This window comes from Pseudomonas sp. IT-P258 (genome assembly GCF_949767825.1).
GTDB lineage: Bacteria > Pseudomonadota > Gammaproteobacteria > Pseudomonadales > Pseudomonadaceae > Aquipseudomonas > Aquipseudomonas monachiensis.
The window spans coordinates 342,807-458,149 of the sequence record NZ_CATKPU010000043.1 but is presented as its reverse complement, the minus strand read 5'-3'; the positions used below and the strand labels follow the sequence as shown (position 1 = coordinate 458,149).

General features: G+C 60.5%; 89 protein-coding genes, 2 tRNA genes, 2 pseudogenes and 1 riboswitch (2 of these 94 cut by a window edge). Of the genes and pseudogenes, 29 read left to right on the top strand and 64 right to left on the bottom strand.

Annotation, left to right across the window (positions count from 1 at the left end):
* The 9 genes from ACM6G4_RS17930 to rnr form a co-directional block, all read right to left on the bottom strand.
* Positions 1-1,066 carry the beginning of a DUF2126 domain-containing protein gene (locus tag ACM6G4_RS17930; protein WP_414914229.1) on the bottom strand. 2,210 nt of this gene lie to the left of the window's left edge, so 1,066 of the gene's 3,276 nt are visible here — the first part of the coding sequence; the start codon lies at positions 1,064-1,066; the stop codon falls past the left edge of the window.
* A gap of 301 nt (positions 1,067-1,367) precedes the next feature.
* Positions 1,368-3,671 (bottom strand): YgiQ family radical SAM protein, encoded by a 2,304-nt coding sequence (locus ACM6G4_RS17925; protein ID WP_056725442.1) that lies wholly within the window; start codon positions 3,669-3,671, stop codon positions 1,368-1,370.
* A 194-nt stretch (positions 3,672-3,865) separates the two neighbouring features.
* Entirely contained in the window at positions 3,866-5,263 is a 1,398-nt protein-coding gene (gene dnaB, locus ACM6G4_RS17920) for a replicative DNA helicase (RefSeq protein WP_056725443.1), read from the bottom strand.
* 108 nt (positions 5,264-5,371) lie between these two features.
* Complete coding sequence (gene rplI, locus ACM6G4_RS17915; protein WP_007973276.1) at positions 5,372-5,818, bottom strand: 50S ribosomal protein L9; 447 nt, start codon at positions 5,816-5,818, stop codon at positions 5,372-5,374.
* 19 nt (positions 5,819-5,837) lie between these two features.
* The gene (locus ACM6G4_RS17910) at positions 5,838-6,731 is read right to left on the bottom strand and encodes a hypothetical protein (RefSeq protein ID WP_056725445.1); all 894 of its coding nucleotides are present in this window, start codon (positions 6,729-6,731) and stop codon (positions 5,838-5,840) included.
* Between the two features lie 36 nt (positions 6,732-6,767).
* Positions 6,768-6,998, bottom strand: a complete 231-nt coding sequence (rpsR, locus tag ACM6G4_RS17905) for a 30S ribosomal protein S18 (RefSeq protein WP_002551829.1) — start codon at positions 6,996-6,998, stop codon at positions 6,768-6,770.
* A 28-nt stretch (positions 6,999-7,026) separates the two neighbouring features.
* Complete coding sequence (gene rpsF / locus ACM6G4_RS17900; protein ID WP_008048087.1) at positions 7,027-7,449, bottom strand: 30S ribosomal protein S6; 423 nt, start codon at positions 7,447-7,449, stop codon at positions 7,027-7,029.
* 306 nt (positions 7,450-7,755) lie between these two features.
* Entirely contained in the window at positions 7,756-8,523 is a 768-nt protein-coding gene (gene rlmB, locus ACM6G4_RS17895; RefSeq protein ID WP_414914228.1) for a 23S rRNA (guanosine(2251)-2'-O)-methyltransferase RlmB, read from the bottom strand.
* Positions 8,520-11,147, bottom strand: coding sequence for a ribonuclease R (gene rnr, locus ACM6G4_RS17890; RefSeq protein WP_414914227.1), 2,628 nt, complete (start codon positions 11,145-11,147; stop codon positions 8,520-8,522). Before rnr ends, rlmB begins: the two co-directional genes overlap by 4 nt.
* Positions 11,148-11,372: 225 nt before the next feature.
* On the opposite strand from rnr, the gene ACM6G4_RS17885 reads away from it, so the two are divergent.
* From ACM6G4_RS17885 to ACM6G4_RS17870, 4 genes are all read left to right on the top strand, one after another.
* Positions 11,373-11,459: transfer RNA gene (locus tag ACM6G4_RS17885), tRNA-Leu, on the top strand.
* Between the two features lie 167 nt (positions 11,460-11,626).
* Positions 11,627-11,713 (top strand) — tRNA-Leu (locus ACM6G4_RS17880).
* Positions 11,714-11,896: 183 nt separating this feature from the next.
* Entirely contained in the window at positions 11,897-12,907 is a 1,011-nt protein-coding gene (locus ACM6G4_RS17875; RefSeq protein ID WP_056725448.1) for an extracellular solute-binding protein, read from the top strand.
* Positions 12,907-14,463, top strand: coding sequence for an ABC transporter permease (locus ACM6G4_RS17870; RefSeq protein WP_414914226.1), 1,557 nt, complete (start codon positions 12,907-12,909; stop codon positions 14,461-14,463). Before ACM6G4_RS17875 ends, ACM6G4_RS17870 begins: the two co-directional genes overlap by 1 nt.
* Before the next feature lie 120 nt (positions 14,464-14,583).
* On the opposite strand, the gene ACM6G4_RS17865 is transcribed toward ACM6G4_RS17870, so the two are convergent.
* The 12 genes from ACM6G4_RS17865 to ACM6G4_RS17810 all read right to left on the bottom strand — a co-directional run bounded on the left by ACM6G4_RS17865 (position 14,584) and on the right by ACM6G4_RS17810 (position 29,588).
* Positions 14,584-16,518: a methyl-accepting chemotaxis protein gene (locus ACM6G4_RS17865; RefSeq protein WP_414914225.1), complete on the bottom strand. Its 1,935-nt coding sequence runs from the start codon at positions 16,516-16,518 to the stop codon at positions 14,584-14,586.
* Positions 16,519-16,668: 150 nt separating this feature from the next.
* Positions 16,669-17,958, bottom strand: coding sequence for an adenylosuccinate synthase (locus ACM6G4_RS17860; RefSeq protein ID WP_046039830.1), 1,290 nt, complete (start codon positions 17,956-17,958; stop codon positions 16,669-16,671).
* Positions 17,959-18,012: 54 nt separating this feature from the next.
* Positions 18,013-19,200: an ATP phosphoribosyltransferase regulatory subunit gene (locus ACM6G4_RS17855; RefSeq protein WP_056725456.1), complete on the bottom strand. Its 1,188-nt coding sequence runs from the start codon at positions 19,198-19,200 to the stop codon at positions 18,013-18,015.
* A 312-nt stretch (positions 19,201-19,512) separates the two neighbouring features.
* Positions 19,513-20,382, bottom strand: a complete 870-nt coding sequence (gene hflC / locus ACM6G4_RS17850) for a protease modulator HflC (protein WP_056725458.1) — start codon at positions 20,380-20,382, stop codon at positions 19,513-19,515.
* The gene (hflK, locus tag ACM6G4_RS17845) at positions 20,382-21,557 is read right to left on the bottom strand and encodes an FtsH protease activity modulator HflK (protein ID WP_414914224.1); all 1,176 of its coding nucleotides are present in this window, start codon (positions 21,555-21,557) and stop codon (positions 20,382-20,384) included. Before hflK ends, hflC begins: the two co-directional genes overlap by 1 nt.
* A 96-nt stretch (positions 21,558-21,653) precedes the next feature.
* Positions 21,654-22,955 (bottom strand): ribosome rescue GTPase HflX, encoded by a 1,302-nt coding sequence (gene hflX, locus ACM6G4_RS17840; protein WP_008048071.1) that lies wholly within the window; start codon positions 22,953-22,955, stop codon positions 21,654-21,656.
* Positions 22,956-22,967: 12 nt separating this feature from the next.
* Positions 22,968-23,228: an RNA chaperone Hfq gene (gene hfq, locus ACM6G4_RS17835; protein WP_003221112.1), complete on the bottom strand. Its 261-nt coding sequence runs from the start codon at positions 23,226-23,228 to the stop codon at positions 22,968-22,970.
* A gap of 93 nt (positions 23,229-23,321) precedes the next feature.
* Entirely contained in the window at positions 23,322-24,293 is a 972-nt protein-coding gene (gene miaA, locus ACM6G4_RS17830; protein ID WP_414914299.1) for a tRNA (adenosine(37)-N6)-dimethylallyltransferase MiaA, read from the bottom strand.
* Positions 24,293-26,203 (bottom strand): DNA mismatch repair endonuclease MutL, encoded by a 1,911-nt coding sequence (mutL, locus tag ACM6G4_RS17825; RefSeq protein WP_056725462.1) that lies wholly within the window; start codon positions 26,201-26,203, stop codon positions 24,293-24,295. The genes miaA and mutL overlap by 1 nt, the downstream gene beginning before the upstream one ends.
* Positions 26,200-27,630: an N-acetylmuramoyl-L-alanine amidase gene (locus tag ACM6G4_RS17820; RefSeq protein ID WP_056725463.1), complete on the bottom strand. Its 1,431-nt coding sequence runs from the start codon at positions 27,628-27,630 to the stop codon at positions 26,200-26,202. The genes mutL and ACM6G4_RS17820 overlap by 4 nt, the downstream gene beginning before the upstream one ends.
* Positions 27,631-28,101, bottom strand: a complete 471-nt coding sequence (gene tsaE / locus ACM6G4_RS17815; RefSeq protein WP_414914223.1) for a tRNA (adenosine(37)-N6)-threonylcarbamoyltransferase complex ATPase subunit type 1 TsaE — start codon at positions 28,099-28,101, stop codon at positions 27,631-27,633.
* Entirely contained in the window at positions 28,089-29,588 is a 1,500-nt protein-coding gene (locus ACM6G4_RS17810; protein WP_414914222.1) for an NAD(P)H-hydrate dehydratase, read from the bottom strand. The genes tsaE and ACM6G4_RS17810 overlap by 13 nt, the downstream gene beginning before the upstream one ends.
* Before the next feature lie 63 nt (positions 29,589-29,651).
* On the opposite strand from ACM6G4_RS17810, the gene queG reads away from it, so the two are divergent.
* Complete coding sequence (gene queG / locus ACM6G4_RS17805; RefSeq protein WP_414914221.1) at positions 29,652-30,731, top strand: tRNA epoxyqueuosine(34) reductase QueG; 1,080 nt, start codon at positions 29,652-29,654, stop codon at positions 30,729-30,731.
* On the opposite strand, the gene ACM6G4_RS17800 is transcribed toward queG, so the two are convergent.
* Both ACM6G4_RS17800 and orn read right to left on the bottom strand, forming a co-directional pair.
* Positions 30,713-31,324, bottom strand: coding sequence for a trimeric intracellular cation channel family protein (locus ACM6G4_RS17800; protein ID WP_056725470.1), 612 nt, complete (start codon positions 31,322-31,324; stop codon positions 30,713-30,715). The genes queG and ACM6G4_RS17800 overlap by 19 nt on opposite strands.
* Positions 31,325-31,484: 160 nt before the next feature.
* Positions 31,485-32,027, bottom strand: coding sequence for an oligoribonuclease (gene orn, locus ACM6G4_RS17795; RefSeq protein ID WP_056725473.1), 543 nt, complete (start codon positions 32,025-32,027; stop codon positions 31,485-31,487).
* A gap of 107 nt (positions 32,028-32,134) precedes the next feature.
* Here orn and rsgA point away from each other — a divergent pair, with 107 nt between their 5' ends.
* From rsgA to ACM6G4_RS17775, 4 genes are all read left to right on the top strand, one after another.
* Positions 32,135-33,166, top strand: a complete 1,032-nt coding sequence (rsgA, locus tag ACM6G4_RS17790; RefSeq protein ID WP_223541730.1) for a small ribosomal subunit biogenesis GTPase RsgA — start codon at positions 32,135-32,137, stop codon at positions 33,164-33,166.
* 200 nt (positions 33,167-33,366) lie between these two features.
* Positions 33,367-33,774: a TIR domain-containing protein gene (locus tag ACM6G4_RS17785; protein ID WP_056725477.1), complete on the top strand. Its 408-nt coding sequence runs from the start codon at positions 33,367-33,369 to the stop codon at positions 33,772-33,774.
* 2 nt (positions 33,775-33,776) lie between these two features.
* Positions 33,777-34,736, top strand: coding sequence for a caspase family protein (locus ACM6G4_RS17780; RefSeq protein WP_414914220.1), 960 nt, complete (start codon positions 33,777-33,779; stop codon positions 34,734-34,736).
* Positions 34,736-35,227, top strand: coding sequence for a toll/interleukin-1 receptor domain-containing protein (locus ACM6G4_RS17775; RefSeq protein WP_056725481.1), 492 nt, complete (start codon positions 34,736-34,738; stop codon positions 35,225-35,227). The genes ACM6G4_RS17780 and ACM6G4_RS17775 overlap by 1 nt, the downstream gene beginning before the upstream one ends.
* Before the next feature lie 51 nt (positions 35,228-35,278).
* Here the strand turns inward: ACM6G4_RS17775 and motB are convergent, their stop codons facing one another.
* The gene (motB, locus tag ACM6G4_RS17770) at positions 35,279-36,325 is read right to left on the bottom strand and encodes a flagellar motor protein MotB (protein WP_414914219.1); all 1,047 of its coding nucleotides are present in this window, start codon (positions 36,323-36,325) and stop codon (positions 35,279-35,281) included.
* Between the two features lie 161 nt (positions 36,326-36,486).
* Positions 36,487-37,338, bottom strand: a complete 852-nt coding sequence (gene motA, locus ACM6G4_RS17765; RefSeq protein WP_015093220.1) for a flagellar motor stator protein MotA — start codon at positions 37,336-37,338, stop codon at positions 36,487-36,489.
* A 167-nt stretch (positions 37,339-37,505) separates the two neighbouring features.
* On the opposite strand from motA, the gene ACM6G4_RS17760 reads away from it, so the two are divergent.
* From ACM6G4_RS17760 to asd, 3 genes are read left to right on the top strand one after another with little or no spacing between them, the layout of a single operon-like run.
* The gene (locus ACM6G4_RS17760) at positions 37,506-39,044 is read left to right on the top strand and encodes an HDOD domain-containing protein (RefSeq protein ID WP_414914218.1); all 1,539 of its coding nucleotides are present in this window, start codon (positions 37,506-37,508) and stop codon (positions 39,042-39,044) included.
* A 41-nt stretch (positions 39,045-39,085) separates the two neighbouring features.
* On the top strand, positions 39,086-39,901 hold the full coding sequence (locus tag ACM6G4_RS17755; protein WP_414914217.1) for a rhodanese-like domain-containing protein: 816 nt from the start codon (positions 39,086-39,088) through the stop codon (positions 39,899-39,901).
* A gap of 18 nt (positions 39,902-39,919) precedes the next feature.
* Positions 39,920-40,780, top strand: coding sequence for an archaetidylserine decarboxylase (gene asd, locus ACM6G4_RS17750; RefSeq protein WP_008048034.1), 861 nt, complete (start codon positions 39,920-39,922; stop codon positions 40,778-40,780).
* Between the two features lie 61 nt (positions 40,781-40,841).
* Here asd and serB read toward each other — a convergent pair whose 3' ends face one another.
* The gene (gene serB / locus ACM6G4_RS17745; protein ID WP_414914216.1) at positions 40,842-42,056 is read right to left on the bottom strand and encodes a phosphoserine phosphatase SerB; all 1,215 of its coding nucleotides are present in this window, start codon (positions 42,054-42,056) and stop codon (positions 40,842-40,844) included.
* 135 nt (positions 42,057-42,191) lie between these two features.
* Here serB and ACM6G4_RS17740 point away from each other — a divergent pair, with 135 nt between their 5' ends.
* Positions 42,192-43,709 (top strand): AhpA/YtjB family protein, encoded by a 1,518-nt coding sequence (locus ACM6G4_RS17740; RefSeq protein WP_414914215.1) that lies wholly within the window; start codon positions 42,192-42,194, stop codon positions 43,707-43,709.
* Between the two features lie 181 nt (positions 43,710-43,890).
* Here the strand turns inward: ACM6G4_RS17740 and ACM6G4_RS17735 are convergent, their stop codons facing one another.
* The 9 genes from ACM6G4_RS17735 to ACM6G4_RS17695 all read right to left on the bottom strand — a co-directional run bounded on the left by ACM6G4_RS17735 (position 43,891) and on the right by ACM6G4_RS17695 (position 53,298).
* A complete protein-coding gene (locus ACM6G4_RS17735; RefSeq protein WP_056725495.1) occupies positions 43,891-44,604 on the bottom strand; it encodes a membrane integrity-associated transporter subunit PqiC in 714 nt (237 codons plus the stop codon).
* A 204-nt stretch (positions 44,605-44,808) separates the two neighbouring features.
* Entirely contained in the window at positions 44,809-47,079 is a 2,271-nt protein-coding gene (parC, locus tag ACM6G4_RS17730; RefSeq protein WP_095943185.1) for a DNA topoisomerase IV subunit A, read from the bottom strand.
* A 7-nt stretch (positions 47,080-47,086) separates the two neighbouring features.
* Positions 47,087-47,611, bottom strand: a complete 525-nt coding sequence (locus ACM6G4_RS17725) for a TIGR02281 family clan AA aspartic protease (protein WP_056725499.1) — start codon at positions 47,609-47,611, stop codon at positions 47,087-47,089.
* Positions 47,608-48,597 (bottom strand): esterase-like activity of phytase family protein, encoded by a 990-nt coding sequence (locus ACM6G4_RS17720; protein WP_056725501.1) that lies wholly within the window; start codon positions 48,595-48,597, stop codon positions 47,608-47,610. The genes ACM6G4_RS17725 and ACM6G4_RS17720 overlap by 4 nt, the downstream gene beginning before the upstream one ends.
* Positions 48,597-50,501, bottom strand: coding sequence for a DNA topoisomerase IV subunit B (gene parE / locus ACM6G4_RS17715; RefSeq protein ID WP_414914214.1), 1,905 nt, complete (start codon positions 50,499-50,501; stop codon positions 48,597-48,599). Before parE ends, ACM6G4_RS17720 begins: the two co-directional genes overlap by 1 nt.
* 50 nt (positions 50,502-50,551) lie before the next feature.
* Positions 50,552-51,160, bottom strand: coding sequence for a YqiA/YcfP family alpha/beta fold hydrolase (locus ACM6G4_RS17710; RefSeq protein WP_414914213.1), 609 nt, complete (start codon positions 51,158-51,160; stop codon positions 50,552-50,554).
* A 149-nt stretch (positions 51,161-51,309) separates the two neighbouring features.
* Positions 51,310-52,125, bottom strand: coding sequence for a 3',5'-cyclic-AMP phosphodiesterase (cpdA, locus tag ACM6G4_RS17705; RefSeq protein ID WP_414914212.1), 816 nt, complete (start codon positions 52,123-52,125; stop codon positions 51,310-51,312).
* Positions 52,126-52,237: 112 nt separating this feature from the next.
* Positions 52,238-52,690 (bottom strand): DUF1249 domain-containing protein, encoded by a 453-nt coding sequence (locus tag ACM6G4_RS17700; RefSeq protein WP_007977461.1) that lies wholly within the window; start codon positions 52,688-52,690, stop codon positions 52,238-52,240.
* Positions 52,681-53,298: an NUDIX domain-containing protein gene (locus ACM6G4_RS17695; RefSeq protein WP_056725510.1), complete on the bottom strand. Its 618-nt coding sequence runs from the start codon at positions 53,296-53,298 to the stop codon at positions 52,681-52,683. Before ACM6G4_RS17695 ends, ACM6G4_RS17700 begins: the two co-directional genes overlap by 10 nt.
* A gap of 224 nt (positions 53,299-53,522) precedes the next feature.
* Here ACM6G4_RS17695 and ACM6G4_RS17690 point away from each other — a divergent pair, with 224 nt between their 5' ends.
* Positions 53,523-54,269 (top strand): RsiV family protein, encoded by a 747-nt coding sequence (locus tag ACM6G4_RS17690; RefSeq protein ID WP_102669298.1) that lies wholly within the window; start codon positions 53,523-53,525, stop codon positions 54,267-54,269.
* Here the strand turns inward: ACM6G4_RS17690 and cytX are convergent.
* Both cytX and thiC read right to left on the bottom strand, forming a co-directional pair.
* Entirely contained in the window at positions 54,238-55,530 is a 1,293-nt protein-coding gene (cytX, locus tag ACM6G4_RS17685) for a putative hydroxymethylpyrimidine transporter CytX (RefSeq protein WP_414914211.1), read from the bottom strand. The two genes, ACM6G4_RS17690 and cytX, sit on opposite strands and share 32 nt — an antisense overlap.
* Positions 55,531-55,645: 115 nt before the next feature.
* Positions 55,646-57,535 (bottom strand): phosphomethylpyrimidine synthase ThiC, encoded by a 1,890-nt coding sequence (gene thiC / locus ACM6G4_RS17680; protein ID WP_056725516.1) that lies wholly within the window; start codon positions 57,533-57,535, stop codon positions 55,646-55,648.
* 166 nt (positions 57,536-57,701) lie between these two features.
* Positions 57,702-57,807, bottom strand: a riboswitch (TPP riboswitch).
* Positions 57,808-58,012: 205 nt separating this feature from the next.
* Between thiC and ACM6G4_RS17675 the strand changes: the two genes are divergently transcribed.
* Positions 58,013-59,452 (top strand): TolC family outer membrane protein, encoded by a 1,440-nt coding sequence (locus ACM6G4_RS17675; protein ID WP_056725518.1) that lies wholly within the window; start codon positions 58,013-58,015, stop codon positions 59,450-59,452.
* 100 nt (positions 59,453-59,552) lie between these two features.
* On the opposite strand, the gene waaA is transcribed toward ACM6G4_RS17675, so the two are convergent.
* Together waaA and ACM6G4_RS17665 are read right to left on the bottom strand one after the other, a co-directional pair.
* Positions 59,553-60,830 (bottom strand): lipid IV(A) 3-deoxy-D-manno-octulosonic acid transferase, encoded by a 1,278-nt coding sequence (gene waaA, locus ACM6G4_RS17670; protein WP_414914210.1) that lies wholly within the window; start codon positions 60,828-60,830, stop codon positions 59,553-59,555.
* Positions 60,831-60,841: 11 nt separating this feature from the next.
* Positions 60,842-61,744, bottom strand: coding sequence for a LysR family transcriptional regulator (locus ACM6G4_RS17665; RefSeq protein WP_177413774.1), 903 nt, complete (start codon positions 61,742-61,744; stop codon positions 60,842-60,844).
* A gap of 103 nt (positions 61,745-61,847) precedes the next feature.
* Between ACM6G4_RS17665 and ACM6G4_RS17660 the strand changes: the two genes are divergently transcribed.
* From ACM6G4_RS17660 to ACM6G4_RS17645, 4 genes are all read left to right on the top strand, one after another.
* Complete coding sequence (locus ACM6G4_RS17660; protein ID WP_015093202.1) at positions 61,848-62,180, top strand: DMT family transporter; 333 nt, start codon at positions 61,848-61,850, stop codon at positions 62,178-62,180.
* Between the two features lie 147 nt (positions 62,181-62,327).
* The gene (locus ACM6G4_RS17655; protein WP_414914209.1) at positions 62,328-63,503 is read left to right on the top strand and encodes an NAD(P)/FAD-dependent oxidoreductase; all 1,176 of its coding nucleotides are present in this window, start codon (positions 62,328-62,330) and stop codon (positions 63,501-63,503) included.
* Positions 63,500-64,312, top strand: a complete 813-nt coding sequence (locus ACM6G4_RS17650; protein ID WP_414914208.1) for an aldo/keto reductase — start codon at positions 63,500-63,502, stop codon at positions 64,310-64,312. The genes ACM6G4_RS17655 and ACM6G4_RS17650 overlap by 4 nt, the downstream gene beginning before the upstream one ends.
* 32 nt (positions 64,313-64,344) lie before the next feature.
* Positions 64,345-65,310, top strand: coding sequence for a metal ABC transporter ATPase (locus ACM6G4_RS17645; protein ID WP_414914207.1), 966 nt, complete (start codon positions 64,345-64,347; stop codon positions 65,308-65,310).
* Positions 65,311-65,466: 156 nt separating this feature from the next.
* On the opposite strand, the gene hldE is transcribed toward ACM6G4_RS17645, so the two are convergent.
* Together hldE and msbA are read right to left on the bottom strand one after the other, a co-directional pair.
* On the bottom strand, positions 65,467-66,888 hold the full coding sequence (gene hldE / locus ACM6G4_RS17640) for a bifunctional D-glycero-beta-D-manno-heptose-7-phosphate kinase/D-glycero-beta-D-manno-heptose 1-phosphate adenylyltransferase HldE (RefSeq protein WP_046039763.1): 1,422 nt from the start codon (positions 66,886-66,888) through the stop codon (positions 65,467-65,469).
* 255 nt (positions 66,889-67,143) lie between these two features.
* Complete coding sequence (gene msbA, locus ACM6G4_RS17635; protein ID WP_056725526.1) at positions 67,144-68,946, bottom strand: lipid A export permease/ATP-binding protein MsbA; 1,803 nt, start codon at positions 68,944-68,946, stop codon at positions 67,144-67,146.
* 154 nt (positions 68,947-69,100) lie between these two features.
* Here msbA and ACM6G4_RS17630 point away from each other — a divergent pair, with 154 nt between their 5' ends.
* Positions 69,101-70,963 carry an O-antigen ligase family protein gene (locus ACM6G4_RS17630; protein ID WP_414914206.1) on the top strand — a complete coding sequence of 621 codons (1,863 nt, stop codon included), beginning with the start codon at positions 69,101-69,103 and terminating at the stop codon, positions 70,961-70,963.
* The gene (locus ACM6G4_RS17625; RefSeq protein WP_414914205.1) at positions 70,963-72,186 is read left to right on the top strand and encodes an acyltransferase family protein; all 1,224 of its coding nucleotides are present in this window, start codon (positions 70,963-70,965) and stop codon (positions 72,184-72,186) included. The genes ACM6G4_RS17630 and ACM6G4_RS17625 overlap by 1 nt, the downstream gene beginning before the upstream one ends.
* Positions 72,187-72,231: 45 nt before the next feature.
* Here the strand turns inward: ACM6G4_RS17625 and ACM6G4_RS17620 are convergent, their stop codons facing one another.
* From ACM6G4_RS17620 to glnE, 15 genes are all read right to left on the bottom strand, one after another.
* Positions 72,232-73,116: a glycosyltransferase gene (locus ACM6G4_RS17620; RefSeq protein WP_414914204.1), complete on the bottom strand. Its 885-nt coding sequence runs from the start codon at positions 73,114-73,116 to the stop codon at positions 72,232-72,234.
* Entirely contained in the window at positions 73,113-74,267 is a 1,155-nt protein-coding gene (locus ACM6G4_RS17615) for a glycosyltransferase family 4 protein (RefSeq protein ID WP_056725537.1), read from the bottom strand. The genes ACM6G4_RS17620 and ACM6G4_RS17615 overlap by 4 nt, the downstream gene beginning before the upstream one ends.
* Positions 74,264-75,706, bottom strand: a complete 1,443-nt coding sequence (locus tag ACM6G4_RS17610; RefSeq protein WP_056726316.1) for a PIG-L deacetylase family protein — start codon at positions 75,704-75,706, stop codon at positions 74,264-74,266. Before ACM6G4_RS17610 ends, ACM6G4_RS17615 begins: the two co-directional genes overlap by 4 nt.
* Before the next feature lie 8 nt (positions 75,707-75,714).
* Positions 75,715-76,611, bottom strand: coding sequence for an antimicrobial resistance protein Mig-14 (locus ACM6G4_RS17605; RefSeq protein ID WP_056725538.1), 897 nt, complete (start codon positions 76,609-76,611; stop codon positions 75,715-75,717).
* Entirely contained in the window at positions 76,611-77,741 is a 1,131-nt protein-coding gene (locus tag ACM6G4_RS17600) for a glycosyltransferase (protein ID WP_056725540.1), read from the bottom strand. Before ACM6G4_RS17600 ends, ACM6G4_RS17605 begins: the two co-directional genes overlap by 1 nt.
* Entirely contained in the window at positions 77,725-79,482 is a 1,758-nt protein-coding gene (locus tag ACM6G4_RS17595; RefSeq protein WP_056725542.1) for a carbamoyltransferase, read from the bottom strand. The genes ACM6G4_RS17600 and ACM6G4_RS17595 overlap by 17 nt, the downstream gene beginning before the upstream one ends.
* Positions 79,483-79,649: 167 nt before the next feature.
* Positions 79,650-79,985: a YceK/YidQ family lipoprotein gene (locus ACM6G4_RS17590; protein ID WP_082562989.1), complete on the bottom strand. Its 336-nt coding sequence runs from the start codon at positions 79,983-79,985 to the stop codon at positions 79,650-79,652.
* 241 nt (positions 79,986-80,226) lie between these two features.
* Positions 80,227-81,678, bottom strand: a complete 1,452-nt coding sequence (locus ACM6G4_RS17585) for a lipopolysaccharide kinase InaA family protein (RefSeq protein WP_223541742.1) — start codon at positions 81,676-81,678, stop codon at positions 80,227-80,229.
* On the bottom strand, positions 81,678-82,430 hold the full coding sequence (locus tag ACM6G4_RS17580) for a lipopolysaccharide kinase InaA family protein (protein ID WP_414914203.1): 753 nt from the start codon (positions 82,428-82,430) through the stop codon (positions 81,678-81,680). The genes ACM6G4_RS17585 and ACM6G4_RS17580 overlap by 1 nt, the downstream gene beginning before the upstream one ends.
* A complete protein-coding gene (locus ACM6G4_RS17575) occupies positions 82,427-83,161 on the bottom strand; it encodes a lipopolysaccharide kinase InaA family protein (protein WP_046039745.1) in 735 nt (244 codons plus the stop codon). Before ACM6G4_RS17575 ends, ACM6G4_RS17580 begins: the two co-directional genes overlap by 4 nt.
* On the bottom strand, positions 83,161-83,967 hold the full coding sequence (gene rfaP, locus ACM6G4_RS17570; protein ID WP_056725551.1) for a lipopolysaccharide core heptose(I) kinase RfaP: 807 nt from the start codon (positions 83,965-83,967) through the stop codon (positions 83,161-83,163). The genes ACM6G4_RS17575 and rfaP overlap by 1 nt, the downstream gene beginning before the upstream one ends.
* On the bottom strand, positions 83,968-85,089 hold the full coding sequence (locus tag ACM6G4_RS17565) for a glycosyltransferase family 4 protein (protein WP_223541743.1): 1,122 nt from the start codon (positions 85,087-85,089) through the stop codon (positions 83,968-83,970).
* Complete coding sequence (waaC, locus tag ACM6G4_RS17560; RefSeq protein WP_223541744.1) at positions 85,089-86,150, bottom strand: lipopolysaccharide heptosyltransferase I; 1,062 nt, start codon at positions 86,148-86,150, stop codon at positions 85,089-85,091. Before waaC ends, ACM6G4_RS17565 begins: the two co-directional genes overlap by 1 nt.
* A gap of 1 nt (position 86,151) precedes the next feature.
* A complete protein-coding gene (gene waaF, locus ACM6G4_RS17555) occupies positions 86,152-87,186 on the bottom strand; it encodes a lipopolysaccharide heptosyltransferase II (protein ID WP_414914202.1) in 1,035 nt (344 codons plus the stop codon).
* Positions 87,187-87,493: 307 nt separating this feature from the next.
* On the bottom strand, positions 87,494-90,433 hold the full coding sequence (gene glnE, locus ACM6G4_RS17550) for a bifunctional [glutamate--ammonia ligase]-adenylyl-L-tyrosine phosphorylase/[glutamate--ammonia-ligase] adenylyltransferase (protein ID WP_414914201.1): 2,940 nt from the start codon (positions 90,431-90,433) through the stop codon (positions 87,494-87,496).
* A gap of 383 nt (positions 90,434-90,816) precedes the next feature.
* On the opposite strand from glnE, the gene aceE reads away from it, so the two are divergent.
* From aceE to msrA, 5 genes are all read left to right on the top strand, one after another.
* Positions 90,817-93,462: a pyruvate dehydrogenase (acetyl-transferring), homodimeric type gene (aceE, locus tag ACM6G4_RS17545; protein ID WP_056725562.1), complete on the top strand. Its 2,646-nt coding sequence runs from the start codon at positions 90,817-90,819 to the stop codon at positions 93,460-93,462.
* An 11-nt stretch (positions 93,463-93,473) separates the two neighbouring features.
* Complete coding sequence (aceF, locus tag ACM6G4_RS17540; RefSeq protein ID WP_414914200.1) at positions 93,474-95,438, top strand: dihydrolipoyllysine-residue acetyltransferase; 1,965 nt, start codon at positions 93,474-93,476, stop codon at positions 95,436-95,438.
* Positions 95,439-95,709: 271 nt separating this feature from the next.
* On the top strand, positions 95,710-97,104 hold the full coding sequence (locus ACM6G4_RS17535) for an alkaline phosphatase D family protein (RefSeq protein WP_409078559.1): 1,395 nt from the start codon (positions 95,710-95,712) through the stop codon (positions 97,102-97,104).
* Between the two features lie 229 nt (positions 97,105-97,333).
* On the top strand, positions 97,334-100,027 hold the full coding sequence (locus ACM6G4_RS17530) for a putative bifunctional diguanylate cyclase/phosphodiesterase (RefSeq protein ID WP_056725568.1): 2,694 nt from the start codon (positions 97,334-97,336) through the stop codon (positions 100,025-100,027).
* Between the two features lie 199 nt (positions 100,028-100,226).
* Positions 100,227-100,877 (top strand): peptide-methionine (S)-S-oxide reductase MsrA, encoded by a 651-nt coding sequence (gene msrA / locus ACM6G4_RS17525; protein WP_223541748.1) that lies wholly within the window; start codon positions 100,227-100,229, stop codon positions 100,875-100,877.
* Positions 100,878-100,976: 99 nt separating this feature from the next.
* Here the strand turns inward: msrA and ACM6G4_RS17520 are convergent, their stop codons facing one another.
* On the bottom strand, positions 100,977-101,813 hold the full coding sequence (locus ACM6G4_RS17520) for a 23S rRNA (adenine(2030)-N(6))-methyltransferase RlmJ (RefSeq protein ID WP_056725572.1): 837 nt from the start codon (positions 101,811-101,813) through the stop codon (positions 100,977-100,979).
* A 207-nt stretch (positions 101,814-102,020) separates the two neighbouring features.
* On the opposite strand from ACM6G4_RS17520, the gene ACM6G4_RS17515 reads away from it, so the two are divergent.
* Positions 102,021-102,515: a DUF2165 family protein gene (locus ACM6G4_RS17515; RefSeq protein WP_056725574.1), complete on the top strand. Its 495-nt coding sequence runs from the start codon at positions 102,021-102,023 to the stop codon at positions 102,513-102,515.
* Positions 102,516-102,602: 87 nt separating this feature from the next.
* On the opposite strand, the pseudogene ACM6G4_RS17510 reads toward ACM6G4_RS17515, so the two are convergent.
* The 5 genes and pseudogenes from ACM6G4_RS17510 to putP form a co-directional block, all read right to left on the bottom strand.
* Positions 102,603-102,713: pseudogene (locus ACM6G4_RS17510) on the bottom strand (sodium:proline symporter); the annotation flags it as partial.
* A gap of 9 nt (positions 102,714-102,722) precedes the next feature.
* Positions 102,723-103,052 (bottom strand): hypothetical protein, encoded by a 330-nt coding sequence (locus ACM6G4_RS17505; protein WP_414914199.1) that lies wholly within the window; start codon positions 103,050-103,052, stop codon positions 102,723-102,725.
* A gap of 440 nt (positions 103,053-103,492) precedes the next feature.
* Positions 103,493-103,879, bottom strand: a complete 387-nt coding sequence (locus tag ACM6G4_RS17500) for a hypothetical protein (protein ID WP_414914198.1) — start codon at positions 103,877-103,879, stop codon at positions 103,493-103,495.
* 587 nt (positions 103,880-104,466) lie between these two features.
* On the bottom strand, positions 104,467-105,879 hold the full coding sequence (locus tag ACM6G4_RS17495) for a PAAR domain-containing protein (RefSeq protein WP_414914197.1): 1,413 nt from the start codon (positions 105,877-105,879) through the stop codon (positions 104,467-104,469).
* A gap of 288 nt (positions 105,880-106,167) precedes the next feature.
* Positions 106,168-107,652, bottom strand: coding sequence for a sodium/proline symporter PutP (gene putP / locus ACM6G4_RS17490; protein WP_414914196.1), 1,485 nt, complete (start codon positions 107,650-107,652; stop codon positions 106,168-106,170).
* 460 nt (positions 107,653-108,112) lie between these two features.
* Here putP and putA point away from each other — a divergent pair, with 460 nt between their 5' ends.
* The gene (gene putA / locus ACM6G4_RS17485; protein WP_414914195.1) at positions 108,113-112,063 is read left to right on the top strand and encodes a trifunctional transcriptional regulator/proline dehydrogenase/L-glutamate gamma-semialdehyde dehydrogenase; all 3,951 of its coding nucleotides are present in this window, start codon (positions 108,113-108,115) and stop codon (positions 112,061-112,063) included.
* 213 nt (positions 112,064-112,276) lie between these two features.
* Positions 112,277-114,079 (top strand): acyl-CoA dehydrogenase, encoded by a 1,803-nt coding sequence (locus tag ACM6G4_RS17480; RefSeq protein ID WP_414914194.1) that lies wholly within the window; start codon positions 112,277-112,279, stop codon positions 114,077-114,079.
* 119 nt (positions 114,080-114,198) lie between these two features.
* On the opposite strand, the gene ACM6G4_RS17475 is transcribed toward ACM6G4_RS17480, so the two are convergent.
* The gene (locus ACM6G4_RS17475) at positions 114,199-114,930 is read right to left on the bottom strand and encodes a methyl-accepting chemotaxis protein (protein ID WP_414914298.1); all 732 of its coding nucleotides are present in this window, start codon (positions 114,928-114,930) and stop codon (positions 114,199-114,201) included.
* A gap of 132 nt (positions 114,931-115,062) precedes the next feature.
* Positions 115,063-115,343, bottom strand: a pseudogene (locus ACM6G4_RS17470) (cache domain-containing protein) (its annotated part continues 763 nt past the right edge of the window); the annotation flags it as partial.

Sequence of the window (115,343 nt, the reverse complement as noted above, 5' to 3'; positions counted from 1 at the left end):
GTTTATCCGGCCCCAATGCCGCGGTATTCCATTCGGCGCCATCCGGGTCATCGATGGACACAAAGGTCGGCTCGCCGCCCATGGTCAGGCGTACATCACCCTCCAGCAGGTCGGCATCGATCTGCCGGCCCAGGGCCTGGATCGCCAGCCACTGGTCGTCGGTGTAGGGCTTGGTGACCCGTGGTGCCTCCCAAATTCGCTCCACGGACATTTCGTGGCTGAATTCGCACTCGCAGGGTTCCACCAGGCCACTGATCGGCGCCGCTGAGGACGGATCGGGACTACAGGCCAACGGAATATGTCCTTCACCGGCAAACAGCCCGGAAGTCGCATCCAGGCCGATCCAGCCAGCACCGGGCAAGTACACCTCGCACCAGGCGTGCAGGTCGGTGAAATCCACTTCGGTGCCGGACGGCCCGTCGAGACTTTTGACGTCGGCGGTCAGCTGGATCAGGTAACCCGACACAAAACGCGCCGCCAGCCCCAGGTTGCGCAGCAATTGCACCAGCAACCACGCGGAGTCGCGGCACGAACCGGAGGCCTGGTCGAGAGTGTGCTCAGGTGTTTGTACGCCGGGTTCCATGCGGATCAGGTAGTCGATGTCTTCGCTCAGGCGCTGGTTGAGCGCGACGAGAAAGTCCACGGCAGGCAACGGAGTGCGGTCGATGCCGTCCAGGTAGGCCTTGAACTTCGGCGTCAGGGGCAGGGTTTCCAGGTACGGCGCCAGCTCCTTGCACTCATCCGCGGCATAGGTGAAGGGGATTTTTTCCGCGTAGGGTTCGAGGAAGAAGTCGAACGGATTGAAGATCGCCATTTCGGCCAGCAGATCGACTTCGATTCGCAATTCTTCGGTTTTTTCCGGGAACACCAGCCGCGCCAGGTAATTGCCCTGAGGGTCCTGCTGCCAGTTGATGAAGTGCTGTTCGGGGGAGACTTTCAGCGCATAGGACAGAATCCGCGTGCGGCTGTGGGCAGCGGGACGCAGGCGAACAATCTGCGGGCCGAGCTCGACAGCGCGGTCATAGCGGTAATGCGTGACGTGGTGCAATGCGACATGAATCGACACGGCGTGCCTCCTGCGAGCCTTGAGCGTATGGGAAAGCGCGCAAGACTTATGCCATCCAGCAGCACTGGCGCTTTCTTCGGTTGCCTGAGGCAGTACAGCACCAAAATCGGGCGATGCAGGGAAATGGTTTGTATCGATTGCACGTAAATGTGGCGAAGATAAAGGATCGCAGCCTTCGGCAGCTCCTACATTGGAATGGCTTACACCTGTAGGAGCTGCCGAAGGCTGCGATCTTTTGATTTTGGAATTAAATGCAAAACGCCAACCCGAAGGTTGGCGTTCTGTTCAGCTCAAGCGAGGTTTAGCGCGGCACGACCGGCTTGCGGGTCGGCTTTGGCCCCTTGCCCTTGGCCGCGTCCTTGCGCTCCTTGGCCGCCTGCTGGTTGCGGGCGAACGCCGCGGCCTTGGCCTGTTCGCGCTTGTCCCACGGGTTGCCGCCATCGCTGGCACGTGGTGGCAGGCCGGTGTGCTGGGTCAGGATCTTGGTGGTCTTTTCCCCTGCAACCTTGTGGCTGCCGGCCGGCGTCGAGTTCTTGCGCCGGGCGCTCTGGTAGCTGTCGGTCGACGGCTGGTGCAAAGGAATCAACTGGTTCTTGCCCGGCCCGATCAGGTCGGCGCGCCCCATGCGGGTCAGTGCTTCACGCAGCATCGGCCAGCCTTTCGGGTCGTGATAACGCAAGAACGCCTTGTGCAGACGACGCTGCTCTTCGCTCTTGACGATGGTTACCGCGTCACTCTTGTAGGTGACCTTGCGCAGCGGGTTCTTGCCCGAGTGGTACATCGCGGTGGCGGTGGCCATCGGCGACGGGTAGAACGCCTGCACCTGGTCGGCACGGAAGCCGTTGCCCTTGAGCCACAGGGCAAGGTTCATCATGTCTTCATCGGTGGTGCCCGGGTGGGCCGCGATGAAGTACGGAATCAGGTACTGCTCCTTGCCCGCTTCCTTGGAGTACTTCTCGAACATGCGCTTGAACTTGTCATAGCTGCCGATGCCCGGTTTCATCATCTGGTTGAGCGGACCTTCCTCGGTGTGTTCCGGGGCGATCTTCAGGTAGCCACCGACGTGGTGGGTCACCAGTTCCTTGACGTACTCCGGCGACTCGACCGCGAGGTCGTAACGCAGGCCGGAAGCGATCAGGATTTTCTTCACACCCGGCAACTCACGGGCACTGCGGTACAGCTGGATCAGCGCCGAGTGGTCGGTGTTCAGGTTCGGGCAGATACCTGGGAACACGCACGATGGCTTGCGGCACGCGGATTCGATTTCCGGGCTCTTGCAGGCGATGCGGTACATGTTCGCGGTGGGGCCGCCGAGGTCGGAGATCACGCCGGTAAAACCCGGGACTTTGTCACGAATTTCTTCGATTTCGCGAATGATCGACTCGTGGGAACGGTTCTGGATGATCCGGCCTTCGTGCTCGGTGATCGAGCAGAAGGTGCAGCCGCCGAAGCAGCCGCGCATGATGTTCACCGAGAAACGGATCATGTCGTAGGCCGGGATCTTCTCCTTGCCGTACGCCGGGTGCGGAATGCGCGCATAAGGCATGCCGAACACGTAGTCCATTTCTTCGGTGGTCATCGGAATCGGTGGCGGGTTGAACCAGACGTCGACTTCGCCATGCTTCTGTACCAGCGCACGTGCGTTGCCCGGGTTGGTTTCCAGGTGCAGCACCCGGTTGGCGTGGGCGTAGAGCACCGCGTCGTTACGGACCTTTTCCACCGACGGCAGACGAATCACGGTCTTGTCACGGGTCATGCGCGGGCTGGCCAGGATCTGCACGACCTTGGCTTCCTGCGGATCCTCGACCGAACCTTTTTCCTGCTCGATGGCGCAGGCCTGGGTGTCCTGGGTGTTCACGTACGGGTTGATGATCTTGTCGATCTTGCCCGGACGGTCGATACGCGTGGAGTCCACTTCGTACCAGCCCTGCGGCGTGTCGCGACGGATGAACGCGGTGCCGCGCACATCGGTGATGTCTTCGATCTTGTGGCCGTAGGACAGGCGCTGGGCGACTTCGACAATCGCACGCTCAGCGTTGCCGTAAAGCAGGATATCGGCGCTGGCGTCGATCAGGATCGAGTTACGCACACGGTCCTGCCAATAGTCGTAGTGGGCGATGCGGCGCAGGGACGCTTCGATGCCGCCGAGCACGATCGGCACGTGCTTGTAGGCTTCCTTGCAGCGCTGGCTGTAGACCAGGCTGGCGCGGTCCGGACGCTTGCCGGCCAGGCCACCTGGCGTGTAGGCATCGTCGGAACGGATTTTCTTGTCGGCGGTGTAGCGGTTGATCATCGAGTCCATGTTGCCGGCCGCGACACCGAAGAACAGGTTCGGCTCGCCGAGCTTCATGAAGTCGTCTTTGGACTGCCAGTTCGGTTGGGCAATGATCCCGACGCGGAAACCCTGGGACTCCAGCAGCCGGCCGATGATCGCCATGCCGAACGACGGGTGATCGACGTAGGCGTCACCGGTGACGATGATGATGTCGCAGGAATCCCAGCCGAGCTGATCCATCTCCTCCCTGCTCATGGGCAGGAACGGCGCTGGCCCGAAACATTCGGCCCAGTACTTGGGATAGTCAAATAACGGCTTGGCTGCTTGCATGTCGATAACCGGTGTTGGCTTTCATTGAATTTCGCGGGCGCGGAATATAGCACAAATTTTGACCAATTCCGACGGCTGTGGTCGGAAATTGCGCGTTACTCATGTGGGAGCGGGCTTGCTCGCGAAGGCGGTGCGTCAGTCAACATTGATGTTATCTGACGCACCGCCTTCGCGAGCAAGCCCGCTCCCACAGGTTACTCGTCGTCGTCGAAGTTATAGCTACCCGGCGCCAGGTTTTCGAATCGCGTGTACTTACCGATAAAGGCCAGGCGAATAAAGCCGATCGGCCCGTTCCGCTGCTTGCCGATGATGATTTCGGCAATGCCCTTGTGCTCGGTCTCGGGGTGATACACCTCGTCGCGATACACGAACATGATCACGTCGGCGTCCTGCTCGATCGCTCCGGATTCCCGCAAGTCGGAGTTCACCGGGCGCTTGTTCGGGCGCTGTTCCAGGGAACGGTTGAGCTGGGAAAGTGCCACCACCGGGCAGTTGAATTCCTTGGCCAGGGCTTTCAGGGATCGGGAGATCTCGGAAATCTCGTTGGTCCGGTTGTCACCGCTGGAACCCGGGATCTGCATCAATTGCAGGTAGTCGATCATGATCAGGCCGACTTCGCCGTGTTCACGTACCAGGCGGCGGGTCCGCGCGCGCATTTCCGACGGGCTGATGCCGGCGGTATCGTCGATGAACAGCTTGCGGTCGTTGAGCAGGTTGACCGCCGAGGTCAGGCGCGGCCAGTCGTCGTCTTCAAGCTGACCGGAGCGGACCTTGGTCTGGTCGATACGGCCCAGGGAGGACAGCATACGCATGATCAGCGATTCGCCTGGCATCTCGAGGGAGTAAACCAGGACGGCCTTCTCGCTGCGCAACACGGCGTTTTCCACCAGGTTCATCGCAAAGGTGGTTTTACCCATCGATGGACGGCCGGCGACGATGATCAGGTCGGACGGTTGCAGGCCGCTGGTTTTCTCGTCGAGGTCGGTGTAACCCGTGGACAGGCCGGTAATGGCGTTGTCGGTGTTGAACAAGGTATCGATGCGGTCGATGGCCTTGGTCAGCAGGTCGTTGACGCCCACCGGGCCACCGGTTTTTGGCCGGGCCTCGGCGATCTGGAAGATCTGCCGTTCGGCTTCGTCAAGAATCTCGGCGGCGGTGCGACCTTCAGGGTTGAACGCACTGTCGGCGATTTCGGTACTGATACCAATCAGTTGGCGCAACGTCGCCCGCTCGCGAACGATCTGCGCATAGGCCTTGATGTTGGCGACGGACGGGGTGTTTTTCGCCAGTTCGCCCAAGTAACCGAGGCCGCCGACCTGAGAAGTCTGACCTTCCTTGTCCAGTTGCTCGGACAGGGTCACGACGTCGATCGGCATGTTCTGATCGGCCAGCTTGGCGATCGCACGGAAAATCAGGCGGTGGTCATGTCGATAGAAATCGCCGTCGGAGACTTGATCGAGCACACGCTCCCAGGCGTTGTTGTCCAGCATCAGACCACCGAGCACAGCCTGTTCGGCTTCGATGGAATGCGGCGGCACTTTCAGCGCGGCGGTTTGCAGATCGTATTGCTCAGGAGCGGAGATATCGTTCATGGCCACTTGAAATTGGAGGAATCAGAAAGACAAAGGGCACGACCTGTAAACAGGATCGTGCCCGATGTTACCGGCAAGCACCCGAGGGTGCCAGCCGACAAGTGCTGCTTAAGCTGCTACCACGACAACGCGTACGGTGGCTTCAACTTCGGCGTGCAGGTGCACGGCTACGTCGAATTCGCCTACGTTGCGGATGGTGCCGTTCGGCAGACGAACTTCGCTCTTCTGCACTTCAACGCCGGAGGCGGTCAGTGCGTCAGCGATGTCGTGAGTACCGATCGAACCGAACAGCTTGCCTTCGTCGCCAGCGGTGGCAGTGATGGTCACTTCCAGCTCGGCCAGTTGGGCAGCGCGGCTTTCAGCCGATGCTTTGCGATCTGCTGCAGCTTTTTCCAGCTCAGCGCGACGCTCTTCGAACGCAGCCAGGTTGGCTGGGGTCGCAGCGGTAGCTTTGCCGTAAGGCAGCAGGTAGTTACGACCGTAACCAGCCTTAACGTTCACTTTGTCACCCAGGTTGCCCAGGTTGGTGACTTTTTCCAGAAGGATCAGTTGCATGTGAAAATCCTCTTAACTTTTAACCTTCACCGTTCGCGTTATCGGCATCTTTCGGTGCCGAACGACCGCGAAAATCAATCAGGCTGTCGACGATGGCCAGGACCACCAGCAACGGATAGATCAGCTGCATGAACAGCAACAGCGTCACGTACAACCCCACCAGCCAGAACCTGGCCAGTCGCTTCTGCGCCACCAGCCCATGAATCAGGGCCAGCCCGGCGAACACCAGCGGTACGCTGCACAACGGCGTCAACATGGCCATCTGTGAACCGAGATTCGGCCCCAAAAGCATGCACGCCAGCAGCAACATCGCTGGCAACAGCGGGATGCGGATGGCGCGAAACTCGCGACCAAAACCGCCCGGGTTGTACAACAACGCCTGCCAGTAACGCCCGACAAGCAGGCTCAGCAAGCTGACGATTTGCAACAACGCCGCAATCAGGCCGGTCAGGACCGGTGCAATCAGGGACGCGAAACGCGCTTGTTCGTCTACCGACAACTTCTGGTAGACATCGCCGAGTAGCGACGGCATGACTTTGATCAAAGCCTGCGCCAGCATCTCGATCTGGGGAGCAAAAGCTGTCCCCAACACCACTGAAAACACCACTCCCATCGCTATGCTGACCAGCAGCACGCGGTTCCAGGACTCGCTTGCGCGCAAAACCAACGCAAGGCTCGCAGACCCCAGCAGCACCAGAAGTGCCCGTGGGTCGTCGGAGTAAAGCCACCAGGCCAATGCCGGCAGCAGTCCCAGAGCAAGAACGCCCAAGGCGTCCCTCAATCCGCGCCGCAGGAGCACAAGGCATCCGGCGGCAGCACCCAACCAATACAACAACGGCAATGCCGCGCATCCAGCCACTACCAGAGTGGCCTGCATACGGCCGCGCATGATGAACTCAGCTATGGCCCGCATGCATTCAATCCTTTGCTACGTGTCGACTGCCCGGTCTCAGCGGCCGTGGCTGTCGGTGTAGGCCAGCAGGGCCAGGAAGCGGGCGCGCTTGATAGCGGTGGCCAGCTGACGCTGATAACGAGCTTTGGTACCGGTGATGCGGCTTGGAACGATTTTGCCGGTCTCGGATACGTAGGCTTTCAGAGTGTTGAGATCTTTGTAATCGATCTCTTTCACGTCTTCAGCGGTGAAGCGGCAGAATTTACGACGACGGAAGAAACGTGCCATGTAATTGGCTCCTTAAAAGGTCCGTGGATTACTCGTCAGCGTTATCGCTGTTGTCGCTGTCATCACTATCAGCGCTTTCAGCGCCTTCGTGCTCAGGACGGTCGCGACGCTCACGGCGCTCACTGCGGTTTTCTTCAGCCTTGAGCATCTCGGACTGGCCGGTAACGGCTTCGTCGCGACGGATGACCAGGTTACGGATCACTGCATCGTTGTAGCGGAAGTTGTCTTCCAGCTCGGCCAGGGCCTTGCCAGTGCACTCAACGTTCAGCATCACGTAGTGAGCCTTGTGAACATTGTTGATTGCGTAGGCCAGTTGACGACGGCCCCAATCTTCCAGACGGTGGATTTTGCCGCCGTCTTCTTCGATCAGCTTGGTGTAACGCTCAACCATGCCGCCGACTTGCTCGCTTTGATCCGGGTGGACCAAAAAGATGATTTCGTAATGACGCATGAATGCTCCTTACGGGTTGTAGCCTGCCGCTCAAAAGCGGTCAGACAAGGAGTGAATGACACTTATGGACTTGCGGACGCTAGACACGTTGGTGCCTGCCATCACAGCAAGGGGCGCAATTGTAGAGAAGGGGCGAGGGAGGCGCAAGGTAATTGGTGATTATTTGAACAGCCAACATTCATGCCACACCACAAAACACTGTGGGAGCGAGCTTGCTCGCGAATGCGGCAGCACATCCAACATTTTTGCTGAATGTTACTCCGCTTTCGCGAGCAAGCCCGCTCCCACATTTTGATTGCGCCGAGCTTAGGACTTCTTGGCAGCAGCCTTGGCTTTGACACTGCGCTGGCGCTGTGCCTCGAACAGACAAACGCCGGTCGCCACGGAAACGTTGAGGCTGCTGACGCTGCCGGCCATCGGCAGGTTCACCAGGTAGTCGCAATGCTCGCGGGTCAGGCGACGCATGCCCTTGCCTTCAGCGCCCATGATCAGGATGGTCGGGCCGGTCAGATCCTGATCATACAGGCTGACCTCAGCTTCACCGGCCGTACCGACAACCCACAAGCCGCGCTGCTGGAGTTTTTCCAGAGCGCGCGCCAGGTTGGTCACGGCAACCAGCGGAATCACTTCCGCCGCGCCGCAGGCGATTTTTCGTACAACCGGAGTCAGGGTCGCCGACTTGTCCTTCGGCACGATCACCGCCAGCGCACCCGCCGCATCGGCGGAACGCAGGCAGGCGCCGAGGTTGTGCGGATCGGTCACGCCGTCGAGCACCAGCAACAACGGCGCGCCGTCGGTGCGATCGAGCAACTCGTCGAGCATCGCCTCGCCCCAGACCTGGCTCGGACTCACGTCCGCGACCACACCCTGGTGCACGCCTTCAACCCAGGCGTCCATTTCACGGCGCTCGGCCTGGCCGACCTGGACCCGGTTTTCGTTGGCCAGTTCGATCAGCGTCTGGACCCGAGGGTCATTGCGACCTTCGGCCAACCAGATCTGCTTCACGCGTTTCGGGTGGTGACGCAACAACGCTTCTACAGCATGTACGCCGTAGATCTTTTCCAACTGACTCATGGCTTGGCCTTAGGTTTACGCGCCCCGCCACTCTTGGCTGGAGCCGAGCCCGCTTTTGGCGGACCTTTACGATGTTTGCTCGGTTTGGCTGGCTTGCCGCCGACGGCCTTGTCAGGCGTCGACCGACTGGTCTTTCCCCCAGACGCCGCTTTACCGCCGCTTTTCGCACCGGCCAGCAACGCCTGCTTCATTTCACGGCTTTTGCGCACTTCGGCGTTTTTCGCCGCCGCATCGCTCGGGCGATAGGCTTCTACAGCCTTTTCCTTGGCAGGACGACGACCGGTTTTTGCCGGGGCCGGTTCTGCTTCGACTTTCGCTGCGGGTGCGGTGCTTTCGGTGCCACGCTTCTTGCGGCCGATCGGTGCGCTAATGGTTTTCTCGGCCATCTCGAAGTCGATCTTGCGTTCGTCGAGGTCGACCCGCATGACCCGCACTTCCACGGTATCGCCCAGGCGGAAGCTGCGACCGGTACGCTCACCGGCCAGGCGGTGGTGCACAGGATCGAAGTGGTAGTAATCGCCCGGCAGCGCGGTGACGTGCACCAGGCCTTCGACATAAATGTCTGTAAGCTCGACGAACAGACCAAAACCGGTCACGGCGGTGATCACACCCGGGAACGATTCGCCCACGCGGTCTTTCATGAACTCGCACTTGAGCCAGTTCACTACGTCGCGGGTCGCCTCGTCTGCACGGCGCTCGCTCATCGAGCACTGCTCGCCGAGTTGCTCCAGGGCCGCTTCGTCGTACGGATAGATGCGCGCTTTCGGAATGGTCATCGCACCGGCACGGCGAACGTGCGGGGTGTTCTGTTTCGAATGGATCACGCTGCGAATCGCCCGGTGCGTGAGCAAGTCAGGGTAGCGGCGGATCGGCGAAGTGAAGTGGGTGTACGCCTCGTAATTCAGGCCGAAGTGGCCCTGGTTATCGGCGCTGTACACCGCCTGGCTCAACGAACGCAGCATGACGGTCTGGATCAGGTGGAAATCCGGACGATCCTTGATACCGGCCAGCAATGCCTGGTAATCCTTCGGCGACGGACCGTCCTTGCCTTTGTGCAGGGACAGGCCGAGCTCGCCGAGGAAGGCGCGCAGCTTTTCCAGACGCTCCGGTGGCGGACCATCGTGGACACGATACAGCGCCGGGATTTCGTGCTTTTTAAGGAACTCGGCGGTGGCCACGTTGGCCGCCAGCATGCATTCCTCGATCAGCTTGTGCGCATCGTTGCGCACGGTCGGACGGATTTCGGCGATCTTGCGCTCGGAACCGAAGATGATCCGGGTTTCCTGGGTTTCGAAATCGATCGCGCCACGTACGTGACGGGCCGCCAGCAACACCTTGTACAGCGAGTACAGCTGCTTGAGGTACGGCACAACGTCGGTGTACTCACCGCGCAGCTTGCGCCCTTCGGTGGCTTTCGGCGTTTCCAGCATGGCGCTGACCTTGTTGTAGGTCAGACGGGCATGGGAGTGGATCACTGCTTCGTAGAAGCAGTAGTCGGTCATTTCGCCGGATTTGGAGATGGTCATCTCGCAAACCATGGCCAGACGATCGACTTGCGGGTTCAGCGAGCACAAACCGTTGGACAGCTGCTCAGGCAGCATCGGGATCACGCGCTCGGGGAAATACACCGAGTTGCCGCGAACCTGCGCTTCGGCATCCAGCGCCGAACCGAGCTTCACGTAACTGGATACGTCGGCAATCGCCACGTACAGCTTCCAGCCACCCGAGAACAGGCGCAGCTTGCCCGGACGAGCTTCGCAATAGACCGCATCATCGAAGTCGCGGGCATCTTCGCCGTCGATGGTGACGAACGGCAGATGGCGCAGGTCGATGCGCTTCTCTTTGTCTTTCTCTTCGACTTCCGGCTTGAGCTTGCCGGCTTCCTTGAGCACGGCGTCAGGCCAGACGTGAGGAATGTCGTAGGTGCGCAGGGCGACATCGATTTCCATGCCCGGCGCCATGTAGTTGCCCACGACTTCAACCACGTCGCCTTGCGGCTGGAAGCGTGGTGTCGGCCAGTGAGTGATCTTCACTTCGACGAACTGACCGATCTGCGCGTTAGCGTTACGACCTGGCGTCACCAGCACTTCCTGCTGGATCTTCGGATTGTCGGCAACCACGAAGCCGATGCCGCCCTCTTCGAAGTAGCGGCCGACGATGGTTTCGTGAGCGCGGGACACCACTTCGACGATCATGCCTTCGCGGCGACCGCGACGGTCCAGGCCAGATACACGGGCCAGGGCACGGTCACCATCGAACACCAGACGCATCTGCGCCGGGCTCATGAACAGGTCATCGCTGCCGTCGTCCGGCACCAGGAAGCCGAAGCCGTCGCGGTGACCGCTGATGCGACCCAGGATCAGATCAAGCTTGTCCACCGGCGCATAAGTGCCGCGACGGGTATAGATGAGTTGAGCGTCGCGCTCCATGGCGCGCAGACGGCGGCGCAGGGCTTCGATCTGGTCTTCTGTGGTCAGACCAAACTCTTCGACCAGTTGCTCGCGGTTAGCAGGCGAACCTCGATCAGCAAGATGCTGAAGGATCAATTCGCGGCTAGGAATAGGGTTTTCATATTTTTCCGCTTCACGAGCGGCCTCGGGATCGAGGGACTGCCAATCGGCCATTAGAGAGTTTTCACCTTGTCTATATGCGGGTTAGTTTGGCATAGGCGTAATGAAACGGGAAATTTCAGGCTAAGACGACCCATCTAAAGCCCTGTATCGACACCGCAAAGCAGTTTTGTAGACCACTGGCGAAATTTTCCAGGTTTTTTTGACCTCGGGGGTTTACAGTTAAAAAGACGCTCCGTATAGTGCGCGCCATCGACGACGGACAACGTTGCCGATACTGCCCAGATGGTGAAATTGGTAGACACGCCAGCTTCAGGTGCTGGTGACCGCAAGGTCGTGGAAGTTCGAGTCTTCTTCTGGGCACCAATTTCGAGCTTGAGATTAGTTCAATTTCAAGGCTCACACAAAAACCCGCGAAAGCGGGTTTTTGCATTTTTGACCACTGGTTTATTATTTTTAGAATCAGGGGTTTACAGATCAAAATGCTCTCCGTATAGTGCGCCACATCAACAGCGGCAACGCTGAAGATGAATGCCCAGATGGTGAAATTGGTAGACACGCCAGCTTCAGGTGCTGGTGACCGCAAGGTCGTGGAAGTTCGAGTCTTCTTCTGGGCACCAATTCAAATCCAAGGTCAAGACCTTGGATTTCACAGAAACCCGCGAAAGCGGGTTTTTGCGTTTCTGGCATTTGAAAACCACACACGCCCCCTGTAGGAGCTCACCTCACAAAGCGCATTTGAGAAGCAATATCGTTTATCATTGTTACAAGTTTTTGCAATGTGACAGTGAGGAACCCTGCGAATGATGTTTCGAAATACCCTGCGCCGCGGCCTGATCACCACCCTCCTCGGCCTGGCACTCGCCACTCCCCTCACCCAAGCCGCCGACCCGGTTGCCCTGACCCTCTACAACGGCCAGCACAAAGAAGTCGGCGACGCGGTCGCCAAAGCCTTCGAAGCCAAGACCGGGATCCACGTCAATGTGCGCAAAGGCAGTAGCAACCAGCTCGCCAGCCAGATCGTCGAAGAAGGCGATCGCTCCCCCGCCGACGTGATCTACACCGAAGAGTCGCCGCCACTGAACAAACTCGGCGAACAAGGCCTGCTGGCCAAGACGGATGACGCCACGCTGGCCGTTCTGCCAAAGGAATACGTCGCTGGCAACGGCACCTGGATTGGCGTGACCGCCCGGGTGCGCGTCGTTGCGTTCAACCCCAAGCTGATCGATGAAAAAGACCTGCCGACCTCGGTGATGGAGTTCTCCGATCCGAAATGGCAAGGCAAGGTCGGTTTCGTTCCTACCAGCGGCGCTTTCCAGGAACAAGCGGTGGCGATCATCAAGGTCCACGGCATGGACGCAGCCGAAGAGTGGCTGACTGGTCTGCGCGCATTCGGCAAGACCTACAGCAACAACATGGTTGCATTGAAAGCGGTGGAAAATGGCGAAGTCGCCACCGTGCTGGTGAACAATTACTACTGGTTCGCCCTGCAGCGTGAAAAAGGCCAACTCGATTCGAAGCTGCATTACTTCACTGGCGGCGATGTCGGTGGGCTGATCACCGTTTCCAGCGCTGCCGTCCTGAAATCCAGCAAACATCCAAAAGAAGCCCAGCAATTGCTCGCCTACATGGCCAGTGAAGAAGGCCAGCGCGTGATCACCCAGACCACCGCCGAATACCCGCTGCACAAAGGCATGGAATCAGATCGCGGGCTCAAGCCATTCAGCGAACTGGAAGCACCAAAAGTCACGCCTGCCGACCTCGGCAACGCCGAAGAAGCGCTGGACCTGGAACGCGATGTTGGCCTGAATTGATGGGTGCCTCACTGTCCGCGCATCACGCCTGCGCACCACGGCGCAAGCGGCCGTCTTTCTGGCTGATATTGCCTGTGTTGCTGCTGGTGGCGCTCAGTCTCCTGCCTCTGCTGTATGTCGGCCTGAAAGCCTGGCAGGCGGGCTGGGCACAAGCGCTGCATTTGCTTTGGCGACCTTATGTGTTCGGCTTGCTGCGCAACACACTCGCACTGATGATTGGGGTCACCGCTGTTTGCGGGGTAATCGGCCTGTCGCTGGCCTGGTTGCTGGAGCGCAGTAATCTGCCGGGCCGACGATTGTGGGGCGTGATCCTCTGCCTGCCGTTCGCCGTTCCAGCCTTTGTCAGCAGCTTCACCTGGGTTTCCCTCAGCGCTCATTTCGAGGGACTTGGCGGGGCTATCCTGGTAATGAGCCTGTCCAAGTACCCGCTGATTTTCCTGCCCGTGGCGGCAACACTGCGCAACCTTGACCCATCCCTCGAAGAGTCCGCGCGCACGCTGGGGCAGAATCGTTGGGGCGTATTTTTCAAGGTCACCCTGCCCCTGCTCTGGCCTTCGCTGCTGGCGGGTTCGCTGCTGATTGCCCTGCACATGCTGGTGGAGTTTGGCGCCTTGTCGATCATCGGCCTGCAAACCTTCACCACGGCGATCTATCAACAGTTCGAACTGGAGTTCAGCAATGCCAACGCGGCAATGCTCTCCGCCGTACTGCTGATGTTGTGCCTGGCACTGCTGTGGCTGGAGTTGCGCGTGCGCGGCAAGGGTCGACACGTACGCACCGGCCAGGGTGCTGCGCGACGCGCGGAACAGGTTCAACTGGGCCCATGGGCCATGGCGGGACAGTTTTACTGCCTGCTGCTGGCAATCATTGGCAGCGGGATTCCGCTGGGCATGCTGGCCTATTGGCTTGCGGTGGGATCATCGGCAGCCTTTCCCGCGACGGCAATTGGCGAAGCATTGCTGTCATCCCTAGCACTGTCGCTGGGTGGCGCGGCGCTGTGCCTGGTGCTGGCGGTTCCAGTCGGCCTGTTGGTCGTGCGCCACAAAGGCCGGCTGGCGATCTGGGCCGAGCGTCTGCCGTATCTGCTGCATGCGCTGCCGGGACTGGTCATTGCCCTGACTCTGGTGTATTTCGCCCTGCACTACGTGCCGATGCTTTACCAGACTTCGGCATTGCTGCTGATCGCCTATGCCCTGCTGTTTCTGCCACTGGCCCAGGCGCCGATCCGCACCGCCCTGAACAAGGCGTCGCCACAACTTGAGGAGGCGGCACGCACATTGGGCGCCTCGTCATTCAGTGCTTTCTGCCGAGTGACACTGCCGATTATTTTCCCGGCGCTGGGGGCGGCTTTTGCCCTGGTGTTCCTGGATGCGATGAAGGAACTGACGGCGACCTTGCTGTTGAGTCCAACCGGACTCAACACGCTGGCGACGGAAGTCTGGGCGCATACCGCGAACGTGGAGTTTGCGGCGGCGGCGCCCTATGCGGCGTTGTTGATAGTGGTGTCGGGGTTGCCGGTCTATCTGCTGACGACCCGGATGTATCTGAGCCGCTGAGACCGCCATCGCGAGCAAGCTCGCTCCCACAGTAGTCCTCTGTCGAACACAAATATGATGTTCACGAAGAGCCAATGTGGGAGCGGGCTTGCTCGCGAAGGGGCCGGCACAGACAATAGATCAAGCCCTGAACTGCCCCAGACTCGCCTTCAACTGCGCCGCCAGACCATCGAGCACCTTACCGCTCGCCGTGGTCTCCACCACTGCCTGCGCCGCCTTCTCGGCCTGGGCGTGAATGGTCTGGACCCGCCCCCGCACTGCTTGCGCGCCCTGCGCCTGATGCGCCGCCGCCTGGGTGGCCAGACCGATCGCCGCATGGACCTGCTCGACCGATGCCTGCACCGACTGCTGCAACCGCGCACTGTCGCGCAGCACCAGCAAACCCTCATTGGCCTGGCGCCCGGCCTGACCAATCGCCGCCACCGCTTCACGCGCGCCTTGCTGCAACGCGACGATGTGCGCCTGAATATCGCCGGTGGAGCTTTGTGTCTTGCTCGCCAGCGCCCGTACCTCATCGGCCACCACGGCAAACCCGCGCCCGGTCTCGCCGGCACGCGCCGCTTCAATCGCCGCGTTCAGCGCCAGCAGGTTGGTTTGCTCGGCGATACCGTGAATCACTGTCAGCACCACCTCAATCTGCTCACTTTGCTGCGCCAGACGCTCGATCACCTGGGCGCCAGTGTTGACCTGACCCGCCAGCTCCTCGATCAGGCTGCCGACTTTCGCCGAGGTCCGGGTGTTTTCGTCAGTCGCCTGACGAATATCCACCACCTGTTTCAGCGCCGCCTGCATCGCGTGGCTTTCCGACTGGGCCTCATCAGCCATTTGCGACAAGGCGCGCAAACTTTCCGCCACCTCATCACGCTGCATGCCAGCCGCCGCATCCGCACCGGCGTTGCGCAAGGTCATGGCACCGATTTCCACACCGGTACGTTGGGCTACATCACCGGCCTCGCGCACGATGGGCTGCAACTTATCCACAAAGCGATTGACCGCCGAGGCCATGTCGCCGATTTCATCCTTGCTGTTGATCTGCACACGCTTGGTCAGATCACCCTCGCCCGCCGCCAGGTCATCCATGGCAACGATCAGCATTTTCAGGCGATTGACCACTCGGCGACCGAGTACCACCGCCAACAACAGCAGGACACCAAAACCCACCACCGCCAGACACACGCCGATGCGCCAGCGCAATGTCGTAGCGGCTTCCTGCACGGTGCTGGTGGTATTGGCCTTCATTTCAGCCGCCGTGGACTGCGCCGACTGCAGGCGCGAGCGCATGGCCGTGGCGCTGTCGGCGGCCGCGCCCTTGAGGCTGTCGCCCACCAGTTGATCGCTGCTGGCGATCAAGGCCGAGAAGCGCTTGTCGAGGGCCGCCAAGTCAGTCTCCACCGAAGCGGTCGAGACCCCCATCAGGACTTTGCCGATTTCTACGCCGTTAGGATTGATCGGGGCCTCGATGTAGAACACCGAAGGATCGTTCTTCGCCGCATCCAGCACCTTGTCCAGCGCACGCTCGCCCTGGCCTTTTTCCAGCAACGCCTTGTTGATCGGGTTTTCCCGGTTGAGGTAGCGCGTCAGGTGCTGGCCGGTGGCGTCGTCATACACCACAAACAGCACGTTGGGATTGCGCTGGGCGCGGCGAGCGAACTCGGAAAGTGTCGGAACGTCGTTGTCCCACATGGCGCGGGGCGCGACGGAAGCCAGAAGCTGCGCCATGTCGCTGGCGGAGTCCTTCAGGTCTTTTTCCAGCGTTGCGCGCAACTGCGCCTGCTCGTCCTTCAGTCGCGAGGACAAACCGGCTGTCAGGCGCTGGCGGGTACTGGTGGAGAGACTGTCGAGGCTCGACGTGACTTCGCGCCCCGCCTGCTCAAGCTCAGCGGAAAGCTTTTGGCTGTCTGCACCCAGGCGCATGCCCAGATCGGCCTCCAGCGCGGTCACCGTGCTCCGGGTCAGAGCGACAGCTACCAGCACCTGCACCAAAAGGGCGATACCAAGGGTAACGAACACGGGCCGCAACAAACGGCTTTGTAACAATGAGAGAACGGCCGACACTTGATATCCCTCTGCAAAAGCGCCATTAAATTGATGGCACGCCAAAAGTGACGTTTTAGGCAAAGCTAATAGCAAAGGTCATGCCGTCCAACAGGCATAAACGACAAAGGCCCCAATTAAGGGGCCTTTGTGTTTTACATCAACAACTTATCAAGCAAACGGATGGCGCAGGACGATGGTTTCGTTGCGGTCCGGGCCCGTCGAAATAATGTCGATCGGCGCGCCGATCAGCTCTTCGACGCGCTTGATGTAAGCACGAGCGTTAGCTGGCAGCTCTTCCAGGGTTTTGGCGCCCACGGTCGATTCGGTCCAGCCCGGCACTTCTTCGTACACAGGCTGCAGGCCCACGTAGCTGTCAGCATCAGTCGGGGCAACGGCCTTGCCTTCTGCATCTTTGTAGCCGACGCAGATGTTGATGGTTTCCAGACCGTCGAGCACGTCCAGCTTGGTCAGGCAGATGCCCGAGATGCTGTTCACATCGATAGCGCGACGCAGGATAACAGCGTCGAACCAGCCACAACGACGAGCACGGCCGGTAGTGGCGCCGAACTCGTGACCTTGTTTAGCCAGGTGCGCGCCGACTTCGTCGAACAGCTCCGTCGGGAATGGACCCGAACCTACACGCGTGGTGTAAGCCTTGGTGATGCCCAGGATGTAGTCCAGGAACATGGGGCCAACACCCGAACCGGTAGCAACGCCGCCAGCGGTGGTGTTAGAGCTGGTCACGTACGGGTAGGTGCCGTGGTCGATGTCCAGCAACGAACCCTGGGCGCCTTCGAACATGATGTCCTTGCCAGCGCGACGCAGGTCGTGCAACTCGGCAGTCACGTCCAGCATCAGCGGCTTGAGCAGCTCAGCGTATTCTTTGCATTCGGCCAGGGTCTTGTCGAATTCGATGGCTGGCTCTTTGTAGTAACCCACCAGCATGAAGTTGTGGTAATCCACCAGTTCACGCAGCTTGTCTTCAAAGCGCGGCATGTTGAGCAGGTCGCCCACACGCAGGCCACGACGTGCAACCTTGTCTTCGTAGGCCGGGCCGATGCCGCGACCGGTGGTACCGATCTTCAGCTCGCCACGGGCCTTTTCACGAGCCTGGTCCAGCGCTACGTGGAAGGACAGGATCAGCGGGCAGGACGGGCTGATACGCAGGCGCTCGCGCACCGGCACACCTTTTTCTTCCAGCTTGGTGATCTCGCGCAGCAGGGCGTCAGGTGCAACCACCACGCCGTTGCCGATCAGGCACTGCACGCCTTCGCGCAGCACGCCCGACGGGATCAGGTGCAAGACGGTCTTCTCGCCGTCGATCACCAGAGTGTGGCCAGCGTTGTGGCCACCTTGGTAACGCACTACGGCGGCAGCATGTTCGGTCAGCAGATCAACGATCTTGCCTTTGCCCTCATCACCCCATTGGGTGCCCAGGACTACGACATTCTTACCCATAACACTTGTCCTCATTCGCGCAAACTTGGTGCCGGCAGCAGCCGGCAGGAAAACTCAAGAAGCCAGTGGCGATACTTGCCAAAGCCCGTTCTGCTGAATCAATTGCCGGTCGCAGTCCGCTTCACGGGCGGCGGCCAAAGGTTGTCCAGGCAAGGCCTGAACGACACGCTGACCCTCACTGCGCAACTGGCAAACCTGCTGCCAGAGTGCCGCATCCGTACTGTCAGGCATCCAGATACCGCCAGACGGTAGCTCGATCTCAGCACGCCCCAGGGTCACCAGGGTTTTCAAATCGGTGGAGAAGCCGGTTGCCGGACGGGCGCGACCGAAGTCGGCGCCGATGTCGTCGTAGCGACCGCCCTGGGCAATGGACTGGCCAACACCCGGCACGAACACGGCGAACACCACACCAGTGTGGTAGTGGTAGCCACGCAGCTCGCCCAGGTCGAAATACAGCGGCAGCTCAGGGAAACGCACGGACAGCCGCTCGGCAATCGCCAGCAAGTCGTCCAGCGCGGCCAGAACAGGTGCCGGCGCCTTGGCCAGACGCTCGCGGGCTGCAGCCAGCACTTCACGACCGCCACACAGGTCGACCAGCGCCCGCAGCATGCCCGACAGATCGGCAGGCAAGCCTTCGGTCAAGGTAATGACCTCATCGATGGCCTTACGTTGCAGGGCATCGAACAACTGCTGCTCGACTTCACCGGACAAACCGGCGGCGCGGGCCAGGCCACGGTAGATACCGACATGGCCGAGGTCCATGTGCACATCCGGCACATCGGCCAGTTGCAGCATGGCCAGCATCAGGCTGATGACTTCGACGTCGCTGCTCGGACTGCCGTCGCCGTACAACTCGGCACCCAGTTGAATCGGGCTGCGCGAGGACGACAAGGCGCGAGGCTGAGCGTGCAGGACACTACCGGCATAGCATAGGCGGCTTGGGCCTTCACGACGCAGGGTATGCGCATCGATGCGCGCCACTTGCGGCGTGATGTCGGCACGGAAACCCATCTGACGGCCCGATTGCGGGTCGATGACCTTGAAGGTGCGCAGATCCAGGTCCTGGCCCGCGCCGGTCAGCAGGGATTCCAGGTACTCGATATGGGGAGTCACGACAAACTCGTAACCCCAGCCCTGGAACAGATCCAACACCTGACGACGCGCGACTTCAATGCGCGCAGCTTCCGGTGGCAGTACTTCTTCGATGCCATCTGGCAGAAGCCAGCGGTCTACCGTTGCCATTACGCCTTCCCCTATCTCCGGGCGACCAGCCTGTCGGCGAGCCTTGAGTGAAGCAGAAAATGATCGGCTTGCGCACAAACCACGCGCATGAGCGACGGAGCGAAAAGCCCTTCTACCGGCTTCGCCAACCACTTTCCTCGAAAAACTGTCGAGCCAATCGGCCCGGCATCTGCTTTAAAACAGCAATCAAACATGCAGACGCAAAAAAGCCGGGAATTTCCCGGCTGCCGCATCATACACACGTTTTCCCAAAGGATCACCCCGCCAGAGGTTTTAGCCGCCCGGCGGGGGATAAATCAGGTCAACGCCGTATCAAGGCTTGGCTTTTTCCAGGTAGTGGAAGAAGTCGCTGCTTGGGTCGAGGACCAATACGTCGGATTTGTTCGCGAAGCTTTCACGGTAGGCTCGCAGGCTACGGTAGAACGCGTAGAACTCCTGATCCTGACCGTAGGCCTTGGAGTAGATCGCAGCTGCCTGGGCATCGCCGTCACCGCGAACCTCTTCGGATTCACGATAGGCTTCAGCCAGTAGCACGCGACGTTGACGATCGGCGTCGGCACGAATGCCTTCGGCCAGCTCGTTACCCTTGGCGCGGTGCTCGCGAGCTTCACGCTCACGCTCGGTGCTCATACGTTCGAACACGCTGCGGTTCACTTCTTTGGGCAGGTCGATGGTCTTGACCCGAACATCGACCACTTCGATGCCCAACTCTTTCTCGGCCATCTTGTTCAGCGAAGCCGTGATATCCGCCATCAGCGCATCACGCTCACCCGACACCACTTCGTGCAGGGTGCGCTTACCGAACTGGTCACGCAGGCCCGATTCCAGACGACGGGACAGACGCTCGTCGGCGATCTGCTTGAGACCGGAAGTCGCGGTGTAGTAACGCTCTGCGTCCTTCACGCGCCACTTGGCGTAGGCATCGACCATCACGGCTTTCTTTTCCAGCGTCAGGAAGCGTTGTGTCGGTGCATCCAGCGTCATCAGGCGTGCGTCGAATTTACGCACCTGGTTAACGTAAGGCACTTTCACATGCAAGCCTGGCTGAACATCGGTCTGGACCACGCGACCGAACTGCAGCAACACCGCACGCTCGGTCTGAGCCACGATGTAGAAGCAGTTCCAGGCAGCGATCGCCACGACGACGCCGACAATAAGGGCGATCAGCGATTTATTGCTCATCAGCGACTCTCCCTGGTACGTGCTTGCTGTTGCTGCAGATCAGCTGCCGCACGCGCATTCGCTTCATTGCTGGTGGCTGCCGCACTGGTCACCGGAGTGCTGGTGCTGCGACCACTTTCGACCATCTTGTCCAGCGGCAAGTACAGCAGGTTGTTCTGGCCGTTCTTGTTGCCGGTCACGAGAACCTTGCTGGTGTTGGTGAAGACTTCCTGCATGGTGTCCAGGTACAGACGCTGGCGGGTGACTTCAGGGGCCTTGCGGTACTCGGCGACCAGCTTGGTGAAGCGATCGGCCTCACCCTTGGCGCGCGAGACAGTCTCGTCACGGTAACCGTTGGCATCCTCAAGGATACGCTGGGCCTGACCACGAGCTTCCGGCACGACGCCGTTGGCATAGGTTTCGGCCTGGTTGCGCGAACGCTGCTCGTCTTCACGGGCACGGATCACGTCATCGAAGGCTTCCTGGACTTCACGCGGTGCCGCTGCGCTCTGTACGTTGACCTGAGTAACGGTGATACCGGTGCGATAGGTGTCCATGAAGCGTTGCAGACGCTCCTTGATCTCGCTGGCCATCAACTCACGACCCTCGGTCAGGACCTGGTCCATCGCGGTGGAACCCACCACATGGCGCAAGGCGCTGTCGGTCGCGTGCTGCAGGCTGATTTCCGGCTGATCGACGCTCAGCACGAAGTCCTGCAGGTTGCTGATCTTGTACTGCACGGTCAGCGGCACTTCGACGATGTTCTCGTCTTCAGTCAGCATCTGGCCCTGCTTGGTGTAGGCACGCTCACGCGTGACGTTTTCCATGTACTTCTTGTCGATCGGCGGGAAGTAGATATTCAGGCCCGGCCCCACGGTTTCGTAGTACTTGCCGAAGCGCAGCACTACAGCCTGCTCCTGCTCGTCGACGACATAAACCGCGCTGTACAGCCAAACGACGGCCAACACGACCAGGCCGATGCCGAGCAGGCCGCCAAAGCCGCCACTCTTGCCCGGACCACCACCATCGTCACCACCACGTTTCTTACCGCCACCGAACAAACCGTTCAGGCTTTCCTGCAGCTTTCGGAAGGCCTCGTCGAGATCCGGTGGCCCCTTGCGATCGCCGTTGTTACGACGCTTGCCACCCCAAGGATCCTGATTATTCGAGTTGCCACCCGGCTCATTCCAAGCCATAGCGCTCTCCATCTGATAAAGCAAAGACGCACCCACGGCGCGCCGACCAATGCTACAGAATGCCTGTCACCACGGCACAACCGCTTTCTCAGGCTTTTATTGCAAAGTGTGTTGCTCGATGAATTCCATCGGCTGCAATCCCTCGCGGCTTACCAGTCGATTCAACTCGACCCGGGGCAAACGAACGGCCAGCAAACTGATGCCTTCTTCGTCGTGTTCTTCTTTCTGCACCGCACCGAGTTCGAAGAACTGCGCACGCAGTCGAGCGAATCGTTGCGGCAAGCGCAAGGTACCGACAAACAAATCACTGCCCAGTAACTCGGCAATGGCTTGCTCAAGCAATTCCAGACCACTGCCATCACGCGCCGACAGCCAGACCCGTTGGGGCTTGCCGTTTTCGTCGCGCTGGATTTGTGGCTCAACGCCTTCAAGCAAATCGAGTTTGTTATAGACCTCGAGGATCGGCAAGTCCTGAGCACCAATCTCGCCGAGCACCACCATTACCTGCTCGATCTGCAACATGCGATCCGGTTCGGCCGCATCGATCACGTGCAACAACAGATCGGAGTTGCTCGACTCTTCGAGGGTAGACCGAAATGCTTCGACCAGCTTGTGGGGCAAGTGGCGAATGAAACCCACAGTGTCCGCCAGGACAATCGGCCCCAGGTCGTCTATATCCAGACGACGCAGGGTCGGGTCCAACGTGGCAAACAATTGGTCAGCTGCGTAGACGTCGGATTTCGTCACGTTGTTGAAGAGCGTGGACTTACCGGCGTTGGTGTACCCCACCAGCGACACGGTAGGAATATCCGCACGCGATCGGCCACGGCGCGACTGTTCGCGCTGGCTGCGCACTTTCTCCAGCCGCCCCTTGATCTGCCGCAGGCGAACCCGTAGCAAACGGCGGTCGGTTTCCAGCTGGGTTTCACCCGGGCCACGCATACCGATACCGCCACCTTGGCGCTCAAGGTGAGTCCAGCCACGAACCAGCCGGGTGCTCATGTGGTCAAGCTGGGCCAGTTCGACCTGGAGCTTGCCTTCATGGGTACGGGCGCGCTGGGCGAAAATATCGAGAATCAGACCGGTACGGTCGATCACGCGACACTCGAAAACACGTTCGAGGTTACGTTCCTGACTGGGTGTGAGGATGTGATTGAAAATCACCAGATCGGCCTGCTCGGCTTTGACCAGGTCGCGCAGTTCCTCGACCTTGCCACTGCCAATCAGGGTCTTGGCGGTTGGCCGATGACGCGGCACGTTAAAAAACGCAACGGTCTCGGCACCCGCCGAATTAGCCAGTTCCTGAAACTCCTGCGGATCTTCGCGCGCCTCAGGGTCCTGTCCATCCAAGTGAACGAGGATGACTCGCTCACCACCACCGTGGCGCTCAAAGAACAAAGGAGACTCCTATCAGGCGTTACCTGGCTCAGCGTCACCTGCATCGGATTCGGTTGCGCTAGGCAGACGAATTGGACGAACCGGCACCACTGTAGAGATAGCGTGTTTGTAGACCATCTGGCTTACGGTGTTTTTCAGCAGGATAACGAACTGGTCGAAAGACTCGATCGTGCCTTGCAGCTTGATACCGTTGACCAGGTAGATGGACACCCCAACTTTCTCTTTACGTAAAGTATTCAAGTAAGGGTCTTGTAGCGAATGCCCTTTTGACATGTGCCGCACTCCTTTAAGGATTCAATATAAAAAATAGGTAATCAGATGGCTTTGGCCGCCACACCCCCAAGGATAGACGGCAATTGCAAGGACTCAGCTCAATATGGAGATGGTCCCAAGGTATTTCAAGGCGCGCGGCAGATTGTCGCAATCCAGACTGTCCAGCCAATGCAGATCAGTCCAACTGCGCAGCCAGGTGAACTGGCGTTTCGCCAATTGGCGCGTGGCAATGATTCCACGCTCCTGCATCTCGGCTGACGTCAGCTTGCCATCCAGGTAGTCCCAGACCTGGCGGTAGCCTACTGCACGTATAGACGGCATCCCGGAATGCAGGTCACCTCTATTACGCAGGGCTACGACCTCGTCAATGAATCCCTGTTCCAACATTAAAGTGAATCTTTGTTTAATTCGCTCGTGAAGTACCTGACGATTTGCCGGAGCAATGGCCAAGTTCGCGACAGTATAGGGCAATTGTTGGTGTCCCGAAGCGGCTGCTTCAGTACTTTGCGCACTTTGTTGCAAACGCAGGGCAGTCATGCTCTGACCGCTGACACGATAAACTTCCAGTGCTCGACTCAAACGCTGAGGATCGTTCGGATGAATCCGCGCCGCGGAAACCGGGTCAATGACCGCCAACTGGTCGTGCAAGGCTTGCCAGCCAAGGCGCGCAGCCTCTTCTTCGATTTGCGCGCGGACCTCGGGATCGGCGGCCGGCATATCCGCCAGACCTTCAACCAAAGCCTTGTAATAGAGCATGGTACCGCCCACCAGCAGCGGAATTTTTCCGCGCGCGGTGATATCGGCCATGGCTTCCAGAGCGTCACGGCGGAAATCCGCGGCCGAATAGCTCTCGGCCGGGTCGAGAATGTCGATCAGACGATGCGGGTATTGCGCCAGCAGCTCTTTGGAGGGCTTGGCGGTGCCGATGTCCATGCCACGGTAGACCAGCGCCGAATCGACGCTGATCAACTCGCAAGGCAGGACCTTTGTGAGCTCGATGGCCAGGTCAGTCTTGCCGGCGGCGGTCGGGCCCATCAGGAAAATCGCAGGTGGGAACTGGCTCATCAACGACCGCGCAAGAACAGTTTGTCCAGATCGTCCAGGCCCAGTTGGGTCCAGGTCGGTCGGCCATGGTTGCATTGACCGCTGCGTTCGGTGTTTTCCATGTCACGCAGCAGACCGTTCATTTCCGGCAGGGCCAGGCGCCGATTCGCACGAACCGCGCCGTGGCAGGCCATGGTCCCGAGCAATTCGTTCAGGTGCGCCTGAATGCGGTCACTGGTGCCGAATTCCATCAGATCAGCCAGGACGTCGGCGACCAGCCGGTTGGCCTCGGCCTGCTTGAGCAGTGCCGGGATCTGCCGGATCGCCAGGGTTTCCGGGCCCAGGCGCTGCAATTCAAAGCCCAGGCGCTGGAACCAGGCGACATGTTCCTCGGCGCAATCGGCTTCACGCTGACTGACAGCCAGGGACTCCGGCACCAGCAACGGTTGGCCGCTCAGGCCCTCACTGGCCATCGCCACCTTCAAACGCTCATACATAATCCGCTCGTGGGCGGCATGCATGTCCACCAGCACCAGTCCCTGGGCGTTTTCCGAAAGAATGTAGATGCCCTTGAGTTGGGCCAGTGCATAACCCAGCGGCGGGATGTCGTCCTGCCCCTCCGGGAGCGCGACGGCATTGGCCTCGGGCAGCGGCGCAAAAAATTCGCGATAGGCAGCCTGCGCTTCGGCGACCGGCACACCGGACTGCGGTCGCGGCGTGTATTGATACTGATAACCCGCGCCCGAACCCGAGCCCGCCGGCGTATTGAACGACGGCTGAGCCTGGGGCTGTTCCAGCAGCGCATTGGCGGCCAGGCGCATTTCGCCCTGGGGCCCGAATTCACCGGCTTCAAGGCCGGTAGGCCGGACGATGGCCGTGGCAACCGGCGCTGCCAGTTGATCGTCGGGGCGCACATCGCCCAAGGCGCGGTGCAGGGTGCCGTAGAGGAAATCGTGAACCATGCGCCCTTCACGGAAGCGCACTTCGTGCTTGGTCGGGTGCACGTTGACGTCGACGCCGGTCGGATCGACCTCGAAAAACAGCACAAACGTCGGATGCCGACCGTTGAACAGCACGTCGCGATAGGCCTGGCGTACCGCGTGGGCCACCAGCTTGTCGCGCACCGCACGGCCATTGACGAAGAAATACTGCAGGTCGGCCTGGCTGCGGTTGAAGGTCGGCAAACCAACCCAGCCCCACAGATGCAGGCCGTTGCGCTCGATTTCGATCGGCAGTGCCTGCTCCAGGAAACCCGGACCGCAGATCGCCGCCACGCGCCGGGCACGGGCCGCATCATCATGGGCCTCGTGCAGGCTGAGGATGGTCTTGCCGTTGTGGCGCAGATGGAACGCCACATCGAAGCGCGCCAGGGCCAGGCGCCTGATCACTTCTTGCAGGTGATCGAATTCGGTTTTTTCGGTCTTGAGAAACTTGCGCCGCGCTGGCGTGTTGAAGAACAGGTCGCGCACTTCAACCGAAGTGCCCACCGGGTGGGCCGCTGGCTGCACACGGGGCGCCATGTCCCGCCCCTCGGTTTCGACCTGCCAGGCCTGATCGGCGTCGCGGGTGCGGGAAGTCAGGGTCAGGCGCGCAACGGAGCTGATCGATGCCAGGGCCTCGCCGCGAAACCCCAGGCTCATGACCTGTTCGAGGTCTTCCAGGTTGCGAATCTTGCTGGTGGCGTGACGGGCCAGGGCCAGCGGCAGGTCATCGGCGGAAATGCCGCTGCCATCGTCGCGCACCCGCAGCAGCTTGACGCCGCCCTGCTCCACATCGACGTCGATGCGCTTGGCGCCGGAATCCAGGCTGTTTTCCAGCAGCTCCTTGATCACCGAAGCCGGCCGCTCGACCACCTCACCCGCGGCAATCTGGTTCGCCAGTCGCGGGCTGAGGAGCTCGATTCGCGCGCCGTTGTTCACGACCTGATTCATTCTTTGGCCGCCAGTTCAGTGCCCGGAATGGTCAGGTGCTGACCGATCTTGAGCTCATCGTTCGACAGGTTGTTGGCGCTGCGCAGGGTCGCGGGCGAAACCTGATAGCGCACGGCGATCATCGCCAGGGTCTCGCCCGGGTTGACGCGGTGATCACGCGGCCCCTGCACAATCTTGCCGGAGTCGCGCAGCCAGGCAATATAAGTGCCCGGTGGCGGGTTCTGCTGGAAGAACTGGCGCACGCCGCTGCTGATTGAACGCGCCAGCGCCTGCTGGTGGCTCGACGCGGCAAGCTTGGAGGCTTCGTTGGCGTTGGAGATAAACCCGGTTTCCACCAGGATCGACGGAATGTCCGGCGATTTCAGCACCATGAACCCGGCCTGTTCGACCCGTTGCTTGTGCAGCGGTGTCACCCGGCCGATGTTGCTCAGCACCTTCTGGCCAACGTTCAGGCTGGAGGTCAGGGATGCCGTCATCGACAAATCGAGCAGTACGCCGGCGAGCATGCGGTCCTTGTCATCGAGGCTGACGTTGCCGGCGCCACCGATCAGGTCGGAGCGGTTTTCGCTGTCGGCGAGCCAACGGGCGGTCTCGGAAGTCGCGCCGCGATCAGACAGGGCAAACACCGAGGCACCGAAAGCGGCGGCAGAAGGCGCGGCGTCGGCGTGGATCGAGACGAACAGGTCTGCGCCTTTCTTGCGGGCAATTTCGGTACGGCCGCGCAGTGGAATGAAGTAGTCGCCGGTCCGGGTCAGTTCGGCGCGGAAGCCTTTCATGCCGTTGACCTGGCGTTGGGTTTCGCGGGCGATCTGCAGCACCACGTCTTTCTCGCGCTGGCCTCGGGAGCCGGAAGCCCCCGGATCTTCGCCACCGTGACCGGCATCGATCACCACAATGATGTCGCGTTTGCCGGCCGGGGCTGGCGGCAATTTGATAGCAGGCTCCGTCGGCGTGACCGGTACGGCAGGCACAGTGGCGACCGACGGTGTCGGCGCTGGAGGAGGCGCGGCGTCTGCGGCGTTATCGAACAGATCGACCACCAACCGGTTGCCGTACTGGGCGTTCGGTGCCAGGGAGAAGCTTTTCGGCGTCACGGCCTTTTTCAGGTCGATGACCACCCGCAGGTCGGTCGGCGTGCGCTGGGCCGAGCGCATGGCGGTAATCGGGGTGTTCGAGGTATTGACGTTGAGCGGCGCACCGAGGGTCGCGCCATTGATGTCGATGACCAGGCGATCCGGAGCCGTCAGGGTAAAAACGCTGTGCTGCACCGGGCCGGTCAGGTCAAACACCAGTCGCGTGTTGTCCGGTGCCCGCCACAGACGAACACTGTTGACCTTCGAATCGGCCACAGCGTCGACGGTCACCGCCAAAAACAACACCCCTACGGCAGCCACCAACGCGCGAAAGCGCATACCTAACCCCATCATCTATTTGGATTCCAATGCCAAAGCGGCACACCAGGCCTCGCCACGCGAGCCTTGGGATAAAATTTTCAGCGAACGCCCGCTGTCTTGCGGGCTAATGGTAATGGTCAGGTCAGGCTTTGGCAAAAAGCCTGCACCTTTATCGGGCCATTCGATCAGACACAGGGCATCGTCTTCGAAGTAGTCGCGGATACCGAGGAACTCTAGCTCTTCCGGATCGACCAGACGGTACAAATCGAAATGGAAGGCGCGAATGTCGCCGATCTCGTAGGGCTCAACCAGGGTAAAGGTCGGGCTTTTGACTGACCCGACATGCCCCAGACCGCGGATGATGCCTCGGGACAACGTGGTTTTGCCCATCCCCAGGTTACCCTCAAGGAAGATCAGGCCATGGCCTTGGGTGATTCGGGCAATGCGTGCGCCAAAGTCGCTCATGGCCAGCTCATCGGCCAGATACAGGGTTACTTCAGACACGGTGCTTGCTCCTCCAACAATTGACGAATGGCTGGGATCAGATCACTGGCCGCCAGCCCACGGCCCGATTTTCCTTGTTGTGCCCCGGCATTGGCGTGCAGCCAGACCGCCAGGCAGGCTGCGTCGAATGGCTCCATGCCCTGGGCCAGCAATGCGCCGACCAGACCGGCCAGCACATCGCCCAAACCGGCGGTGGCCATGGCCGGGTGCCCCTGATGACACAGCGCCAGACGCCCATCGGGATGGACGATCAGGCTGCCGGCACCTTTCAGGATGACGACAGCTGTATATTTTTTGCTCAAGGCATGGGCTGCGGCGGGACGGTCAGACTGAACGTCGGCAGTGCTCACCCCAAGCAAGCGTGCCGCTTCGCCCGGATGCGGAGTGATCACGCAATTACCGGGCAAACTCACACGCTCCCCGGCCAACATGTTCAGCGCATCGGCGTCCCAGACTTGCGGCAGCGGTGCATTGGCAGCGGCCGACAACAAGCTGCGCCCCCATCCAGCCTGGCCCAGCCCCGGACCGACAACCAATACAGAAATTTTTTGAAGCAAACCCATCAATTGATTGGCCGACGAAGTGCCCAGCACCATCGCCTCGGGGATCCGCGCCAGCGCGGCGGACACGTGTTCGCTACGGGTCGCCACCGACACCATGCCCGCTCCGCTGCGCAGCGCACTTTGCGCGCTCAGCAGGATCGCGCCACCCAACCCACGGTCGCCACCGATCAGCAACACATGGCCGAACTTACCTTTGTGGGAAGCCTGTGCCCGCGCCATTGGACGCGGCAGATTAGCAGCGGTCAGGCGACGGGCGGAGAAAGCAGCGCCTTCTATCAGCTGTGGGTCCGCGTGCAAGTCGTTGAACACCAGCTCACCGACCACATTGGCCGCCTCGCCGGTGAACAACCCCACCTTCAAGCCAATGAACGTGACCGTCAGGTCGGCATGCACGGCATGACCAAGGATGCGCCCCGTATCCGCACACAACCCTGACGGAATATCCACCGCCGCAACCGGCAGCCCGCTGGCATTGATCGCGACGATGGCGCTGGCATAGGGATCACGCACGTCACCGCTCAGACCGGTGCCAAGCAAAGCATCCAGCACGATGCCGCGCAATCCGGATTGTGCCGTCCAGGGCTCGATGAGCACGTTTTCGGACACCGCCTCGGCATGGGCCAACGCCGCATCACCCTGCAAGCGCTGCGGATCCCCCACCGCCAGCACCCGCACCGACCAACCGGCACGCTGGGCCAACACAGCCACCAGGTAGCCGTCGCCTGCGTTATTGCCATGCCCGGCCAGCACGCTCAGTTCGTTCGCGGTCGGCCATTGCCGCACCAGCGCCCGCCACGTCGCCCGCGCCGCGCGCTGCATCAATTCGAAGCCCGCTGTGCCGGCGGCGATCAGGCTCGCGTCGAGCGCTCGCACCTGGGCGGCACTGTACAGCGCGTCGGGTAATTCATCTTTAGTGTGCGGCATGCGTCTTCGGGCTCCGATGTCTGGCAGAATTATACGCACCTCAGCTCCGGTTTCTCTCGTCTCATGCCCGCTATTACCACAGACCTGCCCGCCCTCGCCCAATCCATCAAGGACTGGGGCCGCGAGCTTGGCTTTCAGCAAGTCGGCATCAGCGGCCTCGACCTGGCCGAGCATGAGCAGCACCTGGAACGCTGGCTCGAAGCTGGCTACCACGGCGAAATGGACTATATGGGCGCCCACGGCAGCAAACGCTCGCACCCCGAAGAGCTGGTGCCGGGTACGTTGCGCGTGGTATCCCTGCGCATGGACTACCTGTCCGGCGACACGCAGATGGCAAAAATGCTCGCCCAACCGGAAAAAGCCTACGTCTCCCGTTATGCCCTGGGTCGCGATTACCACAAGCTGATCCGCAAACGCGTTCAGCAACTGGCAGAAAAGATTCAGGCCGAGATTGGACCATTTGGCTTCCGCGCTTTTGTCGACAGTGCCCCGGTGCTGGAAAAAGCCATCGCCGAACAGGCGGGTCTTGGATGGATCGGCAAAAACACCCTGGTCTTGAATCGCAAGGCCGGCAGTTACTTTTTTCTCGCCGAACTGTTCGTCGACCTGCCACTACCGGTCGACCCGCCCCACGCCACCGAACATTGCGGGCGGTGCAGCGCCTGCCTCGACATTTGTCCGACCAACGCCTTCGTCGGCCCCTATGTGCTGGATGCCCGACGCTGCATTTCCTACCTGACCATCGAACTCAAAGGCGCGATCCCTGAAGATTTGCGACCGTTGATCGGCAACCGGGTGTTCGGTTGCGATGACTGTCAGATCGTCTGTCCGTGGAACCGCTTCGCCCGCCCGTCCGGTGAAGGCGACTTCAAGCCGCGGCACAATCTGGACAATGCCGGACTGGCGGAACTGTTCATGTGGGATGAGGACAAATTCCTGAGCAGCACCGAAGGCTCGCCGCTACGCCGGACCGGTTACGAAAACTGGTTGCGCAACCTGGCGGTGGGGCTGGGGAATGCGCCTTCAACGATTCCGGTGCTGGAGGCGCTTAAGGCTCGTCGGGAGCACCCTTCGGAACTGGTGCGTGAGCATGTCGAGTGGGCATTGCGGCAACACGCTGAACGTCAGGCTTCGTCGTTGTAGACGAACTTCGGCATTTCCCAATGAAAACGGATCGCCAGCAAGCGCAGCAAAAAGCCGCCGAACAAGGTGATCAGAATCGATTGCCCATCGGGTAATTGCAGGTAGATACACAGCATGTAACACCACGCCGCCGCAAACGAAACGCTGGCATAGAGCTCACGCCGGAAGATCAGCGGAATATCGTTGCAGAAAATGTCCCGCAGGATGCCACCGAAAACGCCGGTGATCACGCCACTGACGGAGGCGACCAACATGCCATGGCCCATTTCCAGGGCGGTGATGCAGCCGATCAGGGTGAAGGCTACGAGCCCCATGGCATCGAGCACCAGGAAAAGTGAACGCAGATGGCGCATCCAGCGCGCCGTGAACACCGTGATCATGGCGGCAGCCGTGGTCAGCACCAGGTATTCAGGGTGTTTGACCCAGGTCAGCGGATAGTGCCCGAGCAGCACATCACGTACCGAACCGCCCCCCAACGCCGTGACGCAAGCGATCAGCACCACACCGAACCAGTCCATGCCGCGACGGCCGGCAGAGAGGGCGCCGGTCATGGCTTCGGTGGTGATGGCGATCAGGTAGAGCATCAGCAGCATGTTGGCGATCCTTGCAAAAAGGCGCGCAGTCTACTCACTTCACCAAAGCCTACAACCCCCCCCTGTAGGAGCTGCCGCAGGCTGCGATCTTTTGACTTTGGTGTTCAAGATCAAAAGATCGCAGCCTGCGGCAGCTCCTACATAAGGACCGTGGGCCGTATCAGAACTTGATGAAATGCTTGCGGTAGTGCTGCAACTCGGCAATCGATTCGCGGATGTCGTCCAGCGCCAGGTGGGTGCTGCCCTTCTTGAAGCTGTCACGCACATCCGGTGCCCAGCGCGCAGCCAGTTCTTTGAGCGTGGAAACGTCGAGGTTGCGGTAGTGGAAATAGCTTTCCAGAGATTTCATGTGGGTATAAAGAAAGCGACGGTCCTGGCAGATGCTGTTGCCGCAGATCGGCGACTTGCCCTTCGGCACCCACTTCTCCAGGAAGGCGATGGTTTCGGCTTCGGCTTGGGCCATGCTGATGCGGCTGTCGCGAACCCGCTGGGTCAGCCCGGAACCGCCGTGCTGACGAGTATTCCACTCGTCCATGCCAGCGAGGATTTCGTCGCTGTGGTGAATGGCGATCACCGGGCCTTCGGCCAGGGTGTTCAGGTCACTGTCGGTGACGATGGTGGCCATTTCGATGATGACGTCCGTGTCCGGGTTCAGACCGGTCATCTCCAAGTCGATCCAGATCAGGTTCTGTGGGTTTTGCATGTGTCGGCTCCTAGGCAATGCTGCGCAGTTTAGCCTAGGCCGGTGGCCGGGCGTGCTAAACTCGCGGCCGTTTTACCTAATCGCTGCATTCTTGATACGGAACACCCATGGCCAAACGCCAACTCAATCGTCGTCAAAACTGGCGCATCGAAAAGATTCAGGGCGAACGCGCTGCCCGCGCCGCCAAACGCGAGTCCTCGGCCGTCGAGGCGCTTGAGGGCGGCGATCTGGGCCCGGAACAGCACGGTCTGGTGATCGCGCACTTCGGTGTGCAGGTCGAAGTCGAGGCCCGTGATGGCGAACTGGCCGGCCAGGTGTTCCGTTGCCACCTGCGCGCCAACCTGCCGGCGCTGGTGACCGGCGATCAGGTGGTCTGGCGTGCCGGCAACCAGGGCATCGGCGTGATCGTGGCGCAACTGCCGCGCAACACCGAGCTATGTCGCCCGGACAGCCGTGGTCAGCTCAAGCCGGTTGCGGCCAACGTCGACATGATCGTCATCGTGTTTGCACCGCTGCCCGAGCCCCATGCCAACCTGATCGACCGTTACCTGGTGGCGGCCGAACATGCAGGCATCAAGCCACTGTTGCTGCTGAACAAATTCGACCTGATCGACGAAAACAACGCTCCTGCACTGAACGCCTTGCTCGCCGTATACCGCACCCTCGGCTACCCGGTGCTGGAAGTGTCGGCGCACCACGGCAACGGCATGGAGCAATTGCAGACGCAGCTGGACGGACGCATCAGCGTGTTCGTCGGCCAGTCCGGTGTCGGCAAGTCATCGCTGGTCAACAGCCTGCTGCCGGAAGTCGAAACCCGCGTCGGTCCGCTGTCCGAGCTGTCTGGCCAGGGTACACACACCACCACCACCGCGCGGTTGTTCCACTTCCCCGGCGGCGGTGAGTTGATCGACTCCCCGGGTATCCGCGAATTCGGTCTGGGCCACGTCAGCCGTGCCGACGTCGAAGCCGGCTTCATCGAGTTCAACGACCTCCTCGGCACCTGCCGCTTCCGTGACTGCAAGCATGACCGCGAACCGGGTTGCGCCCTGCTCAAAGCCCTGGAAGACGGCCGCGTGCAGCAGCAACGGATGAACAGCTACCGCTCGATCATCGCCAGCCTGCCGGAAAACGGCTACTAAACAGACGTGCCGACCGCCCTGCCTTCAGCGGGGCGGCCGACGGCTGGATCTTCCCCCCCTCTTAAACATCAGACCTTTCTGTAAGACGTACGCACGCTCGCTTGTAGGGCATTTCTCTTTCCGCGCCGACACCTTGTGGCCGCCCTGCATTCGCCTAAGTTCAAACCCTCTTCGCACTCCAGCGACTCCGAGGGACACCCATGCAAACCTACCACCTGTTCATCAGCCACTCGTGGAACTACTCCGACGCCCACGACAATCTCGTGCGCCTGCTCAACGCCAAGCCCGGTTTCACATACAAGAATTTTTCGGTACCGCCGGACAACCCGATCGTCGGCGCGAAAACCGACAAACAACTTGAGGAGGCCATCGAAAACAAGATCCGCCCGTGTTCGGCGGTATTGATCATGGCCGGGATGTATTCCACCTACAGCAAGTGGATCAACAAGGAAATCGAGATCGCCAAGCGCATGGGCAAGGTGATCATTGCGATCAAGCCGTTCGGTGCCGAGCGCATTTCCACGGTGGTACGTGACGCGGCACATGCCGAATGTGCGTGGAACACCAACAGCATCATCGATGCGATTCGCCAGCATACGGCGGTGTAACCATGCGCAAGGGACTGTTTATCGGCATCAACGACTACTCCCATGTGTCACGCCTGAGCGGCTGCAGCAATGACGCCATGGCCATGGCCTCCGTGCTCAAGACCGACGCCAATGGCGATCCGAACTTCAAGAACATCGTACTGACCTCCGCCGAGGACTATCTGAGTCGGGAAAAACTCGAAGACCAGATCCGTGAGCTGTTTGCCGGCGACTGCAATGTCGCGCTGCTGTATTTCGCCGGCCACGGCTGCTTCGACACTGACACCGACGAAGGCATGTTGATCCCGCAGGATTACAAGAGTGCCAAGGACGGGATTCGCCTCAGCGACATTCTCAACTGGGCGAGCAAGGCCACGAAGATCAAGAACAAAGTGATCATTCTCGACTGTTGCCAGAGCGGCTCGGCCGGCGAACTGCGCGCCTTGCGCAGTGAGGGCAGCGTGGTCGGCGAAGGCATGACCATCCTGACCGCCTGCAAAAAGGAAGAACCGGCGATGGAGGGCGTGCAGCACGGTGTGTTCACCGGATTGTTGCTCCAGGCCCTGCACGGTGGCGCAGCGAACATCCTGGGCAAGATCACTCCCGGCAGCCTTTATTCATTTGTCGACAACGCCCTCGATGCCTGGGAACAGCGTCCGGTGTTCAAGACCAACGTGTCGCAGTTCATCTCCCTGCGCGAAGTGTCGCCGCTGATCCCCAAGGAGATCCTGCGCAAACTCCCCGAATGGTTTGCCGAAGCGGAGTCGGTGTACCCCCTCGCCCCCAGCTTTGAGCCCACCGAACCCGAGTTCAACCCGGAACAGGGCGAGGTCTTCGCCCAACTGCAAAAGTGCAACCGCCACAGCCTGGTCGAACCGGTGGACGCCGAACACATGTACTACGCCGCCATCCACGCCACCGGCTGCCGCCTCACCGCCCTCGGCGCCTATTACCGCGAACTCGCGATCAAGGGACATTTCTGATGCCAGTGTTTATCAGCTACCGCCACATGGACCGCGCCCACGCGGTTCACATCAACACACGCCTGATCCAGGCCAACATCAAGACCTACCTCGACGTGCTGGATGCCGAATCCCAGACCACCGACGACATCACCGGGGTGATCACCCGCAACATCAGCGAATGCACGCACCTGCTGGCAGTGGTATCGGAGAAAACCGCGCTGTCCTGGTGGGTGCCGTTCGAAATCGGTGAGGCGACGATCACTAATCGGCGTATCTGCTCGTTCAAGACCGGCCCGACAGAGCTGCCGTTGTACCTAGATAAATGGCCGAAGCTGATCAGCGACCGGGACATCGACTTCTTTATCGATGCCTATCGCAACGAGTCGACGCTCAAGCGTTCGATGTCACTGGATTCGGTGACCGGTAGCGAGTCGGTGCGCAGCGTCAACAAATCCAATGCGGATCGCTTTCACGCCGACCTCAAGTCCCGAGTCATCCGCGGCTTTTAACGTAGAAAACGCCGACAAAAAAGCCGACATCGCTGTCGGCTTTTTTATCGGTCACTGTTTGGGCGGTTCAGCCGGTTTGGCTGGCTCGCCCGGTTTCGGTGCCGGGTCGTCGAACAGGTTCAGACGCTCACGCAGTTCATGAGCCGGCAGAGGCTCCTTGTCCGCCGGCAACGCGTTCGGATCGACCGGCTTAGCCGGTACGGCTCCCGGAGCGGCCGAACCCTGCGGTGCATCAGGAGCAGGCTCCGCCCCTTGCGAACCTTCGATCGCTCGCTGGGCTTTTTTCGTCAGTACGACGATGTCGATACGGCGGTTCACCGGGTTGAACGGATGCTCGCGATCGAACAGGGCCGACGAGGCATAGCCGACCACCCGTGCCACCTGAGCATCCGGATAGCTGCCCGCCACTAGCGCACGCCGTGCGGCGTTGGCACGATTGGCCGAAAGCTCCCAGTTACCGAAATCACCGGTGCCGGTGTATGGCTTGGCATCGGTGTGGCCGCTGATGCTGATCTTGTTCGGCACCGCCTTGATGGTGTCGGCCATGGCCAGCAGGATGTCTTCGAAATACGGCTTCAAGCGAGCTGAGCCTGAGTCGAACATCGGGCGGTTTTCCGCGTCCATGATCTGGATGCGCAGGCCGTCCTGAGTGATCTCGAACAGGATCTGGTCCTTGAACTTCTGCATCTGCGGGTTTTCTTCGACCTTGTTCTGCAATTCTTGCAGCAACAGTTCGAGGCGCTCTTTTTCGACCTGCTCGGCCATGCCTTCGACCTGATCGGTATCGATGGTGACCTTGTCCGGTTGTGGTTGGGACTTCACCTCCGGGTTGAGAGTGTTTTCCGGCGCCAGGGTCGGTGTGCCGCCCAGATCGATGATGTAGGGCGTGCCGCTTTCGGAAAAGCCGATCGGGTCCTTGAAGTAACCGGCGATGGCAATCTTCTGTTCCGGCGTGGCGGTGGACAGCAGCCACAACACCAGGAAGAACGCCATCATCGCCGTGGCGAAGTCGGCGAAGGCGATTTTCCAGGCGCCCCCGTGATGCCCGCCGGCGATGCGCTTGACGCGCTTGATGATTATCGGCTGGTTATTTTCCATGGAGAGTGCTCTGTCTCACAAATACTGTTCCTTTTTGACGGTGCCTGTTGTCGCCATACTGCGTTGCCGCTCCTCGCCATAGCGGGCTATGACTCGTCGCGGCGCCTTGTCTGGCAACAACAGTCACTCGCCAAAAAGGAGCGTATTTGCGAAACAAAGCACTAACGACCGCGAACCGCTTGTTCCAGCTCGGCGAAGCTTGGACGGTGCGCCGGGTACAGGACCTTGCGCCCGAACTCCACGGCCAGCGATGGCGGCATGCCGGAAGCCGAAGCCACCAGCGAGGCCTTGATGGCTTCGTAGACGTTCAGTTCTTCCTTGGCATCGTGGGCCAGGGAATGGGCCAGCGGGCCGAAGAAGCCGTAGGCGGCGAGAATACCGAAGAAGGTACCCACCAATGCCGCACCCACGTGCAGGCCGATGGACTTCTGGTCGCCCTCACCCAACGAAGCCATGGTCACCACGATCCCCAGTACCGCCGCGACGATACCGAAACCAGGCATGGCATCGGCGATGCCGTTGACGGCGTGGGATGGATGCTCAAGGTCTTCCTTGAGGCTGAACAGCTCCATGTCGAACAAGCCTTCCAGCTCGTGGGGAGCCATGTTGCCGGAGGACATGATGCGCAGGTAATCGCAGATGAACGCGGTCATGCGCTCGTCCTTCAGCACCGTCGGGTACTTGGCGAAGATCGGGCTCGCGGCGGCATCTTCGATGTCGCCTTCGATGGCCATCATGCCTTCGCGGCGGCTCTTGTTGAGGATCTCGTAGATCAGGCCCAGCACTTCCAGGTAGAAGGCGTGGTTGAAACGCGAACTGAACATGCTCAGGGACTTCTTGAGCACGTGCATCGTCATATAGCCGGGGTTGGCCTGCAAGAAGGCGCCGAGGGCCGCGCCGCCGATGATCATGACCTCGAAAGGCTGGATCAGGGCGGCAATCTTGCCGTGGGAAAGCACGTATCCGCCGAGCACGCTCGCGAATACGACGATGATGCCGATAATTTTAGCCATAGGTTAGGAGAGCACTTACTGAGTCGGGTTCAAGGTCATATTCGGAAGTTAAAAAATCTCTTCTTCTACTTATCGGCAAAACTGCGCCAGACTATAGCCAGTTCAGGCGAAAAGCTAATTTGACCCCTTGCGGGCACAGGTACTGTTGACGATGATCGCCTCCCACCATGGTTAACGAAACGAACGCCCCAACCCCGAAACCGACCACTCTCGAAGGCTGGGTCAAGCTTCTCGATGGCGTGCGCCTGCCGGTTCCGCAAGCCAGCCACGACCGGGTCTGCAAGGCCATCCGCGACAATCGCAGCTCGTTGCGCGATATCGCCGACCTCATGCAAGGCAGCCCGGCCCTGGCCTTGAGCGTGATTCGCGAAGCCAACCGGCATACCCACGGCGGCATGACCGAGCCTGCGGAAAACCTTGAAGTTGCGATCAATCGCCTCGGCCTGAAACGCACCGAAGAACTGCTCGCGCGCCTGCCCGCCGAACCCCAGTCCGAGATTCCCAAAGCCCTGCGTCAGTTGCAGATGATCAGCCAGCACGCCACGCAACAGGCCAATGGCTTTTTTGCCAGTCGCCTGGCGCGCCTGTGGCAGGACATCCACTGGGGCAGCCTGCTGTTTCTTTCGCCCCTGTGGCCGCTGGCGCTGACCCATCCGAAACTGCTCGAAGACTGGGAGCTGCGGGTCATCCATAAAGGTGAATCGGCACGCAAAGTCGAACAGCAACTGTTTGGCGTACGCCTGCTGGAGATTGGCCAGGCACTGGTGGAGGTCTGGCACCTGCCGATCTGGGTGCAGCAAGGCTATCGACTGCTGCTCACCGAGCAGCGGGAACTGGTGAAGGTCCTGCGTATTGCCCGTGACAGCGAGCATCCACTGCGCCAGCAGAACCGCCTCGATGACGATCCGACCCTGCGCCGCTGGCTCAATCAACCGGCCAATACCGTGCTGCTGGCCAACGGGCTGGCGCTGTCGGCGCAACACGCCTGGGACAGCCCCCACAGTGAGCGCTGGCAGTACCTGACCAGCCTTTACCTGCAAATGCCGATGGACGAGCTGCAGCAACAACTGCACCAGCAAGCCGCCAACAGCGCACGCCAACACGCCATGCCCGACCTCTGGCACCCCGCCGAGTCGCTGATCTGGCCGTGGGGCATGAACCGTGTCCACGCAGGCTTGCTGCCGGCAGCGGCACCCACCGCCGAAGACCTGGCGAAGTGGCGCAAGCAATGCGCCGAACTGCTGGTCGAGCCGAGTCGTTTCACCAATGCCATGCACTTGACCATCGCCGCCCGGGACGCCCTCGTGGCCTGCGGCATGCGCCGGGTGATGATCCTGATGGCCGACCGCACCCACGCCAATCTGCGCGTGCACCAAACGGCCGGCCTGCCGAAGGAGGCTGCCGGGTTGAATTTCGTGGTCAGCCAGAGCAACGTGTTGCAACGCCTGCTCGCGCAACAGGCCCAGGTGCGACTGACGCCAACCAACAACGCGCAATTCTCGGCCCTGCTGCCCAACAGCCTGCGTTCGCAGTTCAATGGTGAACACTTGCTGCTGCGCTCGCTGGTCAACAATGGCCGGGTGATCATGATCGTCGTGGCGGATCAAGGCGGCGGGCCGTTTTCGGAAATTTCCGTACAGGCCTTCGGCAAAACCGCGCAGTGCATCGAAAAAGCCCTGCACAGCTTTAGCCACCGTGGCCAATAAGCTGCGTTACAATCCTCCCTTTTGTGCTCTGGAGACCTCACATGTCTGACTTCTCTGGCTTGCCGCTGGTGATCGAGCCGAGCGACTTGCTCCCTCGCCTCGACGCCCGCGAACTGATTCTGGTGGACTTGACCAGTCCCGCCCGCTACGCCGAAGGGCACATTCCCGGCGCACGCTTTGTCGATCCGAAACGCACACAGCTCGGCCAGGCCCCCGCCCCGGGGCTGATGCCCCCGCAGGCAGCACTCGAAGCGCTGTTTGGTGAACTGGGACACAACCCCGACGCGATCTACGTGGTGTATGACGACGAAGGCGGCGGTTGGGCCGGGCGCTTCATTTGGCTGCTGGATGTCATCGGCCACAGCAAGTACCACTATGTCGACGGCGGCCTGACGGCCTGGCTGGCGGAAGGCTTGCCCATGTCGATCCAGATCCCGCCACCGGTGGGCGGCCCGGTTTCACTGACCTTGCACGACGAACCCACCGCCACCCGCGAATACCTGCAAAGCCGCCTCGGCGCCGCCGACCTGGCAATCTGGGATGCACGCGGGCCGCAGGAGTACTCCGGCGAGAAAGTCCTGGCAGCCAAGGGCGGGCACATTCCCGGCGCGGTCAATTTCGAATGGACCGCGGGCATGGATCGGGCACGCCAGTTGCGCATCCGCACCGACATGCCGCAGATCCTCGAACAACTCGGGATCAGCAAAGACAAAGAAGTGATTACCCACTGCCAGACTCACCATCGTTCTGGCTTCACCTATCTGGTGGCCAAATCCCTCGGTTATCCGCGGGTCAAAGGCTACGCCGGCTCCTGGGGCGAATGGGGCAACCATCCCGATACCCCGGTAGAAATTTAAGATTTTTAAGGACCGTTAATGAACAAGCGTCTGTTTCTCCTCGGCCAGTACCTGCTGCCCCACAACCTGCTCTCGCGACTGGCCGGCTGCATCGCCGAATGCCGCGTTCGCTGGTTCAAGAATGCCTTTACCGCCTGGTTCGCCAAGCGTTATCAGGTGGACATGTCCCAGGCGCTGGTCGAAGACCTGACCGCCTACGAGCACTTCAACGCGTTCTTCACCCGTGCATTGAAAGACGGTGCCCGTCCATTGGACGAAACCCCGGGCGCGATCCTCAGCCCCGCCGACGGTGCGATCAGCCAGCTCGGCCCGATCGAGCACGGCCGCGTGTTCCAGGCCAAGGGCCACAGCTTCAGCGTGCTGGAACTGTTGGGTGGCGATGCGGCAAATGCTGCGCCGTTCATGGGGGGCGACTTCGCGACCATCTACCTGTCGCCGAAGGACTACCACCGCGTGCACATGCCGCTGGCCGGCACCCTGCGCGAAATGGTCTACATCCCGGGCCGCCTGTTCTCGGTCAACCAGACCACCGCTGAAAACGTTCCGGAACTGTTCGCCCGCAACGAGCGCGTGGCGTGCATTTTCGACACCGAGCGCGGGCCTATGGCCGTGGTGCTGGTGGGCGCGATGATCGTGGCGTCGATTGAAACGGTGTGGGCCGGCCTGGTCACGCCGCCGAAGCGCGAGCTGAAAACCTTCCGCTATGACGAAGCCGCGCGCGCGCCGATCCACCTGGAAAAAGGTGCGGAGCTGGGACGCTTCAAACTGGGTTCGACCGCTGTCGTGCTGTTCGGGCCGGATCAGGTGAAGTGGGCTGAAGAAATGACCGCCGGTACTGCGGTGCAGATGGGTCAGGGCATGGGCTCGCCAAAAGCTTAAAGACCGAGCTGCATCCCTGTGGGAGCGCCGCACCGCCGCTCCCACATTTATTTCGGGTGTATCAGAGCTGTCCGTCGCGATCGCGGAAGCCCAGCAGATACAGCACGCCGTCCAGGCCCAGAGTCGAAATCGCCTGCTTGGCCGACTGCTTCACCAGCGGCTTGGCACGGAACGCCACGCCCAACCCGGCAATCGCCAGCATCGGCAAGTCATTGGCACCGTCGCCAACCGCAATGGTCTGCTCCAGGCGCAAGCCTTCCTTGTGTGCCAGTTCCTTCAGCAAATCCGCCTTGCGCTGCGCATCGACAATCGGCTCGACCGCCACGCCGGTGACTTTGCCGTCGACCACTTCCAGTTCGTTGGCGAACACGTAGTCGATACCCAGCCTGGCCTGCAATTGCTTGGCGAAGTAGGTGAAGCCACCTGACAGAATCGCGGTCTTGTAGCCCAGGCGCTTGAGTTCGGCGAACAGGGTTTCAGCACCTTCGGTCAGGCGCAGCGAGGCGCCAATGGAGTCCAGCACACCGACGTCCAGCCCCTTGAGCAAGGCCAGGCGTTCCTTGAAGCTGGCGCGAAAATCCAGTTCGCCGGCCATCGCCCGCTCGGTGATTTCCGACACTTTGTCGCCGACGCCCGCAGCCTTGGCCAGTTCATCGATCACTTCGGCTTCGATGAGCGTTGAATCCATGTCGAACACAGCCAGGCGACGGTTGCGACGGAACAGCGAATCTTCCTGGAAGGCAATATCGACGTTCAGTTCCTGGGCAACGCTGAGGAATTCGGCACGCAGCGCCTGCGGATCAGCCGCTTCGCCACGCACGGAAAACTCGATGCAGCCCTTGCCCTTGTCGGCCGGCGTGTCCAGCGGCATGCGCCCGGACAGACGATCGATGTGGTCGATGTTCAGGCCATATTTGGCGGTGATCGAACTCACGGCCTGCAACTGCCCGGCCGTTACCTTGCGGGTCAACAGGGTCACGATGTGGCGTTTTTTGCCCTGGTTGCCGACCCACTGCTGGTAATCCTCTTCGGACACCGGCGTGAAACGCACCTGTTGATCGAGCTCATAGCCCTTGAACAGGATGTCCTTGAGCACGGACCTGCCTTGTTCGGTGTCGGGAATTTCAACCAGGATACCGAACGACAAGGTGTCATGGATCACCGCCTGACCGATGTCGAGAATGTTCACACCACCCTGGGCCAGAACGCCGGTAATGGCCGCAGTCAGACCCGGACGGTCGACTCCCGTGATGTTTATCAGGACGATTTCGCGCAAGGCGCACCCCCGCAGGTGGAAAAAAACCGCATTCTACCCACTTTCAGTGACCATCGGGCACCGTGAGCGCTTTGACGGTCTAGGGCCTGTCGCTATACTGCGCGTCAACTCCACGGACAAAAGAGCCGAGCTCAAGTGAACCGGCCTACGCCAGTAAAAACCGACAACTTCTTCCTGCTGATCTTCCGGGCACTGCGTCACCGCCGTGTACCGATTGCATTGCGCATCGCCAGCCATAACGTGATCCTGGTCGCCCTGGCCCTGGTCATCTATGCCGGTGTGATGGGCCTGCAGTTCAAGCAGGCCATGCACGAGCAGGCGGATGCGCTGGGCGAAAGCCTGACCACGCAGACGGCCACCTCGGCCACCGAGCTGTTGGTGTCCAATGACATCCTCAGCCTCAATGTGCTGCTCAATAACCTGACCAAGAACAAGCTGGTGGCCCACGCCGCCATCTACAGCCCGGACAACCGCATCCTCGCCGAATCCGGCCAGCGTCCCAAGCATAGCCTGCTGGGCGAAGCCGAGGGCATGTACCAGAGCAAGATCACCTTCCAGGACGTGACTGCCGGGCAATTGCGCATCAGCCTGGACATGGACCAGTTCCAGCAGCCGATGACCATCAGCCTGCAAAGCATGGGCATTCTGAGCGCCATCCTGCTGGCTTTGTCCCTGGCCCTGAGCCTGCGCATGGGGCGTTATCTCTCAACGCCACTGCTGCAATTGCGGGTATGGCTGCGCAATATCGACGAATACACCCCGGCCACCGACCGCCAGGACGAAATCGGCGACCTGGCGCGCCAGCTGCACGCCAACTTCGCCCCGGAGCCCGCCCCTGTGCCGGAACCGGAGCCGGAATTCGACGACATGGATGACGAGGCCGACCCGGCCTTCGAAGTCCGCAACCTGCGCGACCCGAGTTTCGACGAGAGCCGTCCGGTAGCGGCGCTCAAACCAGCGCCACGGCAGATCGTCAGCACCGTCGAAGACGACGATGATGAAGACCCGTTCGCCGATCTGCGCGACGAGTCGCTCGACAGCGCCCCACAACCGGTGGTTCGCAAGCCCACGCCGAGCGTGCCGCAACACAGCGCGGTGCTGGCGGTGCAACTGGGCTCCCAGGAGCAACTGCGTCGCCTGCCGCGGGCACGCCTTGAAGAACTGCTCGAACGCTATCGCGATTGCCTCGACCAGGCCGCCTCGCTGTATCAGGGCGAAGTAGAGACCTTGAACGATGGCAGCACGTTGATGCTGTTCCACACAGAAGACAGCGGCGACGATTACCTGACCAACGCCATCTGCTGTGGCGAACTGCTGCGGGCCCTGGGCCACCAGTTGCAGATCGAAGTCGCGGACAGCGGCATCACCCTGCAATTGCAACTGGGCCTGACCCTGGGCGACGAACTGTTCGGCCTGAGCCAGATCGACCTGCTGCTGACCGATCCCGCCCAGGACGCCCTGGCCCTGTCGCAACACAGCCGCAACCTGCTGCTGGTGGAACGCAGGATCAGTGACGACGCGTTGATCCGCCAGCGCGCACGGATCCGCCCGATTGCCAGCCCTGAGGGGGCTTGCTGCGTGGAGCGGTTGATGGAGCCGTATCCATCGATGCTGGAGCGGCAATTGGCGCGGATGCACGAGCGCCGCGCGTAGGAGCTGCCGAAGGCTGCGATCTTTTAGCCTTTAAACCTGCAAGCCCGCAGATGAGTGATCGTCTGCGGGCTTTTTTGTGGCCTGCCCTGGCCTCTTCGTCGGAACTGACGCCAGATATCTCCATCCTGCAGAAACAACAAAGCCCGCATCTATGCGGGCTTTGTTTCAAATCCATCCAGCCTTAGAAGCGGAACACTTCCATATCCGTACGAATCGGCGCGGCCATCGGGATCTTCGGCTGCTTTTCCTGTTCTACCGCAGGTGCTGGCGCCTTGGCTGCCGGCTTGCGCGGGGCTTCGGCGATCGGCGGCTGATTGGCCAGGGGCTTGAGCGCCACCGACAATTGCTCGGCCAGGCGTTGCAACAACACGCCCTGTGCCTGGACCTGAGCCGCCGTGGTACCGGCATGCTGTTCCTGCAAATGGATGATGCGGTTGTCACGGACCTGCCCGCGACGGTCGATCAGGCGCCATTGCGCGTCGAGGATCGCCGGCTGTTTTTCACCCGAATCCAGGCGCGTGATAGTCAGCAGGACCTGGACGTCCGGGGTAAAGCCCAGTGTTGCCGGGGCCAGCACTACGCGCTGGCTGTCCAGGCGACCTGCGACCTGACGCAGTAGCAGTTGATCGATATCCGACGAAAGGCTGCCAGCCCAACGACCGTCGGTCGAGGCTTGCAGGCTGCCATCGGGCTGGCGCTGCAACAGGGTTTCGCGTTGCAGGTAGTCGGCCACGGTCACAGGCCCCAACAATACCGCCATGCCCGCGTTCTGTGCGGGCTGAACCGGACTACCCGCGTCCAGCTGATACAACGACACCGGTTGGTGAACGCTGCAACCCGCCAGGCCAAGAACGCCGGCGAGCAAAAGAATAAAAGGAAGGCGCAGAGCAGTCATCGTCCCATCCAGGTGGTCGCAAAAAGGCTGACCACAGTGAAAATACTCAATAAATATGAAGAACGCGCGGCAATGCCGGCGCTTGAAAGGCCATATCATCCGTGAATATGCGTTCCGACTCCAGCGCAAAGCGCCGAACTACGGGTTAAATCGTAGATCGGCGCCTCAAACTCGCGTTCTTCGGTCAACTGAACGCAGTAGCGCTCAGTTGACCGGGCTTTCGACGAGTAGCGCATCTACCCGCTGGAAGCCCCGCGGCAACTTATTGCCACGACGACCACGTTCACCCTTGTAGTGTTCGAGATCGTCCGCTTTCAGTGACAAGGTACGTTTCCCGGCCTGCAACACCAGTGTTGCACCGTCCGGCAATACGGCGATGTCCGTCACATACTCTTCACGACTGGCCACTCGTTCACCGGGGATCCCGATGATCTTGTTGCCTTTGCCCTTACCTAATTGTGGCAGGTCGCTGATCTTGAATATCAGCAGGCGACCTTCGGTCGTCACCGACGCCAGCCAGTTCTGCTCACGATCGGCCACAGGGCGCGGCAGCATGACCTTGGCGTTGTTCGGCAGGCTCAACAGGGCCTTGCCCGCCTTGTTCTTGGCTTGCAGGTCTTCACCCTTGACCACGAAACCGTAGCCGGCGTCGGAGGCAATCACGTACAACGCGTCGTCTTCGGGCATCAACACGCATTCGAAACTCGCCCCTGGCGGCGGCGTCAGGCGACCGGTCAGCGGTTCGCCCTGGCCACGAGCCGACGGCAAGGTGTGGGCGGCCACCGAATAACTGCGGCCGGTGGAGTCGATAAACACGGCAAACTGGTTGGAGCGCCCGGCTGCCAGAGCCTTGAAACCGTCCCCGGCCTTGTAGGAAAGCCCGGTGGCGTCGATTTCGTGGCCTTTGGCGGAGCGAATCCAGCCTTTTTCCGACAGCACCACCGTCACTTTCTCGTTCGGCAGCAGATCGTGCTCGGTCAGGGCCTTGGCTTCGGCGCGCTCGACGATAGGCGACCGACGGTCATCGCCGTAGGTTTCAGCGTCCTTGATCAGCTCGCTGCGCACCAGTTTTTTCAACTTGGTTTCGCTGCTGAGCAGGGCTTGCAGCTTGGCTTGTTCCTTGAGCAGTTCATCCTGCTCGGCACGCAGCTTCATCTCTTCCAGTCGCGCCAACTGACGCAGACGGGTGTCGAGGATGTAGTCAGCCTGGATTTCGCTGAGGGCGAAACGTTCGATCAGCGCGGCTTTCGGGTGTTCCTCGGTACGGATGATGTGGATCACTTCATCCAGGTTGAGGTAGGCAATCAACAAACCGTCCAACAGGTGCAGGCGACGCTCGACCTTGTCGAGGCGGAATTGCAGGCGACGACGCACGGTCTGCACCCGGAACTCCAGCCATTCGACCAGCAGCGCCCGCAGGTTCTTCAGCTGCGGCTTACCGTCCAGGCCGATGATATTGATGTTGACCCGGTAGCTCGACTCCAGCTCGGTGCTGGCGAACAGGTGCTGCATCAGGGCATCGTGGTCGAAGTTTTTTCGCGCGCCCGGAATGATCACGATCCGGCACGGGTTTTCGTGGTCGGATTCGTCACGCAGGTCGGCGATTTGCGGTGCCTTGGACGGCTTGGCCTGCATCATCGCGGCGATCTGTTCCAGCACCTTGGCGCCCGAGACCTGATGTGGCAGCGCGGTGACGATGATGTCGCCGTCTTCGATGTGATACACGGCGCGCATGCGCACCGAACCGCGACCGGTTTCGTAGATTTTCAGCAGGTCGGCGCGCGGGGTGATGATTTCCGCTTCGGTCGGGTAGTCCGGGCCCTGGATGTGTTCACAGAGCTGTTCGACCGTGGCCTTGGGCTCGTCGAGCAAACGCACGCACGCCGTGGCGACTTCCCGCAGGTTGTGCGGCGGAACGTCGGTGGCCATGCCCACGGCGATACCGGTGGTGCCGTTGAGCAGGATATTCGGCAAACGTGCCGGCAACACCAGCGGTTCGTCGAGGGTACCGTCGAAGTTCGGGCCCCAGTCCGCCGTGCCCTGGCCCAGCTCGCTGAGCAGCACTTCGGAATAACGCGACAGCCGCGCTTCGGTGTAACGCATGGCGGCGAAGGACTTGGGATCATCCGGCGCACCCCAGTTGCCCTGGCCGTCGACCAGCGTGTATCGATAGCTGAACGGCTGGGCCATCAGCACCATGGCTTCGTAGCAGGCCGAGTCGCCGTGGGGGTGGAACTTACCGAGCACGTCACCGACGGTACGCGCCGATTTCTTGTGCTTGGAATCGGCGTCCAGCCCCAACTCGCTCATCGCATAAATAATGCGGCGCTGTACCGGTTTCAGACCGTCGCCGATATGCGGCAAGGCACGGTCCATGATCACGTACATGGAGTAGTTGAGGTAGGCATTTTCGGTGAAGTCAGCCAGTGACCGGCGTTCTACACCGTCCAGGCTGAGATCAAGGGAGTCGCTCATGCGGGCCTCATCGGTTCGTTGTCTGGCGCAGCAGCATGGTGCCACCGCGCTGGGTAAATTCAAGTTTGTTCAGTGCGCTCATGCCGAGCAACACCTGATCGCCGTGCAGCCCCGGGGCCACCAGTGCGCGTACATCCCGTAGCACGATGTCGCCCAGTTGCAGGCGCTCGATACGGGTGCGATAGCCCTGGCTCAGGCCGTTGGCCGTGCTCAGGGTCACGCCGAATCCTTCTTCGAGCTTCAAGCGCTTGGCCAGGCCCGCCGGAATCGACACATCGGTCGCCCCGGTATCGAGCATGAAGTCCACCGGCTGGCCGTTGATCTGGCCGCTGGCGACGAAATGCCCCTGCACATTGCTCACCAGTTTCACCTCGATGAAACCTTCGCCCTGCTCCGAACTGACCACCACATTCGGATTTTGCTGACGCGCTTCCCACTGGGCGAAAAACCGCGTGGCCAGAAACAGCGCCGCACACCAGGCCAGCACCATGAACACCCGGCCGATACGCTGCCCCGGGCTTTGTTGTCTCATGGCCTGGCACTCCAGCCACCTTCCGGTGCGGCGAAACGCCAGACCACCGGGCGGACTTCACCATCGGCGCGCGCGCCGAAGTTATTGTCGACACCGATCCAGGCGCCATCGGCATCCACGATCAACGCTTCTTCCAGCCCGTAGTTCTGTGAATAACGACGGCTCTCCTCCAACAACTCGGCGGCGTACGACCAGCAGCGCTCGACCTTGGCCGTCTGCGCATCCCGGCGACAGATCTGGAAGGCATTGCGGTCAAGGGTGAACAGCTTGCCGTTGAACAGCGACAGGTCAGAAAAATCCCGCGGGACAGGCTTGGCACGGGGAAACTGCTCGGGCTGCATTTCCATGCCCGCCTCGCTCAGCAGCACGCAACCACCGTCGCAATCCCACAACGTCTGCTGGCGCTTGATCATCAGTAACCCCCGGCCTTGACGCTCGGCGGCGAGCCACATCCGATCCCCCGCCGGATTGATCACCAGCCCTTCGAACAGCGCATTGAATTGCAACAGCAGGCCTCTGGCCCGTGCCTCGCGAACCATCATCGGCGAAATTTTAAGCCAGGTGGCAGGCCCCGTTGGCGGCACTTGCAAGACAGCGGCATGGCCTTCGCTGACGATGTAGCGATTGCCGGCGCTGTCACAGGTGATGCCTTCGAAGTCCAGATCGCCGCCACGCACGAACGAAGCCCCCCAGACGCGAGACTTCAGCCCCCAGGGCAAACCGCTGTCCGGCACCGTCGGTACGTCGATGTGCACAGTTTGTGCCTGCCACACGGATTCGCGGGTATCGAGGCGGTAGATCTGGCCATCGTCGCGGTCGGAAACCGCCCACAGGTCATTGCCGCACTGCGCCAGCCCGGACAGGTTGCCGCCGCGCATGCCGTCGATGACATGCCCGGACAACACGCGCAGCTGTGGCGCCGGCTCGGCGGATACCGTAATCGACGTCAGCAGCAACCCACAGGCCAGGGCAAAGCCCAGACGCATCAGCCCAGCACCTCGGCCAGGTTGCCCTTGGACTCCAGCCAGGTCTTGCGGTCACCGGCGCGTTTCTTCGCCAGCAGCATATCCATCATTTCCGAGGTGGCCTCGAAATCTTCCAGGGTCAACTGCACCAGGCGCCGGGTGTTCGGGTCCATGGTGGTTTCGCGCAGCTGTGGCGGGTTCATTTCGCCCAGACCCTTGAATCGGGTGACCTGCGGCTTGCCGCGCTTCTTCTCGGCCACCAGGCGATCGAGGATGCCATCGCGTTCGGCTTCATCGAGGGCGTAGTAGATCTCTTTGCCCAGGTCGATGCGGTACAACGGCGGCATCGCGACATAGACGTGACCGGCATCCACCAACGGGCGGAAATGCTGGACGAACAAGGCGCAGAGCAAGGTCGCGATGTGCAGACCGTCGGAGTCGGCGTCGGCGAGGATGCAGATCTTGCCGTAGCGCAGCTGGCTCATGTCCGCCGCGCCCGGGTCGACGCCGATGGCCACGGCGATGTTGTGCACTTCCTGGCTGGCCAGCACTTCGCTGCCGTCGACTTCCCAGGTGTTGAGGATCTTGCCCCGCAACGGCAGGATCGCCTGGAATTCCTTGTCCCGTGCCTGCTTGGCGGAACCGCCGGCGGAATCACCTTCCACCAGGAACAGCTCGGAACGCATCGGGTCCTGCCCGGCACAGTCGGCCAGCTTGCCCGGCAGCGCCGGGCCTTGGGTAATGCGTTTGCGCTCGACCTTCTTGCTGGCCTTGAGGCGACGGCCGGCATTGTTGATCGCCAGTTCCGCCAGCAGCATGCCGGTTTCCGGGTTGGCATTGAGCCACAGGCTGAACGCATCCTTGACCACACCGGAGACGAACGCCGCCGCTTCACGGGACGACAGGCGCTCCTTGGTCTGGCCGGAGAATTGCGGTTCCTGCATCTTCATCGACAGCACGAAGGCGATGCGCTCCCAGACGTCTTCCGGCGCCAGCTTCACGCCGCGCGGCAACAGGCTGCGGAACTCGCAGAACTCACGCATGGCGTCGAGCAGACCTTGGCGCAAGCCGTTGACGTGGGTACCGCCCTGGGCCGTCGGGATCAGGTTGACGTAGCTTTCCTGGACCGCGTCGCCACCTTCGGGCAGCCACAACAGCGCCCAATCCACCGCTTCTTTATTACCCGCCAGGCTGCCGCAGAACGGCTCGTCCGGCAGGCGCTCGAATTCGCTGACCGCATCCACCAGGTAGGAACGCAGGCCGTCTTCGTAATGCCATTCGATTTTCTCGCCGGTGGCCTTGTCTTCAAAGCTGACCAGCAACCCCGGGCACAACACGGCCTTGGCCTTGAGCACGTGCTTGAGGCGGCTGATGGAGAATTTCGGGGAGTCGAAGTATTTCGGATCCGGCGCAAAGAACACGCTGGTGCCGGTGTTGCGCTTGCCGACCGTACCGACGATTTCCAGCTCGGTGGCCTTGTAGCCATCCTTGAAGGTCATCTGGTATTCGTTGCCGTCACGCTTTACCCGCACCCGCACTTCGGTGGACAAGGCGTTGACCACGGAAATACCCACCCCGTGCAGACCGCCGGAGAACTGGTAGTTCTTGTTGGAAAACTTGCCACCGGCATGCAGCTTGGTGAGGATCAGCTCGACACCCGAAACACCTTCCTCGGGGTGAATGTCCACCGGCATGCCACGGCCGTCGTCGCTGACTTCCAGGGAATGGTCGGCATGCAGGATCACCTGCACCGATGAGGCATGCCCGGCCAAGGCTTCGTCGACACTGTTGTCGATGACTTCCTGGGCAAGGTGGTTCGGCCGACTGGTGTCGGTGTACATGCCGGGGCGTTTGCGCACCGGGTCGAGGCCCGAGAGGACTTCGATGGCGTCTGCGTTATAAGAGCTAGCGCTGGGAGTGGCCATGGGGTCTCGTCGTCAGTGTTCGGTGAAAAAAGAATTCATGGGGCTATCGCTCACAATGCGGTGAAATCGATTGCCTGATACAAATCGGCGCCAATGCCGGCAAAACTCAACATGGCCGGCAGTTGCGTGGCAAAACCCTGGAAACCGTGATCGCCGCCGGCCTGGATACGCAAGGCGCATGCCCGGTAATACTGCTGGGCGAGGCGATAGTCCAGTGTTTCGTCAGCTGTCTGCAACCATACCTGATAACGCTGTGGATCCTGGGGCGCCGGCACTTCCAGTTCGGCCAGGGCCGTCACGTGGTCGTGGGTCATTTCCCAGGTCTCTTCGGTATACAGGTTTTTCTGCGTCCCCAGAAAGCCGTCGAACATCCGGTGCGGGCTGACGGCAGGGTTGATCAACAGGGCTTTCAAGCCAAGGCGCTCGGCCAGGTGAGTGGCATAGTAGCCGCCGAGCGAGCTGCCGACCAGCAGTGGCCGCCCCAGCTCGGCAATCGCCTGTTCCAGCTGCTCGATAGCCTGACGCGGATGGTGGTGCAACGCCGGAACGCGCAAGTGTTCGCTCAGGCCCAGACGCTCCATCAGCTCGACCAACTGACAGGCCTTCTTCGACAACGGCGAGCTGTTGAAGCCGTGGATATAAAGGATCGAACCGGACATTTGAGCTCCCTGTGCGTCGGCTAAAAAGCCGCAGTTTACTGTAGGAGCTGTCGAGTGCAACGAGGCTGCGATCTTTTGACTTTGTTTCTTGAAAGCAAGATCAAAAGATCGCAGCCTCGTTGCACTCGACAGCTCCTACAAGGGATTTATCAGTAGCCGTTGGAGCCGTAATCCACAGTGAAATCAAACCCGGTCACCCGCTCCACCCCGGTTTCCAGCCGCCCGTCGGGAAGCAACCGCAGCCAGCGATAGCCCGGCGCCTGTTCCCCGACCTTGAAATCCTCGCTGCCGGGTTCGAACTGGATGCAGGTCGACGGCGAGGCGATCAGACGTACGCCGTTACGTAATTGATCGATTTCCTGGTGCACATGCCCCCACAGCACGGCACGCACCTGTGGAAAACGATCCAGCACTTCAAAAAACGCCTCGGGATTGCGCAGACCGATAGGCTCCATCCAGGCGCAACCAATCGAAACCGGGTGATGGTGCAAGCACACCAGATGATGACGTTCCGGCGCTTCGCTCAACGAGCGGGCGAGCAACTGCAGCTGTTCATCCTGCAAATATCCCGGCACCGAGCCTGGCACCGCCGAATCGAGCAAGGTGACCCGCCAGTTGCCGATATCCACCACAGGTTCCAGCAAAGCGCTCTGCACCGCCGCCTCGGCCATGATCCGTGGCTCGTCGTGATTGCCGGGAATCCAGCGCGCCGGTGCATCGAGCTGACGCGTCATGTCGCGAAATTGTTGGTAAGACTCCAGCGTCCCGTCCTGGGACAGATCACCCGTGGCCAGGATCAAGTCAATCCGTGGCTGTTGCGCGCGCACCAGCTCGATGACCTTTTGCAGGCTGTCGCGGGTGTTCATGCCCAGCAACGCGCCGTCCGCTTCGGCAAACAGGTGGCTGTCGGAGAGTTGCACCAGCAACGCCGGATCGGCGGTGGTCAATGTGGATACGCTCGGCAAGGCGTTCTCCCAGGGCGTGATCACGGGGATGGGTAAGTGCCGCAATTATGCTGGGGGACGATCGAAAGAGGAAATCTGTGATCCTGACGCAGTTCACAACTGCGCTTCACAACTAACGTACGACTTCGTACTCATGCCCCAGCGCCAGGCAATGGCTCAGCCATTCGCCCAGAAACATGTTCAGCTGGGCCTTTTCGTCCGGCTGGTGCATCGAGGCATTCGGGTAAGGATAGATGCCGCGAAAGCGTCGTGCATGTTCGGCGCTGACCACTTCGGCCATGCGCGCGTCGTGATAGACCTGCACTTCCAGTTGCGGCACCGGCAGCCAGGGCAGGCTGTGCTCCTGACGCACTTGCAGGGTCGTGGTGTAAGGACAGGTCAGCAGGACTTCCAGGGCCAGCACACCGAGCATCTGATCGCCATGGGTCACGGCGATGCGCCGCGCGGCGGGCTCGCTGCGCATGTCCGGCAGCAGTCGCATCAAGCGCGCGTAGTTCGCCTCGCAGGACGCTTGCAGCCCCACCAGGTCCACCCGATAGCGATCGCGCAGCTTGTTTACGACCATAACCCCCTCACTTCAACGCGGTTCAAAGCCAGCCATTGCAAGGCAATGATGCTCGCCGCGTTGGCAATACGCCCGTCGCGCACGGCTTGCAGGGCATCTTCGAAAGCCCAGACCGTGACGCGGATGTCTTCTGCCTCTTCCTCCAGCCCATGCAGGCCGCCAACCCCGGTAGTGTCGCAACGCCCCAGGTACAGATGCACGAATTCGTTGCTGCCGCCCGGCGATGGAAAGTATTTGGTGATCGGCCAGAGCGCCCCGATTTCAAGCCCAGCTTCCTCCTGCGCCTCGCGGTGAGCAACTGCTTCCGGCACTTCATCCTTGTCGATCAGACCAGCGACCAGTTCGATCAGCCACGGGTTGTCGGTCTTGTCCATGGCGCCGACGCGAAACTGCTCGATCAGCACCACTTCATCGCGCTGCGGATCGTAAGGCAGCATGCACACTGCGTCATGGCGAACGAACACTTCGCGATTGATCTCGCGGCTCATGCCCCCGGCGAACAATTCGTGGCGCAAGTGCACGCGTTCGAGTTTGTAGAAGCCCTCGTAGCACTTTTCGCGCCGCACGATATCAACGGCGGTCGGAATGGCGTTGGCAAAATCCGTCATGACTATCCTCTTTTACTGCAAGTCCTGTTCGAGGTGCTTTTTTCCTGGGCCTCGACTTCGCGCCATCCTAACGCGCCCGTGACGTTTGATGCAGCCCCTTTCCTGTCAGCGGGATGGACGGTGAGGGCGAAACCCACTCTAATTAGCTTAGTGGCGAACTGACTGCTTTGTTGAGAGTCGAAGCCGGTAACTTTTTGCCTTCCCCTGTTTCAGAAAGGACGCTCATGTCGCTTTTCAAAATCGCCTCCGTGGCCGCTATCGCCCTGACCCTGGGCGCTTGCGCGAGCCTGTTCCAGCCCAACTACCGGACGCCGCTGGAGACCACCCGCGACGCCTCCGAGCAACTCAAGCCCGGTTGCAGCAATCCGGATTGCCCGCTGGTCAACATCGACACCCTGCACTTCCCGGACGAGCCTGCGCTGGACGGGATCATCGAAAAGCGCCTGCTGCAAATGACCCGCACCTCGCCCGACGCGCCGGTTGCCCCGACCCTGGCGGCCTATCGCGAAGAGTTTTTGCGCACCGCCGGCCCGCGCTTCAGCAGCTATCTGCAGGCAAAGGTACGTGAGCAGCATGACGGCTTGGTGATCGTCGAATTGTCCAGCTACCTGGACACCGGCGGCGCCCACGGCACCCCAGGTCGAGGTTTCATCAACTATTCACGCCAACAGCATAAAGTGCTGACACTGTCGGACATGCTGGTGCCAGGGCAGGAAGACGCATTCTGGAAAGCCGCGCAAGTGGCACACAACAGCTGGCTGATCAGCACCAAGCTCGATCAGGAACCGGAGTTCGTGAAGAGCTGGCCGTTCCAGAAAACCCAGAACGTGGCGCTGACCTACGGCGGGGTGATCCTCAAGTACGAAACCAGCACCATCGCGCCTTACGCGCTGGGCCATGTCGAACTGAAGATCCCCTACCCTCGCCTGAACGGCATCATCAAGCCCGAGCTGTTTCCCGGCCGTAACTGAAGGCCCGGCCCAGCACTAGCTGGAGCAACCCTGCCACGACCAGTGCCGGCAGGGTCGCGCCGATATCCGGATACAGGTTGGCCAACAAGTGATAGGTGCTGACCCCGCCCAGCCAGGCAAGCAGCGCCGGCCAGCGCAGTGCGGCCGAGGCCACCTGGGCGCTGCGCTTGCGCAGGATGAAGTGGTCAACCAGCACCACGCCGAACAACGGCGCAAACACCGAGCCGATCAGCAGCAGGAAGTTCTGGTACTGGGCTAACGGCGCCAGCAGGGCAATCAGCGTGCAGATAACGCCGATGGCCAGGGCCAGGTGCTCGACCTTGGCGCGCAACAGAATCCCGCTGGACACCGCCGCCGAGTGAATATCGGCAAAGGCGTTTTCCGATTCATCCAGAAGAATCAGCAGCAGTGGAATCCCCAGGCCGGCACCGGCCAGCGCCAGCAGCAAGGCATTGACTTCACCGCTCGGCGCGAACGCCAGGGTATAGGCCACGCCCAGGCTCATCAGCCAGAAATTACCGATGAAGAAACCGATGGCGGTGCCACCGAAGACGTTTTTCGCCCGCTTGCCGAAGCGCGAGTAGTCGGCGATCAGCGGCAACCACGACAGCGGCATGGCAATGGCGATGTCGAAACCCACGGCGAACGGCATCGAACCGTCACCGGCCTGGGCCCACAATGCGGCCAGATCAGCCTTGGCGAACAGGTTCCAGGTCAACCAGGTGCACGCGGCCAGCAGCAGCCAGATGCCCCATTTGCGCAGGATCTGCCGGACGAACGTCAACGGGCCGCTGACAGCCAACAGGGTCGCCAGCGCACCGAAGAACAGCGTCCACATTATCGGATTGGACAGCCAGCTACCGTCGCTGAACGCCTTTGCGCCCAACAGACTGGCGGCGTCGCGCATGACGATGATTTCGAACGAACCCCAGCCGATCAATTGCAGCAGGTTCAGCACCGCCGGCAGGCTCGCGCCTTTGGCGCCGAGGCTGAGCTTGAGCGCGGCCATCGACGACAGGCCAGTGTCACTGCCAATCACGCCAACCGCGGCCAGCAGCAAAACGCCGACCAGGGTGCCGAGGAAAATCGCCAGCAACGAACCGGACAGGCCCAGGCCTGGCGCGAGCAATGCGCCGGTCTGCAACACCATCAGGCCGATGCCGAGGGAGAACCACAGGGAAAACAGGTCGCGACCGCCGAACACACGATTGTCGGTCGGCACCGCGATATCGGGAGAATAAGTGCTGGGTTGAATGCTCAAGGGTGTTATCTCAGAGGGACACATTTTGTTATTCGGATCTTCGCTGACTGGTCTGACGCCATCGCGAGCAAGCTCGCGATGGCGGCGGTGAAAACACCGCCGACCTCAGCTCAGATCAAACTTTCTGATACAGCTGACTGCCTTCCTGCTTGAAGCGCTCGGCCTGTTCGGCCATGCCCTGGGCAACGTCCACGTCGACCGCTTCGATCCGTTGGTTGGCCGCATACTCGCGGACTTCCTGGGTGATCTTCATCGAGCAGAATTTCGGCCCGCACATCGAGCAGAAATGCGCGACCTTGGCCGAATCCTTCGGCAGGGTTTCATCGTGATACGAACGCGCGGTGTCCGGATCCAGGCCCAGGTTGAACTGGTCTTCCCAGCGGAATTCGAAACGCGCCTTGCTCAAGGCATTGTCGCGGATCTGTGCGCCCGGGTGCCCCTTCGCCAGATCGGCGGCATGCGCGGCGATCTTGTAGGTGATGATCCCGGTCTTCACGTCATCCTTGTTCGGCAGGCCCAGGTGTTCCTTCGGTGTCACGTAGCAGAGCATGGCGCAACCGAACCAGCCGATCATCGCCGCACCGATGCCGGAGGTGATGTGGTCGTAGCCCGGTGCGATGTCGGTGGTCAGCGGGCCGAGGGTGTAGAACGGCGCCTCGTCGCAGCACTCCAGCTGCTTGTCCATATTCTCTTTGATCAACTGCATCGGCACGTGGCCCGGGCCTTCGATCATGCACTGCACGTCGTGCTTCCAGGCAATCTTGGTCAGCTCGCCGAGGGTCTCCAGTTCGCCGAACTGCGCTTCGTCGTTAGCGTCGGCAATCGACCCCGGACGCAGGCCATCGCCGAGCGAGAAGCTGACGTCGTAGGCCTTCATGATTTCGCAGATGTCTTCGAAATGGGTGTAGAGGAAGTTCTCTTTGTGATGCGCCAGGCACCACTTGGCCATGATCGAACCGCCACGGGAGACGATGCCGGTCACGCGCTTGGCGGTCATCGGCACGTAGCGCAACAGCACGCCGGCGTGGATGGTGAAGTAGTCGACGCCCTGCTCGGCCTGTTCGATCAGCGTGTCGCGGAACAGCTCCCAGGTCAGGTCTTCGGCCACGCCGCCGACTTTTTCCAGGGCCTGGTAGATCGGCACCGTACCGATCGGCACCGGCGAGTTACGGATGATCCACTCGCGGGTTTCGTGGATGTGCTTGCCGGTGGACAGGTCCATGACCGTGTCCGAACCCCAGCGAATGCCCCAGGTCAGTTTCGCCACTTCTTCTTCGATGGACGAACCCAGGGCGCTGTTGCCGATGTTGCCGTTGATCTTCACCAGGAAGTTACGGCCGATGATCATCGGTTCCAGTTCGGTGTGGTTGATGTTGGCCGGAATGATCGCGCGGCCACGGGCGATTTCGTCACGGACGAATTCGGGGGTGATGATTTTCGGCACGCTGGCGCCGAAGCTGTGGCCGGCGTGTTGCTGGTCCAGCAGGCCGGCGGCGCGGGCCACTTCCAGCTTCATGTTTTCGCGGATGGCGACGTATTCCATCTCGGCGGTGATGATGCCTTGGCGCGCGTAGTGCATCTGGCTGACGTTGGCGCCCGGCTTGGCGCGACGCGGGTTGTTGACGTGGGCGAAGCGCAGCTTTGTCAGCTCAGGATCGGCAAGGCGTTCCTGGCCGAAATTCGAACTCAGGCCGCTCAGGCGCTCGGTGTCGCCACGGGATTCGATCCACGGCGAACGCACGTCGGCCAGGCCTTTGCGCACGTCGATGATGACGTTGGGGTCGGTGTACGGGCCCGAGGTGTCGTACACCACGACCGGTGCATTGATCTCGCCGCCGAAGTCGGTCGGCGTCACATCAAGGCTGATTTCGCGCATCGGCACGAGGATGTCCGGGCGAGTGCCCTGGACATAGATTTTTTGCGAGCGGGTAAACGGCTGAACCGATTGCTGATCGACCTTGGCCGAGTCACTCAGGTTGGTGGCGATTTTTGATTTTGTAGTCATCACGGGCTCTCCAGACACACATCCAGGCAGTGGATTTTTTGTCGGAGCGAACCTGTAAACGAATGGACGCACGGGCGCTGGAGAAACCAGCTGTGCTGTGCTCAGTGCTCGAGGGGTGTTCGATTGTCGAACAACATCCCGGACGAAGCACAAGAGGACTCGCCGGGTGACGAGAAATCTTGTTCCCTACGCAGGCGCTAACCTGATCAGGTTCAACGGGATCCGAAATTATTCGATCTCAGCCTCATAGCAAGGCACCCCGACAAGAACCCGGCCAGTCTAGACACAACTGGCAAAGAACGCCAATCCCACTGCAATTACCGTGATGAATGGCGTAATTACACGCAGTATCAGGATTGTTGCGGCCCCAATGCACAACTACACTCGCTACGCTGAGCCGCTCATTGACGCTGTCAAACCATGGCCTTAGCCTTGGCGCTCAAATTACCTCTGTAATATCAATTCTAGGGATCGTCTATGCTGCGCAAACTCTCACTGGCCCTCGCCGTGTCTTGTGCGTCCAACGGAATGGCCTGGGCAGCAGATGCGCCCTTATCGGCCAAGACGGACCTGGTCAGCGTTTATCAGGAAGCCGTCAACAACAACGCCGACCTGGCGGCTGCCATCGCCCAATACGGCGCGCAGAAAGAAGTCGTGCCCCAGGCCCGCGCCGGGCTGCTGCCGAACCTCTCGGGCGGCGCCAATGTTGCCGAGGTGCGTACGTCGCTCGATCAACCTTCGGGCACGACCAACCGCGATGCTCATTCCTACCAGGCCACTTTGGCGCAACCTTTGTTCCGCGCCGATCGCTGGTTCCAGTTCCAGGCCGCCAAGGAAGTCAACGAACAGGCTGCCCTGCAACTCTCGGCGACCGAGCAAAACCTGATCCTGCAAACCGCTGACAGCTATTTCAACGTGCTGCGCAGCCAGGACAACCTGGCCTCGACCAAGGCCGAAGAAGCGGCGTTCAAACGCCAGCTCGATCAATCCAACGAGCGTTTCGATGTCGGCCTCTCGGACAAGACCGACGTATTGAACTCACAGGCCAGCTACGACACCGCACGCGCCAACCGCATCGTTGCGCAGCGCCAGGTGGACGACGCCTTTGAAGCATTGATCACCCTGACCAACCGCCAGTACAACTCGATCTGGGGCATCAGCCATAACCTGCCGATCCTGCCGCCAGTACCGAACGACGCCAAGGCCTGGGTCGAAACCGCGGGCAGGCAGAACCTCAATCTGTTGGCCAGCAACTATGCCGTCAGCGCCGCCGAACAAACTGTCAAGCAGCGCAGGTCCGGGCACTTGCCAACGGTTGACGCGGTCGCCAAGTACGAGAAAGGCGACAACGATGCGCTGGGCTTCAGCAATCCGGTTCCCTTGGGCCAACCCTACGGCGGCAACGTCGAGCAAACGACCGTGGGCCTGCAACTGAATATCCCGATCTACAGCGGCGGCCTGATCAACTCCCAGGTGCGTCAGTCCTATGCACAACTGGACCAGACCGAGCAGCAACGCGAATCCCTGCGCCGCAGCATCGTGGAAAACACCCGCGACCTGCACCGCGCGGTGAACACCGATGTCGAGCAGGTACAGGCGCGCAAGCAATCGATCATCTCCAACCAGAGCGCTGTGGAAGCGACTGAAATCGGCTATCAGGTGGGTACGCGAAACATCGTCGACGTGCTGGATGCGCAGCGTCAGCTCTACACCTCGGTACGCGACTACAACAACACCCGCTACGACTACATCCTCGACAACCTGCGCTTGAAGCAACAGGCCGGCACGTTGAATCCGGGGGATCTGCAAGTCCTGGCACGCTGGCTCAATCCGAACTACAACCCGGACAAAGACTTCCTGCCACCGGATCTGGCCAAGGCGGCAGAGGAGCAGTTGAAAGCGCGACCTGATCAGTAAAAACCAAAGATCGCAGCCTGCGGCAGCTCCTACAGGATGAATATCAATCCCGTGCAGGAGCTGCCGCAGGCTGCGATCCTTTTCTGTCCGACGACTCGGTCTATTGGCCGATCAACCGCCCCAACCCGTCCAGCAAGCGCTGCAATGCGCCCTGATTGGTGCGCATCACTTTCAACCCGGCCTCTGCCATTCGCTGCGCATCTCGCGGCAGTTCGAACAGCCGCTGCACCGCCACCGCCAGCCCTTCGGCATCCTCCACTTCCTGCAACGCCCCGGCACTGCGCAACTGCGCGGCAATTTCGAGGAAGTTGAAAAGATGCGGACCGCTCAATACCGGTTTAGCCAAGGCTGCTGGCTCCAGCAAATTATGCCCGCCATTCGGCACCAGGCTGCCGCCGACGAATGCGCTGTCAGCCAGGGCGTAGAGAAACAGCAACTCGCCCATGGTGTCGCCCAGCAGCACTGAAGTATTTGCGCTGACCGCATCGCCACTGGAACGGCGGACCGTGGCAAACCCCTGTTGCTGGCACAACCCGAACACCGAATTGAAGCGCTCCGGATGACGCGGTACCAGAATCAGCAGGGCATCGGGGTGACTGGCCAACAACTGACGATGAGCCGCCAGCACCACCTCGTCTTCGCCGTCATGGGTACTGGCCGCGATCCACACCGGTCGTTCCAGTGCCCGCCATTGCCCGCGCAGTTCAACAGCGCGTTCCAGCAGTTGCGGGTCGATGGTCAGGTCGAACTTGATCGAACCGGTCACTTCGACGGTTTCGTTCCGGGCGCCCAGGTTGCGCAAGCGTTGCGCCTCGGCTTCGGTCTGCACCGCGAACAGGCTCATCTCGGCCAGCATCGGCTGGGTCAGCCTGGGGAACCGGCCATAGCCCCTGGCCGAACGCTCGGACAGCCGCGCATTGGCCAGTGCCACGGGGATCCCGCGCTTGGCGCATTGATGGATATGGTTGGGCCACAGTTCGGTTTCCATGATCACCGCCAGTTTCGGCTGGACCCGATCGAGGAAGCGCCGGGCAGCGCAAGGCAGGTCGTAAGGCAGATAACAGTGCTGGATGCGCGGCTCATTGGCGAACAGTGCATGGATGCGTTCCGAACCGGTCGGCGTCATGCAGGTCACGGTGATCGGCAGATCCGGATAACGCGCCAGCAAGGCGCGGATCATCGGCGCGGCCGCAATGCTTTCGCCCACCGACACGGCGTGCACCCAGATGCCGCCCGGTTTCATCGCCGGCATTCCGTAGGAAAAGCGCTCGCCGATACGCCTGGCATAAGCCGGCGCCTTGCGCGCGCGCAGCCAAAGCCGAATCGCTACCAATGGCAGCCCCAGATAAAACAGCGCGGTGTAGAGAGTTCTATTCATGGCGGCGGAGTTTATCGGCTTTTTTCGCCTATCGCCTGCAAGTGCACGGCAAAACGTTCGGCGAGCCAGCGCGCGGCCGGACCGAGCGGTTCATCCCGGCGCCATACCAGTTCCACCACCAGGGCCGGCGGGGTCCACTCGCTGACCAGCTCGACCATCTGGTTCTGATAGGTCGGGTACTGAACTACGTGGCGCGGCAACCAGGCCCAGCCGAGGCCGCGCACCAGCCATTCGGCCATCACATAGAAACTGTCGGCACGCCAGACCTGCGGGCTGGCCGGATCACTGCCGGGATAAATGCTCGACTCCGTGGACATCAGCAACTGCCGATGTTGCGCCAGCTGCTGGCCGTCCACTGCACCTTTGCGCGCCAACGGATGATCCTTGCCGCACACCGTAACCATTTCCACGCTGCCCAGCACCCGCCGCTCAAGCGCCTCGGGAATCTGATCATGAAAGAACAGCAACCCCAAGTCGGCGCGCCGCTCCACTAGTTTGCGCGCCACATCGCCTTGGGCGGCGCTGGTCAACTGCACTTCAAGGCTGGGGAATTTTTCCGCCAGGGCCTCGAAGCTTTCGATGATCGGCTGATAAGGCATCGCCTCATCCTGCGCCACACGCAGTCGCGCTTCCTGCCCGCGCATCATCGCCAGCGCCCGGCCATTGAGTCGTTCGCACTGGCGCAATACTTCCCGCGCTTCGTCCAGCAAAGCGGTACCGGCTTCAGTGAGTTTCGGCTGACGACCGCTGCTGCGGTCGAACAGGCTGACGCCCAGGTCTTCTTCCAGCAACGCTATCGAACTGCTGACCGCCGACTGCGCCTTGCGCTGATCCCGCGCCACGGCAGAAAACGAACGCTGCTCCGCTACGCTGACAAACAACCGCAGCTGCTCCAGATTCCATTGCATGCTCATGGCCCAACCCATCTTATAAACAGATAGGTAATGACTTTACCGCATCTGGCGAATCTCTAGAATGCCGACCTCAGAGAGCAACACTTCACACGAGGATTGACCCATGACCGCTTACTACTACCTGGCCATTGCCATCTGCGCCGAAGTGATTGCCACTGTTTCGATGAAAGCGGTCAAAGGCTTCAGCACCCCGCTGCCACTGGTGCTGGTCATCGTCGGTTACGGGATCGCCTTCTGGATGTTGACCCTGGTGGTGCGCAGCGTTCCGGTGGGCGTGGCGTACGCCGTGTGGGCCGGCATGGGGATCGTGATGGTCAGCGTCGCCGCGCTGTTTATCTATGGGCAGAAACTGGACGTGCCGGCGATGCTGGGGATGGCGTTGATTGTGCTGGGCGTCGTGGTTATCCAGCTGTTCTCCAAGACTGCCGGGCATTGATAAAAAGATCGCAGCCTGCGGCAGCTCCTACAAAGGCAGACCGGACCCACCCGTAGGAGCTGCCGCAGGCTGCGATCCTTTTCCCGTCTCAGCTCCAATCCATGAATCTGTATACTGCGCCCTCGTCTTGAACACTGAGGTCGCCGAATGCCATCCGTTATTTCCACCGACGTGCTGATTGTCGGCGCTGGTGTCGCCGGCCTCTGGCTGAATGCGCGCCTGCGTCGCCAGGGTTTTTCGACCGTGCTGGTGGAAAGCGCCAGCCTCGGCGGCGGGCAGAGCGTGAAGTCCCAGGGCATCATCCATGGCGGCGCCAAATACGCGCTGCATGGCGCCCTGACCGGTGCCTCGGAAGCCATCGCCGACATGCCACGTCGCTGGCGTGAAGCCCTGGCCGGTAACGGAGAGCTGGACCTGTCCGGCGTACGCCTGCTGTCCGAAGCCCATTACCTCTGGTCCCCCGGCACCCTCGCCGGCAACCTCACCAGTTTCTTTGCCAGCAAAGCCGTGCGCGGTCGCGTCGATCAGGTCAAGGGCGAGCAATTGCCGCCAGCCCTGCAAGACAAGCGCTTCAAGGGCAAGGTCTATCGCCTGGCGGAACTGGTGGTCGATGTGCCGAGCCTGATCCAGCGCCTGGCCGACCTGGCCGGCGATGGCTTGCTCGCCGGCCAGACGATCGAGCCGCTGCTCGAAGGCGGCGTGCTGGTCGGCCTGAAGGTGGACGAGCGCGAGATCCGTGCCCAGCGCATCGTCCTGAGCGCCGGCGCCGGAACCGCGGCATTGCTCGAAACGCTGGGCCTGAGCCAGCCCGCCATGCAGCGCCGCCCGTTGCACATGATCATCGCCAAGGGGCCAAGCCTCAAACCGCTGTACGCCCACTGCCTGGGTGGTGGCACCAAACCGCGCATCACCGTGACCACGCACCCGGCGGCGGATGGCCAATGGGTCTGGTACCTGGGCGGCGATATCGCGGAATCCGAAGGCGTGACCCGTGAGCCCGCCGAGCAGATCGCCACCGCACAGAAAGAACTCGGCCAATTGCTGCCATGGATCGACCTGAGCACGGTGCAATGGGCGACCTTGCGCGTGGATCGCGCCGAACCGCTGCAATCAGGCCTGACCCGTCCCGACAACGCCTTTGTGGCCGAGGAAGGTCGACTGCTGGTGGGCTGGCCGACCAAGCTCGCCCTGGCACCGGACTTCGCCGACCGCGTCATCGCCAGCCTGACCCGCGACGGTATCCGGCCAAGCCACCCGGTAGCGCTGCCTGAACTGCCGAAGCCGCCGATGGGCGTACCCGCCTGGGAGCAACTGCTGCCATGAGCCAACTGACCCTGCACGACTTGCATCGCCCGCTGGGCAGCACCGGCCTGCTGGTTTCCCCCCTGGGCCTGGGCACGGTGAAACTGGGCCGCGACCAAGGGGTGAAGTACCCCAACGGCTTCCAGATTCCCGATGACGACGAAGCACGCATGCTGCTCAAACTCGCCCGCGACCTGGGCATCAACCTGATCGATACCGCCCCGGCCTACGGTCGCAGCGAAGAACGCCTGGGCCCGTTGCTGCGCGGCCAGCGCCAGGATTGGGTGATTGTCAGCAAGGTCGGCGAAGAGTTTGCCGACGGCCAGTCCCGTCACGATTTCAGCGCCGCACACACACGTATGTCGGTGGAGCGCAGCCTGCAACGCCTGGAAACAGACTTCATCGACCTGGTGCTGGTGCACTCCGATGGTAATGACCTGGCGATCCTCAATGACTGCGAAGTCTATGACACCCTCGCCGAGCTCAAGGCCGAAGGCAAGATTCTCGGTTTCGGCTTTTCCGGCAAAACCGTCGACGGCGGCCTGAAAGCGCTCGAGCAAGGCGACTGCGCGATGGTCACCTACAATCTCAACGAACAAAACGAGAAGGCCGTCATTGACTATGCTGCTGCACACGGCAAAGCCATTCTGGTCAAGAAAGCCCTCGCCAGTGGTCATGTCTGCCTGAGTCCGGGCGTGGATCCGGTGCGCGCCAGTTTCGAGTTGTTGTTTGAACATCCGGGTGTTGCCAGTGCTATTGTCGGGACCATCAATCCGCTGCACCTCGCCCACAATGTCGCGACCGTTGCCCAGGTCCTACGTAGCCACTGACGCCGCCCACGCGGCCTTAAGCAGGAGCCGACATGTCGCGTACGCTCATCAGAAAGAACCCGAGCAACTTCAAGACCCTGCCGTTATTCGTCGAAGCGACCCCCGAAGGCCTGGCTTACCAGAGCGTCGGCAGGCCGCTGAATTTCTCCCAGACCCTGCAACGTCGTCGGCCGGTGACGGTTGGCGACAGCGAACGGTTTGCCCTGGAACTGGCCAACCTCGGGGTTTCGGTGCGCCTGACCCTGCATTGGCAGAATCGCGACTATTGGGTGCTGGTGCGCCAACGCCGGCAGGACCGCGGCGATGTGGTGCTCAAGCTGATCTCCGGGTACGTGCCGGCCCATGAACTGAACCTGCCCTTGCACACGGCGATCCAGGAGATAGCCGAAGAGTGCCTGTTGGAAACCCCGGAAGGCTGGCTCGGTGGGCGCTTCAATGACACCTGGCTGCCGACGCCCTACTCGGCCGCCCTGCATTACCGCGAAGCCCTGCCGTTTCGCTTGTCGCCACTGTCCGGCTCGGCGCGGCCGGTACGTTGCGCCAACCTGATGCTGATAGAGCGCCCGCGGGCTTACGTGCATTTGCCAACAGCCTCGCTGCAACTGATCTACGACTTGCGCCTGGACGTTCCCAAGGATGCCAAATCCCTGAGCCTGTTCCATGTCGACGAACGACTGGAAGGTGATCAACTCGTCGCCCGCCTCGACCGCAAGCGCCCCGATCTGTACTTGATGCCCTTGCAGGACGGCCACCCGATGGCTGAGCTCTACACCTTGAAAAAGGATCAGCTGTACCCTGCCAGCACGCGCGGACTGTACCTGGCCGAGAGTTTTGCCCGACAGGAGGGCTGGCTGGTTCGCGACGAACGAATTCGCTGGAAGGACTGGGTGAGGCAGCAGGGTCTGACCCCGCCGGGGAAGGATTCGGGCCTGGCGCGATTGCGCGGCAAGGCCAAGCAATTGCTAAAGAAAATTGTGCCGCGCAAGGCGGCACGATAGCAAGAACCAGGAGCGGGGCTTTTGTGGCGAGGGAGCTTGCTCCCGCTCGGCTGCGCAGCAGTCGTGAAACCACCAGACGCGGTCCGCCTGAAAAACCGCGGTGCATGGCTTTGGGGCCGCTGCGCGACCCAGCGGGAGCAAGCTCCCTCGCCACAATCAAGACTTGCGGATCTTCTCGACAATGGCAGTGGTCGAGCTGTTTTCCACCAGCCCCAGCACTTTCACGGTACCGCCGTAGGCCGTCACAATGTCCGCGCCGACCACCTGGTCGATCCCGTAGTCGCCGCCCTTGACCAACACGTCCGGCTTGACCGCGCTCAGCAGGTTTTCCGGAGTGCCTTCCGAGAAGCTGATCACCCAGTCAACCGCCCCCAGGCCGGCCAGTACGGCCATGCGCCGGTCGACACTGTTGATCGGACGGCCCGGCCCTTTCAGGCGGCTGACCGATGCATCGTCGTTGATCGCCACGATCAGGCGATCGCCCTGGGCCCGAGCCTGTTCCAGATAGGTCACGTGACCGGCGTGCAGGATGTCGAAGCAACCGTTGGTGAACACGATCCGCTCGTTGTGCGCGCGGGCGTCATCGACCGCCAGCAACAGCTGTTCAAGGCCCAGCACTCCACGCTCGGAACCCTCCTCGCGCTGAATCGCACGACGCAGTTCCGGTGCACTGATGGCTGCCGTACCGAGTTTGCCGACCACGATACCCGCCGCCAGGTTAGCCAGGGCCACCGCATGGGGCAGTTCTTCGCCAGCGGCAATCGCGGCCGCCAGGGTGGAAATCACTGTGTCACCGGCACCGGTCACGTCGAACACTTCACGGGCCCGGGCCGGCAGGTGCAGCGCCGGATGATCCGGGCGCAGCAAGGTCATGCCGTGCTCGCCACGGGTCACCAGCAAGGCACCGAGGTCCAGGTCGTGCATCAACTGCGCGCCCTTGCTCACCAATTCGTGCTCGTCGGCGCAACCACCGACGATGGTTTCGAATTCGTTGAGGTTTGGCGTGATCAGGCTCGCCCCGCGGTAGATCGAGAAATCCTTGCCCTTGGGATCGGCCAGCACCGGGATGCCACGGGCACGGGCGGCCTGGATCAGCGCCTGATGGTTTTTCAGCGCGCCTTTGCCGTAGTCGGACAGCACCAGCACCTTGATGCCTTCGAGCAACTCGTCGACCTGCGCGGCCAGCGCCAGCGCGTCGGTGGCGAAGGGTTCTTCGAAGTCGATACGCAGCAGTTGCTGGTGGCGGCTCATGACCCGCAGCTTGACGATGGTCGGCTGGTGCGCGATGCGCTGGAAGATGGCCCGCACGCCGGCGCCCTTGAGGCTGTTGACCAGGCTGTTGGCGGCTTCATCGTCGCCGGTTACACCGACCAGCGAGGCCGGAGCGCCCAGGGCGGCAATGTTCAAGGCAACGTTGGCAGCACCGCCCGGGCGGTCTTCGATGTGATCGACCTTGACCACCGGCACCGGCGCCTCAGGAGAAATCCGTGAGGTACCACCATGCCAGTAACGGTCGAGCATGACATCGCCGACTACCAAGACAGGGGCTTGATCGAATCGCGGCATGGACAACTTCATGGTGCAACCCACATACAGAATGAACAGGGGCGCGATATTAACACAGGGTTGGTGTCGGCTAGTGCGGTGGCTGCAACCGGATGATTCGCCTGGGTTTATTGCTCATTTTTTGAGCAAAAAAAAATCCGCCAGACGACAGCACGTTGCCGAGATTTATTCCGGCTTGGTCAAGAAGCGTAATGGTCTGGATACAAATCACCGGACGCGTTGCACGCCAGGAGTGCGAAAGGGCGAGCCAGGCTCGCCCTTTCGGGGTCAGGCGATATCTTCGGCCGGGGCGTCGAGGCCCATCGCGTTGAGGCGCGAGTAGTAGCCGTTTTGCGCCAGCAGTTGTTCATGGGTGCCGCGCTCGACGATTTTCCCCTGATCCATGACCAGGATCAGGTCGGCCTTCTCGATGGTCGACAGGCGGTGAGCGATCACCAGCGTGGTGCGACCTTTCATGACATGATCCAGGGCTGCCTGAATATGCCGCTCGGACTCGGTATCGAGTGCCGAAGTCGCCTCATCGAGAATCAGCAGCGGAGCATTCTTCAACAGTGCCCGGGCAATCGCCAGGCGCTGGCGCTGGCCACCGGACAGCAGCACGCCGTTTTCCCCGACCTGGGTGTCCAGGCCTTCGGGCAATTGGGCAATGAAGTCCATCGCGTAGGCATCCTTGGCCGCTTTCTCGATGTCTTCACGGGGTGCGCCAGCCAGGTCGCCATAAGCGATGTTGTTGGCCACGGTGTCGCTGAACAGGGTCACGTGCTGAGTCACCTGGGCGATATGCCGACGCAGGTTCAACAGCTTGTACTGTTCCACTTCGACGCCATCGATGAGGATTTCGCCCTTGTCGTGGTGATAGAAACGCGGAATCAGATTGGCCAGGGTCGACTTGCCGCTGCCCGAACGCCCCACCAGCGCCACCATTTGCCCGGGCTCGACCGAGAAACTGATGTCATTGAGCACCTGACGCTCGGTATCAGGGTAGGTAAAGCTGAGGTTGCGCACGTCCAGGCGACCGCTGACGACATCACGCTCGACGGTGCCGGTATCGACTTCAGGCTCGACATCCAGTTGCTCGAAGATACTTTCGGCACCGGCCACGCCCTTCTGGATGGTCGAGCTGACTTCGGACAGCTGGCGAATCGGCTTGGGCAGCAGGCCAGCAAGGGTGATGTAGGCCACCATGTCGCCAGCGGACGCATCGCCCCGCAGGAACAGCACCAGGAACATCAGCACGGCCATGGCGGTGTAGATCACCAGTTGCAGCAACGGCGTGTAGATGGCGCCGGTGCGGGTCATGCGCAATTGCTTGTCGGTGTTGCCCTGGCTGGCATCGAAGAAGCGTTTCTCTTCGTACTTTTCACCGCCAAAGCTGCGCACCACGCGATAGCCCTGGATCGTTTCGGACGCCACATGCGTCACGTCCCCCATGGCCAGCTGGATTTTCTTGCTCTGCTTGCGGAATTTCTTGCTGGCCGTGCGCACCATGAGGGCGATCAGCGGCAGGATGGCGACCATGACCAGCGTCAGGCGCCAGTTCATGTACAACAGCGAGGCAAACAGGAAGATCACCGTCATGCCTTCACGGATTACGACCTTGATCGCATCTGTTGCCGCCCCCGTGACCATGGTCACGTTGAAGGTGATACGGGAAATCAGGTGCCCCGAGTTATGCTTGTCGAAATACCGGTTTGGCAACACCAGCAGGTTGTTGAACAACTGGACCCGCAAGTCATGGACCAGGCCCAGGGAAACCTTGGCCAGGAAATAGTTGCCCAGGTACGATCCCAACCCCTGCCACGCGGCGATCAGGATGATCAACAACGGCACCGCCTGTAGCAGTTGCAGATCCCGCAGGTAGGGCACGGTTGGAAACAGCACCGCTTCAGGATTGGATAGACCGTCGACGAAGTACTTCAGGATGTAGCCCAGCATTGGCTGCGTCGAAGCGAAAATCAGAAAACCGACGATGCTGATCAGGAACAGGCTGATATACGGCCGGACATAGCCGAGCAGGCGGAAGTAGATTTTCAAGCTCGATGGGCTTGCGCAGAGACTGGAGTCGGTCATATCACGCGAATGTCGATGAAAAGGACGCTGACTTTACCACAGCTTCCCCAGGGTTCTGGCAATCGCATACAGTCTGTGTATTGTGGCGCGTCAAATAGCCACCAGATGTCCCTGCCTTGGTATGGTCGCTCAATTCAGGAATAAGTTACCCAGCATGCAATTAAACGCTTTGAACAGCACGTCCAACAGAATCTTCGATTTCATTTGTCTGTGGATCCTTCCGCTCGGTTATTTATTGCTGCTTTGTGCGCTGTTTTTCCTGCCGGGACGCAGTGTGCATCACAAGCTTTACTATGGCCTGTTCAGCATACCGGCACTGATTGCGCTGTGCCTGCGACCGCGGCTCAGCAAAGAACTGCTGCACGAACCGATCGTCATCGCAGCCCTGTTGTTTGTGGTGTGGGCAGTGCTCAGCCTGTGCTGGGGGCCAGGCAACGAAATCGGGTTTGGTCAGTTCAAACCGCCATTGCATACCCTGTTTCTGTTCGTTGGCTGCTACCTGTTGCTGCGCTATCGCAGCGAAATCATTCAGCCCCTGGTGTTCTGCGCCGCGACGGTTGCGCTGATTGCCTCCGTCTACAACCTGTACCGGTTCGGCCAGATCTACCAACCGGAAATGCGCTTGATCGGTGTAGGCGCGTTCGACAATCCACTACTGAGCTCCCACGTTTTCGGCTTTTTCTGTACTTACTGGCTGAGCCTGAGCATGACCTGCAAGCGACGCCAGATACTCTGGTTGAGCATACCGGCGATGGTGATCATGTTCGCCACAGTGCTGGCCACCGGTTCCAGAACCCCACTGGTTGCACTGACGCTCGCAGCGCTGTGGCTGTGTTTCATCTGCTGGAATCGACGCTCGGTCTTCATACTGGGCTCCATGTTCATCGCCGGAACGGCGACGTTCGTACTGTTTACACACAAAATCATCGAAAGAGGCAGCTCCTTCCGTCTCGAGATCTGGCAAATGACCCTGGACAAGATCGCAGATCATCCATGGATCGGGCACGGCTACAACGCCGAACTGGCCCTGGACCCAGGCGTCGGCTACAGCCTTCAGGAGCCCCATAGCTTTGCCCTGGGCGTGCTCTTCTACGTCGGCATTATCGGCCTGCTGCCATGGCTGTTCTTCCTTGCGTGGGGTTTCATCAGTAGCTGGCGCCATCGCGTGCAACCGCTGTTTATCATTGCCTCAGCCTGGCTGGCCTTCGGTATCGGCGCGGGCCTGACTGAAGGTGGCGGGATCATCTCTCGCCCCAAGGAGCACTGGTTCCTGCTGTGGATCCCCTTGGCGCTGATTGCCGCATTGAGCATCAATCAACGGGCCCGGCGCCTGCTGGACATGCCAATCAGGACCGCTACACCAGGCACCCTGCAACAGCTGACTGCCGATGCCCGGATCATCGAAGAGGATGGTCTTGGCCCCAAGGTCCTGCGCCTGAGTGATGGCAGTTTTCTCAAGCTGTTCCGCCGCCGCCGCTGGTATACCTCGGGTAGTTTCACGCCCTACTCCGACCGTTTTGCCGTCAATAGCGTGCAACTGCGCAGCATGGGCATTCCGACACCGCACATCCTCGATCTTTACCGGTTCGAAGACGGCAGCACCGCTGTGCATTACTCCCCGTTGCCGGGCAACACGCTGCGCCAGATCCTGCAAGGCATCACCGCCCCGGCGGTGCGCCAGGCACTGGTGGAGCGCTTCGGTAAATTCATGGCTCAACTGCACCAGCAGGGGGTCTACTTCCGCTCCCTGCACTTGGGCAATGTGCTGGTGCTGGAGGACGGCGAGTTCGGCCTGATCGACCTGGCCGACCTGCGAATTTACCCCTCGGCATTGAGCCCTTCCCTTCGTCGGCGTAATCTGCGCCACATGCAGCGCTACGCATCAGATCGGCATTGGTTGTTCGAGGATCACTTCGAAGCGCTGCTGCTGGGATACGCCGCGACGGCTTCGAAAGCCGACGTGGATAATTTGCACAGGCACGTGCTGGCCGGGAGTCCTCCAGCCCAGGCTCACTGATGATAGAAACCAACCCGCTGATCGCGATGACGGCTTACCTGCTCGCCATCGCGACCGCTGCGCTATTGTTGCGTAGCGTGCCGAGATTCACCCGACAGCTGGAGCACTCCGGCGAAAGCCGCTTTGCCGGCATCGACGGCTTACGCGGGTATCTGGCCTTCGGCGTGTTCGTCCATCACTCGATCATTACCTGGATTTTTCTGCAAACCGGTGTGATCGATTTTCCGCCGAGCAACTTCTACTCGCAGCTCGGCCAGGGCAGCGTCGCCCTCTTTTTCATGATCACCGGCTTTCTGTTCTGGGACCGCCTGCTCACCCACGGGAGGCAACACGACTGGCTGGCATTTGCGGTATCCCGACTGTTTCGCCTCTACCCGCTCTACCTGCCGCTGATGTTGACCGTGTTTGCCTGTGTGTTCTATTTGCAGGACTGGGAACTCAAGGACTCCGGCACCCAACTCATTGGCCAGACCCTGGCCTGGCTGATCTTCGACCGGCCAGACGTCAACCAGTACCAGCAGACCGGCATGCTGATCTCCAACGTCACCTGGACGCTGGGGTACGAGGTGTTTTTCTACCTGGCCCTGCCACTGGCCGCCATGGTGTTCATCTATCGCGGCGGCTGGATGCAGACAGTGCTGTGCCTGATCGGCATTTACACCCTGTACCAGGTGGTCGGCTGGGAACACTCGCTGAAAAAGCACTTCCTGGCCAGCTTCCTCGGAGGCATCGCTGCGGCGTACTGGATTCGCCGTCCACAATGGGTCGCCTGGAGCCTGTCTCCGCCGGCGGGCATCATCGCCCTGCTCGCCTTGGCGATCGCCTTTACAGCATTCAACCGGGCATTCAACCTGGGAGCGTTGTTGCTGCTTTCACTGTTCTTTGTGATCGTGGCCTCCGGCAACACCTTGTTCGGCGCCCTGAGACCACGCAGCATCCGCTGGCTGGGGGAAATCAGCTACAGCACGTATTTGCTGCACGGCTTCGTGCTCTGGGTATTGGTGCAGCGACTACCGCCGATATTGCACCTTGACGCCCGGCAAGCCTGGGTCTTCCTGCCGTTGATGGCCGCGTGCAGTTGCCTGCTGATCATCATCGGCAGCCTGACTTACCTGTTCATCGAAAAGCCCGGCATCAATGCCGGCAAGAAAACCCTGCACTGGTTGCGCCAGAACAGGAAACCGGGGAAAGAACTTCCCGAGGAGACGGCTCAACAACGTTGAGCAATGGTCGCGGCATATCACGCCCCCTTGAATCCAGCCTTTGGCTCAGTCTTTCTCCACCCGTGAGAAATACATACGGCCCAACCCACGCCAGGTTTTCTTGTTCCAGGCCTTGAACGGAATCTGCGCCAGCAACTCCCGCGCCAGCTTGCGATCACGGTTGGCGGTCTTGAGGAACATGGAATTGAGAAACTTGTAGCGCACCTCGTCATACAGCGGGTGATCGCTGAAGAGCGCGTAGGTGCGCAGGATGCTGTCGATCATGAAGCGGTGGTTCTTGTAGGAGTTGGTGGCATGTTTGCGATAGCGCGCCATCAACACATTCAGACCATCGATGAAGTAGCCGGCATGGGTCACCTTCAACTCGATCAGCAAGTCTTCCAGGCGAATGGTCGGGTCGAAACCGCCCACCTTGTCCAGCGCTTCGCGACGGATCATCAGGGTGGGTGCCGGAGGATAGGGCTTGCGCTCCAGGAACATGTCATCGAAGTCCAGGCGACGGAACGGCACATCCCGGCGCTGGCGCTTCTCGGGGTAAAGATTGCCGTCGGCATCGATCAGTTCGATATTACCGGCGCAAATGCCGACCTCTGGCTTGCCGTCCATATGCGCGACCTGGGTGGCGATTCGCTCCGGCAGCATGATGTCATCCGAACCGAACGGCACGATCAGGCTGCCCTTTGCCCGGGCAATCGCACCGTTGAGGGTATTGGTCAGCCCCTGGTTTTCCTGAACCCGGAAGTCGAAACCATGAACAGCCTGCAACGCCTTGATCCGCTCGACGCTGTCATCCTTCGAGCCATCGTCGACCACCAGCAACTCGATGTTCTGGTAGGTCTGGTTGAGGACGCTGAGAATGCTTTCCTCGATGTAAGGGGCGTGGTTGTACGACGCGATAATGACCGTGACTATGGGTTGCGCGTCGTTCATGGCTGTTCCTTGCGGGCCTGTTCCAGGCCGGAGTCGATCAGGTTGAGGTATTCGCGACGGAACTCCTCGATGTCATGGTGTTGTTGCAAATAACGAAAAGCCTGCTCGCCCTTGGCCTTGAGCTCGTCATCCGAAAGGCCAAGGTAAGTGTCCAGCGCCGCCTGCAACGTAGGCACATCCTTCGGCGTAATCGCCAGGCCACCGGCCCCCTCGATGAGCGGCAACATGGCCGGCACGTTCGAGGCAATCACCGGCAAATGCCCACTCATGCCTTCAAGCAGCGCTAGCCCGAGGCCTTCGGCCAAAGAAGGCATGGTCCAGATATCGAAAGCGCGGATGTACTGCAGGGCAATTTCCTTGAACCCCAGCAAATGGGCGCGGCCACTTAGGCCGAGGCGGTCGATTTCCGCGGCCAGGCGCGACTCTTCGCGGCCGGCGCCGATGATCGCCAGCTGGGTATTGGGGTATTTGTCCTTGAGTGCGGCAAAGGCCTGCAGCAAATAGACATGCCCCTTGACCGGCACCAGTCGCCCCAATGCACCGATCAGCCGCACCGACGGATCGATGCCCAACATTTCACGGGCCTTTTCACGGCTGTGTTGCAGGCCTTCGGCTTGCTCGATGTCGATGGCATTGGTGATGGCGTAGGTATTCTGGTCGGTGAAGCCGCAGTCACAGTCCAGAAGATACTGTTTCACCGCAGGCGACACGCCGACGAAGCGCCAGTGACGATCGATCAGGCGCTGGGTCTGGCGGCGCCGGTAAAAACGGTCGTACTCGCCAAAGCCGTGGGAAATGCCGATGCACAACGGCACTTTCAACCAGCGGTTGAGCGCCAGCATCATGTTCACCGGCTTGAAGCGGTTGCAGATCACCACATCGAATTTTTCCCGGCGGCAGAACTTGTACAGCTGCCACATGGCCCGCAGGCGCATGCCCTTGAGGGACTTGTCGGAAAACTCGAAGTACACCGAACGATCAGCCCGGCTCACCGCTTCGCCCGGCCCGGGCTTGCCGCGCAGAAACGCAGCCGTCACCTCATAGCGATCACTGGGCAGGGCCTTGACGATTTGCTCCGCGAGGTCGGCGAAATCATGGGCTTTGACGTTGTAGTCAGGCTGCAGTTGCAGGACCTTTGACCGCTGACTCATAACTCTCCCCGCTGAGAAACGTTGCCTGGTGTGTGCTTGACGGACCACAAAAGCTCGTGGCGCCGGACGGCCTTGCGAAAGAATTCGTTCTCGCCATAAGTGGGCGGCAACCGGCCGGCCAACAAACGTTGTATCAACCGACGCAAGCGACGCTTGAACGGCATCGCCGGCTGCAGGTCGTGCATCATGCCCAACGCCATGGCCTTGTCGCGCTGTTGCTCCAGCGGCAAGGGCAGGCAATAAGGCTGCATCGGTTGGGCCGGATCGAAAGCAGGCGGCAAGGCGATGCCATCACCGGTATCGCCCATCGGCCAGCGGTCGTTGTCGTGCAGGTGGTTGGCATAACCCAATAGCGTGGACGGCTGCCAGTCCAGGCCTTGCAAGGCTTCGAGGACTGCAGCCTGGGCGCAGATATGATCGGGATGCGGATCGAGGGTCGGATGCGGCAAAACGATGACCTCGGGACGGGCCCGCAGCAGCAACTCACGCAGATCCGCCAGCAGATTGTTCCAGGTCGGCGCGCCATCGGCATCGCCGGGCAGCGTGAAAGGATTCAACTGACGGAACAGCCGGGTATCGCTCAGGTCCGCTTCCCGCGACCCTGCCGCCACCGCAGGCGCGGCCTGCATGCTCGCCAGTTGCAGACAGAAATAACCCAGTTGTACGCAGCGGGCCTCGGGCACACCGGCCCAACGTGGCACGGCGATGCTGTCCCAGGTGCGCAGACGGCCTTTCAAGCGGGCCGCATCGACCTTGTTCAGCCCCATCTGCCGGTAGTGTCCGGCTTCGATTTCACCCGCTGTCAGTGTGACGATCCAGGTTTCGTCGGCCTGGCTGTACAAACCGTAGGCCGCCAGTTCGGCGTCATCGGCGTGGGGCGCGATGACCATAACCCGCTGGCGCCGGTAATCCGGGTGCTCCAGCGCCCAGAGCACAGGCTCACCGAACACGCGACAGAAACGCCCGCGCAAGCGCAGGTCACCACGGGACAGCGCCTGAGCCTGACCGCTGAGATTGAGGTAACGCAGGCCGTTTACGCCCCGTTCGAAGGTTTGCCGGTCAGGGTTTTCACCCCCCGCCAACTCGACCAGCGGATCGAAAAAACGACCCAGCCAGGTGCTTTTTACCCGCAGGGCCAGCACCAGCGTCGCGTCGTCGACCAGCATCACGCCCTCGTCCAGCCGCAAATGTTCACCGTTGAGGTGCACCTTGGGCTGGGGCGTGTAGGGGGGAAAGCTGTACTGATAATCGTCTTTCGGTGAGTAGAACAGATGGTCGGCAAACCAGGCTTCGTGGGCAATCCAGCCCAGAACCGCCAGCACCAGCGGCAACCACCAGGCCACCAGCACGCCAATGACGATCAACAGCACCAGCGCAATCAGCAGGCCGATACGTTTATTGCGCCGATGGCGCTTGAGCAGTTGCTGTTTGCGACTCATGGTTTGGCTCATACGGTGAACACCGGCACGGGGTTGCACCAGCGATCCTTGTATTCACGGTCGGCGCGACCGAAGGAAAAGCGCAACGGCTTGTCCTGGGCCCGGGCATGTTCCCAGGCGCTTTGGGTATTGAGGAAACTCAACACACTGCCGGGGCTGAACTCGCGAGTCTCGGGATCGACCCCGCCATTGATGTATTCGACGCTGATCCACTGCGGGGTTTCGACGCGGTACACCAGTTGAATCGCAATCGGCGCATCGTTGAGGAAAATCACCGAGCCGATCAGCAACTCGCGCAGCAACTCGATGACCTCGGCCATGCGCTCGGCACCCGTCGCCGGGAAACCCCAGCGGCGCTGGAACAAGTCGCAGTAAATCGCCGCCAACTCAGCACTGGAAAATTCGGACACCGGCCGCACCACGCCACCGGCCTCTTCCAGCAAGCGCAATTCGCGGCGCTGGTTATAGCGAAATTTTTTCGACAGCTCTTCGGGCGTGCGGGCCATGGCCAGTTGTTCGGCTTGCAACTTGATGCCAGTGAAACGGCCTTCGTTCAGCGCCGACAGATACCGCGCGCGATGACGCAAAGGCGCCTGGGTATCGGCGGCGGCCGGCAGGATGATCTCGGCGTTGCCGAGGTCGAACAGACCCTTCTTGCCGCGACGCTTGAGCACGTCCTTGGACAAGGCCAGGTCGCGACCCCAGGTCGGGATCGCCGCCTTGACATCGTCGCCCTGCACCCAGGCCAGGTAACGCACCGGAATGTCAGCCAGTTGCGCCAGCCGCTCGACCACCATGGGATGAGTCGCGACGCTGCCGCCATAACGCTGCCAGGTTTCGGCGTAAGTCGAGGCGTCGACTACCGCCCAGCCACGCTCGCGCCAGCCTTGAAATCGGTTGAGCATCAGCCCCTCTGTGCCAGTTCGGTAACGTGCGGCAAGTGCCAGAAAGCATCGCGCACTGCGCGATCGGAGAAGCGTTCGCGCAAGCGCTCGAGCATCAACCCGGCACACTGCCGACGCTGCTGATCATCCATACCGTGCAGATGTTGCAGCCCTTGGGCCAGACGCCCGGCATCGCCCAACGGGAACAGGATGCCCACGCCTTCGACCACCTCTTTCGCTCCGCCGCACGCCGTGGCGAGCAAAGGAACGCCAGCGGCCATGGCCTCCAGCAGCACCATGCCGAACGGTTCGTGATCGGAACTCAGGGCGAACACATCGAAGGCCCGGAAGTAGTTACGCGCATCCGGCACCTGACCGAGAAACAGAACCCGGTCACCGATACCCAGTTCCCGGGCCTGGTCCTTGAGGTCCTCCTCCAGGCGCCCTTTGCCGAGAATCACCAGCTGGCTGTTGGCGGGCAACCCCGGCAACGCCTCGGCGAATCCCTGCAGCAGCGTGGCCTGGTCCTTGTCCGGATGCAGCCGTCCTACGTTGCCGACGATCCACGCATCCGCCGACAAACCGAGGGTTTCCCGGGCCTCGCGAGCCGACACCTGGGTCGCCTGCAAGGCGTCCACATCGATACGGTTGTACAAGGTCTGGATCCGCGAAGCCGGCCACTTCGGCAGGCATTGGCGCATGTCGTCGCGCACGGCGTCGGACACACCGAGCAGACTCAAACGCTTGCGGAAAATATGCGCGAACAGTTTGCGGCTGCCACGTTTGTAATCGTCAAAAGCGTGGTGCACGCCAATCACCGGCAACGACGTGCCGAGCAAGGCGATATAGATCGGCTTGAAGCGGTGGGCGATGCAGAAACTGAAGTTGCGTGATGCGGCGATCTTGCGCAGATCGCCGATGGCCCCCAGCTTGAGGCCACGAATGGCCTTGGAGCTGTACTCCATGAACAGCACTTCGTCGGAGGCGCAGCCCGCGGCGACTTCGGCATCGGCAACCCCGGTGAGAAACACCGTGGTCACTCGATAACCGGTCCCCGCGAACAGGCTGGCGTACTGCCGTGCGCAGTCCAGGAACGGCCCGTCATAGCCGTGGCAAAACTGCAGCACATGGCGTTCAGCCGAACGTGTCATAGGCGTTCGCGCCCTCTTTGACCACCAGGATGTCTTCCATGATCAGATACTGTAGATCCGAACCGAAGAACATGTTCAGGGCGTCAGTCGGCGAGCAGATCATCGGTTCGCCGCGACGGTTGAGCGAGGTGTTCAGCGACACACCGTTGCCGGTCAGCACTTCCAGCGCTTTCATCATGTCGTAGTAGCGCGGGTTGTATTCGCGCTTGAGCACCTGGGCTCGGGAGGTACCGTCTTCGTGGACAACTTCGGGCACGCGGGTCTTCCACTCTTCAGCCACTTCGAAGGTGAAGGTCATGAACGGGGCCGGGTGATCGATCTTGATCATCTGTGGCGCCACGGTGTCGAGCATCGACGGGCAGAAAGGCCTCCAGCGCTCGCGGAACTTGATCTGGTGGTTGATGCGGTCAGCCACGCCCGCAATGCTCGGGCAACCGATGATCGAACGACCGCCCAAGGCGCGCGGACCAAACTCCATGCGGCCCTGGAACCAGGCCACCGGGTTGCCATCGACCATGATTTTGGCGATCTGCTCGGGCATGTTGTCGAGCTTGCGCCAGGTCGGCTTGTTCTCATGACGGGCGCATGCGGCAATCACGTCCTCGTTGCTGTACGACGGGCCGAGGTAGACGTGTTCCATCTTCTCGACCGGCACGCCACGGGCGTGGGACACATAGGCCGCGGCACCGACTGCTGTGCCGGCATCGCCGGATGCAGGCTGTACGAACAGCTCTTTGACGTCGTCGCGGGCGATGATTTTCTGGTTCAGCTTGACGTTCAACGCACAGCCGCCAGCGTAGGCCAGCTTGCCGGTTTCCTTGAGCACGTCGCCCAGGTAATGGTCGATCATCTGCAGCGCAATTTTTTCGAACAGCGCTTGAATACTGGCGGCGTAGTGGATGTACGGCTCGTCGGCGATGTCGCCTTCACGCTTGGGACCCAGCCACTCGATCAGCTTCGGCGAGAAGTAGTAACCCTTGCCCTTCTCTTTGTAGCGACGCAGGCCGATGACGTTGGCGTAGTCGGTGTTGATCACCAGTTCGCCATTTTCGAACGAAGCCAGGCGCGAAAAATCGTATTTGCTGGCGTCGCCGTACGGCGCCATGCCCATGACCTTGAACTCACCGTCGAGCATATCGAAACCGAGGAACTCGGTGATCGCGCCATACAGGCCGCCGAGGGAGTCCGGATCGAAGAATTCCTTGATCTTGTGGATCTTGCCGTTTTCGCCATAACCGAAGAAGGTCGTGGCGTACTCGCCCTTGCCGTCGATACCCAGGATCGCGGTTTTCTCTTTGAAACCGGAGCAGTGATAAGCGCTGGAGGCGTGGGCCAGGTGGTGTTCGACCGGCTCGATCTTGATCTTCTTCGGATCAAAACCCAATTGCTCCAGGCACCAGACGATCTTGTTGCGATAGCGCTTGTAGCGACGGTTACCCATCAGGATCGCGTCGAGGGCGCGGTCCGGGGCGTACCAGTAACGCTTGGCGTACTGCCAGCGGGCCTTGCCGAACAGGCTGATCGGGGCGAATGGAATCGCGACCACGTCAACGTCGGACGGCTTGATGCCGGCCTGTTCCAGGCAGAATTTCGCCGATTCGTAGGGCATGCGGTTCTTTGCATGTTTATCGCGTACGAAGCGCTCCTCTTCAGCCGCCGCGACCAGCTTGCCGTCGATATACAGGGCTGCGGAAGGATCATGGCTAAGGGCGCCGGACAGGCCAAGAATCGTCAATGCCACAGGGGTCTAGCCTCTTTAGTCTGCATGCAGGCGCAAGCGCCTCAAAAATTAATGTGCCCTCGCAAGGGGCGAGAGACAGCTAAAGGGCGGGATTATAGCGTAAAAGCGACGGCAAACCTCTAGCCGCAAGCGGCATGCAACTACGGCCGGGGCCTCGCGGCTTCTTTTTATCCGCGTGCAGGTCGCCAATAGATGGAAATATTGCCGTCCACGCTTTGCCGGTAAATCGTGTACGGCAAGACAACGGTGTCCAGCGCGCCGGACACGGCCAGGTCCACCAATACGAGCGGTACAAGGATGCCCGTAGGGTCTGGCGGCGCATTCAATACACAGAAGTCGTAGGCCAGGCCGCTGTAGACCCGGGGAATGGATTGGCAATAGGTCTTTTGCCGGCGCAGCCCCTGCGCGGCCTGGGCTTCATCCAGCAGGACGGTGGCGGCGGTCCCGCAGCCCGTTAGCGACACTGATAAAACACCCGCTGAAACTGCCATTTTGATCGTCACTGCCTGCCCTCCGAGAACGTCGGGCAAACTAGCATCGGGGCAATTTTGGCCACAGTTCATGACTTCCCAAGATCGCGTAGGACGGTTCACAAGAACTTGTCTGCTTTCTTGGTTGGCAGTTCCGGCCTCATCGTCGGAACGCCGCCCGGAGCAAGCTCGCTCCCACATTTGAACTGAGGTGTTCACAGGTTTTGTGTTCACCACCAATCCCTGTGGGAGCGAGCTTGCTCGCGATAGCGGCTTAAGCAGCGCCTGAGATGTCCTTGGGAAGACGCTGATCGATGACCTGGTAAAGGGTACTACCTTCAGGCCAATTGCGCATGAACCGCGCGCGATCCCTGGCATACGCCGGGGCGAAGCTGCCGAGGGAGCCGTGCTGGCACATCGAGTCGAGGTCGATCAACGCCCAGCGATCCTGCTGCCAGAACAGGTTATGCCCCTTGAAGTCGCCATGGCTGATGCGCAGGCGAATCAATTCGGCGAACAGATGATCCAGTGCCGCCAGTTCGGCTTCCGGTGCATCGCCACGTTCCACATACGGCGCAAAACGCTCGATGATGTCCGGCCCCGGCAGGTACTCGGTGATCAGGTAAGCCCGGCTGCGCAGCCACATGAAACGCTTTTCCAGCAACGCCAGCGGCTTGGGCGTGGCAATCCCGAGGAATGCCAGGCGGTTGCCTTCGCGCCAGGAATGCCAGGCCCGGCTCGGGCGCCAGAAACGCTTGAGCCAGTGAGCAAAACCCTTGATGTTGTAGCGCTTGATCACCAGCGTGCGGCCATCCACCTCGACCTTGCCGACACTCGCCGCACCGCCGGTCTTGTACAGATGCCCCTGATCGAGCAAGGCATCGGCCTGCTCCAGCACCGGCACCATCGACGGCACTTCCTCTCGGCGAATCGCCTGTAGTCCGAAGGCCCCGCGCTGGACGCTGAACAGCGTGCACTCGCGGCCGACCTTGATCAGGAAGTCCTTGAGGCGCCAGCTGCGGACCTTGTCGATCTGCTTCTGCAACGCTTCCATGGGCAAGGCGTGTTCGCCGTTGCTGAGCAGGTAATACACCAGCAACTCTTCAATGAAGGGCTCGATCGACTTCGGCAACTGGGCGAAGAACACCCCGAGGTTTTCCAGGACCTTCTGCCGGGACAGCGGCTGGCCAGGCGTCTCGCAGCAGATGCCCGCGCCATCGATCAGGTACAGGCGCCCGCCCTGGCGCAGCAGGTTGTCCAGATGCAGGTCTTCTTGCCACAGCCCCTTGCGATGCATCTGACCGATCGCGCCCAACGCCTCGGCCAGCACCGCGCCTTGCCCATCGGACAGTACGGGCTGCTGCTCAACCTGCTTCCAGGTGTCGCCCAGGCTTTCGGCATGCTCAAGGAAATCAAACAGCAGCCAGCCACCCTCGCCGTCCTTCAGGCCATCGGCCAACAACTGCGGCGTGGTCAGCCCCTGGGCAGACAGTAGGCGCACGCCGTCCAGTTCACGCTGAAAATGCCGTGCAGCCTTGCTGCCGACCAGCAATTTGGCCAGCACCGGCCGGCCACGCCAGACGCCGGCACCGACATAACGCTGCCCCGGCAACACCCGCAACAGGCTCAGCAATTGCAACTCGGCGGGGCCGGCGGCGTCGGCCAGCGAAACGCTCAGCGGCAAGCCTGGGGTACGGCCGGCAGACTTCAGTTCGGACAATCGCATCAGCGTGGCCTCTTCTGGCTGCGCCGCGCGGTCAACCGCTGCAGCCAGCTGTCGATCAGCGAGCTGTCCTGCGGCTGATCCAGATAGGCGGCCAGCAATTGCCGCAGTTGCGACTCGCCCCACTCGGGCGCGCGACGCGTCAGCGGTTCCAGATCCTTGATTCGGTCACGCTGCCCGTACAGCAGCGGCCGGGTCTTTTCCAGGTCAATCAATTGAGCCTGATAGCCGTTGCCGGTGGCGCGCATGAAAATGTGCTTGGGATAAAAGCACCCATGCACCTGGCGTGCGGCGTGCAGCTGCCGGGCCAGTTCGCCACTGGCCTTGAGGATTTCCGAGTGCTGCTCAGGGCTCAATTGAGCCCAGCGCTGCAACAGCGAGTCGAGGTCGTCCCAACCGTCCAGGGCGCGGGTCATCAGGATCGCGCGGACTTCGCCATTGACCTTGCGCTCCCCGTAAAACACCGCGTCCAGCGCCGGAATGCCCATCTTCCGGTAACGGGAGATGTTGCGAAACTCGCGAGCGAAACTCGGCTCGCCGAACGGTGCGCGCAAGGTGCGGGTCAGGTAGTTGCTTTGACGCTTGAGGTAAAAACCATGACCTTCCAGATCCAGCCGAAACACGCTGCTCCAGCCACCGCGACCGGTGTTGGGTTCGTCCACCGCATCGAGCTGCTTGGCCCAGAGCGCCTCGAACGTGCCGAGGCCATGGCGCTCAAGCAGCGCACGGTCCTCAGCGGCCAGAAAATCAGTCATTCGCGTCCCTCGAAAAATCTCACCACATGCCGGATGCGTTTTTTGTCCGCAGCGTTGAGCCGGGTCCGGTTGCGGTATTGCAGGTAAAAGCGCAGGCGCTGGGTAGCCGACAATTGATACTTGGCGACCTTGTCCAGGCACGCCAGATCCTTGGTAATACGGTACTTGAGCCAGAAACCGCGCCAGAAATCGCCGTTGGGGCAGTCGATCAGAAACACTCGAGCCTCATCGTCGATCAGCAGGTTGCGCCACTTCAGATCATTATGGGTGAAGCGGTGGTCGTGCATGGTCCGGGTGTATTGGGCCAACTGGCGACTGACGGTATCGACCCAGGCGCGATCCGACAGCTTCGGGTCGCGGCGCTCGGCCAGTGCCGACAAGTCTTCGGTGCGCGGCAGTTCCCGGGTAATCATCGCGCCGCGAGCGTAGGCCGCACCGCGCCGCTCCAGCCCCCAGGCCACTACTTCGGCAGTGGGAATGCCCCACTTGGCGAAGCGCTTGAGGTTCTGCCATTCCATCTTCACCCGAGGCTTGCCCAGGTAACGCCGCAAGCCTTTGCCGGCACCCACATACCGTTTGACGTAATAGTTGACGCCATTGCGCTCGACACGGATGACCTCCGAGAGCACGTCACTGGTCAAACGCTCGCCTTGCAGTGCAAACACAGCCTCGAGGCTGCCAAAGTCATCGGCCAGCTCGCTGTAGGCCGGATCCAGTTTCCAACCCGACATCAGAGCGCATCCCCGTATCGCTGTTTACGCTCATAGAGCTTGTTGGCCTTGCCGTCGAGCCAGGCCAGCAAAGACGCCTCTTCACTCAGGATCTGGCGCAGCGGCTGCTGGAAATAGCCCTTGAGGAAGCGCAGCTTGTCGCGGCGGGTCAGACCGATGTCCAGCGCGGAAAAGTACAGCGCGGCCAGGTCCTTGTTGCGCCAGCGCGAGGTGATCGCCGGGCGGGTCTGGGCACGGTGCAGGTCGATCACCGAGAGCTTGAAGTCATCAAAGGTCACCGGCTTGTCGGTGTGCAGCAGGAAATGGCAGATGTAGCAGTCGCGGTGATTGACCCCGGCGCGGTGCATCATGCCAGTCATGCGTGCGACTTCGGCGATCAGCGCGCGCTTGAGTTTTGGCTCGGGCGGCTGCTTGACCCAGTTGATACTGAAGTCTTCCAGGCTGACCGTCGGCGCCAGCTCTTCGGTCACGATGAACGAGTGCTGGTCGGCCGGGTTGCTACCCTTCTCGCCATACGCAACGGCGGTCATGGTCGGCACGCCGACTTCCTGCAGGCGCTGAATGGCCTGCCACTCCTGACCGGCACCCAGTACAGGGAGTTTGGCGGTGAGCAGGTTCTTGAAGATTTCGCCCCAGCCGATGCCACGGTGGATTTTCACGAAAAACCCGTTGCCGTCGACTTCCGTGCGTAATGTCCTGCGTGCTTCCAGCTCGCGGTACACCTCACCCTTGAGCCCCTCGACTTCGGCGAACGGGTCGCGTCCGGCCCAAAGGCTCTTGAACGGTTCAGCCAGCATCAACTTCATTTAAGCGCGCTCCGCCAGAATCACATCGGCCGCGTGCTGCGGCATGCTGTAGAGGTCGGCCGTTTCGGCGAAGGCCAGACCGTTGCGGCTCCAGGCCGCCCTTGCTTGAGCGTCGTTCAACATGCCGGTCAGGTACTGCGTCAGCTGCGCCTGATCGAACGGTTCGTCCAGCACCAGGCCCGCATCGGCCTCGGCGATGTAATGGGCGTAACCGCACACCGCACTCACCAGCACCGGCAGGCCGGCCACCAGGGCTTCGAGCAGCACAGTGCCGGTATTTTCGTTGTACGCCGGGTGAATCAACAGATCGGCACCCAGCAGGAAACGCGGGATATCGCTACGCCCCTTGAGGAAGGTGACGTTGTCGCCCAACCCCAATGTCGCACTCTGCATCTGGAATAATTTGGGGTCATCCTGGCCAATTACAAACAGCCGGGTGCGCTTCTTCAGATCAGCGGGCAATGCCGCCAGGGCCTTGAGGCTGCGGTCCACCCCCTTGGTCTTGAACCCGGAACCGATCTGCACCAGCAGCAGTTCGTCGTCCTTGAGATTGAACTCAGCACGGAACCCAGCGCGAATTTCATCGGCATCCGCCGGTCGGCGACGGTCCTGGGCGATACCCGGTGGCAGCAGGTGGAAGCGCTCCAGCGGAGTGTCGTAATGCTTGATGAACAGCGGCTGCTGGACCTCGGAAATCATCAGTACTTCGGTCTTCGCCTCTTTGGCGAACACCGCCCGCTCGTATTCGGCGAAATGGCGATAGCGGCCCCAACGGCGATACAGCGAGTTACGCAGGTTCTGCGCCTTGTCTTCGAAGCAGCCGTCGGCGGCATAGTAGACGTCCAGGCCCGGCATCTTGTTGAAGCCGATCAGGCGGTCGACCGGGCGCTTGGCCAGGTCCGCTTCCATCCATTCGCTGAGCTTTTCGTTGCGCCGATGGTTGAAGAACGCCTTGACCGGCGCCACCAGCACTTCGAAACCCGGAGGGACGTCGCCTTCCCAGATCAGCGTGTAGACGCGAATCTGATGGCCGCGTTTCTGGCACTCCAGGGCGATTCGCATGAAGTCGCGCTGCAAACCGCCAAAGGGAAAATATTTGTACAAGACAAATGCCAATTGCATCAGCGCAGCTCCTCAGCCATTAACAACGTGCTCAGTCGGCTGGCGACACGCTCGGGATTCAGACGCGTGAAGCACAACGGCCACTCGCGTTTCAGGTCAAATTGACGGGCATCTTCAGCCGTCGGTTGATAAGTGCATTTCTTTTGCAGGCACGGAGCACAAGGGAAATCGCTGGCCAGGTGAATCTGCACCTTGCCATAGGCGCCGGTCAGGCCCGGATTGGTCGGGCCGAACAGCGACAGCGTCGGCACATCCAGCGCGGCGGCCAGATGGCCCAGGCCGGTGTCTACCGCCACGCAGGCTTGCGCGCCCGCCAGTACCTTGCCGACACCGGCCAGATTCAGTTTGGGCAACACTTCGGCGTGTTTGAAACCGGCAGCGATACGCTCGGCGCGGGCCTTTTCCACGGCATTGCCCCAAGGCAGTTTCACCCCGACCCCAAGGTAGCCGACCCGTTCGGTCAGCTCGCGCCAATAGGCTTCTGGCCAGTGTTTGGTGTCCCAGGTGGTGCCGTGCAGAAACACCACGTACGGATTCTTGCGCGGCAATTCCACCAGGCGCTCGATATTCAAGCCGTAGTCGCCCAGGCCTTTGGGCAAGTCATAGCCCAACGCGATGGCGAACAACTGACGCACTCGCTCCACCGCGTGCTGCCCGCGGGCAACGGCCAGGCGTCGATTGTAGAAGCGCGCGGCGATGGGCTCACGCGCCGAGCTTTTATCGAGGCCGGCCACCGGGGCATTGACGTAACGGGTCAGCCAGGCGCTTTTCAGCAAGCCCTGGGCGTCGATCACCAAGTCATATTTCGTGGCGCGAACGCTTTGCTTGAAGCGCTTCCACTCACCGCTCTTGATGGTCTGCCAGATGTTTTTGCGCCAGCGACGGATCGCCACCGGAATCACCTTGTCCACCGCTGGATGCCAGGTCGGGATCTCGGCAAAGCCTTCTTCCACCACCCAGTCGAATTTGATGCCGGGAATCGCCCGTGCAGCGTCGGTCAACGCCGGCAACGCATGAATGACGTCGCCCAACGATGACGTCTTGATCAACAGAACCCGCAAGCTATTTGACCTCGACCGGAGTGCCTTGCAACCGCTGCAGGGCTTCGTTCACCGCTTGCGGCATGAGTTGGCGCAGGCAGTTGTAATGGCCGAAACGGCAAGTGCGGTCGAAGCATGGGCTGCATTCGATACCCAGGCGAACGACTTCGACGTGCTCGGCCAGCGGTGGCGTGAAACCTGGCGACGTCGAGCCGTAGACCGCGACCAGCGGGCGGTTCAGCGCGGCGGCAACGTGCATCAATCCGGAGTCGTTGGACACCACCGCATCGGCGCAGGACATCAGGTCGATGGCTTCAGCCAGCGAGGTGCCGCCGCTGAGGTTGACCGATTCTTCACGCAGGCCGGGAATCAGCCGCGCGCGGATGTCTTCGCCCACGGCGTGATCGTTTTTCGAACCGAACAGCCAGACTTGCCAGCCTTCGCGGATCTTCGCTTCGGCAACCGCGGCGTAATGCTCGGACGGCCAGCGCTTGGATTCACCGAACTCGGCACCAGGGCACAGGACCAACACCGGGCGGTCGAGGGTCAGGCCGAATTTGGCCAGTGCCGCTTCGCGGGTAACCGGGTCGATCTGCAGTGTCGGGCGCGGATAGGGTTTTGGCAGTTCAACGCCAGGCTCGTAAGCCAGGGCCATGAAGCGCTCGATCATCAGCGGATAACGATCCTTGTCCAGCGTGCACACGTCGTTGAGCAGGCCATAGCGGAACTCGCCACGCCAGCCGGTGCGTTTCGGGATGCCGGCAAAGAACGGCACCAGTGCCGACTTCAGGGAATTGGGTAGCAGGATCGCCTGGTCGTACTGGCCAGCCAGGGATTTGCCGATGCGCCGACGCGTTGCCAGCTCCAGGACACCGTGACCGAGCGGAAAGCTCAAGGCCTGGCGAACTTCGGGCATGCGCTCAAGAATCGGCCGGCTCCACTCGGGGGCCAGCACGTCGATTTCGCATTGCGGGTGGCGTTGTTTCAGACACTGGAAAAGTGTCTGCGCCATCACCATGTCACCGACCCAACTGGGCCCAACGATCAGAATTTTCATGTGGTTTCCATAAACGAACCGGGGAGGCCTACGCCTCCCCGCCTCGAGAATCTCTGCGGGAGCACGGCGGCTTGCGATGGGTCATCACCTTCAACATTGCTGTCGAGTGTCACTCCGCTATCGCGAGCAGGCTCGCTCCCACATTGGGTATTGGTGTACCTCGATCCGCATGACACTGCAGATCTACTGTGGGAGCGGGCTTGCTCGCGAAGGGGCCGTCACATCCAACATCACTATTGACTGACACTCCGCCTTCGCGAGCAAGCCCGCTCCCACAGGGGATATTGGGCGTATCAAATATCCCGTTTCAGCTTAGCCCCAGCTCACGCCAGATCCGCATGACCTGCCGCCGTTCGTCCGCGAACTGGTCGCCCGGAATCACCCCCGGGTCCTTCTGCAAGGCCTGCCGGTGGGCGGCGGAACGGTACGCTTTATACGCTTCACGCAACAGGCTGGCATCTTCGACCGGCATCAGCCCTTCATGCTCCAGCTCTTCCAGAATGCGGATATTGTCTGTCCAGCGCAGCAATGGCGGGTGTGTTTCGGACCACGCCAGGGCCGCGTATTGCACCATAAATTCAATATCGACGATACCACCGGCGTCCTGCTTGATATCGAACGGCGCCGTGGCTTCGAAGGCATTTGCCCCGGTGCCGGCCGCGGTGCTCTTGCTGCCCAGGTTATCGCGCATCTTGGCGCGCATCTCACTGACCTCCTGGCGCAGGGTCGGTAGATCACGGGTTTTGCCCAATATCGCGGCGCGGACTTTCTCGAAGGCCTGACCGACATCCTGACTGCCCACCAACACCCGCGCCCGCACCAGCGCCTGGTGTTCCCAGGTCCAGGCTTCGTTCTCCTGATAGCGGGCAAACGCCCCCAAGGAGCTCACCAACAAGCCCGACGCACCGGATGGCCGCAGACGCATGTCCACTTCATACAACTGCCCGGAGTTGGTCTGCGCCGTCAGCAAGTGAATGATCCGCTGCCCCAGCCGGGTAAAGAATTGCGCGCCATCGATGGGTTTCACGCCATCGGTTTCAGCCTGCGGATCGCCGTCGTGGATGAACACCAGGTCCAGGTCCGAACCATGCCCGAGTTCCAGGCCGCCGACTTTCCCATAACCGACAATGATGAAGCCGGGATCGCACAAGGTGCCATCGGTGCGCAGCGGCGTGCCGTACTTGGCCACGGTCTGGCGCCAGGCCAGGGCCAGCACTTGCTCCAGGATCGCCTCGGCGAGCCAGGTCAGGTAATCGCTGACTTTCATCAGCGGCAGGCTGCCGGCGATTTCCGAAGCAGCCACCCGCAAGCGGTGCGCCAGCTTGAAGTGGCGCAGGGCTTCCATTTGCTGTTCGAGGTCGTCCTCGGGAATCCGTGTCAGGCGCTCGCGTAATTCGGCCGCCAGTTCTGGCGCCAGTGGCGGCTTGAACAGCCGGCCTTCGTTGAGCAATTCGTCGAGCAGCAGCGGGAAGCGGGTGATTTGCTCGGCGATCCACGGGCTCGCCGCGCACAGCGTCAGCAAACGCCGCAATGCACTGGGGTTCTCGGTCAACAGCACCAGGTACGCGGAACGACGGGCCACGGCTTCGACCAGCGGCAGCACCCGCTCCAGTACCAGGTCCGGATTGTCATGTTCCACGGCCTGTGCCAGCAACCGCGGAATAAAAGCATCGAGACGCTCGCGCCCCAGACGCTGCATCGCCCTCAATTGCGGGCTACCGCGCAAGCCGGCCAAGGCTTTCAAGGCTTTTGGGGCATCCTTGAAACCACCCTCTTCCAGTTGGCGGCAGGCAGCCTCATCGTCCTGGGCCTCTTCCCACAGCGGCAACCACTCACCGCCGACCACCACTTCGCTTTCGGCGCCCTGCTCTTCATCGGGATCGGCAATCACCTGCCCGAAGTGCCAGGCAATACGGCCGCGCCAGTACATCAGTTGTTCGTGGAACGCCGTCCAGTTGGCGAAACCGAGCATAAAGGCAATGCGCGCCTGATCCTGCTCGCCATTAGGCAACATTTGCGTCTGGCGATCGGCAATCGCCTGAATCGCGTGTTCGGTATAACGCAGGAATTCGTAGCCTTCACGCAGCTCGCTGATCACGGCCGGCGGCAGATAACCCTGGCCTTCCAGCGTGCCCAGTACCTTTAATAGTGGGCGCTGCTGCAAGCTCAGGTCCCGCCCCCCGTGGATCAGCTGGAATGCCTGGGCAATGAACTCGACTTCGCGAATACCGCCGGAACCGAGCTTGATGTTGTCGGCCATGCCCTTGCGCCGCACTTCCTGCTGGATCAGCTGCTTCATGGTGCGCAGCGCTTCAATGGCCGAGAAGTCCAGGTAACGCCGGTAAACGAATGGCCGCAGCATCTCCTGCAGTTGCGCGCCGGCGACTTGATCCCCGGCCACTACCCGCGACTTGATCATCGCGTAGCGCTCCCAGTCGCGACCCTGATCCTGGTAATACTGCTCCAGCGCGTTGAAGCTCAGCACCAGTGCGCCCGCCGAACCGTAGGGACGCAAGCGCATGTCGACGCGAAATACAAAGCCGTCGACAGTCATCGGGTCCAGGGCCTTGATCAGCCGCTGGCCCAGACGGATGAAGAACTCCTGGTTATCCAGCGGGCGTTTGACGCCGACGGTTTCGCCACCCTCGGGGTAGGCGAAAATCAGGTCGATGTCCGACGACAGGTTCAACTCCACGGCACCGAGCTTGCCCATGCCAAGAACGACCATCTGCTGCGGCTCGCCGCTGCGCCGCCCGGTCGGCACGCCGAACTGCTGACAATGCCGCGTGTACAACCATTGATAGGCCTGATCGATGCTCGCATCGGCCATGTCCGAAAGGTCGCGGCAGGTCTGGATCAAGTCGGCCTGGCGTGTCAGGTCGCGCCAGATGATCCGCACCTGATGGCGTGCACGCTGGCGGCGCAAGACGCGGCCAAGCAGATCGTCGGTCTCGGCCGCGCTTACGGCGGCCGCGATCTGCCCGCATAACTCACCGGGAGCGAAGCTGCGGTCCAGCTCACCGGACTGCACCAGCTCCAGCAACATCAAAGGGTCACGAACACACTGTTCAATCACAAAATCGCTGGCGGCGGTGACGCGGGCAAATTGCGCCCAGCGTTCCGGCGTCCAGGCAGACAGCCCGTGACCATCGTCCAGGGCGGCCACAGCAGCCCGGAACGACTGCTCGGCGCGAGTGACAAACGGCAGGAGAATGGCGGGCAGTTCGGCAAGCGAGGGGAGGCTCATGATCTATCCTTGATCGGCGTACAACGGACTGCATGTAGTGGTTTTCGAAAACCCACTACCTGATGGAGTGTCGAACAAAAGTTAGAAATAGCTGAAATTTCTTTAATTTTGGCAGCCAGCATCAAGCTTTTACCTTTTGTAGTTGGAAAAAGACCAACCTTAACGATTATTCTCACAACGCAGCCGGGGGCCACAAGCCGCTCATCTGTAGTTTTACTACTCGTATATACATTAGCCGGGCTGAAATGCCGGAAGATTTGTAGTAAAACTACACGCCGCCGGAACAACCTATCGGCAATCCAAGAATTTATATCGTCTGCCCACAAGGCCAGTCGCAAACTCAGGCAACCGATTCTGGAAGCCTTTCCGCCCTGGAGCAAGCCATGCAAGACCTCGATCCCGTCGAAACCCAGGAATGGCTGGACGCCCTGGAATCGGTTCTCGACAAAGAAGGCGAAGACCGTGCTCACTATCTGATGACCCGTATGGGTGAACTGGCGACCCGCAGCGGTTCGCAGTTGCCTTACGCCATCACCACGCCTTACCGCAACACCATCCCGGTAACCCACGAAGCACGCATGCCTGGCGACCTGTTCATGGAACGCCGCATTCGCTCGCTGGTACGCTGGAACGCGATGGCCATGGTAATGCGTACGAACCTGAAGGATTCTGACCTCGGCGGTCACATCTCCAGCTTCGCTTCCAGTGCGACCCTGTATGACATCGGCTTCAACTACTTCTTCCAGGCCCCGACCGAAGAACACGGCGGCGACCTGATCTACTTCCAGGGCCACACCTCGCCAGGCGTTTACGCCCGCGCATTCATGGAAGGCCGCATCACCGAAGACCAGATGAACAACTTCCGTCAGGAAGTCGATGGTCAAGGCCTGTCGTCCTACCCGCACCCTTGGCTGATGCCTGACTTCTGGCAGTTCCCGACCGTATCCATGGGTCTGGGCCCGATCCAGGCGATCTACCAGGCACGCTTCATGAAGTACCTGGAACACCGTGGCTTCATCCAGCCAGGCAAACAGAAAGTCTGGTGCTTCCTGGGCGACGGCGAGTGCGACGAGCCGGAATCCCTGGGCGCGATCTCCCTGGCCGGCCGCGAGAAGCTGGACAACCTGATCTTCGTCATCAACTGCAACCTGCAGCGCCTCGACGGCCCGGTTCGCGGCAACGGCAAGATCATCCAGGAACTCGAAGGCGTGTTCCGTGGTGCCCAGTGGAACGTGACCAAAGTCATCTGGGGCCGTTTCTGGGACCCACTGCTGGCCAAGGACGTCGACGGCATCCTGCAACGCCGCATGGACGAAGTCATCGACGGCGAATACCAGAACTACAAAGCCAAAGACGGCGCGTTCGTACGTGAACACTTCTTCAACACGCCAGAACTCAAGGCAATGGTCGAAGACCTGTCCGACGACGAGATCTGGAAGCTCAACCGTGGCGGCCACGACCCGTACAAGGTCTACGCGGCGTACCACGAAGCGGTCAACCACAAAGAACAACCGACCGTCATCCTGGCCAAGACCATCAAGGGTTATGGCACCGGTGCCGGCGAAGCGAAAAACACTGCGCACAACACCAAGAAGGTCGATGTCGAAAGCCTGAAGTTGTTCCGCGACCGCTTCGACATCCCGGTCAAGGACGATGAACTGGAAAACCTGCCGTTCTTCAAACCGGAAGAAGGCAGCGCCGAAGCCCGTTACCTGAGCGAGCGCCGTACCGCACTGGGCGGCTTCGTACCTCAGCGTCGCGCCAAGAGCTTCAACATCCCGACTCCGCCACTGGACACCCTCAAGGCGATCCTGGACGGCTCGGGCGACCGCGAAATCTCCACCACCATGGCCTTCGTGCGAATCCTCGCGCAACTGGTCAAGGACAAGGAAATCGGCCCGCGCATCGTACCGATCATCCCGGACGAAGCCCGTACCTTCGGTATGGAAGGCATGTTCCGCCAGCTGGGCATCTACTCCTCCGTCGGCCAGCTCTACGAGCCAGTCGATAAAGACCAGGTGATGTTCTACAAGGAAGACCAGAAGGGCCAGATCCTCGAAGAAGGCATCAACGAAGCGGGCGCCATGAGCTCCTTCATCGCTGCCGGTACTTCGTACTCCAGCCACAACCAGCCGATGCTGCCGTTCTACATCTTCTACTCGATGTTCGGCTTCCAGCGTATCGGCGACCTGGCATGGGCCGCTGGCGACAGCCGCACCCGTGGCTTCCTGATCGGCGGCACCGCCGGCCGTACCACCCTGAACGGTGAAGGCCTGCAACACGAAGACGGTCACAGCCACCTGCTGGCCGCGACCATCCCGAACTGCCGCACCTACGATCCAACCTACGGCTACGAGCTGGCGGTGATCATTCAGGACGGCATGAAGAAGATGACCGAAGAGCAACAGGACGTCTTCTACTACATCACCGTGATGAACGAGTCGTACCAGCAGCCAGCCATGCCGGCCGGTGCCGAAGAAGGCATCAAGAAAGGCATGTACCTGCTCGAAGAAGACAACCGCGAAGCGGCGCACCACGTTCAGCTGATGGGCTCCGGCACCATCCTGCGTGAAGTCCGTGAAGCAGCGAAGATCCTGCGCGAAGAGTTCAACGTCGGCGCCGACGTGTGGAGCGTTACCAGCTTCAACGAACTGCGTCGCGACGGCCTGGCCGTTGAGCGCACCAACCGTCTGCACCCGGGCCAGAAGCCTAAGCTGAGCTACGTCGAAGAGTGCCTGAACGGCCGTAAAGGTCCGGTCATCGCCTCTACCGACTACATGAAACTGTTCGCCGAGCAGATCCGTCAGTGGGTACCGTCCAAGGAATTCAAAGTCCTGGGCACCGACGGTTTCGGCCGCAGCGACAGCCGCAAGAAACTGCGTCATTTCTTCGAAGTCGACCGTCATTTCGTGGTGTTGGCAGCCCTGGAAGCACTGGCTGACCGTGGTGACATCGAACCTAAGGTTGTGGCTGAAGCCATCGCCAAGTTCGGTATCAACCCGGAAAAACGCAACCCACTGGACTGCTGAGGAGAGATTCTGTGAGCGAACTCATTCGCGTACCTGACATCGGCAGCGGTGAAGGTGAAGTAATTGAACTGTTTGTAAAGGTCGGCGACCGTATCGAAGCCGACCAGAGCATCCTGACACTTGAGTCGGACAAGGCGAGCATGGAAGTGCCTGCGCCGAAGGCCGGTATCATCAAGAGCCTGAAAGTTAAGCTGGGCGATCGCCTGAAAGAAGGCGACGAACTGCTGGAACTGGAAGTCGAAGGTGCCGCGCAAGCGGCCCCTGCGGCTGCCCCTGCACCGGCTGCCAAGGCTGAGGCCAAACCGGCTGCGGCACCTGCCGCCGCGCCTGCCCCTGCTGCGCCGGCTGCCGCCAGCGTTCAGCAAGTGCACGTGCCGGACATCGGTTCGTCGGGCAAGGCCCAGATCATCGAGATCCAGGTCAAGGTCGGCGACACCGTCGCGGCTGATCAATCGTTGATCACCCTGGAGTCCGACAAGGCGAGCATGGAAATCCCGTCACCAGCCGCTGGCGTGGTCAAGGCCATCAGCGTCAAGCTCAACGACGAAGTCGGCACCGGCGACCTGATCCTGGATCTGGAAGTGGCGGGTGCTGCGGCACCGGCTGCTGCTCCGGCCCAGGCTGCCGCTCCAGCTGCCGCCGCTGCGCCTGCTCCTGCAGCAGCTCCGGCTGCACCGGTTGCCGACAGCGTTCAGGACATCCACGTTCCGGACATCGGTTCGGCGGGCAAGGCCAAGATCATCGAAGTCCTGGTCAAGGCCGGCGACACCGTTGTGGCCGACCAGTCGCTGATCACCCTGGAATCCGACAAGGCGAGCATGGAAATTCCATCGCCTGCCGCTGGCGTGGTGGAAAGCGTTTCCATCAAGCTCGATGACGAAGTCGGTACCGGCGACCTGATCCTGAAACTGAAAGTCAAAGGCGCCGCTCCGGCCGCCGCACCGGCACCTGCCGCTGCTGCTGCTGCCGCTCCGAGCGCACCTGCTCCAGCTGCTGCTCCTGCCGCCGCCGCTGCACCTGCTGCTGCGCCGGCCGCCGCGCCAGCCAGGCCGGGTGCAAAAGTTCACGCCGGCCCTGCCGTGCGTCAACTGGCCCGCGAATTCGGTGTCGAGCTGAGTGCCGTTGGCGCCAGCGGTCCGCACGGTCGCATCCTGAAGGAAGACGTGCAGGTTTACGTCAAGGCCATGATGCAGAAGGCCAAGGAAGCGCCGGCCGCTGCTGCCGGTGCAACCGGTGGCGCGGGCATCCCGCCGATTCCGGTCGTGGACTTCAGCCGCTTCGGTGAAGTCGAAGAAGTGCCGATGACCCGCCTGATGCAGGTCGGCGCAGCCAACCTGCACCGCAGCTGGCTGAACGTGCCGCACGTGACGCAATTCGACTCGGCGGATATCACCGAGCTCGAAGCGTTCCGCGTTGCCCAGAAAGCCGTTGCAGAGAAGGCCGGCGTCAAGCTGACCATCCTGCCGTTGCTGCTCAAGACCTGTGCGCACCTGCTCAAGGAACTGCCGGACTTCAACAGCTCGCTGGCGCCAAGCGGCAAAGCGATCATCCGCAAGAAATACGTGAACATCGGCTTCGCCGTCGACACTCCGGATGGCCTGCTGGTACCGGTCATCAAGAACGTCGACCAGAAGAGCCTGCTGCAACTGGCCGCCGAAGCTGCTTCCCTGGCTGAAAAAGCCCGGACCAAGAAGCTTTCGTCGGACGAGATGCAAGGCGCCTGCTTCACCATTTCCAGCCTCGGCCACATTGGCGGCACCGGCTTCACGCCGATCGTCAACGCGCCGGAAGTGGCGATCCTCGGTGTTTCCAAGGCAACCATCCAGCCAGTCTGGGACGGCAAAGCCTTCCAGCCGAAACTGATGCTGCCACTGTCGCTGTCCTACGATCACCGTGTGATCAACGGCGCCGCTGCTGCACGCTTCACCAAGCGTCTGAGCGATCTGCTGGGCGACATCCGCACCATGCTCCTGTAACACCGACCGGCCCTCCTTCACCGGAGGGCCAGTTGCGTTCCACGTTTCCGAGCGCCACGCTCGTACCTCAACCCCGCCAATTTGGCGGGGCTTTTTTTGCCTGAAACTTTTACTTAAAACGTCTTCCTACATTTGTGGCTGATATCGCCCACAAATCGAATCCATTTCTGCCAGATATTTATTCAGGCCAAATAACTAGTCTTGGCTGAATACCCTCCATTACATCCGAAACAACCAACTATCCATTAACTGGCAGCGAATGGACTCAAGCATGTTCAAACCAACTATTGGGCCAATTATTGGCCACACTACAACTAATCATGCACGTATATTTGTGCGTGGCGCAGCACAAAAGAATGCACCCGTATTTGCCGGCATCCGTTATCGCCGATCCGGGCATGAACAATGGATCGAAACAATCTTTGCAAAGCTGACAAGTCTGCAAGATATGTCCGATGTCCTGGTTCTCGATAACCTGGCGCCCGATACCGAATATGAATACCAGGCCGGCTGGTTCAGTACCAGGAGTGCCGGGCACACCGCGGATTCACTGCAGGAACTACCGCTGCGATGGCCGAAGGAGCTCTATCACTTGCGTACGCGTTCCGGCTCGTTCGCCACGCCACGTGGCTATTTCGTCGGCTCATGTCGCTACCTGAGAATGACCGCCGGCGTTGCGTCGGCGCCAGAGTGGGGCGACCGGATATTTGCCTCGATTGCTCAGCTGGCACAGCAAGCCGACCCGCCGGTCAGCGCGATGTTGATGACTGGCGATCAGATCTATGTCGACGATTTGAATTTTTTCGCGCCTGATCGCGAATATCAGCAAATACTTGCGAAATACCGTGCGGCGTTCTCTCAGCCACATATTTCCAGATTAATGGCCAATATATCGACTTACATGATCCTCGACGATCACGAAATTGAAGATAACTGGCCAGACAAGAAAAAATCAGGCGATGATATTTTATATAACAACGCCATAAGTGCTTATGAGATATATCAAGCCAGCCACAGCCCGGTATTTGAATTATTTGACGATGGCCGGATCAGCCGACTGGCGAAGCACTATTGGTATCAGTTCAGCGATGGCGATATCGAATGGTTTGTCACCGATGGTCGCACCCGGCGCAATCTATCCGCCAATGATCGGCGCCTGCTTGATAACGAACAAGAATATGCCTTGTGCCAATGGCTGATCCACAGCCCTGCGCGGGTCAAACTGGTGGTCACCAGTGTGATGTTCTTCCCCGATGCCAGGCAAAACGGAAATGATGCCTGGGCCGGATTTCCCGCGCAACGGCTGCGGTTGCTGGAGACCATTCGTTTGTACCGGCTGAAGAATGTCATATTCGTTGCCGGTGACGTCCACGCCTCCATGACCAGCCGACTGACCCACAGCGAAGACCCGGGCTTCGAAGTGCACACCATCGTCTCGTCGCCCCTGTGCAACTCCAGGCTGCTGCCCTATGCCAGTCAATCCGGCTTTATCCTCGACCGTCCGCTGGCACGGACCGCCGCAGGCGAATATCGGCAGGAACTGACCGGTAAAGTCATCAGTCAGGATAACTTCGCGCATCTGGTTATCGACGCAAAACGCATCCGGGTCAATTACCACGATCGCGATGGCGAGCTATTGCAATCGACAGCCATTGAATTGCGTTGACGGCAAAAAATCACGGCCTTCGAGACGACTCCGAAGGCTGCGACCTGATCAATAGCAATACTTTTCACTGGAAACTTCAGAAATCTTCGCACCTGCCGACATATTCTTATAGCACTTGGCCTTCATCTCTCTTGTCAGTCGGTGTCGCAATGATGCAACCTTGCCGCAGGCAACAGTAAAGAGGGCGAGAGCCCGGCGCGTTCAGCATATTCGAAGCGAGTTTCCCTCCATGAAAAGCCAACCCGATGCCGCCAGCCGTATGGTGGCCGAGGTAGTGACGCAGTTGCCTGTGCCCTCGCGGCTCGGCATGCTGCGTTTCGAACGGCTTAATGAACCCAGCTGGGCACTGCTGTTTCTCGACCCCAATTGCGAACGCCAGTTCGGCCTCCCCGCCGTTGAGCTGTGTGCGCTGGTGGGCTCGCCCTACGCCAGCCTGATGGAACCGCAAGCGCGCTATCAACTGCACGACGCGATCCAGCAGCAACTGAGCGAAAGCACGCATTACCTGATCCGCTACACCCTGCACACCACCTCTGGCTCCCTGACCCTGCTTGAACTGGGCGAAGCCTTCAAACAACACAATCGACACCTGCTGCGCGGCTACCTGCTGGTCATCGACGGCCTGTTCGAGGATGACCCGCTGCAAGCGGCCCTGGATCTGGAAACCCAGAACTCGCGCCTGCAAATCGCCCTGGAGCTCAATCAGCGTGCCCAGCAGGAACAACTGCTGCACCTGGAGCGGGTGCGTGCCCAGCAGGACCTGATCCTGCTGCTCACCCGACAACGCTACAGCAGCAACAACTCCTTGCGCGAAGCCGCCGAGCTGATCACCCGCAGCGCCTGCAACATCTACGAAATCGACAGTGCCAGCCTGTGGCACCTCGAAGGCTCGATGCTGGTGCCGATCTCGGCCTATCACCGCACGAATCAGCAATACCTGCTGCCGCAACCGATCGATGTCAGCGTTTTCCCCGACTACCTCGACGCCCTGCACACCGGCCGTGCCATCGACGCCCATAACGCCATGCGCGACCCGCGTACCCGGGAAATGGCTGAAAGCCTGCGCCCGCGCGATGTCAACGCAATGCTCGACGCCAGTATCCGCGTCGATGGCCAAGTGGTCGGCGTTTTGTGCCTGGAGCAGACCGGGGCGACCCGCGACTGGCAGTCGGATGAAATTGCCTTCGCCGGAGAACTGGCGGACCAGTTTGCCCAGGTCATCAGCAACCACAATCGGCGAACAGCCACCAGCGCCCTGCACCTGTTCCAGCGCGCAGTCGAACAAAGTGCCAACGCCTTCTTGCTGGTCAACTGCGATGGTGTGGTGGAATACGTCAACCCGAGCTTCACCGCGATCACCCAATATTCCACCGAAGAAGTGCACGGTCAGCGCCTGTCAGAACTGCCGGCCCTGGAAAACCTCAGCGAGCTGCTGTTCGATGCGCCTTCGGCGCTGGCCAAGAGCAACAGTTGGCAGGGCGAATTCAAGAGCCGCCGGAAAAACCTCGAACCCTACTGGGGCCAGTTGTCGATCTCCAAGGTTTACGGCGACAACCGCGAGCTGACCCACTACATCGGCATCTACGAAGACATCACCCAGACCAAGCTTGCCCAGCAGCGTATCGAGCGCCTGGCCTACACCGACAACCTGACCAACCTAGGCAACCGCCCGGCGTTCATCCGCAACCTCGATGAACGCTTCGCCCGTGACAGCGATGCGCCGATCAGCCTGTTGCTGGTGGACATCGACAACTTCAAGCGGATCAACGACAGCCTCGGCCACCAGACCGGCGACAAACTGCTGATCAGCCTGGCCCGACGCCTGCGCAACAGCCTGATCCCGAGCGGCAGCCTGGCGCGATTCGCCAGTAACGAATTCGCCGTGTTGCTGGACAACAGCGACCTCACGGTAGGCCAGCAAGTAGCCAACCAGTTGCTGGCGACCCTCGACAAACCGATGTTCGTCGACAACCAGTTGATCAGCGTCACTGGCTCCGTGGGTCTGGCCTGCGCGCCGCTGCACGGGCGCGACCCGCAAACCCTGATGCGCAACGCCGGGCTAGCGCTGCACAAGGCCAAGGCCAACGGCAAACACCAGGTGCAAGTGTTCACCGAAGCGCTGAACGCCGAGGCCAGCTACAAGCTGTTCGTCGAAAACAACCTGCGCCGCGCCCTGACCCAGAACGAACTCGACGTGTTCTACCAGCCCAAGCTGTGCCTGCGCAGCGGTCGCCTGCTGGGTATGGAAGCGCTGCTGCGCTGGGACCATCCGGAAAAGGGCATGATCCGCCCGGACCAGTTCATCAGCGTCGCCGAAGAAACCGGGCTGATCATTCCGATCGGCAAATGGATCGCCCGCCAGGCCTGCCGCATGAGCAAAGCGCTGACCGCCGCCGGCCTGGGCAACCTGCAAGTGGCGATCAACCTGTCGCCCAAGCAGTTCTCCGATCCGGACCTGGTGGCCTCCATTGCCAACATCCTCAAGGAAGAAGCCCTGCCGGCTCATTTGCTGGAGCTGGAGCTGACCGAAGGCCTGCTGCTGGAAGCCACCGAAGACACCCACCTGCAACTCGACCAGCTCAAGCGCCTGGGCCTGACCTTGGCCATGGACGACTTCGGCACCGGTTACTCGTCGCTCAGCTACTTGAAAAAATTCCCCATCGACATCATCAAGATCGATCGAAGCTTCATCCACGAAATCCCGGACAACCAGGACGACATGGAAATCACCTCCGCGGTGATCGCCATGGCCCACAACCTGAAGCTCAAGGTCGTGGCTGAAGGCATCGAAACCGCCGAGCAGTTGTCGTTCCTGCGCCGTCACCGCTGCGACGTCGGCCAGGGCTACCTGTTCGACCGTCCGATCCCGGGCAATGAGCTGGTCGACAAGCTCAAACGCTACCCCCGTGGCCCAATCGCCTGACAGACACAGAACCTGTGGATGACAAAAAACCTGTGGGAGCGGGCTTGCTCGCGAATGCGGTGTGTCAGAGCCGTGGTTACTGACTGACTCAACGCCTTCGCGAGCAAGCCCGCTCCCACAAGGTAGTGCGTATCGGGCAGGTATTGGGCACACTGACGGCCTGTTTATTTACAACCCAACCTGACTGAGAGGACTGATCATGGTTCTGCGCTCGGAAATTCTGGTGAACAAAAACGTGCTCCCGACTAAAGAACAAGCTCTGCCCGGTCGCGAAACCGCGATGACCCTGCCTGAAAAGCACTTTGTGTTTAAAGACACCCCCTTGCTCGGCCCGTTCTTCGAAGACGTCGACTTCGCGATCTTCGGCCTCGGCTGCTTCTGGGGCGCGGAACGCCGCTTCTGGCAGCGTGAAGGCGTGGTCAGCACCGTGGTCGGGTACGCCGGCGGTTTCACGCCGAACCCGACCTACGAAGAAGTCTGCTCGGGCCTGACCGGTCACACCGAAGTGGTGCTGGTGGTGTATGACAAGGCCAAGGTCAGCTACGAAGAACTGCTGGCGATGTTCTGGGAACTGCACAACCCGACGCAGGGCATGCGCCAGGGCAATGACATCGGCACCCAGTACCGTTCGGCGATCTACGCCACCAGCCAGGAACAACTGGACGCGGCGCTCAAGAGCAAGGAAACCTACCAGGCCGAGCTGTCCAAGGCCGGCCTCGGTGAAATCAGCACCGAAATCGACCAGGCCCCGACCGTCTACTTTGCCGAGACGTATCACCAGCAGTACCTGGCGAAAAACCCGGAAGGTTATTGCGGCATTGGTGGTACCGGCGTGACCTGCCCGATCTGATCGCCAAAACAAAAGATCGCAGCCTTCGGCAGCTCCTACGGGTGTACGCATAGCCCTGTAGGAGCTGCCGCAGGCTGCGATCTTTTGATCATGCAGCTACTACTCGGCAATCAACCAATCCATCTGCCACCCACCCTGGGTTTGCCCCAGCTTCCGGGACAACCACGGCAGCAGTTCACGCAACTCTTCCTCCAGCCCCCAAGGCGGATTGGCAATCGCCAGCCCGGAACCGTTCAGGCTGTTCGGCGTATCCAGCGGATGCACCAGCAACTCCACCCGCAACAACTTCGGCGCACCAGTACCGGCCAGGTCCTGATAGAAGCGGCGCAGGGCACGCTGATCCTTCACCGGGTACCAGATCGCCGCCACGGTCTGGCGCATCCGGCCAATCGCCTCCTTCAACGACGCAGCACAACGCTGCATCTCGTCGAGCTGCTCGAACGGCGGATCGATCAGCATCACCGCACGCTTCTCCGGCACCGGCAGCAAGGCCCGGGGCACATGCCAGCCCTCGCCCAAGTGCACCTTGACCCGGCGATCACCGGCCATGTTGTCCTTGAGCAGCAGGCCGTCTTCCGGGTGCTTCTCGTTGAGCAACACACGGTCCTGCGGGCGAGTCAGGCGTCGCGCCAGCTCCGGCGAGCCCGGGTAATAGCGCAACTGGCCATCCGGGTTCATCTCGTGCAGCACCTGCATGTAATCAGCGGTCAGGATCGGCAGATCCGGCTGATCCCACAAACGCGCAATGCCTTCCAGGTACTCGCCGGTACGATTGGCCTGGTCACCCTGAAGGTCATACAGACCGATGCCGGCGTGGGTATCGAGATAGGCAAACGGCTGCTCCTTGCGCGACATCAGGGCGATGAGGCGGGTCAAGGTCAGGTGTTTGAACACATCGGCGTGATTGCCGGCATGGAAGGCGTGACGATAATTCATGGCTGCTCCTGCGAAGGCCGGGAAGTTTACCTTTTACCGGCCGGCAAGTCAGGGGTTGGCGGCTGAGCGGACACTTCGAGCATTCATAGCGGCAACAAGCACGCACCATCGATCGACAAATTCAGAAACGCCTCACAACAGGAAGATTCCCGAACCTGCAAACCGGCGTGATAGCGTTCTTTGTCGAAAAAAGCAAAGGACGCACAAATGACCATTCGCTACGCAAAGATTGCAATGACCCTGGCGCTCGCCGCATTCGCCTTCATGACCGTGTTCAACAACATCACCGACTACAGTTCCAACTTCAACTTCGTCCGGCATGTGCTGAGCATGGATACCACCTTCCCTGACAACGCCGCCCGGTATCGCGCAATTGATCTGCCTTGGGTGTGGCATGGAGCTTACTGGCTGATCATCCTTGGCGAAGCCATTACCTGTGGACTTCTTGGCTACGGCGCACTACAGCTCTGGCGCTCGCGGTCAGCCGGTGGGCATGAGTTCAGACTGGCCAGGAAGTGGGCCGTAGCGGGTTTGACGACAGGGTTTTTCGTGTGGTTTTTCGGCTTCATGGTTGTTGGAGGCGAGTGGTTTCTGATGTGGCAATCCGATATTTGGAATGGTCAGGACGCAGCCTTCAGGTTCTACATGGCAATACTGGGTGTGCTGATCTTTCTGAATCAGCCCGATGCCGATCTTGACTGATCCCCAATAAAAAACGGCCCGCATCCATCGGATGCGTGCCGTCTTCTTCAATCAGGAAGCTAATGCCTCGCTGAAAACCTCATTTGCTCAGCATGAAGTCCTTTCCGCCGCGGCGAATCGCTGCAGCGTGCCCGCAGACGGTGCGCCCAATTTACTGACGATATAGATCTTCAGGCTGGCGAAGATGAAGCCCAGGATCTTTTGATCTTATGCCGCCGCTGTAGGCCCCGCCCGCAACCGCCGCCCAACCACATCCAGCACATCACAGCCATCGCGCAACGCAATGGCGCAGAGTAAGGCGAAATCGCTGAGGATGAAGGATTCGCACTCGATCGAACCGCGCATGGACAAGTTCTCAAGCACTTGGGTGACTGCGCGGATTCTGTAGTTGGCGGCGTCGGTAAGGATGTCGAGTGGCGCATGGGTGTCGACGAACAGGGTGGGCATATCGGTGCAGTTGCCGGTCAATGCCATGAAGCGGTTGTCGGGATGGGGGATTGGTTTTTCGTAGGGTGGGTCGGGATGTATTGATTTCATTTTTAATGCTCTAAGGAAGAAATGGACCTGCCATTAGCCTTCCTACGGGCTAGGGTGGCAGCTATGCACGGGGTAGGAATATCGAGACCCTTAGAGCAAAACTCGACCACGCCGAAGCGTGCCCGCGCATAGCCGCCGCAACTGATCTTACGGCCGCATGCAAACGGCCGCAAAACAGGCTGTGACGCCAAAGTAGCTCTAACGGTCTTGAGAGGTTCCTACACCCCGCCACTGAATTGTCAGTGACCGCCAAAGACTATCGATGGATCTCACATCGCACCAGTTCATGAAAACCGTTAGGTTTTGAAGGAAAAGTCCTAGGACCCTGCCCGGAAAAACCGCAACAGCTCCAATCCACCAAATAAATTTGAGACTGAATGGCACAAAGGAAGAGCCTTGTCGATGGACCTTCCCCTCTAATGCCAAACAGCTCATGTGCCTCATTCAAAGCGCTGCTGAGACTTGCGAGGCGCTTGTAAATCGCCAACTGCTAGCTTCCTAATTATTTCCGAAAAAAATATCGAAATAAAATACAAAATCCAACCCGCGTAAAAGCTATTCTTTATTATTTTTTTATAGATTTTCTCGCTAGAGCGCCGATGATAATTTGAAATAATTAAAGACAAAAAGCTTATTGAGAACATCGTTAATGAAAATACCGGCATTAGTACTCCAAGCCCTGAAAACTCTACCATAAATGGTTGGCTGCGAGCGCCTCCAGGCAAAAGGAGATGCTGATGATAAATTGCGTACACTGAAAGCATTATAAAAACCAAAGAAACCCCACCGAGTATGACTTTTAATCGCAGCGGCGCCTCCTTCAACATATTAAAGCTTCCTGCCTCGTATATTTTTAATTGACATGAAAGACAGTGCCGACCTTCTATTAGCGATAAGCCCTCTCTATCCAGCACTCCACATTTTTTGCATTTCTTTACTCGGGGCTTCATTTGTTTTCGATCCATCTGTTCAGGCCGAGCAGCGAACGGGTGTAAATAATGGGCACACCACCAGGTCGGCTGCCCACTTTTCGACTAATGGAGGAGATCCGCTTTCCCTATTATGACCAGCAATACCATTGCAACGATAAGTCCGATAAAACTCCATTGCAGCATTACAAGCTGACGCTTAAGTGAGAGCGGGAAGCTATCTATGTCCTCAGCACTGGCTAGACCTCGCTTAAGGAAAAACCTAGGAAATGTAAGAATACTAGAGATGTTTCCTATCAACTGCATCCTGCCATAAAGGCTTGAACGTTTATATATGCCGAGAGTCAGGAGGGATGAGCTGCTTTTGAAGTGCGATGACATCAAGTCACCCTTAGTGTGACTCAGATACAAAGCTGCCCCAATGCACAGGAATTGGCCAATAATAACGAGACCACACACACTAATGAATATTACATCAGCGATAGTCATTTCATAGAGTCGTAAATTTTATCGCCAACCATTTCACCGAATGCACCGCCCAACTCTCCTCCAGCGTATGAACCGACTCCAACCACCAAAATACCGCATGCCAATGGCGCAAGGCCGGCTGTAGGTACACTTAGCCCGATGCAGAGAACTCCTACTAACGGAGCAGTTATCCCGCCTGCCAATGCACCGCCCCCAATCCCACCCGCAAAACTCCCCGCTTCCGTAAACCTGATTCGTTCGCAAGCTTCGGCACTCCCCGCCGTACACACTTCCTGTACCTTCATAGCCGACGCCCCTCCACCAATGGCCGTGCCGACCCAACCACCATACTTGAGGTACTTGGAAGCCCCGGCCACACCCTCAAGGTGAGTAGCGTATCCCGGCATCTGCCCTACACCACCGGCTTCAGTCCAGCGATGAACCAAGCTGGGAGGCGAGAGGAACATTGCACGATTCAAATTGGGGTGGTCGGGGAAACCGATACCTTTGCGCGCCAGGCTTGTCAGGTGGATATCGAGTTGAGCGAGCAGCTTTTGGCGCTCTGCCAGAAACGTTGGTGAACTCAAGTGGCCATCGCGCAGAAATGAATGCTGATGCAACGCTTCGATTTTTCTCAGGGTGTCGCTGACGTTATCCAGATTGTTTTTGAGAATACTCGCGCCAACGCCTATTGCGGTCGAGCCATGGCCCAGGAAGGTCTGGATGGCATCACGGTGCTGCACCATGAAATCCGCCTCTTCCGGGCTGAGCGTTTCAAGCACTTGGTTGGTCCTGGCTGCCACGTCCATGAGCAGGGCTTCTTCACGGGTGCACTGGTAGTTATTGGGGTCGCTCAGCACGATCATCGAGCCGGCCTTGACGTCGCCCAGGTTGGGATTGAGCAGCTTGAATTTACCCATCACCGACGGGTCGCGCAGGGTGAACAGCGAGGCTTCAAGCTCTTCGCGCGTGGTGCTCTTCGGAACGATGTAAAAGCCTGGCTCTGCTGCTTGCGCGCTGTTGTCACGCATCGGCACGGGAGAGCTTGATGCAGGCGCGTAGCTGGATGATCGTGACACGACCGGAGCGCCGGTTGCAGCGGGCGAAGCCTGCCCTGTGGCGGCCCGCATGGTGTGTGTTTCCGCGCTGCGGTTGGACTCGTACTTCGCCGTGGACTGCGATGGGATAAGCCCGGCGTTGCAAGGACAACTACTGAAGCTATCCAGCGATCCCGCCACCATCCTGCCGTTGCTTTTGATGTATGAAACACCGCCAGTGATCACGTAGATTTTATTGTCTTTTCCGCAGGAAACCCGATCACCGTCGCGCGCATGGGCGAAGCCAAACATCATGATATGAGTATCGCCCTCCAAAACTTTGCCACCGCAAGTGGTCTCGTCACCTTCGCGAATGAAGTATCCCTTGGCCATTGCTGTTCTCCCTTTCTACGGCGCCTCAGTTATGAGAACGCGCCACGGTTAACGATGGATATCGCCGACTCGGGATGAGCGGCCTAACGCAAAGTACGTGGACGGAAAGGAAACTCAAGACAGCCGAGAAAATCAGGAAATTTCTCACGACCAATACTGAAAAGGACCACGGATATTGGAGGGCCAATGCTTGTTTTTTGGACTTGGCTAGCAAAAAAAACGGCCCGCAACATAAAGCTGCGAGCCGTTCTTTTATCAGGATATGGGTAGAGTTCAACCCACCTCTCATCACTTGTTCAGGCGGTAATCACTCTCTGCAGCAGCAAAACGCTGGAACATGCCGGCAGTCGGCGTGCCCATTTTGCTGACGAAGTAGATCGCCAGGCTGGCGAAGATGAAACCAGGGATGATTTCGTACAGGCCCAGCAGTTCGAAGTGTTTCCACACGATCACGGTGATCGCGCCGACCAGGATACCGGCCAGTGCGCCGTTGCGAGTCATGTCTTTCCAGATTACGGAGATCAGCACGACCGGACCGAATGCGGCACCGAAACCGGCCCAGGCGTAGCTCACCAGACCCAGTACACGGTTTTCCGGGTTGGCCGCCAGTGCGATAGCAATCAGGGCAACCAACAGCACCATGGCACGGCCGACCCATACCAGCTCAACCTGGGAAGCGGATTTACGCAGGAAGGTCTTGTAGAAGTCTTCGGTCAGGGCGCTCGAGCACACCAGCAACTGGCAGCTCAGGGTACTCATCACCGCAGCCAGGATGGCCGACAGCAGGATACCCGCGATCCATGGGTTGAAGAGGATCTTGGCCAGTTCGATGAACACACGCTCGTGGTTCTCGGAGACTGCGCCAGCCATGTCCGGGTGCGCCGAGAAGTAGGCGATACCGAAGAAGCCGACAGCCACGGTGCCGCCCAGGCACAGGATCATCCAGGTCATGGAGATGCGACGGGCCTTGGCGATCGACTTAACCGAATCGGCAGCCATGAAACGCGCCAGGATGTGCGGCTGGCCGAAGTAGCCCAGACCCCAGCCCATCAGCGAGATGATGCCGATGAAAGTGGTGCCCTTGAGCATGTCGAAGTTGCTTGGATCTTGCGCTTCGATGGCCAGGAAAGTGGTGTCGACGCCGCCGGTGGCCAGCAGCACGATAACCGGCGTCAGGATCAACGCGAAGATCATCAGGGTGGCTTGTACGGTATCGGTCCAGCTTACAGCCAGGAATCCGCCGATAAAGGTGTAGGCAATCGTCGCCGCGGCACCGGCCCACAGCGCCGTCTCGTAGGACATGCCGAAGGTGCTTTCGAACAGACGGGCACCGGCCACGATGCCGGAAGCACAATAGATGGTGAAGAACACCAGGATCACGACCGCGGAGATGATCCGCAGCAGGCCGCTTTTGTCTTCGAAACGGCTGGCGAAGTAGTCCGGCAGGGTCAGTGCATCACCGTTGTGCTCGGTCTGCACACGCAGACGGCCGGCGACGAACAGCCAGTTCAGGTAGGCGCCGACGATCAGGCCGATGGCGATCCAGCTTTCGGAAAGACCGGACATGTAGATCGCGCCGGGCAAGCCCATCAACAACCAGCCGCTCATGTCGGAGGCACCGGCGGACAGTGCGGTCACAACGCTGCCCAGGCTGCGGCCGCCCAGAATGTAGTCGGAAAGGTTGTTGGTGGAGCGATAGGCCATCAAGCCGATCAGCACCATTGCTGCGATGTAGATCACGAACGTGATCAGGGTTGGATTGCTTACGCTCATTAAGTTACGCCCTGGCTTTGTTTTTATGTAGCGGCGGCTGGTGAACCGCTCGCAAACGCATACGTTTGACAGACGATCCGGATTCCCGCGCATTTATGACTGATGTTTCCCCAGGAAAGCCATCAGCCGGAGCACCCGGTTTTTTCCGGGTTGCACCTTGGGCGCGAATGCTATTCAACAAAGCAAATAAGGTGCAACCAGTTTCTCGAGAATAAGTTGCACCCAGTCGGAAATAAATTTCAAACCCGGTTTTTTGCTCCTTTTCGGAGCAAGAACGGAGGCTGACCAACCTAAAAAGCACCAAGCAGAGGCGGGACCGTGGTACCAGAATTTATTTCCTGACGAGCTGCGTAATATTCCGACAAAAAAAGGGTTGCACCCGGTTGCACCTCAACAGTCGCACGGCTAATCTTGCCGCCAGCTGATGCCACGCAGTCGTGGCAAACATGAGGATAAAAACATGGCTACCACCACCCTTGGGGTCAAACTTGACGACCCGACCCGCGAACGCCTCAAGGCCGCCGCGACCTCGATTGATCGCACGCCGCACTGGCTGATCAAGCAGGCAATCTTCAATTACCTGGAAAAACTCGAGGGTGGTGCAACCCTGTCCGAGCTGAACGGTTTGACCAAGGATTCCGACGACAGCGTCGATGCGCCTCTGGATCACGCCCACCAGTGCTTCCTCGAATTCGCCGAAAGCATCCTGCCGCAATCGGTACTGCGCGCCTCGATTACCGCCGCCTACCGTCGCCCTGAGCCGGAAGTCGTGCCGATGCTGATCGAGCAGGCTCGCCTGCCGGCACCGATGGCCGAGGCCACCAACAAACTCGCCGCCTCGATTGCTGAAAAACTGCGCAACCAGAAGAGCGCCGGCGGCCGTGCCGGCATCGTTCAGGGCCTGCTGCAGGAATTCTCCCTGTCGTCCCAGGAAGGTGTGGCGCTGATGTGCCTGGCCGAAGCGCTGCTGCGCATCCCGGACAAAGGCACCCGCGACGCCCTGATCCGCGACAAGATCAGCACCGGTAACTGGCACCCGCACCTGGGCAACAGCCCGTCGCTGTTCGTCAACGCCGCCACCTGGGGCCTGCTGCTGACCGGCAAGCTTGTGTCCACGCACAACGAAGCGGGCTTGACGTCGTCCCTGAGCCGCATCATCGGCAAGAGCGGCGAGCCGATGATCCGCAAGGGCGTCGACATGGCCATGCGCCTGATGGGCGAACAGTTCGTGACCGGCGAAACCATCGCCGAAGCCCTGGCCAACGCCAGCAAGTTCGAAGCCAAGGGCTTCCGCTATTCCTACGACATGCTGGGTGAAGCCGCACTCACCGAGCACGACGCGCAGAAATACCTGGCCTCGTACGAACAAGCCATCCACTCGATCGGCAAAGCCTCCCACGGTCGCGGGATTTATGAAGGCCCGGGCATTTCGATCAAGCTGTCCGCCCTGCACCCACGCTACAGCCGCGCCCAGTACGAGCGCGTGATGGACGAGCTGTACCCGCGCCTGCTGTCGCTGACCCTGCTGGCCAAGCAATACGACATCGGCCTGAACATCGATGCCGAAGAAGCCGACCGCCTCGAACTGTCGCTGGATCTGCTCGAGCGCCTGTGCTTCGAGCCGCAACTGACTGGCTGGAACGGCATCGGCTTCGTGATCCAGGCTTACCAGAAGCGTTGCCCGTACGTAATCGACTACGTGATCGACCTGGCTCGCCGCAGCCGTCATCGCCTGATGATCCGCCTGGTAAAAGGCGCGTACTGGGACAGCGAAATCAAGCGCGCCCAGGTCGAAGGCCTGGAAGGCTACCCGGTCTACACCCGCAAGGTGTACACCGATGTTTCCTATATCGCTTGCGCGCGCAAACTGCTGTCGGTACCGGAAGTCATCTACCCGCAGTTCGCCACGCACAACGCCCACACCCTGTCGGCCATCTATCACATCGCCGGTCAGAACTATTACCCGGGCCAGTATGAGTTCCAGTGCCTGCACGGCATGGGTGAACCGCTGTACGAACAGGTTGTAGGCAAAGTCTCCGAAGGCAAGCTGAACCGTCCGTGCCGCGTGTACGCTCCGGTCGGCACCCACGAAACCCTGCTGGCGTACCTGGTACGTCGTCTGCTGGAAAACGGCGCGAACACCTCGTTCGTCAACCGTATTGCCGACCAGTCGATTTCGATCCAGGAACTGGTGGCCGATCCGGTAGCCAGCATCGAGCAGATGGCGACCGTGGAAGGTGGTTTCGGCCTGCCGCACCCGCGCATTCCGCTGCCACGTGACCTGTACGGCTCCGAGCGCGCCAACTCCAGCGGCATCGACATGGCCAACGAACATCGTTTGGCGTCCCTGTCCTGCGCCCTGCTCGCCACCGCGCACAACCACTGGAAAGCCGCGCCGATGCTCGGTTGCGCCTCCAGCAGCGAAGCGCCGGCACCGGTCTTGAACCCGTCCGATCTGCGCGATGTGGTCGGCCATGTGCAGGAAGCGACCGTCGAAGACGTCGACAACGCGATCCAGTGCGCCCTCAACGCTGCGCCGATCTGGCAGGCCACCCCGCCAGCCGAACGCGCCGCGATCCTGGAACGCGCCGCCGACTTGATGGAAGCCGAGATCCAGCCACTGATGGGCCTGTTGGCTCGCGAAGCTGGCAAGACCTTCGCCAACGCCATCGCCGAAGTGCGTGAAGCCGTGGACTTCCTGCGTTATTACGCGGTACAGGCACGCAACGACTTCACCAACGACGCCCACCGTCCGCTGGGTCCAGTGGTGTGCATCAGCCCGTGGAACTTCCCGCTGGCAATCTTCAGTGGCCAAGTGGCTGCTGCGCTGGCCGCCGGGAACCCTGTATTGGCCAAGCCTGCGGAACAGACTCCGCTGGTCGCGGCTCAGGCCGTGCGCCTGCTGCTCGAAGCCGGCATTCCGGAAGGCGTGCTGCAACTGCTGCCGGGTCGCGGTGAAACCGTCGGTGCCGGCCTGGTCGGCGACGATCGCGTCAAAGGCGTGATGTTCACCGGTTCCACCGAAGTCGCTCGCCTGCTGCAACGCAACATTGCCGGCCGCCTGGACAGCCAGGGCCGTCCGATCCCGCTGATCGCCGAAACCGGCGGCCAGAACGCAATGATTGTCGACTCCTCGGCGCTGACCGAACAAGTCGTGATCGACGTGGTGTCTTCGGCCTTCGACAGCGCCGGCCAGCGATGCTCGGCCCTGCGCGTCCTGTGCTTGCAGGAAGATTCCGCTGACCGTGTCATCGAAATGCTCAAGGGTGCGATGGCCGAAAGCCGTCTCGGCAACCCTGAGCGCCTGTCCGTGGACATCGGCCCGGTCATCGACGCCGAAGCCAAGGCTGGCATCGAGAAGCACATCCAGGCCATGCGCGACAAAGGTCGCAGCGTGTACCAGGTGGCCATCGCCGACGCTGAAGAGGTCAAACGCGGCACCTTCGTGATGCCGACCCTGATCGAACTGGAAAGCTTCGACGAGTTGCAGCGGGAGATCTTCGGCCCGGTGCTGCACGTGGTGCGCTACAAGCGCAAGGACATCGATCAACTGATCGGCCAGATCAACGCTTCCGGCTACGGCCTGACCCTGGGTGTGCACACCCGCATCGACGAGACCATCGCCAAGGTGATCGACAACGTCAACGCCGGTAACGTCTACGTCAACCGCAACATCGTCGGTGCAGTGGTCGGCGTGCAGCCATTCGGCGGCGAAGGCCTGTCGGGTACTGGCCCGAAAGCCGGTGGTCCTCTGTATCTGTACCGACTGTTGTCGACCCGTCCTGCGGATGCGATCGAACAATCCTTCGCTCGTGGCGATGCTGCCGCAGCACCGGACGTTCGCCTGCGCGACACCATGAGCAAACCGCTGAACGCCCTGAAAGCCTGGGCCGACAGCCACAAGTTCGCCGACCTGAGCACCCTGTGCGTGCAGTTCGCCGCGCAATCGCAAAGCGGCATCACCCGCGTTCTGGCAGGCCCGACCGGTGAGCGCAATAGCTATGCGATCTTGCCGCGCGAGCACGTACTTTGCCTGGCGGAAGTGGAAGGCGATCTGCTGACTCAACTGGCGGCGGTCCTGGCTGTCGGTGGTTCGGCGGTATGGCCGGAAGCCGACATGACCAAAGCCTTGTTCGCACGTCTGCCGAAGGATATTCAGGCGCGCATCAAGCTGGTTTCCGACTGGAACAAGGACGAAGTGGTGTTTGATGCGGTTGTGCATCACGGCCACTCCGACCAGTTGCGTGCGGTGTGCCAGCAGGTTGCCAAGCGTGCTGGCGCCATCGTTGGTGTGCAGGGTCTGTCGCAGGGCGAAACCAACATTGCGCTGGAGCGTTTGGTGATCGAGCGGGCGTTGAGCGTTAACACGGCTGCGGCGGGTGGTAATGCCAGTTTGATGACGATCGGCTAAACCGCAACACGACCGGGCAGTTACGGCTGCCCGAGTTTTAAAAGCAAGATCAAAAGATCGCAGCCTTCGGCAGCTCCTACAGGGGATCGCATTCCAATGTAGGAGCTGCCGAAGGCTGCGATCTTTTGCTTCTGTATCACGCACATCAATCATCCTGTTCAGTCTTTATTCCCACGCCTAGACTCGGCCCATTCCAATAAAAGGTAGGTCGCCATGTCCGAGACGTTGCTCAGTTCCCGCAATCTGGCTTTCGAGCTGTATGAAGTCCTCGATGCCGAGGGCCTGACCCAGCGTGAGCGTTTCGCCGAGCACAATCGCGAGACCTTCGATGCGGCCATTGGCACCGCCCGCAGCATTGCCGAGAAGTTCTTCGCCCCGCACAACCGCAAGGGCGACGAGAACGAGCCGCGCTATGAGAACGGTCAGGCGATTCTGATTCCAGAGGTGAAACCGGCGGTGGATGCCTTCCTCGAAGCCGGTTTCCTCAACGCCGCGCGCAGTTTCGACGCTGGTGGCATGCAACTGCCTACCTTGCTGTCCCAAGCCTGTTTTTCGCACTTCCAGTCCGCCAACGCGGCTTCGACCTCTTATCCGTTCCTGACCATGGGCGCGGCCAACCTGATCGAAAGCTTCGGCACTGACGAACAGAAGCAGCGCTTCCTGCAACCGATGATCGACGGGCGCTTTTTCGGCACCATGGCCCTGACCGAACCCCACGCCGGCTCGTCATTGTCGGATATTCGTACCCGCGCGGAACCTGCGTCCGACGGCACTTATCGCCTCAAGGGCAACAAGATCTTCATTTCCGGTGGCGATCACCCGCTGTCGGAAAACATCGTGCACATGGTGCTGGCCAAGCTGCCGGACGCACCAGCCGGGGTGAAGGGCATTTCGCTGTTCATTGTGCCGAAATTCCTGGTCAACGATGACGGCAGCCTCGGCAAACGCAACGACGTGCTGCTCGCCGGTCTGTTCCACAAGATGGGCTGGCGCGGCACCACCTCTACCGCGCTGAATTTCGGCGATAACGGAGAATGTGTCGGCTATCTGGTGGGCAAGCCGCACCAGGGCTTGAGCTATATGTTCCAGATGATGAACGAGGCGCGCATCGGCGTCGGCATGGGCGCGGTGATGCTTGGCTACGCGGGCTATCTGTATTCGCTGGAATACGCCCGCGAGCGTCCGCAGGGTCGCGTGCCGGACAGCAAGGACCCGAACACCGCGCCGGTGGCGATCATCAATCACGCCGACGTCAAGCGCATGCTGCTGACACAAAAGGCCTACGTCGAAGGCTCGTTCGACCTCGGCCTGTACGCAGCGCGGCTGTTCGATGACACCACGACCCTTGCGACCGAAACCGAACGCAAACAGGCCCATGAACTGCTGGACCTGCTGACGCCGATCGTCAAATCCTGGCCGTCGGAGTTCTGCCTGAAGGCCAACGAACTGGCGATCCAGATCCTCGGCGGCCACGGCTACACCCGCGAATACCCGGTGGAGCAGTATTACCGCGACAACCGCCTGAACCCGATCCACGAAGGCACCCACGGTATTCAGTCACTGGACCTGCTGGGTCGCAAACTGGCGCAGAACGGCGGCGCGGGACTCAAGCAACTGATCCGCCTGATCGCCGACACTGGCGAGCGAGCACAGGTGTTTGACTCATTGACGCCGCTGCGTGAACCGCTGGAAAAACTGGTTGCTCGTTTGCAAACCGTGACCATCGGCCTGCTGACCGACCTGGCCCAAGGCAAGGTCAACAGCAGCCTGGCGAACTCGGCGTTGTACCTGAAGGTGTTTGGTCACACGGTGATTGGCTGGCGCTGGCTGGAGCAGGCGATCCGTGCCGAGGAAGGTTTGGCCAAGGGTAGTGCGGCGGATGTGAGCTTCTATAAAGGCAAGCTGCAGGCGGCGCGGTATTTCCTGACGTGGGAAGTACCGGGCTGCCACCATGAGCTGGCGATTCTTGAGGCGCGGGATGATGTTTGCCTGGGGATGCAGGATGAGTGGTTCTGATCAGGTATAGATTGGTGTAATGGCCACAAAAAAGATCGCAGCCTTCGGCAGCTCCTACAGGGTGTATATCAGATCCATGTAGGAGCTGCCGAAGGCTGCGATCTTTTGATTTTGAGCTTCTAGCTCAGCTTGAATCCCCCCATCTGCCGCGCCAGATCATCCGCCAAGCGCTGCAACGTCTGGCAAACATCCCGACAGGCCCTGACCTCCCCCGCCGTCGCCCGGGCCAGATCGGAAATGCCCTGCACGTTACGGTTGATCTCTTCTGTCACCGCCGATTGCTCTTCCGTCGCCGTCGCCACCTGATGGTTCATGTCGCTGATGCGCTCGACCTGCCCGGTAATCGCGGTCAACGAAGCCCCGGTGCGCTGGCTCGACTCAACACCCGTGCCCGTCGCCGCTTGCCCCGAATGCATCGAGGACACCGCATTCTCCGCGCCTTGCTTGAGGCTGCCGATCATCTGCTGGATCTCGTCGGTGGATGACTGTGTGCGTCGCGCCAACGTCCGCACTTCATCGGCCACCACGGCAAACCCGCGCCCCATGTCCCCGGCCCGCGCCGCTTCGATAGCGGCGTTGAGCGCCAGCAAATTGGTCTGTTCGGAAATCCCGCGAATCACCGCCAGCACCTGATCGATGGACGCCACCTGATGCGCCAACTCACCCACAGCGCTGGCCGCGATGCCGATTTCGTCAGACATGCTTTCGATATGGCGGATCGAGCCACCCACCACTTCCCGCGCCTGCATCGCCTCATCCCGAGCGGTTTGCGACGCGACTGCTGCGTTGCCGGCATTCTGCGCGATTTCCTGAACGGTCAGGCCCATTTCATGGACAGCAGTGGCGACCATGTCGGTCATTTCCTGCTGGCGACCGGAACGTTCAGCGGTGTTATCCACAACCTTGGCCACCTGAACCACCGCCGTGCGCAGGCGTTCGCTGGTGGTCAGCACTTCACCAATCATGTCGCGCTGGCTGTCCAGGAACCGATTGAACCCACGGGCCAGGTCGCCCAGCTCATCGGCACGGCTGGAATCTAACCGGTGGGTCAAATCTCCACCACCGCTACCGATGGCAACCAGTGCCGCTGTTACCTGACGAATCGGCCGTACCAACCCACGGGCCAGCAGTACTACCAGCAACAGGCACACCAGCGCGACAGCCAGGCCGATCCCGCTGCTCATCCACATGGCGCGGCGGGCTTCGGCGTAGATCTGCGACTGTGGCACTTCGGCCACCAAGGTCCAGCCGAGATCGCGCAGCG

Bases quoted from the DNA above. Each gene is read 5' to 3' on its own strand.
- ACM6G4_RS17785 (WP_056725477.1), top strand. From the start codon at position 33,367: ATGCAAACCTACCACCTGTTCATCAGCCACTCGTGGAACTACTCCGAC.
- ACM6G4_RS17495 (WP_414914197.1), bottom strand. From the start codon at position 105,879: ATGGCCAAGGGATACTTCATTCGCGAAGGTGACGAGACCACTTGCGGT.
- ACM6G4_RS17700 (WP_007977461.1), bottom strand. From the start codon at position 52,690: ATGGTCGTAAACAAGCTGCGCGATCGCTATCGGGTGGACCTGGTGGGG.
- rfaP (WP_056725551.1), bottom strand. From the start codon at position 83,967: ATGAAGTTGATGCTGGCTGAACCGTTCAAGAGCCTTTGGGCCGGACGC.
- ACM6G4_RS17710 (WP_414914213.1), bottom strand. From the start codon at position 51,160: ATGTCCGGTTCGATCCTTTATATCCACGGCTTCAACAGCTCGCCGTTG.
- hfq (WP_003221112.1), bottom strand. From the start codon at position 23,228: ATGTCAAAAGGGCATTCGCTACAAGACCCTTACTTGAATACTTTACGT.
- ACM6G4_RS17500 (WP_414914198.1), bottom strand. From the start codon at position 103,879: ATGTTGAAGGAGGCGCCGCTGCGATTAAAAGTCATACTCGGTGGGGTT.
- ACM6G4_RS17660 (WP_015093202.1), top strand. From the start codon at position 61,848: ATGACCGCTTACTACTACCTGGCCATTGCCATCTGCGCCGAAGTGATT.
- ACM6G4_RS17520 (WP_056725572.1), bottom strand. From the start codon at position 101,813: ATGAATTATCGTCACGCCTTCCATGCCGGCAATCACGCCGATGTGTTC.
- ACM6G4_RS17925 (WP_056725442.1), bottom strand. From the start codon at position 3,671: ATGCAAGCAGCCAAGCCGTTATTTGACTATCCCAAGTACTGGGCCGAA.
- msbA (WP_056725526.1), bottom strand. From the start codon at position 68,946: ATGACCGACTCCAGTCTCTGCGCAAGCCCATCGAGCTTGAAAATCTAC.
- rplI (WP_007973276.1), bottom strand. From the start codon at position 5,818: ATGCAACTGATCCTTCTGGAAAAAGTCACCAACCTGGGCAACCTGGGT.
- ACM6G4_RS17910 (WP_056725445.1), bottom strand. From the start codon at position 6,731: ATGCGGGCCATAGCTGAGTTCATCATGCGCGGCCGTATGCAGGCCACT.
- ACM6G4_RS17615 (WP_056725537.1), bottom strand. From the start codon at position 74,267: ATGAGTCAGCGGTCAAAGGTCCTGCAACTGCAGCCTGACTACAACGTC.
- ACM6G4_RS17505 (WP_414914199.1), bottom strand. From the start codon at position 103,052: ATGAAATCAATACATCCCGACCCACCCTACGAAAAACCAATCCCCCAT.
- ACM6G4_RS17735 (WP_056725495.1), bottom strand. From the start codon at position 44,604: ATGACTGCTCTGCGCCTTCCTTTTATTCTTTTGCTCGCCGGCGTTCTT.
- ACM6G4_RS17585 (WP_223541742.1), bottom strand. From the start codon at position 81,678: ATGCGATTGTCCGAACTGAAGTCTGCCGGCCGTACCCCAGGCTTGCCG.
- thiC (WP_056725516.1), bottom strand. From the start codon at position 57,535: ATGACTACAAAATCAAAAATCGCCACCAACCTGAGTGACTCGGCCAAG.
- rnr (WP_414914227.1), bottom strand. From the start codon at position 11,147: ATGGCCGATTGGCAGTCCCTCGATCCCGAGGCCGCTCGTGAAGCGGAA.
- hflK (WP_414914224.1), bottom strand. From the start codon at position 21,557: ATGGCTTGGAATGAGCCGGGTGGCAACTCGAATAATCAGGATCCTTGG.
- parE (WP_414914214.1), bottom strand. From the start codon at position 50,501: ATGGCCACTCCCAGCGCTAGCTCTTATAACGCAGACGCCATCGAAGTC.
- putA (WP_414914195.1), top strand. From the start codon at position 108,113: ATGGCTACCACCACCCTTGGGGTCAAACTTGACGACCCGACCCGCGAA.
- ACM6G4_RS17875 (WP_056725448.1), top strand. From the start codon at position 11,897: ATGATGTTTCGAAATACCCTGCGCCGCGGCCTGATCACCACCCTCCTC.
- queG (WP_414914221.1), top strand. From the start codon at position 29,652: ATGCCCGCTATTACCACAGACCTGCCCGCCCTCGCCCAATCCATCAAG.
- ACM6G4_RS17535 (WP_409078559.1), top strand. From the start codon at position 95,710: ATGTTCAAACCAACTATTGGGCCAATTATTGGCCACACTACAACTAAT.
- putP (WP_414914196.1), bottom strand. From the start codon at position 107,652: ATGAGCGTAAGCAATCCAACCCTGATCACGTTCGTGATCTACATCGCA.
- ACM6G4_RS17605 (WP_056725538.1), bottom strand. From the start codon at position 76,611: ATGCTCAACCGATTTCAAGGCTGGCGCGAGCGTGGCTGGGCGGTAGTC.
- ACM6G4_RS17855 (WP_056725456.1), bottom strand. From the start codon at position 19,200: ATGGCAACGGTAGACCGCTGGCTTCTGCCAGATGGCATCGAAGAAGTA.
- ACM6G4_RS17760 (WP_414914218.1), top strand. From the start codon at position 37,506: ATGGTTAACGAAACGAACGCCCCAACCCCGAAACCGACCACTCTCGAA.
- rsgA (WP_223541730.1), top strand. From the start codon at position 32,135: ATGGCCAAACGCCAACTCAATCGTCGTCAAAACTGGCGCATCGAAAAG.
- miaA (WP_414914299.1), bottom strand. From the start codon at position 24,293: ATGAGCCAGTTCCCACCTGCGATTTTCCTGATGGGCCCGACCGCCGCC.
- ACM6G4_RS17755 (WP_414914217.1), top strand. From the start codon at position 39,086: ATGTCTGACTTCTCTGGCTTGCCGCTGGTGATCGAGCCGAGCGACTTG.
- ACM6G4_RS17870 (WP_414914226.1), top strand. From the start codon at position 12,907: ATGGGTGCCTCACTGTCCGCGCATCACGCCTGCGCACCACGGCGCAAG.
- ACM6G4_RS17630 (WP_414914206.1), top strand. From the start codon at position 69,101: ATGCAATTAAACGCTTTGAACAGCACGTCCAACAGAATCTTCGATTTC.
- ACM6G4_RS17530 (WP_056725568.1), top strand. From the start codon at position 97,334: ATGAAAAGCCAACCCGATGCCGCCAGCCGTATGGTGGCCGAGGTAGTG.
- waaA (WP_414914210.1), bottom strand. From the start codon at position 60,830: ATGAATAGAACTCTCTACACCGCGCTGTTTTATCTGGGGCTGCCATTG.
- glnE (WP_414914201.1), bottom strand. From the start codon at position 90,433: ATGAGCCTCCCCTCGCTTGCCGAACTGCCCGCCATTCTCCTGCCGTTT.
- ACM6G4_RS17480 (WP_414914194.1), top strand. From the start codon at position 112,277: ATGTCCGAGACGTTGCTCAGTTCCCGCAATCTGGCTTTCGAGCTGTAT.
- ACM6G4_RS17600 (WP_056725540.1), bottom strand. From the start codon at position 77,741: ATGACACGTTCGGCTGAACGCCATGTGCTGCAGTTTTGCCACGGCTAT.
- ACM6G4_RS17515 (WP_056725574.1), top strand. From the start codon at position 102,021: ATGACCATTCGCTACGCAAAGATTGCAATGACCCTGGCGCTCGCCGCA.
- ACM6G4_RS17780 (WP_414914220.1), top strand. From the start codon at position 33,777: ATGCGCAAGGGACTGTTTATCGGCATCAACGACTACTCCCATGTGTCA.
- ACM6G4_RS17800 (WP_056725470.1), bottom strand. From the start codon at position 31,324: ATGCTGCTGATGCTCTACCTGATCGCCATCACCACCGAAGCCATGACC.
- ACM6G4_RS17860 (WP_046039830.1), bottom strand. From the start codon at position 17,958: ATGGGTAAGAATGTCGTAGTCCTGGGCACCCAATGGGGTGATGAGGGC.
- ACM6G4_RS17625 (WP_414914205.1), top strand. From the start codon at position 70,963: ATGATAGAAACCAACCCGCTGATCGCGATGACGGCTTACCTGCTCGCC.
- ACM6G4_RS17610 (WP_056726316.1), bottom strand. From the start codon at position 75,706: ATGAGTCGCAAACAGCAACTGCTCAAGCGCCATCGGCGCAATAAACGT.
- ACM6G4_RS17695 (WP_056725510.1), bottom strand. From the start codon at position 53,298: ATGACGGATTTTGCCAACGCCATTCCGACCGCCGTTGATATCGTGCGG.
- motA (WP_015093220.1), bottom strand. From the start codon at position 37,338: ATGGCTAAAATTATCGGCATCATCGTCGTATTCGCGAGCGTGCTCGGC.
- parC (WP_095943185.1), bottom strand. From the start codon at position 47,079: ATGAGCGACTCCCTTGATCTCAGCCTGGACGGTGTAGAACGCCGGTCA.
- orn (WP_056725473.1), bottom strand. From the start codon at position 32,027: ATGCAAAACCCACAGAACCTGATCTGGATCGACTTGGAGATGACCGGT.
- dnaB (WP_056725443.1), bottom strand. From the start codon at position 5,263: ATGAACGATATCTCCGCTCCTGAGCAATACGATCTGCAAACCGCCGCG.
- ACM6G4_RS17810 (WP_414914222.1), bottom strand. From the start codon at position 29,588: ATGCCGCACACTAAAGATGAATTACCCGACGCGCTGTACAGTGCCGCC.
- rpsR (WP_002551829.1), bottom strand. From the start codon at position 6,998: ATGGCACGTTTCTTCCGTCGTCGTAAATTCTGCCGCTTCACCGCTGAA.
- ACM6G4_RS17580 (WP_414914203.1), bottom strand. From the start codon at position 82,430: ATGACTGATTTTCTGGCCGCTGAGGACCGTGCGCTGCTTGAGCGCCAT.
- msrA (WP_223541748.1), top strand. From the start codon at position 100,227: ATGGTTCTGCGCTCGGAAATTCTGGTGAACAAAAACGTGCTCCCGACT.
- waaF (WP_414914202.1), bottom strand. From the start codon at position 87,186: ATGAAAATTCTGATCGTTGGGCCCAGTTGGGTCGGTGACATGGTGATG.
- motB (WP_414914219.1), bottom strand. From the start codon at position 36,325: ATGGAAAATAACCAGCCGATAATCATCAAGCGCGTCAAGCGCATCGCC.
- ACM6G4_RS17565 (WP_223541743.1), bottom strand. From the start codon at position 85,089: ATGCAATTGGCATTTGTCTTGTACAAATATTTTCCCTTTGGCGGTTTG.
- ACM6G4_RS17620 (WP_414914204.1), bottom strand. From the start codon at position 73,116: ATGAACGACGCGCAACCCATAGTCACGGTCATTATCGCGTCGTACAAC.
- ACM6G4_RS17725 (WP_056725499.1), bottom strand. From the start codon at position 47,611: ATGAGACAACAAAGCCCGGGGCAGCGTATCGGCCGGGTGTTCATGGTG.
- rlmB (WP_414914228.1), bottom strand. From the start codon at position 8,523: ATGAGTCAGTTGGAAAAGATCTACGGCGTACATGCTGTAGAAGCGTTG.
- rpsF (WP_008048087.1), bottom strand. From the start codon at position 7,449: ATGCGTCATTACGAAATCATCTTTTTGGTCCACCCGGATCAAAGCGAG.
- ACM6G4_RS17575 (WP_046039745.1), bottom strand. From the start codon at position 83,161: ATGTCGGGTTGGAAACTGGATCCGGCCTACAGCGAGCTGGCCGATGAC.
- ACM6G4_RS17650 (WP_414914208.1), top strand. From the start codon at position 63,500: ATGAGCCAACTGACCCTGCACGACTTGCATCGCCCGCTGGGCAGCACC.
- ACM6G4_RS17690 (WP_102669298.1), top strand. From the start codon at position 53,523: ATGTCGCTTTTCAAAATCGCCTCCGTGGCCGCTATCGCCCTGACCCTG.
- hldE (WP_046039763.1), bottom strand. From the start codon at position 66,888: ATGAAGTTGTCCATGCCGCGATTCGATCAAGCCCCTGTCTTGGTAGTC.
- mutL (WP_056725462.1), bottom strand. From the start codon at position 26,203: ATGAATCAGGTCGTGAACAACGGCGCGCGAATCGAGCTCCTCAGCCCG.
- ACM6G4_RS17675 (WP_056725518.1), top strand. From the start codon at position 58,013: ATGCTGCGCAAACTCTCACTGGCCCTCGCCGTGTCTTGTGCGTCCAAC.
- ACM6G4_RS17820 (WP_056725463.1), bottom strand. From the start codon at position 27,630: ATGATGGGGTTAGGTATGCGCTTTCGCGCGTTGGTGGCTGCCGTAGGG.
- ACM6G4_RS17475 (WP_414914298.1), bottom strand. From the start codon at position 114,930: ATGGTCGCCACTGCTGTCCATGAAATGGGCCTGACCGTTCAGGAAATC.
- ACM6G4_RS17720 (WP_056725501.1), bottom strand. From the start codon at position 48,597: ATGCGTCTGGGCTTTGCCCTGGCCTGTGGGTTGCTGCTGACGTCGATT.
- hflC (WP_056725458.1), bottom strand. From the start codon at position 20,382: ATGAGCAATAAATCGCTGATCGCCCTTATTGTCGGCGTCGTCGTGGCG.
- aceE (WP_056725562.1), top strand. From the start codon at position 90,817: ATGCAAGACCTCGATCCCGTCGAAACCCAGGAATGGCTGGACGCCCTG.
- ACM6G4_RS17665 (WP_177413774.1), bottom strand. From the start codon at position 61,744: ATGAGCATGCAATGGAATCTGGAGCAGCTGCGGTTGTTTGTCAGCGTA.
- ACM6G4_RS17645 (WP_414914207.1), top strand. From the start codon at position 64,345: ATGTCGCGTACGCTCATCAGAAAGAACCCGAGCAACTTCAAGACCCTG.
- ACM6G4_RS17775 (WP_056725481.1), top strand. From the start codon at position 34,736: ATGCCAGTGTTTATCAGCTACCGCCACATGGACCGCGCCCACGCGGTT.
- ACM6G4_RS17655 (WP_414914209.1), top strand. From the start codon at position 62,328: ATGCCATCCGTTATTTCCACCGACGTGCTGATTGTCGGCGCTGGTGTC.
- asd (WP_008048034.1), top strand. From the start codon at position 39,920: ATGAACAAGCGTCTGTTTCTCCTCGGCCAGTACCTGCTGCCCCACAAC.